This window comes from Marinobacter sp. G5_S1_61_S3 (assembly GCF_054968585.1).
On the sequence record NZ_JBQKUK010000002.1, the window covers coordinates 173,015 to 288,019 of the forward strand.

Annotated in this window: 106 protein-coding genes (2 of these 106 only partly in view); 57 read left to right on the forward strand and 49 right to left on the reverse strand. The window is 58.4% G+C overall.

Annotated features, from left to right (window positions below; genetic code table 11):
• From ACTRWH_RS02285 to ACTRWH_RS02370, 18 genes are all read right to left on the reverse strand, one after another.
• On the reverse strand, positions 1–1,164 hold the 5' end (the start) of the coding sequence (locus ACTRWH_RS02285) for a toxin VasX (protein ID WP_462825824.1). It extends 1,701 nt beyond the left edge of the window; the window shows 1,164 of its 2,865 coding nt (coding positions 1–1,164); its start codon is at positions 1,162–1,164; its stop codon lies off the left edge, out of view.
• Positions 1,157–2,023 (reverse strand): DUF4123 domain-containing protein, encoded by an 867-nt coding sequence (locus ACTRWH_RS02290; RefSeq protein ID WP_379865950.1) that lies wholly within the window; start codon positions 2,021–2,023, stop codon positions 1,157–1,159. Before ACTRWH_RS02290 ends, ACTRWH_RS02285 begins: the two co-directional genes overlap by 8 nt.
• The gene (locus tag ACTRWH_RS02295) at positions 2,023–4,104 is read right to left on the reverse strand and encodes a type VI secretion system tip protein TssI/VgrG (protein ID WP_462825825.1); all 2,082 of its coding nucleotides are present in this window, start codon (positions 4,102–4,104) and stop codon (positions 2,023–2,025) included. Before ACTRWH_RS02295 ends, ACTRWH_RS02290 begins: the two co-directional genes overlap by 1 nt.
• Before the next feature lie 81 nt (positions 4,105–4,185).
• Positions 4,186–7,770 carry a type VI secretion system membrane subunit TssM gene (gene tssM, locus ACTRWH_RS02300; RefSeq protein WP_083637220.1) on the reverse strand — a complete coding sequence of 1,195 codons (3,585 nt, stop codon included), beginning with the start codon at positions 7,768–7,770 and terminating at the stop codon, positions 4,186–4,188.
• Positions 7,771–7,804: 34 nt separating this feature from the next.
• Positions 7,805–9,241: a type VI secretion system protein TssA gene (tssA, locus tag ACTRWH_RS02305; protein WP_228210007.1), complete on the reverse strand. Its 1,437-nt coding sequence runs from the start codon at positions 9,239–9,241 to the stop codon at positions 7,805–7,807.
• Positions 9,242–9,291: 50 nt separating this feature from the next.
• Entirely contained in the window at positions 9,292–9,945 is a 654-nt protein-coding gene (vasI, locus tag ACTRWH_RS02310; RefSeq protein WP_126811170.1) for a type VI secretion system-associated protein VasI, read from the reverse strand.
• The gene (locus tag ACTRWH_RS02315; RefSeq protein WP_126813085.1) at positions 9,942–11,507 is read right to left on the reverse strand and encodes a sigma-54-dependent Fis family transcriptional regulator; all 1,566 of its coding nucleotides are present in this window, start codon (positions 11,505–11,507) and stop codon (positions 9,942–9,944) included. Before ACTRWH_RS02315 ends, vasI begins: the two co-directional genes overlap by 4 nt.
• A 169-nt stretch (positions 11,508–11,676) precedes the next feature.
• Positions 11,677–14,319, reverse strand: a complete 2,643-nt coding sequence (gene tssH / locus ACTRWH_RS02320; RefSeq protein ID WP_177190636.1) for a type VI secretion system ATPase TssH — start codon at positions 14,317–14,319, stop codon at positions 11,677–11,679.
• A gap of 10 nt (positions 14,320–14,329) precedes the next feature.
• On the reverse strand, positions 14,330–15,157 hold the full coding sequence (gene icmH, locus ACTRWH_RS02325; protein WP_036211235.1) for a type IVB secretion system protein IcmH/DotU: 828 nt from the start codon (positions 15,155–15,157) through the stop codon (positions 14,330–14,332).
• A 3-nt stretch (positions 15,158–15,160) separates the two neighbouring features.
• A complete protein-coding gene (tssK, locus tag ACTRWH_RS02330; RefSeq protein WP_075195790.1) occupies positions 15,161–16,495 on the reverse strand; it encodes a type VI secretion system baseplate subunit TssK in 1,335 nt (444 codons plus the stop codon).
• Positions 16,495–17,028: a type VI secretion system lipoprotein TssJ gene (gene tssJ, locus ACTRWH_RS02335; protein WP_036211239.1), complete on the reverse strand. Its 534-nt coding sequence runs from the start codon at positions 17,026–17,028 to the stop codon at positions 16,495–16,497. The genes tssK and tssJ overlap by 1 nt, the downstream gene beginning before the upstream one ends.
• Positions 17,025–18,359, reverse strand: a complete 1,335-nt coding sequence (gene tagH / locus ACTRWH_RS02340; RefSeq protein WP_085678562.1) for a type VI secretion system-associated FHA domain protein TagH — start codon at positions 18,357–18,359, stop codon at positions 17,025–17,027. The genes tssJ and tagH overlap by 4 nt, the downstream gene beginning before the upstream one ends.
• 41 nt (positions 18,360–18,400) lie before the next feature.
• Positions 18,401–19,417: a type VI secretion system baseplate subunit TssG gene (gene tssG, locus ACTRWH_RS02345; RefSeq protein ID WP_228210006.1), complete on the reverse strand. Its 1,017-nt coding sequence runs from the start codon at positions 19,415–19,417 to the stop codon at positions 18,401–18,403.
• Positions 19,381–21,153 carry a type VI secretion system baseplate subunit TssF gene (tssF, locus tag ACTRWH_RS02350; protein ID WP_036211246.1) on the reverse strand — a complete coding sequence of 591 codons (1,773 nt, stop codon included), beginning with the start codon at positions 21,151–21,153 and terminating at the stop codon, positions 19,381–19,383. Before tssF ends, tssG begins: the two co-directional genes overlap by 37 nt.
• A gap of 265 nt (positions 21,154–21,418) precedes the next feature.
• Positions 21,419–21,859 carry a type VI secretion system baseplate subunit TssE gene (tssE, locus tag ACTRWH_RS02355; protein ID WP_036211248.1) on the reverse strand — a complete coding sequence of 147 codons (441 nt, stop codon included), beginning with the start codon at positions 21,857–21,859 and terminating at the stop codon, positions 21,419–21,421.
• Positions 21,860–21,862: 3 nt separating this feature from the next.
• Positions 21,863–23,344: a type VI secretion system contractile sheath large subunit gene (gene tssC / locus ACTRWH_RS02360; RefSeq protein ID WP_036211251.1), complete on the reverse strand. Its 1,482-nt coding sequence runs from the start codon at positions 23,342–23,344 to the stop codon at positions 21,863–21,865.
• Positions 23,345–23,420: 76 nt separating this feature from the next.
• Positions 23,421–23,921 carry a type VI secretion system contractile sheath small subunit gene (tssB, locus tag ACTRWH_RS02365; protein WP_036211254.1) on the reverse strand — a complete coding sequence of 167 codons (501 nt, stop codon included), beginning with the start codon at positions 23,919–23,921 and terminating at the stop codon, positions 23,421–23,423.
• 212 nt (positions 23,922–24,133) lie between these two features.
• Positions 24,134–24,625, reverse strand: coding sequence for a DUF4442 domain-containing protein (locus ACTRWH_RS02370; protein WP_041333055.1), 492 nt, complete (start codon positions 24,623–24,625; stop codon positions 24,134–24,136).
• Positions 24,626–24,776: 151 nt separating this feature from the next.
• Here ACTRWH_RS02370 and ACTRWH_RS02375 point away from each other — a divergent pair, with 151 nt between their 5' ends.
• Both ACTRWH_RS02375 and ACTRWH_RS02380 read left to right on the forward strand, forming a co-directional pair.
• Positions 24,777–25,037: an acyl-CoA-binding protein gene (locus ACTRWH_RS02375; protein ID WP_036211260.1), complete on the forward strand. Its 261-nt coding sequence runs from the start codon at positions 24,777–24,779 to the stop codon at positions 25,035–25,037.
• Positions 25,038–25,182: 145 nt separating this feature from the next.
• On the forward strand, positions 25,183–25,494 hold the full coding sequence (locus ACTRWH_RS02380) for a site-specific integrase (RefSeq protein WP_036211263.1): 312 nt from the start codon (positions 25,183–25,185) through the stop codon (positions 25,492–25,494).
• An 18-nt stretch (positions 25,495–25,512) separates the two neighbouring features.
• Here ACTRWH_RS02380 and ACTRWH_RS02385 read toward each other — a convergent pair whose 3' ends face one another.
• Positions 25,513–25,929, reverse strand: a complete 417-nt coding sequence (locus ACTRWH_RS02385; RefSeq protein ID WP_075195794.1) for a hypothetical protein — start codon at positions 25,927–25,929, stop codon at positions 25,513–25,515.
• Positions 25,930–26,088: 159 nt separating this feature from the next.
• Positions 26,089–26,580: a transcription elongation factor GreB gene (greB, locus tag ACTRWH_RS02390; RefSeq protein ID WP_036211269.1), complete on the reverse strand. Its 492-nt coding sequence runs from the start codon at positions 26,578–26,580 to the stop codon at positions 26,089–26,091.
• A gap of 255 nt (positions 26,581–26,835) precedes the next feature.
• Between greB and ACTRWH_RS02395 the strand changes: the two genes are divergently transcribed.
• Positions 26,836–27,090, forward strand: a complete 255-nt coding sequence (locus ACTRWH_RS02395; RefSeq protein WP_075195795.1) for a hypothetical protein — start codon at positions 26,836–26,838, stop codon at positions 27,088–27,090.
• Here the strand turns inward: ACTRWH_RS02395 and ACTRWH_RS02400 are convergent, their stop codons facing one another.
• The 7 genes from ACTRWH_RS02400 to ftsY form a co-directional block, all read right to left on the reverse strand.
• Complete coding sequence (locus ACTRWH_RS02400) at positions 27,091–28,566, reverse strand: HAMP domain-containing sensor histidine kinase (RefSeq protein WP_126811156.1); 1,476 nt, start codon at positions 28,564–28,566, stop codon at positions 27,091–27,093.
• Positions 28,553–29,233 (reverse strand): winged helix-turn-helix domain-containing protein, encoded by a 681-nt coding sequence (locus ACTRWH_RS02405; RefSeq protein WP_007155393.1) that lies wholly within the window; start codon positions 29,231–29,233, stop codon positions 28,553–28,555. The genes ACTRWH_RS02400 and ACTRWH_RS02405 overlap by 14 nt, the downstream gene beginning before the upstream one ends.
• A 291-nt stretch (positions 29,234–29,524) precedes the next feature.
• A complete protein-coding gene (locus ACTRWH_RS02410; protein ID WP_085678556.1) occupies positions 29,525–30,436 on the reverse strand; it encodes an NAD(P)-dependent oxidoreductase in 912 nt (303 codons plus the stop codon).
• A 102-nt stretch (positions 30,437–30,538) separates the two neighbouring features.
• A complete protein-coding gene (rpoH, locus tag ACTRWH_RS02415) occupies positions 30,539–31,408 on the reverse strand; it encodes an RNA polymerase sigma factor RpoH (protein WP_041333049.1) in 870 nt (289 codons plus the stop codon).
• 195 nt (positions 31,409–31,603) lie between these two features.
• Positions 31,604–32,602: a permease-like cell division protein FtsX gene (ftsX, locus tag ACTRWH_RS02420; RefSeq protein ID WP_091643187.1), complete on the reverse strand. Its 999-nt coding sequence runs from the start codon at positions 32,600–32,602 to the stop codon at positions 31,604–31,606.
• The gene (ftsE, locus tag ACTRWH_RS02425) at positions 32,595–33,278 is read right to left on the reverse strand and encodes a cell division ATP-binding protein FtsE (protein WP_007155690.1); all 684 of its coding nucleotides are present in this window, start codon (positions 33,276–33,278) and stop codon (positions 32,595–32,597) included. Before ftsE ends, ftsX begins: the two co-directional genes overlap by 8 nt.
• A 6-nt stretch (positions 33,279–33,284) precedes the next feature.
• Positions 33,285–34,505 (reverse strand): signal recognition particle-docking protein FtsY, encoded by a 1,221-nt coding sequence (gene ftsY / locus ACTRWH_RS02430; protein ID WP_228210169.1) that lies wholly within the window; start codon positions 34,503–34,505, stop codon positions 33,285–33,287.
• Positions 34,506–34,670: 165 nt separating this feature from the next.
• Here ftsY and rsmD point away from each other — a divergent pair, with 165 nt between their 5' ends.
• The gene (rsmD, locus tag ACTRWH_RS02435; protein ID WP_228210005.1) at positions 34,671–35,270 is read left to right on the forward strand and encodes a 16S rRNA (guanine(966)-N(2))-methyltransferase RsmD; all 600 of its coding nucleotides are present in this window, start codon (positions 34,671–34,673) and stop codon (positions 35,268–35,270) included.
• A gap of 8 nt (positions 35,271–35,278) precedes the next feature.
• On the opposite strand, the gene ACTRWH_RS02440 is transcribed toward rsmD, so the two are convergent.
• Positions 35,279–36,457: a DesA family fatty acid desaturase gene (locus tag ACTRWH_RS02440; RefSeq protein WP_041333040.1), complete on the reverse strand. Its 1,179-nt coding sequence runs from the start codon at positions 36,455–36,457 to the stop codon at positions 35,279–35,281.
• 158 nt (positions 36,458–36,615) lie between these two features.
• Between ACTRWH_RS02440 and mutM the strand changes: the two genes are divergently transcribed.
• The 7 genes from mutM (at position 36,616) to ACTRWH_RS02475 (ending at position 43,465) form a co-directional block, all read left to right on the forward strand.
• Positions 36,616–37,440 carry a bifunctional DNA-formamidopyrimidine glycosylase/DNA-(apurinic or apyrimidinic site) lyase gene (mutM, locus tag ACTRWH_RS02445; protein ID WP_085678550.1) on the forward strand — a complete coding sequence of 275 codons (825 nt, stop codon included), beginning with the start codon at positions 36,616–36,618 and terminating at the stop codon, positions 37,438–37,440.
• 189 nt (positions 37,441–37,629) lie between these two features.
• A complete protein-coding gene (locus ACTRWH_RS02450; protein WP_036211301.1) occupies positions 37,630–37,962 on the forward strand; it encodes a hypothetical protein in 333 nt (110 codons plus the stop codon).
• Positions 37,963–38,039: 77 nt separating this feature from the next.
• Positions 38,040–38,729 (forward strand): GMP/IMP nucleotidase, encoded by a 690-nt coding sequence (gene yrfG / locus ACTRWH_RS02455; protein WP_036211304.1) that lies wholly within the window; start codon positions 38,040–38,042, stop codon positions 38,727–38,729.
• A gap of 41 nt (positions 38,730–38,770) precedes the next feature.
• Complete coding sequence (gene hslR / locus ACTRWH_RS02460) at positions 38,771–39,178, forward strand: ribosome-associated heat shock protein Hsp15 (RefSeq protein WP_036211307.1); 408 nt, start codon at positions 38,771–38,773, stop codon at positions 39,176–39,178.
• A 61-nt stretch (positions 39,179–39,239) separates the two neighbouring features.
• A complete protein-coding gene (gene hslO / locus ACTRWH_RS02465) occupies positions 39,240–40,094 on the forward strand; it encodes an Hsp33 family molecular chaperone HslO (protein ID WP_036211310.1) in 855 nt (284 codons plus the stop codon).
• 175 nt (positions 40,095–40,269) lie between these two features.
• Positions 40,270–41,802, forward strand: coding sequence for a phosphoenolpyruvate carboxykinase (locus ACTRWH_RS02470; protein ID WP_462825829.1), 1,533 nt, complete (start codon positions 40,270–40,272; stop codon positions 41,800–41,802).
• Positions 41,803–42,817: 1,015 nt separating this feature from the next.
• On the forward strand, positions 42,818–43,465 hold the full coding sequence (locus ACTRWH_RS02475) for a hypothetical protein (RefSeq protein WP_462825830.1): 648 nt from the start codon (positions 42,818–42,820) through the stop codon (positions 43,463–43,465).
• An 858-nt stretch (positions 43,466–44,323) separates the two neighbouring features.
• On the opposite strand, the gene ACTRWH_RS02480 is transcribed toward ACTRWH_RS02475, so the two are convergent.
• On the reverse strand, positions 44,324–45,226 hold the full coding sequence (locus ACTRWH_RS02480) for a LysR substrate-binding domain-containing protein (RefSeq protein WP_462825831.1): 903 nt from the start codon (positions 45,224–45,226) through the stop codon (positions 44,324–44,326).
• Positions 45,227–45,358: 132 nt separating this feature from the next.
• Here ACTRWH_RS02480 and ACTRWH_RS02485 point away from each other — a divergent pair, with 132 nt between their 5' ends.
• The 5 genes from ACTRWH_RS02485 (at position 45,359) to ACTRWH_RS02505 (ending at position 47,526) form a co-directional block, all read left to right on the forward strand.
• Positions 45,359–45,805, forward strand: coding sequence for a VOC family protein (locus tag ACTRWH_RS02485; RefSeq protein ID WP_462825832.1), 447 nt, complete (start codon positions 45,359–45,361; stop codon positions 45,803–45,805).
• Between the two features lie 19 nt (positions 45,806–45,824).
• Positions 45,825–46,421 carry a glutathione S-transferase N-terminal domain-containing protein gene (locus tag ACTRWH_RS02490; protein WP_462825833.1) on the forward strand — a complete coding sequence of 199 codons (597 nt, stop codon included), beginning with the start codon at positions 45,825–45,827 and terminating at the stop codon, positions 46,419–46,421.
• Between the two features lie 117 nt (positions 46,422–46,538).
• Positions 46,539–46,916, forward strand: coding sequence for a nuclear transport factor 2 family protein (locus ACTRWH_RS02495; protein ID WP_462825834.1), 378 nt, complete (start codon positions 46,539–46,541; stop codon positions 46,914–46,916).
• 45 nt (positions 46,917–46,961) lie between these two features.
• Entirely contained in the window at positions 46,962–47,162 is a 201-nt protein-coding gene (locus ACTRWH_RS02500; protein ID WP_462825835.1) for a hypothetical protein, read from the forward strand.
• A gap of 4 nt (positions 47,163–47,166) precedes the next feature.
• Complete coding sequence (locus tag ACTRWH_RS02505) at positions 47,167–47,526, forward strand: VOC family protein (protein ID WP_085678538.1); 360 nt, start codon at positions 47,167–47,169, stop codon at positions 47,524–47,526.
• Here the strand turns inward: ACTRWH_RS02505 and ACTRWH_RS02510 are convergent.
• Complete coding sequence (locus ACTRWH_RS02510) at positions 47,523–47,915, reverse strand: Rid family hydrolase (RefSeq protein ID WP_462825836.1); 393 nt, start codon at positions 47,913–47,915, stop codon at positions 47,523–47,525. The two genes, ACTRWH_RS02505 and ACTRWH_RS02510, sit on opposite strands and share 4 nt — an antisense overlap.
• 140 nt (positions 47,916–48,055) lie before the next feature.
• Here ACTRWH_RS02510 and ACTRWH_RS02515 point away from each other — a divergent pair, with 140 nt between their 5' ends.
• From ACTRWH_RS02515 to ACTRWH_RS02525, 3 genes are read left to right on the forward strand one after another with little or no spacing between them, the layout of a single operon-like run.
• Positions 48,056–48,982, forward strand: a complete 927-nt coding sequence (locus tag ACTRWH_RS02515; protein WP_041333018.1) for a LysR family transcriptional regulator — start codon at positions 48,056–48,058, stop codon at positions 48,980–48,982.
• A 43-nt stretch (positions 48,983–49,025) separates the two neighbouring features.
• Entirely contained in the window at positions 49,026–49,520 is a 495-nt protein-coding gene (locus ACTRWH_RS02520) for a hypothetical protein (RefSeq protein ID WP_434049835.1), read from the forward strand.
• A 23-nt stretch (positions 49,521–49,543) separates the two neighbouring features.
• Complete coding sequence (locus ACTRWH_RS02525) at positions 49,544–50,224, forward strand: lipase family protein (protein ID WP_462825838.1); 681 nt, start codon at positions 49,544–49,546, stop codon at positions 50,222–50,224.
• Here ACTRWH_RS02525 and ACTRWH_RS02530 read toward each other — a convergent pair.
• The gene (locus ACTRWH_RS02530; protein WP_213479739.1) at positions 50,188–51,468 is read right to left on the reverse strand and encodes an MHYT domain-containing protein; all 1,281 of its coding nucleotides are present in this window, start codon (positions 51,466–51,468) and stop codon (positions 50,188–50,190) included. The two genes, ACTRWH_RS02525 and ACTRWH_RS02530, sit on opposite strands and share 37 nt — an antisense overlap.
• Positions 51,469–51,625: 157 nt before the next feature.
• Positions 51,626–51,805, reverse strand: coding sequence for a DUF2897 family protein (locus tag ACTRWH_RS02535; RefSeq protein ID WP_036211340.1), 180 nt, complete (start codon positions 51,803–51,805; stop codon positions 51,626–51,628).
• A gap of 81 nt (positions 51,806–51,886) precedes the next feature.
• Between ACTRWH_RS02535 and ACTRWH_RS02540 the strand changes: the two genes are divergently transcribed.
• The 4 genes from ACTRWH_RS02540 to nfsA all read left to right on the forward strand — a co-directional run bounded on the left by ACTRWH_RS02540 (position 51,887) and on the right by nfsA (position 55,058).
• Complete coding sequence (locus ACTRWH_RS02540) at positions 51,887–52,555, forward strand: DNA-3-methyladenine glycosylase I (RefSeq protein ID WP_462825839.1); 669 nt, start codon at positions 51,887–51,889, stop codon at positions 52,553–52,555.
• Complete coding sequence (gene bla / locus ACTRWH_RS02545) at positions 52,556–53,413, forward strand: class A beta-lactamase (protein ID WP_126811110.1); 858 nt, start codon at positions 52,556–52,558, stop codon at positions 53,411–53,413.
• 165 nt (positions 53,414–53,578) lie between these two features.
• Positions 53,579–54,196, forward strand: coding sequence for a PEP-CTERM sorting domain-containing protein (locus ACTRWH_RS02550; protein WP_462825840.1), 618 nt, complete (start codon positions 53,579–53,581; stop codon positions 54,194–54,196).
• Between the two features lie 109 nt (positions 54,197–54,305).
• Positions 54,306–55,058, forward strand: coding sequence for an oxygen-insensitive NADPH nitroreductase (gene nfsA / locus ACTRWH_RS02555; protein WP_462825869.1), 753 nt, complete (start codon positions 54,306–54,308; stop codon positions 55,056–55,058).
• Positions 55,059–55,082: 24 nt separating this feature from the next.
• Here nfsA and ACTRWH_RS02560 read toward each other — a convergent pair whose 3' ends face one another.
• The 3 genes from ACTRWH_RS02560 to ACTRWH_RS02570 are packed head-to-tail and all read right to left on the reverse strand — an operon-like array spanning position 55,083 to position 60,860.
• Positions 55,083–56,477: an efflux transporter outer membrane subunit gene (locus ACTRWH_RS02560; RefSeq protein ID WP_462825841.1), complete on the reverse strand. Its 1,395-nt coding sequence runs from the start codon at positions 56,475–56,477 to the stop codon at positions 55,083–55,085.
• Complete coding sequence (locus tag ACTRWH_RS02565) at positions 56,470–59,673, reverse strand: efflux RND transporter permease subunit (protein ID WP_126811101.1); 3,204 nt, start codon at positions 59,671–59,673, stop codon at positions 56,470–56,472. Before ACTRWH_RS02565 ends, ACTRWH_RS02560 begins: the two co-directional genes overlap by 8 nt.
• Positions 59,670–60,860, reverse strand: a complete 1,191-nt coding sequence (locus ACTRWH_RS02570) for an efflux RND transporter periplasmic adaptor subunit (protein ID WP_462825842.1) — start codon at positions 60,858–60,860, stop codon at positions 59,670–59,672. The genes ACTRWH_RS02565 and ACTRWH_RS02570 overlap by 4 nt, the downstream gene beginning before the upstream one ends.
• A 415-nt stretch (positions 60,861–61,275) precedes the next feature.
• On the opposite strand from ACTRWH_RS02570, the gene ACTRWH_RS02575 reads away from it, so the two are divergent.
• Positions 61,276–62,235 carry an AraC family transcriptional regulator gene (locus ACTRWH_RS02575; protein WP_036211352.1) on the forward strand — a complete coding sequence of 320 codons (960 nt, stop codon included), beginning with the start codon at positions 61,276–61,278 and terminating at the stop codon, positions 62,233–62,235.
• 10 nt (positions 62,236–62,245) lie between these two features.
• Here ACTRWH_RS02575 and ACTRWH_RS02580 read toward each other — a convergent pair whose 3' ends face one another.
• Together ACTRWH_RS02580 and ACTRWH_RS02585 are read right to left on the reverse strand one after the other, a co-directional pair.
• On the reverse strand, positions 62,246–64,306 hold the full coding sequence (locus tag ACTRWH_RS02580; RefSeq protein WP_462825843.1) for a TRAP transporter large permease subunit: 2,061 nt from the start codon (positions 64,304–64,306) through the stop codon (positions 62,246–62,248).
• A gap of 25 nt (positions 64,307–64,331) precedes the next feature.
• Positions 64,332–65,396 (reverse strand): hypothetical protein, encoded by a 1,065-nt coding sequence (locus tag ACTRWH_RS02585; protein ID WP_075194702.1) that lies wholly within the window; start codon positions 65,394–65,396, stop codon positions 64,332–64,334.
• Positions 65,397–65,686: 290 nt separating this feature from the next.
• Here ACTRWH_RS02585 and ACTRWH_RS02590 point away from each other — a divergent pair, with 290 nt between their 5' ends.
• Positions 65,687–65,959 (forward strand): HU family DNA-binding protein, encoded by a 273-nt coding sequence (locus tag ACTRWH_RS02590; RefSeq protein WP_036211361.1) that lies wholly within the window; start codon positions 65,687–65,689, stop codon positions 65,957–65,959.
• A 41-nt stretch (positions 65,960–66,000) separates the two neighbouring features.
• On the opposite strand, the gene ACTRWH_RS02595 is transcribed toward ACTRWH_RS02590, so the two are convergent.
• The 8 genes from ACTRWH_RS02595 to gshB all read right to left on the reverse strand — a co-directional run bounded on the left by ACTRWH_RS02595 (position 66,001) and on the right by gshB (position 72,950).
• Positions 66,001–66,924, reverse strand: a complete 924-nt coding sequence (locus ACTRWH_RS02595; RefSeq protein WP_226910031.1) for a putative solute-binding protein — start codon at positions 66,922–66,924, stop codon at positions 66,001–66,003.
• A gap of 321 nt (positions 66,925–67,245) precedes the next feature.
• Positions 67,246–68,517, reverse strand: coding sequence for a dihydroorotase (locus ACTRWH_RS02600; protein WP_036211368.1), 1,272 nt, complete (start codon positions 68,515–68,517; stop codon positions 67,246–67,248).
• Positions 68,514–69,527 carry an aspartate carbamoyltransferase catalytic subunit gene (locus tag ACTRWH_RS02605; RefSeq protein ID WP_075194700.1) on the reverse strand — a complete coding sequence of 338 codons (1,014 nt, stop codon included), beginning with the start codon at positions 69,525–69,527 and terminating at the stop codon, positions 68,514–68,516. Before ACTRWH_RS02605 ends, ACTRWH_RS02600 begins: the two co-directional genes overlap by 4 nt.
• Positions 69,528–69,558: 31 nt before the next feature.
• The gene (gene pyrR, locus ACTRWH_RS02610; RefSeq protein ID WP_036211374.1) at positions 69,559–70,068 is read right to left on the reverse strand and encodes a bifunctional pyr operon transcriptional regulator/uracil phosphoribosyltransferase PyrR; all 510 of its coding nucleotides are present in this window, start codon (positions 70,066–70,068) and stop codon (positions 69,559–69,561) included.
• A gap of 32 nt (positions 70,069–70,100) precedes the next feature.
• The gene (gene ruvX / locus ACTRWH_RS02615) at positions 70,101–70,541 is read right to left on the reverse strand and encodes a Holliday junction resolvase RuvX (protein WP_041333003.1); all 441 of its coding nucleotides are present in this window, start codon (positions 70,539–70,541) and stop codon (positions 70,101–70,103) included.
• The gene (locus ACTRWH_RS02620) at positions 70,534–71,100 is read right to left on the reverse strand and encodes a YqgE/AlgH family protein (protein ID WP_036211379.1); all 567 of its coding nucleotides are present in this window, start codon (positions 71,098–71,100) and stop codon (positions 70,534–70,536) included. Before ACTRWH_RS02620 ends, ruvX begins: the two co-directional genes overlap by 8 nt.
• Positions 71,097–71,963 carry an energy transducer TonB gene (locus ACTRWH_RS02625; RefSeq protein ID WP_085678515.1) on the reverse strand — a complete coding sequence of 289 codons (867 nt, stop codon included), beginning with the start codon at positions 71,961–71,963 and terminating at the stop codon, positions 71,097–71,099. Before ACTRWH_RS02625 ends, ACTRWH_RS02620 begins: the two co-directional genes overlap by 4 nt.
• Before the next feature lie 39 nt (positions 71,964–72,002).
• The gene (gene gshB, locus ACTRWH_RS02630) at positions 72,003–72,950 is read right to left on the reverse strand and encodes a glutathione synthase (protein WP_075194698.1); all 948 of its coding nucleotides are present in this window, start codon (positions 72,948–72,950) and stop codon (positions 72,003–72,005) included.
• 295 nt (positions 72,951–73,245) lie between these two features.
• On the opposite strand from gshB, the gene pilG reads away from it, so the two are divergent.
• The 12 genes from pilG (at position 73,246) to ACTRWH_RS02690 (ending at position 90,019) form a co-directional block, all read left to right on the forward strand.
• Positions 73,246–73,638 (forward strand): twitching motility response regulator PilG, encoded by a 393-nt coding sequence (pilG, locus tag ACTRWH_RS02635; protein WP_007154228.1) that lies wholly within the window; start codon positions 73,246–73,248, stop codon positions 73,636–73,638.
• A gap of 32 nt (positions 73,639–73,670) precedes the next feature.
• Positions 73,671–74,033, forward strand: a complete 363-nt coding sequence (pilH, locus tag ACTRWH_RS02640) for a twitching motility response regulator PilH (RefSeq protein ID WP_007154227.1) — start codon at positions 73,671–73,673, stop codon at positions 74,031–74,033.
• Positions 74,034–74,053: 20 nt separating this feature from the next.
• On the forward strand, positions 74,054–74,599 hold the full coding sequence (locus ACTRWH_RS02645; RefSeq protein ID WP_007154226.1) for a chemotaxis protein CheW: 546 nt from the start codon (positions 74,054–74,056) through the stop codon (positions 74,597–74,599).
• Positions 74,600–74,690: 91 nt separating this feature from the next.
• Complete coding sequence (locus ACTRWH_RS02650) at positions 74,691–76,766, forward strand: methyl-accepting chemotaxis protein (protein ID WP_036211383.1); 2,076 nt, start codon at positions 74,691–74,693, stop codon at positions 76,764–76,766.
• Between the two features lie 27 nt (positions 76,767–76,793).
• Positions 76,794–77,693 (forward strand): CheR family methyltransferase, encoded by a 900-nt coding sequence (locus tag ACTRWH_RS02655; RefSeq protein WP_036211386.1) that lies wholly within the window; start codon positions 76,794–76,796, stop codon positions 77,691–77,693.
• A gap of 11 nt (positions 77,694–77,704) precedes the next feature.
• The gene (locus tag ACTRWH_RS02660) at positions 77,705–85,219 is read left to right on the forward strand and encodes an Hpt domain-containing protein (protein WP_462825844.1); all 7,515 of its coding nucleotides are present in this window, start codon (positions 77,705–77,707) and stop codon (positions 85,217–85,219) included.
• Complete coding sequence (locus tag ACTRWH_RS02665) at positions 85,219–86,271, forward strand: chemotaxis protein CheB (protein ID WP_462825845.1); 1,053 nt, start codon at positions 85,219–85,221, stop codon at positions 86,269–86,271. The genes ACTRWH_RS02660 and ACTRWH_RS02665 overlap by 1 nt, the downstream gene beginning before the upstream one ends.
• An 11-nt stretch (positions 86,272–86,282) precedes the next feature.
• On the forward strand, positions 86,283–86,744 hold the full coding sequence (locus ACTRWH_RS02670; protein ID WP_036211395.1) for a chemotaxis protein CheW: 462 nt from the start codon (positions 86,283–86,285) through the stop codon (positions 86,742–86,744).
• A 77-nt stretch (positions 86,745–86,821) separates the two neighbouring features.
• Entirely contained in the window at positions 86,822–87,313 is a 492-nt protein-coding gene (locus ACTRWH_RS02675) for a Fur family transcriptional regulator (RefSeq protein WP_036211398.1), read from the forward strand.
• Positions 87,306–88,082, forward strand: coding sequence for a zinc ABC transporter ATP-binding protein ZnuC (gene znuC / locus ACTRWH_RS02680; RefSeq protein ID WP_036211401.1), 777 nt, complete (start codon positions 87,306–87,308; stop codon positions 88,080–88,082). The genes ACTRWH_RS02675 and znuC overlap by 8 nt, the downstream gene beginning before the upstream one ends.
• The gene (locus ACTRWH_RS02685) at positions 88,069–88,881 is read left to right on the forward strand and encodes an iron chelate uptake ABC transporter family permease subunit (RefSeq protein WP_036211404.1); all 813 of its coding nucleotides are present in this window, start codon (positions 88,069–88,071) and stop codon (positions 88,879–88,881) included. Before znuC ends, ACTRWH_RS02685 begins: the two co-directional genes overlap by 14 nt.
• 139 nt (positions 88,882–89,020) lie before the next feature.
• Positions 89,021–90,019 carry a PAS domain-containing protein gene (locus tag ACTRWH_RS02690; protein WP_051947083.1) on the forward strand — a complete coding sequence of 333 codons (999 nt, stop codon included), beginning with the start codon at positions 89,021–89,023 and terminating at the stop codon, positions 90,017–90,019.
• On the opposite strand, the gene ACTRWH_RS02695 is transcribed toward ACTRWH_RS02690, so the two are convergent.
• Both ACTRWH_RS02695 and ACTRWH_RS02700 read right to left on the reverse strand, forming a co-directional pair.
• A complete protein-coding gene (locus ACTRWH_RS02695; RefSeq protein WP_036211407.1) occupies positions 90,007–90,264 on the reverse strand; it encodes a CDGSH iron-sulfur domain-containing protein in 258 nt (85 codons plus the stop codon). The genes ACTRWH_RS02690 and ACTRWH_RS02695 overlap by 13 nt on opposite strands.
• Before the next feature lie 69 nt (positions 90,265–90,333).
• A complete protein-coding gene (locus ACTRWH_RS02700; protein ID WP_036211410.1) occupies positions 90,334–91,428 on the reverse strand; it encodes a patatin-like phospholipase family protein in 1,095 nt (364 codons plus the stop codon).
• Between the two features lie 142 nt (positions 91,429–91,570).
• Between ACTRWH_RS02700 and ACTRWH_RS02705 the strand changes: the two genes are divergently transcribed.
• The gene (locus ACTRWH_RS02705; RefSeq protein ID WP_051947084.1) at positions 91,571–92,674 is read left to right on the forward strand and encodes a GGDEF domain-containing protein; all 1,104 of its coding nucleotides are present in this window, start codon (positions 91,571–91,573) and stop codon (positions 92,672–92,674) included.
• Positions 92,675–92,685: 11 nt separating this feature from the next.
• Here the strand turns inward: ACTRWH_RS02705 and ACTRWH_RS02710 are convergent, their stop codons facing one another.
• Positions 92,686–93,600: an alpha/beta fold hydrolase gene (locus ACTRWH_RS02710; RefSeq protein ID WP_462825846.1), complete on the reverse strand. Its 915-nt coding sequence runs from the start codon at positions 93,598–93,600 to the stop codon at positions 92,686–92,688.
• 194 nt (positions 93,601–93,794) lie between these two features.
• On the opposite strand from ACTRWH_RS02710, the gene folE reads away from it, so the two are divergent.
• From folE to ACTRWH_RS02800, 18 genes are all read left to right on the forward strand, one after another.
• The gene (gene folE / locus ACTRWH_RS02715; RefSeq protein WP_075194694.1) at positions 93,795–94,361 is read left to right on the forward strand and encodes a GTP cyclohydrolase I FolE; all 567 of its coding nucleotides are present in this window, start codon (positions 93,795–93,797) and stop codon (positions 94,359–94,361) included.
• A gap of 26 nt (positions 94,362–94,387) precedes the next feature.
• Positions 94,388–94,768, forward strand: a complete 381-nt coding sequence (gene folX / locus ACTRWH_RS02720; protein ID WP_036211420.1) for a dihydroneopterin triphosphate 2'-epimerase — start codon at positions 94,388–94,390, stop codon at positions 94,766–94,768.
• 14 nt (positions 94,769–94,782) lie between these two features.
• A complete protein-coding gene (locus tag ACTRWH_RS02725; protein WP_036211423.1) occupies positions 94,783–95,196 on the forward strand; it encodes a CoA-binding protein in 414 nt (137 codons plus the stop codon).
• A gap of 52 nt (positions 95,197–95,248) precedes the next feature.
• The gene (locus ACTRWH_RS02730) at positions 95,249–96,556 is read left to right on the forward strand and encodes an HD domain-containing phosphohydrolase (RefSeq protein ID WP_462825849.1); all 1,308 of its coding nucleotides are present in this window, start codon (positions 95,249–95,251) and stop codon (positions 96,554–96,556) included.
• 54 nt (positions 96,557–96,610) lie between these two features.
• Positions 96,611–98,872 (forward strand): EAL domain-containing protein, encoded by a 2,262-nt coding sequence (locus ACTRWH_RS02735; RefSeq protein ID WP_462825850.1) that lies wholly within the window; start codon positions 96,611–96,613, stop codon positions 98,870–98,872.
• A gap of 58 nt (positions 98,873–98,930) precedes the next feature.
• Positions 98,931–99,248 (forward strand): hypothetical protein, encoded by a 318-nt coding sequence (locus ACTRWH_RS02740; protein WP_462825851.1) that lies wholly within the window; start codon positions 98,931–98,933, stop codon positions 99,246–99,248.
• 229 nt (positions 99,249–99,477) lie between these two features.
• Positions 99,478–99,909, forward strand: coding sequence for a MerR family transcriptional regulator (locus ACTRWH_RS02745; RefSeq protein WP_036212011.1), 432 nt, complete (start codon positions 99,478–99,480; stop codon positions 99,907–99,909).
• 6 nt (positions 99,910–99,915) lie between these two features.
• Positions 99,916–102,180, forward strand: a complete 2,265-nt coding sequence (locus ACTRWH_RS02750) for a heavy metal translocating P-type ATPase (RefSeq protein ID WP_462825852.1) — start codon at positions 99,916–99,918, stop codon at positions 102,178–102,180.
• Positions 102,181–102,305: 125 nt separating this feature from the next.
• Positions 102,306–102,755, forward strand: a complete 450-nt coding sequence (locus tag ACTRWH_RS02755) for a DUF411 domain-containing protein (protein ID WP_199448360.1) — start codon at positions 102,306–102,308, stop codon at positions 102,753–102,755.
• Between the two features lie 74 nt (positions 102,756–102,829).
• Positions 102,830–104,548 carry a sensor domain-containing diguanylate cyclase gene (locus ACTRWH_RS02760; RefSeq protein ID WP_379866000.1) on the forward strand — a complete coding sequence of 573 codons (1,719 nt, stop codon included), beginning with the start codon at positions 102,830–102,832 and terminating at the stop codon, positions 104,546–104,548.
• A gap of 75 nt (positions 104,549–104,623) precedes the next feature.
• The gene (locus ACTRWH_RS02765; protein WP_462825853.1) at positions 104,624–106,612 is read left to right on the forward strand and encodes a VacB/RNase II family 3'-5' exoribonuclease; all 1,989 of its coding nucleotides are present in this window, start codon (positions 104,624–104,626) and stop codon (positions 106,610–106,612) included.
• Between the two features lie 67 nt (positions 106,613–106,679).
• Positions 106,680–106,883, forward strand: coding sequence for a hypothetical protein (locus ACTRWH_RS02770; RefSeq protein ID WP_085678484.1), 204 nt, complete (start codon positions 106,680–106,682; stop codon positions 106,881–106,883).
• Between the two features lie 590 nt (positions 106,884–107,473).
• Complete coding sequence (locus ACTRWH_RS02775; protein WP_462825854.1) at positions 107,474–108,709, forward strand: carboxyl-terminal protease-like protein; 1,236 nt, start codon at positions 107,474–107,476, stop codon at positions 108,707–108,709.
• An 18-nt stretch (positions 108,710–108,727) separates the two neighbouring features.
• The gene (locus ACTRWH_RS02780) at positions 108,728–109,369 is read left to right on the forward strand and encodes a penicillin-binding protein activator LpoB (protein ID WP_075194683.1); all 642 of its coding nucleotides are present in this window, start codon (positions 108,728–108,730) and stop codon (positions 109,367–109,369) included.
• Complete coding sequence (locus ACTRWH_RS02785; protein ID WP_462825855.1) at positions 109,353–110,597, forward strand: COG3014 family protein; 1,245 nt, start codon at positions 109,353–109,355, stop codon at positions 110,595–110,597. Before ACTRWH_RS02780 ends, ACTRWH_RS02785 begins: the two co-directional genes overlap by 17 nt.
• Positions 110,594–111,049 (forward strand): YcfL family putative periplasmic lipoprotein, encoded by a 456-nt coding sequence (locus ACTRWH_RS02790; protein ID WP_075194681.1) that lies wholly within the window; start codon positions 110,594–110,596, stop codon positions 111,047–111,049. Before ACTRWH_RS02785 ends, ACTRWH_RS02790 begins: the two co-directional genes overlap by 4 nt.
• Positions 111,049–111,861 (forward strand): hypothetical protein, encoded by an 813-nt coding sequence (locus ACTRWH_RS02795; RefSeq protein ID WP_462825856.1) that lies wholly within the window; start codon positions 111,049–111,051, stop codon positions 111,859–111,861. The genes ACTRWH_RS02790 and ACTRWH_RS02795 overlap by 1 nt, the downstream gene beginning before the upstream one ends.
• A 40-nt stretch (positions 111,862–111,901) precedes the next feature.
• Complete coding sequence (locus ACTRWH_RS02800; protein ID WP_462825857.1) at positions 111,902–112,990, forward strand: PDZ domain-containing protein; 1,089 nt, start codon at positions 111,902–111,904, stop codon at positions 112,988–112,990.
• Here ACTRWH_RS02800 and ACTRWH_RS02805 read toward each other — a convergent pair.
• Complete coding sequence (locus ACTRWH_RS02805) at positions 112,984–113,898, reverse strand: acyltransferase (RefSeq protein WP_085678468.1); 915 nt, start codon at positions 113,896–113,898, stop codon at positions 112,984–112,986. The two genes, ACTRWH_RS02800 and ACTRWH_RS02805, sit on opposite strands and share 7 nt — an antisense overlap.
• A gap of 371 nt (positions 113,899–114,269) precedes the next feature.
• Here ACTRWH_RS02805 and ACTRWH_RS02810 point away from each other — a divergent pair, with 371 nt between their 5' ends.
• Positions 114,270–115,005 carry the 5' portion of an alpha/beta fold hydrolase gene (locus ACTRWH_RS02810; RefSeq protein ID WP_462825858.1) on the forward strand. It continues 416 nt past the right edge of the window, so 736 of the gene's 1,152 nt are visible here — the first part of the coding sequence; the start codon lies at positions 114,270–114,272; its stop codon lies off the right edge, out of view.

The window sequence follows — 115,005 nt, forward strand, 5'->3', positions numbered from 1 at the left end:
CAGCACGGTACTGAGCATGTTACCGACAGTGCCGACTTCGCCTTCGTCTGCTTCCAACCACCGCTCGGCGTCTTCCTTGCCCTTTTCTGCACCGACATAGCCATCCAGTATATCCGCCAGTTCCTGCTCAACCGCCTCGAACCCTTCCGCGCAGTAACAGTCGTTGAACTCCAGTTTCCTAGCCAACTGGACGGAGTCAATCCACCGCTTCCAGTCGTCGAATACCGATGCCCGGGCCTGGTCATACTCTTCAAGCTGTTTGTGGTAGCTTTCAACGAATGCGTCTTTTTCCCCTGAACGAATTCGTTCTTTCAGTTCCTCGGTGACTTCCTGTTGGTCTTCAGGCGTTTCCTTTTTGCTGGCCTCACGGGCGATGAGCGCATCCACCATCTGGGAGGTGGTGTAGGGGTAGGCGTTCTCCTCCGCGTAATTCATAATCAGATTTACATGGAGGGCGTGCAATTGGCCCAGCTCGGAGGCGATACCGATTTCATCTTCAAGGGCAACGCAGTATGAGAACTCGGTTTCTTTCTTGCACTGCCCCTGCAAATCCGACTCTCTGATTCCTTGTGCGAAATCCGTCAGGCTCCACTCGAAATCCATTGGCTCTGGCCGAAAATCTTCAACCACTCCATTTATAGCTTCTGTTTCACCGATATTTACGCCTTCACGATTTTCCGGAAGCCCGCTCAAGTCGAACGACTGCATATGCTCGTCACGGACCTGTGCATCTGTTCGTACAAGTTCCTGCAAACGCACAGTCCATCGATGCTGCACGAATTTCAGGAGCACCTTTCCTTCAGCCGAGTGATGTATAGCGGGCAAAGCACGTTCAGCATCGACATCTGGAAGCAGTACAGAGTTCACACCGGGCTGTACTTCGGTTATCAGACCCTGCTCATTGACCCGGTACTCATGTAGCGTTCCGAAAACTTCGGAGAACATGTAGACCCAACCGGGTGTCAGTTTTCGAACACAGTAATGAGTGGTTCCAAGCGCCACGGAAGGTGGGCGGAAGTTGGGGGGCAAAGTAACCTCTTCCTGACTGATCGCCCAGCGCACCGGATACAATGCAACGGTTTTGAGCTTGAGAGGGCACATCTGTGCCGCTGAGTCGATGTCATCAGCACCCTGTAAAAACGCTGAGCTGTTAGCACTACCCATGGACCAGTCCCTCCGTAGACTTTTTCTCGGCGAATTCTGCAATTCGCGCTATGGCTTTGCCTGGTACTGCGGAATTCTCTTTCCACAGAGTCTGTACTTCACTGCCTTCGAATGCATGGTGCCCAAGCCAGCCAATTGTGTTGATATACAGGGCGATATCGCGGGTACTGTACAATCCCCGCGCTTTTGCTCCGTCGACTAGCGCAGAGACTGCCCCCCAATCCTGCCCATCTGCATTCGTTTTCTGAAGCAAATGGGGAAAGTAGTTTGCAACGTGAAGCTCGAGCTTCCTGAGGGCCGTCTCTTCCGCTGCTCTCTCCATCGCAACCTGGTGTTCCTCACGAATGCTGAACATCTCAGCCTGTTGCTCACTATTGGGTTGGTCATTGTGAAAGAACTCCCACTCACCCGTGCGACGATCCTGAATGGCAAACAGGCTACAAGGCCCCATCAATCGCCTCACATCTTCACCTGATGAATCCAGCTTCAACAGATGCCGCGCGATTTCAGGATCATAGAATCGGAAAACAACGTCATCCCCCGTCACCAACCTAGCCATAAGCAATCCACGCAAATGGTCCATGACCCCTTCAAAATTGCAGTCAGACTGCATTGCGATCGCTACACCCTGAGACTTCCACTCTTCGAAACATCTAAGCGCCAGAGAGCTGTCTATTCCCGTTTCAACCAGCCATGGTGAAATTTCCAAAAGGTCAGCAAGCTCAGTTTCCCTGTAGAGCGCATCGCAATGAGGTGTTTCTAGTTCACGATAAATAATCTGGGACAAATCATTCACTTTTGCACCATCGACAAGAATGAACGTTCTGCCCTTATCGGGAAATTCAGCCAGCTTACCCATCAGACCGCCCCTTGCGATTCTGGCGAGCAAACCTGGCAGATACCCTTACCCTGGTTCGCGGCATTTTTGATGGCGCGTATCTGGTCGGGCTTGGCCATCGGTCTTTGGGGTGTCTCCGGCAGTTCTTCAGCCGCAACAGCCCCACCATTCTTCTCCACCAACCCCGGCATTTCCGGCACCTGCACCTTCTGCCCACTGCCCTTGCCCGGTGATCCACCGGCATTCAGCTTGATGGCGGCACCACCCATGGCAACGCCACTGGGATCAATCTTCACAAAGCTACCGCCGGCCTTGAGGGTGATTTCCGCACCCGCTTCGATAACGGCTTTCTGGCCCGCCTTGATGTGCAGTTCGGTACCGGAGTCGCTGAGCCAGGCGGTGCCGGCTTTCAGGTGCAGGGTGCCGGTGACGTTAAAGCTGTGGTCCTTGCCGGTTTGTTCCCGTTTCTCACCGTCCACGGTGGCGTGGTCATTGCCCTTGATGTGAGCCTTTCGGTGGTTGTCCACGGTCAGGTGGCTGTCATTTTTGATGACTTCGGTGCGGTTGTTTTCCGTCAGCAGGTCCAGGTCTTTCTGGGCGTGGACGTAGATCTGTTCCTTGTCCGCTTCGTCCTCGAACCGCAGTTCGTTGCTGCCCTCACCCTTGTGGGTCTGGGTCTTGAGAGTGGTTCTGGTCTTGTGCTCCGGCAGCGCGTACGGCGGCGTGTTGGTGGCGTGGTAGGTTCTTCCGGTAATGATCGGCTGGTCCGGGTCGCCGTCCAGGAAGCTGACGATGACTTCGTTGCCAATTCTCGGTAACGCCATGAAACCATACTGGCCACCGGCCCAGCCCTGGCTGACTCTGAGCCAGGCGCTGCTGTGTTCGTCATTCTTTGAGTAGCGATCCCAGGGGAATCGCACTTTGACGCGTCCGTGTTCGTCGCAGTGGATCTCTTCGCCTTTGGGGCCGGTGACAATGGCAACCTGGGGGCCGTCCATCAACGGGCGGTGTTCGACCTGGGGCCGCCAGGTGCGGTCCGCAGGGATGGCGTTGAAGGCGTTGTGGTAGGTGGTGGCGCCGTTGTTGCCATCCTCTTCCAGGGCCTGGGGTTGTTCTCCGGTATGGGTGATGCTGGTGAACAGCCATTCCCGGTTCAGGCGTGGGTTGTCGTGGTCGGTGAGTTCGACTTTGGCACCTACGGTGAAGTCGGGGCGATTGCTCTGGCCATCGGCGATGGCGGCGTCGTTCCTGAGGGCATCGAGACGGCTTTCGGTAAAGGGCTGGCCGCTGGCATCCGCTTTGAAGCGGCCGGGGTAATCGTAGTGCTGATAGTCTTCCCGCTGGCCGTCGAGTTTGTCGGCCTGGTGTTCGTGCATCAATGCATAGGCGGGGTTCTTGAAGGTGTAGTCCTTCATGGCCACGGAGGCGGCTCTGACCCGTTCCCGGTAGCGGAACTGGAAGACGGTACTCTGGCGGGTGCTGCCGCCAGCCTTGGCGTTGTATGCCACCGGCTCGAGCCTGGGGGCGTCGCCGTGGTGGTCGGCGATGATGAGGGCAGGTTGGTCGTTGCCCTCCACATCACCGTGATAGTAGCGGTAGTGCCAGCCTTCTTCGGCGGCCAGCCGTTCGACAAAGGCCAGGTCGCTTTCCCGGTGCTGGACGCAGTATTCCCGTTCTTCGGGGGTACGTTTCAAATCAAACACGGAATCTATAAGGCCCCGCTCTTCCAGCAGGGTGCGCACGATGGCGTCGGTGGCCTGGGTCTGGAAGATGCGGCTGTTGTGCATCAGGTCGAGGCGCCACAGGGGTGGCTGGACGATGACGTCGTAACGGGTGCGGCGGTGGCCGGAATCACCCCGGACAAATTCGTTGATCACGCCGGTAAAGCGCCGCAGCGGAACGCTATCCTGCCACATCACCAGTTCCACGGGCTGTTCCAGCACGTCTTCGGGGGCAATATCGGGCGAGGTACTGGCCAGTTCCAGCTTGCAATGGCACAACCTGGAAAGGTGCTCGGTCAGCTCGAAACGGGCGACCACGAACAGGTCTTTGGGGAGTTGGCCAAGGGTGGCCGTGAACTGCAGTCCGGTTGCCTGGGGCATGTCTTCGATCCTTGAAGCAGTAAAATCCTGAACCGCCAATACGGAAAACGTCCTGTTTCCGTATTGGCTCTGGTGCATAGTCTAATACAGACTGCGTGGTATCTGGTACCCCGCCAGCAACTGCTGTGTGAACGGGTTGGTATTACTGCCCGCATGCAGGCGATAACGCATCTCGCCATCGTCCAACGCAAACCGCACATCCACGGCACTGCTGCTCACGCCGGTGATGTCGGCTTCGTCCAGCAGGCGAAACAACGCCCAGGGGCCGTTTTCCGAAATACTGCGTGGCGAGCGGTTCACTTCCGTGGGCACCAGGGTCACCCGGCTCTCAACCGAATCCCTCAGTGTATTGGGCCACACCAGCGGAATGCTCTGGCTGGGGCCGTGGCTGAACTCGACCAGTTGCCCGTCCACGTTCATCACGCTGCGGCGCTTGTTGGAAGACAGGTGCAACGGCTCCAGTGCAAACTCGACATCCAATGAGCCGCTTCGCGTGAAGAAGGCACGGCGGATATTCTCGGCTTTCTCCAGCGAGGCCAGCACATCGCGACGAACCAGGCTGGCGCGTTTGGAACCGGCAATGTGTTCCGGATGGTCTTCCAGGAACAGTTTCAGGTTGTCATTGTAAAACTGGTCCAGCACACCGTCCGGCGCAAAGAAGCGCTCGAAATCCTGCAGTGCGGCGTCGCGGCCGGCGCCGGGATTGAACGGGTAATGCCTGGCCAGACTCTGCTGGAACGGCTGGTAGACTTCCTGGTACCACTGGCGTTCCAGCTGTGCCACAGCCTGATCCAGCACCACGCGCCAGCTTTCCGAAGCCAGCTTCTCAAGCATGCGGTCCAGCGGTGCCGGCTGATTCGAGGCTACCCGTTGCAGGGTGAAGATCGGGTCCGCGCCTTGCAGGCCCATCCGGGCACGGGCGGCGGAGAGTGCAGCCTTGCCACGATCCGGTGCTTCCTGGATGCCACGCAGATAGGTGTGCAGGTTCTGAACCACGTCCATCACCTGTTCCATATCGCTGGGGTTGTCACCCCGTTTGTCGATCAATGCGTTCAGGTCGGTGAACTGTCGTTCAATCTCCTGAACCATCTGGAAGTGGGCGGACTGCTCCATCACTTTGCGGGCCGCTTCGGCTTCTTCACTACCACCGGGAATCAATCGGGTATTGGCGGTAACCTGCGCCAGCAACTGATTCAGCGGCTCGTGACCGCTGGTCAGGCTTTCCAGAATACGCACACCATGGTTAAGGTCGCTGAAGCTCTGGATGTCCAGCCGGCTCAGCGCCCGACGCCAGCTCGCCACGTAGTTTTCCGCGTACAGGGATTGCAGTTGCGCCTGCAGCCGCGCTTCATCCGCCTTACTGAAGTTCACATCGTCCCGACGGCCCAATACCCAGGCATCAACCAGAGCCAGTTCCGTCACCGAGCCGGATTTGCGCAGGAACCAGGAATCCAGGCCTTCACGGGTCAACAGTGATGGAATCACCACCGGATCTTCCTGTTCGGTGTTCTCCTCATCAAGAGGTTCGCCGAATTCATCCAGGCGTACGAACACGGTGCTGAAGGCCGGTCCGGACTCCCGGGCCAGATCCAGCGGTGAGCGGAAGTTCTGCTCCGCTTCTTTCTCCAGATCCCGATAAACCCGGTCCGGAGTCGCAATGCGGCCGAGCTCGTGCTGGGCCCATTGAACACTGCTGCGGAAGGGGGCCAGGGCCATGTCGGCGGTCTTGTCACCCGCTTCCACCCTCTGGTTCAGGTCCGTGTGCAGCATGGCATAGTCCAGGTGGCTGAGCAGCCGTTGTTGCAGATCCCGCTGCGCCGGGTAGGCGCGTTGCCAATAATCGCTCATGTAGCTGTGGACAATGTCCCGGCGGCGGCCACTGGCATCGTAGAGCATCCGCAATACACGCAAGTGGTCGAGGCGCTCAGAGCTGGTGTCCGGGGCATCACTCATCTCTTCCATCACGCCCAGCATCAGCGCGGGCATGAACTGGTAGGCCAGCATGTCCAGGTAGGATTCTTCCACTTCCGGACCAACCTTATGGCCTTTATACAGGCCCATATCCGCCACGACAGCCGGTTCCGCCCGGTAATCACCAAACGCCAGGGTAGCTTCCCGCAGCTGGTCCAGAGGCTCCAGCAAATTGCGTCCAGTGGTGTCAGGTTCGTAGCCGATGGGGCGCCAGTTATCGATAAAACTGCGTACCCGCTCCTCCACCGCGGTAGCGGCCTGGGCATTTTCGATAAAGTAGTGCTGCCATCCGGCGGTCATACCCAGGCCGGCGGCAACGGCCACGACGGCCGCGACAGCAATGCGGCGACGCCGACTACCAACCACTTTCTGGTTGTCACCAGCCAGGCCCGCTTCGCGATAGATAATGTTGGGAAACAGCTTTTCGGTGAACAGGCTTGAGGACTGCCCACCACGCTGAGCCGGCTGTATCGGGCTCGCAAGCCCATAATTCGCGGCAGCGGCTGAGACAAACGCATCTTCCGGCACGCCTTCCTGAACCACGGAGGTGAAGTAGGTGCCTCGCACCAGGGCCGGCGTTGAAAAGGCATCCGCAGAAAGCAGGTCTGCCAGGAACTGCTCAAGCACTGGCTTCAGGCCGGCCAACTGACGGGTAAAGGAATAAGCAGCGGCACGCTCTTCAGCATCCCTTGTGGCAGACAGCACGTCCGGAAGCCGCTCACCGAGTTGCTCCGCGAGTTTGCTGAAGCTTTGGTCAAATTCGCCCAGCCAGTCGTCGGCATCCAGTTGGCCGTCCAACTGGAAGGTAAAGCCCAGGGGCTGCTCACGCTCGGCTTTGGAGAGTGTGCGGGCAAATGGCGCAAACCCGTAGAGCAGGTCCATTTTGGTAAAGCTGATGTACACCGGCAACTGGGAGCCCAACTGCTCCATCAGTTCCCGCAGCCGGGTACGGAGCAGGATGGCCTGGGCCTGGCGCTGCTGTTCATTGCCAGTGCTCAGACGGGCAAGATCAACCGCCAGCACAATGCCATTCAAGGGGCGCTGGGGGCGGTTCTTTTCCAGCCAGGTGATGAAGTGGGTCCACAGCCGCTGCTGAATTTCGCTACTAGCGCCTTCACCGTCATTCTGGCTCAGCAGTTCGCCGTCCGGGTCAATCAGTACACCGTTGTCGCCCACCCACCATTCAAAACCGAAAGGGTTACGCTCGGTGCGAGGATTGCGGGTGACGTTGGTGAGGGTGTATGTCTGCCCTGAGCGCTGGATGAGGCTGGTTTTACCAGCGTCTTCCAGGCCCATCACCAGGTACCAGGGCAAACGATAGACACCCTTTCGGCCCGGCAGGTTGCTCTTGAGTTCCGTCAGGCGGCGATCAAGCAGGCGCTGCTGACGCCGTTCCAGCGGCAGAATGGGATCTTCCTCTTCCTTCTGCTCTTCCGCCTTGGCGACGTTCACTTTACGCAGCTTGCGCGCCAGCATCATGCCCCAGACCATGGCCACCAGCAGTACCACCACCAGCGTCACCAGGGCACGCATCTGCCAGGCTGCCAACGGGTATTCACCGCCGATTTCCAGGCGCGGGCCCAACCACCAGGTTGCGGCCAGCAGTACCACCACACCCAGCGCCAAGGTAATCGGCGCCGCACTGCGCACAAAGGGCAGTATCCGTCGTCCAATGAGTAGGGCTTGTCTCCACATGGTGTCCATTCCTGTCAATTTGATCCGTCAGTTGTTATGCGAGTCTGTCCAGCCTGGCCACCAGGCCGGGCTCCCAGTCTTCAAGATTCATCCCACGGGTCTGCTCACGCAGATCCTGCACCTGTTGTTTCGCCAGGCTTTTCATACCGCTGTCTTTCATCAACTGGCTGCTCATCAGCCGCCAGTAGAATCGGTCACGGGGCTCGCGGGCGGAATCCAGGCCTTCTTCCAGCAGCTTCATGGCCGGCGCCAGACCCTTCTGATCCATCACTGCCCGGGCATCCTCGTAAGCCTGTTCCCATGCACTCGCGCCGCCTGCGGCGCCACCTTTCGCCGGGCCGCTGAGCATCCAGTCGGCTACCGCTTTGGGCAGAAAAGGCGTGCCGTCGTTAAAGGTCATGTCCGCCAACTCTGGCAACCGCTCAACGAAGGCTTTGACCGCCGTGCGGATAGCTTCGGCACAGGTCTCATGCCCCAACGAAGACGCCACTTGTGCGCTTAACCAGTGGCCCTCCAGCCAGAACGGGCTGACCGACAGGCTTTGCTCAATGCGTTGCCAAAGTGCCAGATCCGGGGATTTGGACAGGCTCTCGCGATAGTCAGCCACCCTGTCGGCGCTGACCGCCGCCAGATCGCTCTTGATGCCGTCGCGTGCTGGTGGAACCGAGGTAATGGTCTGCCAGATGGCGTAACGGCGGAGCTGATAGCCCAATGCATCGGCGGGCGTGGTTTCGGTCAGCATATCCGCCACTTTAAGCAGGCTCTGGCGGGTGGCCCGCTCATTGGCGGGGTCCAGGGTCAGGCTGCCCAGAGACGCGGAAGAGGTGCTGCTGGCTTGCGGCGAAGAGGAGCCGGCCGATGACGTACCCGTGGTTTCGGTATTATCGATGGCTTCCGACGGCCTGGGCGTATCGGAAGGCGATGGCAGTTTTTCCACGGCCCGACGCAAGTCGACCAGGCCGTCATCCGGCAGCTCCAGTGCACTCGCCTGTTCCAGCAGCTTGGCGAGCGTGGTCAGGCAGAATTCCCGGCCATCGCCCACGCCGCCGTCGAAGCTCAGTGCCGACACTTCCTTGAGGGCTCGTTGCAGAATCTGGGTCATCAGCATCTTGCGGGCGCGTTTGCCCTTGTCGCCCGGATAAGGCCAGGCATCGTGCCACCAACTGTCCAGTACCCGGTGCAACAGGTACAGCGACAGCGCAAACCGTTCACCGTTGCCGCCACGCTGCAGGCACAGCAGAAGAAATCCCAGCACCTTGAGATCTTTACTGGTGTCTGACAGCAAGCGAAGCGATTCACTCTCCACCTTGCCCCATTCAACACCGGTGTGGGCCAGCGAGCCCACTTTCATGATTTCGTTTTCGAGGTATTCCATGGTGGGGTCGTCCATCAGGTTTTCACCCGTGGCGCTCTCACCAGAAAGCCTATTCAACACCTGTTCAACGTATGGATGCTGCTCTACTGCCTGCATGTCCAATCCCTGTCTTTGCAAATGGCACTACACATTCTTGATAAAGATCACTACCAGCCACACGCTTCCCGCAGTGGCTCAAGGGTTTCCCGAAACCCGGTCAGGTCGAACATCAACCCGTCGACGACGCCACTGGACGACGCCACAGTCACTCCGGACGCGGCCGCCATGTTTCGCACGGTTCGGATAGCGGGTAGCCCCCGACCACCACTGATCACGAAACCGTCGTCCCGGGCCCGCCAGATCTGACGGCCCTGGCCAAAATCGACGGTGACCCGTTCCTCTTTCACTGCCTCCGGCATCATCAACGTCAGTTCGGTGATGTTGTTGTGACACTGGACCGCCAGCAGCGGCCTCGGCGGTTTGACCCCAAGGGCACTGAGCGTCAGCAGATGTCCTGCCAGCTCCGAAGTATTGCGATACAGCGGGCCGTCACCCGGGCGGCGGCGCTGTTCCTGAGCAAAGGCCTGGCGCCAGCGCTCGGGCTGGTTGCCAACGATGGCGTCTTCAACCGCCACTGAAAACGGGGTACCAAACACCTCGTCAAAACACGCCAACCGTTCCAGGCGCTGGCTCTCTTCGGTACACGCCATGGCCTCGGCCACCTGGGGATTGCCCTGCGCATTGGCGGCCAGAGACATAGTCGTACCAAGGGCACAGAGCACAATGGCAAGGAGGCTGTTACTTCGAATACTTGGGTTCACGCTTCTGTCACCTGATACTTCAGACATTTATGGGCCAGGGTGCGCTTGGGCAGCCCCAGGCTTTCCGCTGCCTGGGCACGGTTGCCACCGTACTGGCGCAGGCGTTCACGAATGATGGCTGCCTCGAACGCCTGGGCCGCAGCCCGAAGGTCGTCCACTTCATCCGCCTGGGGCATGCCCGGTACGACAGTTCCCTGAAAGTCACTGGCCACACAGGTTTCCTGGCTCGGAAACAGGTCGTCCAGGCGCAGTACTTCCGGCTGGATATCGTCACCCACCGGGGTTTGCAGGCAGGCAAACTCAACAATGTTCCTCAGTTCCCGGGCATTGCCGGGAAAGTTATATGCCGCCAGCATGCCCAAGGCATGGCTGCTGATACCCAGTGGGCCGGCGCCCTCGCGGGCCGTGTACTCACGGATGAAATGCCGGCACAGGGGCTCCAGATCTTCCGGGCGCTCCCGCAATGGCTTGACCCGCAACGGGAACTGGCTGAGCCGGTAGAACAGGTCGCGGCGGAACCGGCCCTCTTCGATGCAGTCACTCAGTGGCTGATGGGTGGCCGCGACCAGTCGAAAATCAGAGTGTTGTTCCTGCTGAGCTCCGAGTGGGCGGAAGCGTCGGCTTTCCAGCACCCGCAACAGTTTGGACTGCAGAGCCATGGGCATGTCGCCGATCTCATCCAGGAACAGGGTGCCGCCATCCGCTTGCGCCAGCAGACCTTCCTTGGCTCGGTCGGCACCGGAAAACGCACCCTTGGTATGGCCAAAAAGTTCGCTTTCCAGCAACGAGTCCGGGATGGCGGCGCAATTGACCACCACCAAGGGCCCTTCGGCCCGATCCGAAAACCGGTGAATGCCCTGGGCTACGAGATCCTTGCCGCAGCCGGTTTCACCCTGCACCAGAACCGAGAGCTGGCTGCCTGCGGCCCGGACAATTTGGGCGCGAAGGTCGGTCATGCCTTTGGAGTTGCCAACCAGAGTGGTCGCCAACTCTTCACAGCGCTGGCGTACGGCTTCTGCGTCGTGGAGGTGGTCGAGGGAGCGCTTGAGCATGCGCCGCTGCCAGACTTGGTCGCTGGTCTTGAGCTGGCTGACCCATTGGTGAGACAGCAGGGTTAACAAACCGCGGTACAGTGGCTGGGCGGTGATGCCGTCCCATTCGGGTTCTTCATTACACAGCACGAGGATGCCAAGAGTGCGGCCGTCTTCGCCTTTGATGGGTTCCAGCCAGAATGAGCGGGGCCGGTTGCTGGCGTCGACCAGGGCCTGGAAGCCCGGATGATCCAGACGGTAGCTCGCGGCCCGTGACAATTCCCTGGGTTTGCCCTGTTGCAGCAGGTGGGCAAAGGGGTGGCTGAAGTCACCGCAGTCGAATTCGCCCTGCTCGCCCAGTGCCGCGCAATGGAGCGTGCGGCCGCTGAGGTCGAGTTCGAGCGACCAGCAGCGGGTGAGGCCGAAGGTGTTTTCGAGTTGCCGTGAGGCGACTTTTAGCAGGGTTGGCAGGTTGTCCTGCCGGAGCAGTTCAACCGCCAAGTCTATGCCGGTGTGCAACTCCGTCTGCATCCGTCCCATGTTTCTATTCCCTGAGATGTTGAGTTCGCCGACCGCAGGCCCTGTGGCTCGGCTTTCCAAAACACGCTGTGAATACATCCTTGTACGCTCCGCTCCGCCATCCATGGCTCCGCAGGGTTTTGGAAAGCCGAGCCCCAGCACCCGCTACTTTCGCGTTGCCTTAGGCAACGGTTCCGGTGAACTTGTTATCTTCAACGCCAAGGGTCACTTTGGCGACCGGCTCTCTCGCTGCCAGCTTTTCCAGCAGTGCCAGTGATACTGGCGGCAACAGTTCACCCTCGATAATCGACTCCAGCATCCTCGCGCCGTTTTCACTGCGTGTCGCACGGCTGCGGATGGCTTCTACCAGGCCGTCTTCCAGTTCCACTTCAGTGTGGTAACGGTCGCCGATCTGGGTGGCCAGGCGGCCGAGTTTGTCGGCCACGATGCGGTTGAGGGTGTCCTCGCCCAGCGGCAGGTAGGGCACGACTTCCATACGTGCCAGCAGTGCCGGTTTGAAGAAGTCGGCCAGTTCCGGGTACAGCGCTTCCTCGATCTTCTCCGGCTCGTCCGCGTGTTTGACGATGGTCTGGTAGCCCAGGTTCGAGGTGAGGAAGAACACCACGTTCTTGCAGTCGATCAGGCGGCCTTCGCCGTCGGCCAGTTCGCCTTTGTCGAAGGCCTGGTAGAACAGGTTAAGGACTTCCGGGTGGGCTTTTTCGACTTCGTCGAGCAGCACGACCGAATAGGGTTTCTGGCGGATGGCTTCGGTGAGGATTCCGCCTTCGCCGAAGCCCACGTAGCCCGGGGGTGAACCGATCAGGCGGGAGACGGTGTGTTTTTCCTGGTATTCGGACATGTTGATGGTGGTGAGGAACTGGCGGCCGCCGTAGAGCAGTTCGGCCAGTTGCACCACGGTTTCGGTTTTACCCACACCACTGGGGCCGGCCAGCAGGAAGGCGCCCATTGGGCGACCCGGGCGACGCAGGTCGGCGCGGGCGGTGAGCAGGTGCTGGTGCAGTGCACCAATGGCGGTGTCCTGGCCTTTGATGTGCGATTGCAGATACTCCGGCAGGCGGGTGATCTTTTCCAGCTCGTCGGCGGTCATGCGGTTGACCGGAATACCGGTCCAGTCGGCGATGACTTCAGCCACCTGGCGGGCATCGACACGGGCGTGTACCAGTGGCTCGTCGGCCTGCAGCTCTTCCAGTTCCTGTTCGATGGCGGCGGCTTCGCTTTTCAGGTCAGGGCGCTCTTCGCTGGTTTCCGGCGTGGCGTCTTCCGCTGATACATCCGCGTCAGTCTCGGCAGTGTCCTCGCTCAGCAGTTGCTCGCGAATGTCGACGAGACGCGCCACCAGTTCCCGCTGGTCATTCCAGCGCTGTTCCAGTTCTTCCGCTTCCTCACGCAGGGTTTCCAGGCGCTCCACCAGTTCGTTTTCACGCTGGTGGTCGATGGCCTGCCCGAGTGTCTGTTCGCGGGTCATCAATTCCTGTTCCATGCCCAACTGGTGCAGTTCACTGCGCACGTGGCTGAGGCGGCGCGGAGGCGTGCTGAGGTTGAGGCTGACCCGTGCACAGGCGGTGTCGAGCACGTCGATGGCCTTGTCCGGGAGCTGACGGCCAGCCAGGTAGCGGGCAGACATGTCGGCAGCGGCTTTCAGGGCGCTGTCGGCGATCAGGACCTGATGGGCCTTTTCGTAGACAGTGCGCAAGCCACGGAGGATGTGGACCGCTTGAGCCGGGGTTGGCTCATCCAGCGCGACGGGCTGGAAGCGGCGGCTCAGGGCTGGGTCTTTCTCAAAGTATTTCTTGTACTCGCGCCAGGTGGTGGCGGCGATGGTCCGCAGCTCGCCACGGGCCAGGGCCGGTTTGAGCAGGTTGGCGGCGTCGGAGCCACCTTCACTGTTGCCAGCGCCGATCAGGGTGTGGGCTTCGTCGATAAACAGAATGATGGGGGTCGCGGAGCTTTTCACCGCTTCAATCACGCCTTTCAGGCGTTTTTCGAACTCGCCCTTCACCGACGCACCGGCCTGCAGTGCCCCCATGTCCAGTGTCCACAGTTCCACGCCCGTCAGGCGCTCCGGCACATCGCCATTGACGATACGCAGGGCCAGGCCTTCAACAACGGCGCTTTTGCCCACGCCGGCATCGCCGACAACAATGGGGTTGTTCTTGCGACGACGGCAGAGGATGTCGATCATCTGATCGATTTCGGTGTCGCGGCACACCACTGGGTCCAGTTTCTTTTCCCGGGCCAGTTTGGTGAAGTCGGTGGCGTAGCGCTTGAGCGGGTCCATGTCCACCTGCGCCTGATTGGCGGCACTGGGGCCATCCTCAGCGCGAGGCTGTTCGACCGAGCCGCGGGTCATGGAATCGAACTGGCGGCGCAGCTGTTCGCGGTTGATGTCTTTCAGACGCTGACTGACCTGGGGCATCAGGTAGCGGTCTGCGTTCATCAGCAGTGCCAGCATGATGGCACCGGAGCGCAGGTCGGTGTGGCCCAGTTCAGTGGAGGCAATCAGCCAGGCGTCCTGCAGCAGTTCGATCAGCAGCGGCGAGAACGACGGGTACGGCTCGGCGGACTGAGGCTCGCCGTTCAGGCTGTCCCCCACCACCGGTTGCAGCGTGTGGTGATCAATACCGGTGCTTTCCAGAATCTGGCGCACGTCCGTAAACGGAGTTTCCAGCAGTTTGAACAGCAGGTGGGCCGGAGTGATTTCCGCACCCTGGCGGCTGATGCACAGGGCCGCCGAGCTTTCCATTCCCTGGCGACAAATCTCGTTGAGGCGCCCAATCAGCGCCGGCAGTTCTACCCGAATCACAGTGATCTCCTTATTTCGGGAGTTGTTCCAGTACGCTGAGCACATCCCTGATGCGTTCGTTCAGCGCTATGTTGTAAAGCGTGTATACCCCGGCCATGGCCGCCACAAACAGTCCGCCAATGCCCCAGAGGGGCAGGCCTGTCCGTAGCCGGTTGCGAGCCGGGGTTACGTTGTCCAGTGCGCGGGTCAGGGGCTGCGGTTCCTCGTCGCGACGCAACCCGCGAATCTGTTCATACAGCCCACGAATAATCTGTTCGTATTCGTCCCGGCCGTTGGTCATTACCTTGTAGCGGCCCTCGAATCCCAGGCACAGGCACAGATAGATGAACTCCAGCATGTCGCGGTAACGTTCCGGTTCCTGCTCCATGCGGGCGGTGATGGCGAACACCTTCTCGCCACCCCAGGTTTCGTTGTGGAAACGGGACAGCAACGAATGCTGGGACCACACGCTGTGGGCACCCCAGTCGGTGCCCAGCACGGCTTCGTCAATAAAGGCGCAGAGTACGTAGCGATAGGCCACCACCGTCGGCCGCTCGTAGCCCTGCTCCACCAGTTCCCGATCAATGGCGGCCACTTCGTCGACCACCTGCTGGTACAGGTTTTCCACACCGTGGAAATCCGCCAGCCGACGCACCCGGATTACCAGCCCCAGCAGGGGCGTCGCGGCATCAATCAGCCGGTTATCCTCCAGGCCCCGCAGCTGGAACTGGTCATTACCGAAGCCCTGATCGCCCACGCGACCATCGCGGTTACTGTCCGCGAACATCAGGTCATCAAACGCACTGCCACCTGCTTCCGTGTTGCCATTGGGTGAATCCATCACCGGTGCATCTGCCATGATTTAGCTCCTGATTGCCCAGAACTGCATTTCCATTCCCGGGAAACTGCCGGCCACGTGGAACGCAAAGCCGCTGGCGTTGTCGAGCATCTGCCAGGCCTGGCTCTGGTCGTCCAACCGGAAGTACACGAACCCGGCGTGATACGGCAACTGACGGGGCGCCACCGGCAAGGCCGACAGCGGAATCCCCGGCAATTGCAGGCTGATGAGATCGCGGATTTTCTCCACCGACGCCACCTTGCACTGCTGGGTGAACTGCTTGCGCAGATCGTCCAGCGGCATGTCCGCCTTCACTGCCAGGATGAACTCGGCCTGGCCGATCAACTGTGCATCCTGGACCGGCGCCACCGTGAGGCCGTACTGGCGTTGCTGCAGCTGGATAGCCAGCGCGCGCGGCTCCAGCACCGTGCTCAGTGATTGCCTCAGTACCTGCATCAGCGGGGTGAAGGAATCCTCCGGCAGGTCGTGATCGTACGCGGTGTATTCCTGGGGCAGGCGGTTTTCATCGGTAAAGGTCACCAGTTCGCCGCACAGCTCCAGCAAAGCCTCGTAGAGCCGCTCCGGATGCAACTGACGCAAACGCGCCAGATGCAGGAAACGGGGATGAGCGCGATTAAGCATCTGCAACAGCATGAAATCCGCCACGTCCGCGACACCACCCTGCCCCGGGGCACCCACGCGCTCGGCAATGTTCTTGGCCCGCTCGCGCATCAGCCCGGCCATTTCCCCGACGAAACGCTGAAGCCGGGGCGCTGCCCGCACACTGAGCATGGTGGGGATGAAGTTCGGGTCCATCACCAGGCTGCCGTCCGGTCGCTTTTCCAGGATCCGGCCAATGGCCAGGGCCGCGTAGGCACTGCGATCGTCCCGTTCCAGCATCAGTTTCGGGGCCACCCGGGCCACGTCGATGGTGTGGGAGTCTCCGTCAATGGAATGCAGGTCCCGGACTTCCTCGCTCTGGGCCCGGAAACGGCCAGCGATGGCGGCTTCCGGCCATTCCACTTCCGCCAGACTCTCGCTGCCCAGCGGCAGGGCCAGATACACCACCTGGTTGGCCACGGAGGCATCAGTGATCTCCAGGGGTTCCGGCATCACGTCGTCCTGGGGCAGGCAGAAACGGGTGCCGTCCGGAAACAGGCCGCTGGCCCGTACCAGGCCTACCCGGCCAAAGCTCAGGTATTCGGCGTTCAGCTCCAGATCGCTGAAACCGTACAGGTAATCAGAAATCGCCAGGGCTCGTTCGTTGATCTGGTGTTCCAGGTAACGTTGTTGCTGCTGGAAGTGCTGGGGCTTGATGAACAGCCCATCACTCCAGACGACTCGATTCGTTGCAGACATCAGGACTCATCCGACCTTCTGAGTTTGACTTCACGCTCGCGCAGATTGACCAGCAGGTGGTAACGACCACCGATGGGATCCACCTTCACCACCTTCTTCCACTGAGACAGGTTGGGATAAGCGTAGAAGGCGATCACACCGATAAAGCGCGTATCCTCGGCGATTTCGAACGGCTCAATGAACTTGAACTGCCCTGGCACCAGGGTGTAATCGCTGTGGTCCACATAGTTGCGACCCAGGGACGGCTCCAGTTCGCCCAGCAACTGGTCGAAATCTGCCGCCATCAGGCGCGAGCTGTCCCGCATCTGGATGATCTGGAAGGCGATGGGTGTCGGCGCCAGGGATTCGTTGGGGTTCACGTCCGGCTCCGCCAACATGGTCAGGTCCACGCGGCTTGGCAGCTCATCCGGGTAACCCACAGGGATGTCCGGATCCCACATCACCTTGGCGGTCTTGGTAACAGCGTTGTAGGGGGTGCTACACCCCACCAAAACGAGAATGGCGACCAGCAAACTCCATTTGCAGTACTTCACGACAGGTTCTCCCTCTGTAATTGACGCAGTTGTTGATCGTAAGCCTGTTCAAACACCTCCTGAAAAAGGCGCTCAAAACCCTGCTGACGACTGGAACTCAGTTCCCGGTAATAGTGTTGGTACATCTCCCATGCCCAGTTGCTTTCATCTTCGTCGGTTTTCAGGCCCCGGCGGTAACCATGGAACCGGCGCAGCAATGCCTCGGGTGAGAAAGCGTGGAGAATGGCATCCAGCCCCTCGCGAATGGCGGTCTGGGTAGCGAGCTGATGATGGTGAAGGCTTTGCAGGCTCTCACTGACCGCCGCCGGTGCGGACAGATGAACCGGGCTGCGCTGGCTGGCGAACAGGGTCTGCACGGTCTCGTTGTAGTCTTCGCCCAGGCGCAACGGATTGTCCTCAATGGGCTGCAAGCGGGTGCGCAGAGCCTGATGGCGGCTGTCCTCACCCTGATGCAGGGCCAGCAGGCCTTCCACGGTGGCTTTCAGGGTCTGGCCAGCCTCTTCCAGGAACAGGCGCATTTCGTCGCTGTCGGCGAAGCCCAGATCGGTATCCATGCCGCGCAACAGCGGCGCACCGCTGATGTGTTGGCGGCTCTGATCACTGGTCTCCCGGCGGCGGGCCGGCTTGGTGGTCTCTGACATCCTGTCACCCTCTCCTTTTCGCATGGGCAAGCCCATGGCTACGTCACGGTTCTCGCGATACTCGTCGGTTACGGCACCCTCGCTGGCGTACCACTCTGGCTTGTCCGCCAGCAGGGACTCCCGGTCACGGCTTTCGGCCACATCAGCGTGCTGGCTTTCGCCATGGGGGTCTGACCAGGCCTGCAGGGGATCGTCGCTGAAGGTTTCACCCGGCGCCGGCTGCAAACCGTGCAGCGGCTCGTCGCCAACGGTTTCCAGTTCACGCTCCTCGGCGCGCATCAGCTCGCCCTCGTCGACATTCACCAGAGTGGCGTCCTCAACCTCTTCCGGCAGGGTACCGTCCTGGCGCCGGCCGCTAAGTACCTCTGCCTTGAGCTGATAGCGACCAATGGTGATGGTGTCACCACTCTTCAGGCGTGCCCGGCGGCCCCGGCCGACTGGCTGGGTGCCGCTGTTGATATAGGTGCGGCCGCTGCGGTCAATGAGGCAGAACACGCCGTCCATAAACCGAACTTCTGCATGGCCGCCAACAGCACCGGTGCGGTGTGAAGACAGCTGCCAGGTATCACTGCCGGCACTGCCGATTGAGCCGCCGCTGATCCCGAACACGTGTTCCCGGGCCAGGCCGCTGGCAACCTGGGTGGGGTTACTGACCACCAGTTTCAGGTTATGGGTTGGTTGATGTTCCATATCCGGTTTCCTTTATTAACCTGCTAAGCAATCCATAGAATTCAGCGGCGAATCTGCAACCGCACCGCTGGCAGCTTCCGGGCTTTTTCCGGGGTGACAAACGAGTTCCAGCCCAGCCGCACATCCGCGCCCAACTGCATTGGCTTTACATCCCTCGGGCGCATCTGCAGTTCCAGGTCGTAAGCCAGCTGTTCCCGGGTGACAAACTCCACCAGCTTCACCAGCCGGTCGTGGTCGTCGCCGTTGGGCAGAAAATCCGCAAATCGCTGTCGGTCGAGGTTGCGGATGCGCAGGATGAATTTGCCGCTGCGATCGCGAATGCCCGAGCCTACCAGCGTGTCCTCACCGAGGGCGGCGTTGGCCTGCCCCAGCCGAGTTTGCTGATCCTTCGGGATCTCCACCCGACGCAATACCCACTGCTCAATGCCGACATCGTCCAGATCAAAGCAATGACCGATGATGCCGCTGACCACTTCCGGAGAACGGCTACGGCCCGCCATCATCCCGGCATAGGCCAGCATCTTCGACCAGTTAACCGGTGTTGCCGCCCTGACCTGCGGGTCACCGAGACCTACCAGGGAGAAAATATGCTCGGAGAAGCCGTCAGAGGCCTCCGGCTGAAACCGCACGTAATAGCGATACTTGCGCCACGCCCGATGAAACAGCGTCACCAGCCGGTGATTGAAGAAATCCAGGAAGTGGCGACGAATGCCCAGGTTCTGCCCCGCTTCCCAGGCCAGATCCTCCAGGTAATAGCCTGGCAGGGGCGACTGGGAACCGTGCAAGCCCAGGAAACTGACTTCCAGTTGATAGGGCGCGTGCTCGTGCTCCGGCGACGCCGCCGATACCACATCACTGCCGGGAAAACCCAGCCCGGCCGAGGCGGAGAAGCGGATGCGTTCCCGCTGTGGCTGCTCGTCCTGGGATCGTTCCAGATCATCACCGTGGTGACGATGGATCAGATCCACCAGTTGGAAAAAGCTGTAGCGCCGTGCATTGCCCAGAACGGGTTGCAACTCGGCTACATCAGAGGCTGCTGCCCTTGCTGTAACGTCCATGTGTACCGTTCCTGATTGTCTGTATTCACCACTTCCAATTGGTGAAAGGCGTTAATACTGGCGTAAAGTGCGAAAAACTGGCTGAGTACCGTACCAAACAGGTACAAATCGCCTTCCGAGGCGAACGACTGCTGATCCAGCCGCATCACCGAGCGGATACCCCGTACCGGCAAGCCCCGCACCATCCGGTCCACCGGCGTGGTTTCGATGTCCAGAATGCCGGCCAGGCGCTTCTGGGATACCCGCTCCGCCTGGCGATCCACCAGGGCGCGAAAATCATAAACCCGCAGTACTGTGCGCAAGGCGTCCACATCCAGCAGCGACAGGTAGTTCAGCGACAGGTTGGAGATCAGTGTCCACAACAGGCTGCCATCCAGCGTCGGCCGCAGGGTGTGCGTGGGCCGGGTAATATTGCTGAACGAGGCGAACGCCGGCGTGGTTTCTGTCGCCATGCAGATCTCCCCCACCGCCAGCTGATGCGGTAACTGACGGTTGGTGCAGGTCAGAGTCAGCGATACCGCTTCCTGCCGGTTCAGGCACTCGGACTCGTCACCGCGCACGAAGGATATGTAGTGGTCAAAGCCATCCCCACGAACGCTCTCCCGGGCCTTAACCCGGTAGTACAGGGCGGTACGGCCACGATCCCTCTCCACCTCATGCTGAAAACTCTCAAACGCGGTATACAGCCGCGGCTCTCCGCGCCCCGACCGGCCTTCCAGCCAGCCTTCCACCTGTTCAATGCTGAATACTTCGTAGTGCTCCGGCGACCGGCTGGACGGCGCAATCCGGTACTCCGTCTGGCGGCCGTTCAGGTCCACCGGGTCGGCTTCGTGGGTGAACAGATTGATGGCCGGCGTGCAGTAAAGCTGGAAATTCTCCGCACGAATCTTGGCATCCGGCGGCAGGATACGGCTGAAGTGGAACCGCAGGCTGATCTCATCCGCCTGCACCGCTGGCAGCCGTGCTTTCAGGCCCTGAATATCCACAAACCGGAAAGCTTCCGGAAAACTCAGGAACTCCTGCAGGATCCGGTAACCCGGATAGGCGTTCTTCGGATACGGCAACAGCGCCTCGTCGTTAGCGAACCCAACGGGCTTCAATTGGCTGGCCGGAATGGAAAACACCGAATCGCCCACCACCAGTTCCATACGCTGCAGGTAATGGTTCAGCCACAGGTACAGCGTCTCGGAAATATGGCTCTCGCCACCCAGGTAAAAACGCAAATTCTCCAACCCCAGGGACGACAACGGCTGATCGGTGTGCAACGCCAGGTCGACGGTGACAGAAGACACTTCCCGGGAGTGCTCTGCGTGAGCATCCGCCACGCTGACTGGAAACACGTCCACCGCCCGACAGGTACGGAACCGGCACTGGGTCTGACGCGTGGCGTCTCCCAGCGGGCGGCTCTTGATCTCGGTATGCCGATCCACCCGCTGACGCTCACTGATCGCGTGCAACTGCGGATCAAACCGCATGATGGTGCAACTGGGCACTGGCCGCAGATAGTTCGGCCACAGCATGTTCAGCAGCGAATGCGTCAGCTCGGGAAACTCGTCCTCGACCTTCTCACGGAGCTTCCCGGTCAAAAAGGCGAAGCCTTCCAGCAGTCGTTCGACATCCGGGTCAGTACTCTGCTCAGAAAGAAACCGGGTCAGCTGAGGATGCGCATCCGCAAACTCTCTGCCCTGTAGCCTGAGAAAACTCAGTTCGTCCCTGTAAAATCGATTCAACTTCATAACGACTACTACACCAAAGTTCGGCCGAGGGGATGGGGATACCTTTCCTGCCGGGAAAAAGGTGTCCGAGCAAAGCGAGTTCTTTTTCCCAGAAGGAAAGGTATCGCCATCGCCTCTGACTCCGAGCAGGGGTGCAGTCAGGCTTCCAAAAGACGCTGCAAGCCCATCCATGGGCGCTTGGGCTCCGCCATCCATGGCTCCGCACACTTTTGGAAGCCTGACTGCCCCCCCACTCTCATCCGTGTCTTCAAGCTATTTCGTGGCGTTAAATCACTCGGTAATAGCGCTTGTCATCCAATAACAAATCAATGGTCGTTTTATCGTCTTCCGAACCCACCTTCAGGTAGACCGTCACCTGAAACCGCAACTGCAATGGATCGGGCCCCTGGGGCATCGCCATCACATCCACCCGGCTCACCCTGGGTTCAAACTTCTCAATACACTGCCGTATAGCGCTTCGAATACGAATGCTCAGGTCATGGGTACCGAGCGTGGCGTCGTTGAAATCCACCAACCCCAGATCCGGCACGCTCTCACTGTTGCCCGGATGGGCATTCAGCAGGCGAACCAGGTGGCGTTTGATGGAATCCACCACATGGGTTACTTCCCCCATGCTTTGCCCCGCAGGTTCGGCAGCCTGTTCCAAACGCTCGAACAGACTGCCGCCCGAAGCCTGAACACCGTCTGCACCGGTGTTCCTGAACACGGATTAGTCCTTGTCCAGACGGCCGACGAGTGACAGTTCGAAGTTCGCACCCATGTACTTGAAGTGCGGACGAACAGCCAGGGATACCGAGTACCAGCCCGGATCGCCTTCCACATCGGAAACGGTCACCTTGGCGGCGCGCAGTGGTCGACGGCTGCGAACATCCGCCGGCGGGTTTTCCTGGTCGGCCACGTACTGGCGAATCCAGGTGTTCAGCTCACGCTCAAGATCCTGACGCTCTTTCCAGGAACCAATCTGCTCACGCTGCAGCACCTTGATGTAGTGCGCCAGGCGGTTCACGATCATCATGTAAGGCAGTTGCGTACCCAGCTTGTAGTTGGTTTCCGCTTCTTTGCCTTCCTTGGTGTTCGGGAACTGCTTGGGTTTCTGTACCGAGTTGGCGGAGAAGAACGCTGCGTTGTCACTTCCCTTACGCATGGTCAGGGCGATGAAGCCTTCGTCAGCCATTTCGTATTCGCGACGGTCGGTGATCAGCACCTCGGTCGGAATCTTGGCTTCCAGCTGGCCGAAGGATTCGAACGTGTGAACCGGAAGATCTTCCACCGAACCACCGCTTTGCGGGCCGATGATGTTCGGGCACCAGCGGTACTTCGCGAAGCTTTCGGTCAGGCGTGTCGCCAACAGGTAGGCGGTGTTGCCCCACAGGTAATGCTCATGATCACCGGACACGTCTTCCTTGTAGTTGAAGCTGCGTACCGGGTTTTCAGTGGGGTCATAAGGCACACGCAGCAGGAAGCGCGGTGATGTCAGACCCAGGTAGCGAGCGTCTTCCGACTCACGCAGGGAGCGCCACTTGGCGTACTTCGGGCCTTCGAAGACGGCTTTCAGTTCCTTGATGGCCGGCAGTTCCTGATAGCTGTCGACACCGAAGAATGTTGGCGCAACGGAGGAGAGGAACGGCGCGTGGGCCATGGCGCCTACGGAAGACACATACTGCAGCAGCTTCATGTCCGGCGTGGAGGGTGTGAAGGCATAGTTGCCGACAACTGCGCCCACGGGCTCGCCGCCAAACTGGCCGTACTCTGTGGAGTAGATGTGCTTGTAGAAACCGGTCTGGGTGACATCGGGTGCGAACTCGAAGTCTTCCAGCAGTTCGGTTTTGGTGGCGTGAAGAATGTCCACCTTGATGTTCTCGCGGAAATCCGTGCGATCCACCATCAGCTTCAGGCCGCGCCAGGAAGACTCCAGTTCCTGCAGCTTGGGCGCGTGCAGGATTTCGTCCATCTGGGCGCTGATCTTGCGATCCAGCTCGACCACCATCTGGTCGACCAGTGCCTTGTTGACCGGCTGGCCTTTCTCGTCGCTTTTCAGCAGGTTGGAGATAAACGTTGCCACGCCGCGGCGCGCCACATCGTATCCTTCATCGGCGGGAGCCATGCGACTGTTGGCCATTACCTGGTCCAGCAGTGAGCCTTCCGCAGCAGCTTCGGAGGCAGCAGATTGCTGCTCAGCAGTATCAGACATACCACATCCCTTCAGTACGTTTTAATAGAAAAGTGAAACCTGCCAGCAATGGCAGAATTCGAATCAAGAGTTCGGATTATTCGCCGCTTTCGTCCGTGGCCAGCTCAAGCTCCTGGAGGAGTTTGTCGCGGGCGTCATCGTTGTCCAGCAGTTCCTGCAGCTTGGATCGGAACGATGGCACGTTACCCAGCGGGCCCTTGAGGGCAACCAGGGCTTCACGAAGCTCAATCAGCTTCTTCAGCTCAGGTACCTGACGGGAAATGCTATCCGGGGAAAAGTCGTCCAGCGTCTGGAACTCGAGGTTAACCGGCAATTCTTCGGCTTCTTCGTCCAGCTTGTTGGTGACCGTGGTGGAGAGGGTGAGACCGGCTTCCGACATCACAGAACGGAAGTTGTTCTTGTCGACGGAAATCGCCTTACGGTCTTCGATCGGAGTTTCTTCGGCTTGCCCCTTGAAGTCACCAACGACAAACATCTTCAGCGGCAGTTCTGTTTCAGCCTGCTGATCACCGGTGGCGGGGACATACTTGATATTGATGCGCTCTTTCGGCGCGACGGAACCGTCTTTTGAAGACATGCGCTTGCTCCCTGTGGTCCATGTGCAAACTCAGTTGCGGTGTTACAGTCCATTGTGCGCACCATCCTGGCACGCTACAGGCAGAACTCTACACAGGATAAATCGGGTACTCAAGCAAAAATTGGCCAGCTTCTGGCAATATTTCGACCCCGGGCAAAGAATTGCCAACCATTCGACATCCCGGGGCCTTTCACAACAATGACCTATCGCAACTAGCGACGCTTTGGCGTCCAGGCCCAGATCATTTCAATCTCGATCGGCTGCTGGCCTTCGCTGTCGTGGATGGTCACCGGCACCGAGGTTTCGCCCTTCTCTTCGGTCAGCATACGCTCACGCTGCTCAGCGGTAAGGTACGCCTCCACCTTCATATCGCCTTTGGCACGGCGGGTGTATTCGGCATGCGCGGTTTTGATCACGGGCACCTTGTCATCCGGCACGTTCAGACCGACGAGAAAGCCCGTAGCGGATTCCGCCAACAACAGGGAAGCCACGGCATGTACGCCCTTGATGTGATTCTGGACCCTGCGCTTGTTCTTCAGGGAGATCACGCAACGTTCCTGATCGAGGGCTTCAATGCGAATGCCGGTGGTACCAGTGAACGGAACCGCCTTGCCGAAAAACAGCGACAAAGCCTTGGGCCGGGCAAATTCCGGCAACTGATTGATCTTGGCAACAATGCTTGCCAGTTTGTTGGCGGCGGCCATGGGGCATCTCCGTTTATCTTAAAAGAAGGATGCGGACAATACCCCATTCGTCGAAGGATTGGAACGATCGGCCAATGACGGTCACACTGTCTCTGGCTATACTCTTCCGCATCGTGAATATCGGATTCAACACCAGAAAAGGAACCGCCATATGAGTGACCTGAAAACCCGCTTTGACGAAGCCGTCAACTACATCCAGAACGCCGAGGGCGACTTCAAACCCTCCAACGAACTCAAGCTGGAGTTCTATGCCCTCTACAAGCAGGCCACCGAAGGTGATGTCAGTGGCAAACGCCCGGGCATGATGGATTTTGTCGGCCGCGCCAAGTACGACGCCTGGGAAAAGGTCAAGGGCACCTCCTCCGAGGAAGCCATGCAGAAGTACATCGATAAGCTGGAATCCCTGAAGTAACCCGTAGTCCAGCTTGATCGGGAGCAGCCGCCGCACCGACGGTTCTGCTCCCACTCAATTTCCCTCGCAAAAGTTTTGCGGCGGTCAAACGATTGTCATAAGATGCGCGCATCATAAGAACAACAATTCACACGGAAGACGCATCATGGATATCACCGAGGCGCTGGAACAGTCGCAGCCCGGGCTTGTCAGTCGAGTGACTGGCGCCATCCGCAAACATCAGCTTAACCACCGCGCAGAGCAAACCTATCTCCACTGGATTTCCCGGTTCGTGCTTTTCCACGACCTGAAAAATCCGGAAACGCTGCAACCCGGCGACCGGCAATTATTCCTGGCTTACCTGAGCGAACGCCTGGAAGTGTCACGGGCACGCCTCAATCAGGCCAAACAGGCGCTGGCGTTCTTCTACGAAGATGTGTTGGGCAGAACTGAGCCCGAGGGCATTGTTGCCGCCTGAACCCTCGCGGCAGACGAATTATCGTTCCGTCGTTGTGGTATTGAACGCGCCGTAGTTCCGATTGGTCGGTGGGCGGATAATGTAGTTGTCGCCGTGGGTTTGCCCGGGAATGGACTTGGGGTTGCTGAAGCGGAATTCCACCGGAATTTCGCTTCGCCCGAGATCCGTGCGTGGATCACGGGGCTGAAGGGCAAGGGGATCCAGGTAGAAATCCTCGTCCGTTCGCGGCTGCACGGGCACGCCAGCCGCCGGCGCTTCCAGGCCACCTTCGATCACGGTATTGGCCAGAGACTCTTCTTCCATGGAGTTGAACGGAATGGTTTCCAGCGTTGAACGCTCTTCATAGTTGAAGGCGCCACCCTCGACGGTTTCTTCGCCGGTTTGGGCCCACACCAGAGGTGACAACGCCACCACCAGCACGGTCGCGCCGATCATAGTCCTTTTTGTATCGAATCCGCCCATAACGACTGCCTTTTTATGTCATGCCGAGCCTGACCATTATTTGAACAAATACATCTCAGGCTGACAATTTTTGATCAGTCTATCGCCAAAAACGACAAAAAACCCGGTCAGTCGCCAGTTTTGTGACACTCCTCACTTGTCGGGCGTTAGCGGTTCATAATGAATGTTGGTGATCACAACGTGATTCCAGCCATCCGGTGTTCGCACCCCCACCTCGTCGTCAATGCGTTTGCCCAAAAGCGCACGCGCCATGGGAGAGTCGATGCTCAGGTAACCGCGAGACAGATCGAACTCATCCGGCCCAACCAGCCGGTAAGTGCTTTCGTCGCCGCCTTCGTTTTCGATGGTCACCCAGGCGCCAAAAAACACTTTGCCCCGGTCATCAGGCAGACGATCCACCACCGTCAGCTCATCAAGCCGCTTGGTCAGGAAGCGCACGCGTCGATCAATTTCCCGCAACTGTTTCTTGCCATAGATGTACTCGGCGTTCTCTGAGCGATCGCCCTGAGCGGCTGCTTCCCGCACCGCCTGCGTCACTTCCGGACGCTTCTCCTTCCAGAGAAAACGCAATTCCTCACGAAGAGCCTGCTCGCCCTCCGCGGTTATGTAGCGGGTTCTGGCCATAGAAAAACCACCGTGTAGACATAAAAAAACCCCGTAAAAACGGGGTAAGGCTAGCGCTGTGCTGGAGGGAGAAGCAAGCGGAGTTTCCGCTGGCTTCCTTAGCTACACCTTCCATTTTCCACAGAACAGGTTACACAGTGGTGGCGGCCGAATTACGTTTTGGTCAGGGCCAGATTAGGTTGCGCACTCTAGACGCAGGCGTTAGCGTTCAATTAACTGAATTTCCGATTTAACGTCCAAGCACGGGATACCAGAATGAACACCAAAAAGCTTCTCAACACGGCCCTCAATGGTCTCGACAGTATCGGCTATCGGCTTGACCAATACGGCATCACCGGCAAGCTGAACCGTCATAACCTGGCGGCGTTTATCATGCTGGAACAGAAACATCTGGAAGGTGAGTGGGACAGCATCCAGGCCAAATTCGATCGTCGCCGCTCACAGGTAGACACGCTGCTGAAGCCAGTGATCAGCCGCGTAAATCAGTTCCGCGGCGCATCCAGCAACTGATCAAACGCCCCTGAGCTCCCCCGGGGAGCTCTGTTCTCCGGCTTCCGAAGCGGAAATGGTCTGGGTGTCTTTCAGACGTTTCCGGTTCGGCGAGTAGGCGGGCAACCGAATGGTGACCATCAGCCCCGGATAATCTTCCCCTGGGTGATGATCGCTCAATGAGATAACACCCTGGTGGATCTCCGCGACCGCGCTGACAAGGCTGAGCCCAAGGCCGTTGCCGGGCAATGACCGGCTTTTGCCAACCCGGTAGAAGCGCTGGAACACCTGGTCTTTTTCGTCATCGGGGATACCGATGCCACTGTCCCCAACCTCGAAAATCGCGTCGTTGCCATCCTTGCGTACGTTTACCCGGATCTCGCCTTGTTCCGGGGTGTACTTGATAGCGTTATCAATCAGGTTACTGACCATCTGGAACAGCAGGTCCCGATCGCCCTCGATCACCACATGATCTTCCAGGGACTGCTCGAACTGCTGCTCTTTGTCTTCCGCCAACGCTTCATACAGCTCACACGCATCGCTAACCAGCTCTCCCAGGGGTACCTGCTGCATGTCCGCTGTATTGCCACGGGTTTCCAAACGCGCGATCCGAAGCAGGGCATTGAAGGTGGCCAACAACTGGTCCGCCTCTGCCACGGCCTTGCCGGCCTGCTCCCGGGCCTCTTCGTTGTCTACCGACATAAGGGTGTTTTCAAGCTGATTGCGCAGCCGGGTCAGCGGGGTTCTTAAATCGTGGGCGATGCTGTCGGACACATGCCGGATACCTTCCATCAGGTAAACAATGCGATCCAGCATCTGGTTCAGGTTTTCTGCCAGCTGGTCGAAGTCGTCGTCGGTACCTCGGGTTGGTATACGCAGGGACAGATGCCCATTCATGATGCGCCGGGAAGTGTTGTTGATGACTTCAATGCGCCGCGTGGTGCTCCGGCTCATCAGGAACCCGCCTAACAGCGCCAGCGCCAGGGTAATACCCATCCCCCAGTTAATGGCGGTTTCGATCACCCGTTTCAGGTTAGTGAGCTCGTCCACATCACGGCCCACCAACAGGCGCAGGCCACCCTGCACTTCGAAAATGCGAGCCCGTGCGAGTCGCTCCGGACCATTCCAGCCCACTGACGGATTCAGGGTGAAATTGATCCAGCCGCTGTCAGAGCGAGAACCCTTGGGCCAGTTTTCGATGTTACCGGCGAGCTTGACGAAGTCGTCCGTCGTCAACAGATAGATGGATTTGGCGTTGGGGTCGCGGGCAACACGCTCGCGGATGATGGAAATAAGGCCATTGATACCGCTGCCACGGTATTGCTCCGCGAGGCCGGCAATCTCGGCCTCGATGGTCTCATCGGTCTGGGCAGTCATGAACCCTGCCGTGCGCCAGTAGATAAACGCCAGCAGCAAAAAAACCGAGGTGGCGAACACCACCATGTACAGCAGGGCTAACTGGAACGATGAGGTTCTGAGCTGGCTAAGCAGTTTCACGCAACATGTACCCTGCACCCCGTATGGTCTGCAGCAAGGGGGTCTCGAATTCCTTGTCGATCTTCGCCCTCAGACGGCTGATGTGTACGTCGATGACGTTGGTCTGGGGGTCGAAATGATAATCCCATACTTTTTCGAGCAACATGGTACGAGTGACCACCTGCCCGGCATTTCGCATGAGATATTCCAGCAGACGGAACTCCCGGGGCTGAACATCAATATTGTGCCCGGCCCGCTTAACGGTTCTGGCAAGCAGGTCCATTTCCAGATCGGCCACCCGCAGCACGGTCTCGGTTTCCGCAGACTGGCGATTACGGCGCACCAGGGATTCGATACGGGCCAGCAGCTCGGTGAAAGAGAACGGTTTGGTCAGATAGTCATCGCCACCACCACGCAGGCCTTCCACCCGGTCATCCACATCGCCCAGGGCGCTGAGGATCAACACTGGAACCTGGTTGCCAGTGGCACGCACCGTTTTGATGATCGACAGGCCGTCCATACCTGGCAACATGCGGTCCACAATCATGATGTCGTAGTCTTCGCTGGCGGCCATCATCATGCCTTCCTTGCCATCCGCCGCGTGGTCCACGACAAAATCAGACTCTTTCAGCCCTTTAACAAGGTAGTTTGCCACGTCCTGATCGTCTTCAATTACCAGTGCTTTCACCGGTTTTCCTCCCGATAGCGGATTACATTAACAGCTAGGGTACGAAGAACATCCGTTGCCGACCAGTTACGATCTTGTAAGAGGGTGTCGCCAATGGCGACGGTCACGACATACCCCGAACCAGCCTAGTCTCGACACCGTATAGCCCGCAAGGCAATATTCCACGTTCATCCAACCACCATAGCCCAGGCGGTCCAACGCTGCGAAAACATTCCGAAAGTTAATCTCACCCGCGCCGTGCTCCTGCATTTCACCTCGGCAAACAGCATGGAGACATTCATAGCGAGCCTGCTACTTGCGCTTGATGGCCGACGAAGAACCCAACAATGCCCCGTTGAGATGCTCCAGTTCCAGCAACAAACCACTGTGATCCACATCGCTGTGCCCGTTGGCGATCAGGCTTTGATACTCATTATGCACCTGCTGCGACAGCGGCAGGGTCAGACCCTCGGAACGGGCCTCATCCAGAATCATCCGCAGGTCCTTCAACTGAATCCGCGCCGGCGCACCGGGTGAAAAGTCCCGGTCAATCATCCGCTGCCCGTGCAACTCCAGAATCCGACTGCCCGCAAAACCGCCCATCAGCGCCTCCCGAACAGCGGCAGGATCAGCCCCACCCTTCGCTGCCAGCAACAACGCCTCTGACACCGCGCCAATGGTAATCCCCACGATCGCCTGATTCGCCAGCTTCGCCAGTTGCCCCGCCCCTACCGGACCAATGGGGGTGCATTTCCCCAGCACCTCAAAAACCGGCCGCACCCGCTCAACGTCTGCGCCAGAACCACCGGCCATAATACTCAGCGTTGCCTGCTCGGCGCCGACAGTGCCGCCGGACACAGGCGCATCCAAATACCCGGCCCCCTGCTCCTTAGCCAAGGCCGCATGGCGTCGCGCCAGCGACGGCTGAACCGAACTCATATCAATATAGACCGCCCCGGCCTTGAGCGCCGCGATACCGCGTTGGGCCACCATCACGTCATCCACCACATCGCCGTTCTCCAGCATGGTGATGACGATGTCGGCATCTCGAACCGCGTCTTCCGGTGTACCGGCAATGGTAGCTTCATCGGCAAAAGGCTCGCACTTACTCCCCGTCCGATTCCACAACGTCATTGGATAACCCGCATCCAACAAATTCCGAACCATGGGCGCACCCATGAGGCCAACACCAAGGAAGGCTATATGAAACCGATTTTCAGTCATTTGTTCTTACCCAAGGTTTGCTCTAAAAGAGTATACAAACAAAAACGCCACCAACCCCGCAAAGGGTGGTGGCGTTCTGACAAACCCCAAGTCAACTAAGGGTTAAGCCGCCTCTTCTTCCGTTGTCATATGCAGACGAATCTTCTTCATGGCGTTTTTCTCCAACTGACGAATACGCTCAGCGGAAACACCATATCGGTCAGCCAGCTCATGCAGTGTCGACTTGCTATCCGACAACCAGCGCTCACGAAGGATATCCTGGCTACGCTCATCCAACTGCCCCAGCGCCGCCATCAGACGACCATTGGAATCGTCCGTCCAGTCTGATTGCTCCAACTGCGTGGCCGGATTGCTGCGCTTGTCTTCCAGATAATACGCCGGCGCCTGATAAGCATTGTCGTCGTCATCATCCTGGGGGCCATCGAACGCCGTATCGTGGGAAGCCAGACGGCCTTCCATCTCCCGCACAACCTTGGGCTCAACCCCAAGATCACTGGCCACGGCATTAACCTCATCATGGCTCAACCACGCCAGACGCTTCTTCTGGCTGCGCAGGTTAAAGAACAACTTACGCTGCGCCTTGGTGGTCGCCACTTTCACGATGCGCCAGTTGCGCAGGATAAACTCGTGAATCTCGGCCTTGATCCAGTGCACTGCAAAGGACACCAGGCGAACACCGTATTCCGGATTGAAACGCTTGACCGCCTTCATCAGGCCTACGTTACCTTCCTGGATCAAATCTGCCTGGGACAGCCCATAACCCGCATAGCTGCGGGCAATGTGGATCACGAAGCGCAGATGCGAAAGAACCAACTCACGCGCGGCTTCCACATCACCATCGTAATGCAGTCGCTCGGCGAGCTTGCGCTCTTCCTCAACAGACAGTACCGGAATGCGGCTGGCCGCCTGGATATAGGACTCAAGGTTGGCACCCGGAACCAGTCTGTCGATGATCTGTAAACTCGTACCCATGTCTTATCCTCCGAACATGACGACCGATAAATATAGCAACTCTAATTCAGCCCGCCAAGCACTCTGCAAATAACCCAAATTTCCATCTAAACCGTTTCAAATCAACAAACTGGAAATCTGGCTGCCTTCGAATTCTATCTTCAAGCTACGCCGAAACCTGCATTGGCTTCAATACGGTATTTCCGAGATCGGAGATCATCCGCCGGCAATTTCCCCCGGCTCAATGTCATCCAGATGGCGCTTGACGGCAACCCAGGCGCCTAACCAGCCTAACAGCATGGCTGCAATTATCAACGCCAGCGCGCCATCGACGCTCAGCCCGCTCAGGGAAAACTCACTGCGGTACAACCCGGCTAGCCGCTCCACTGGGCCACTGAGCCACCAGAGCGACACCTGGAGCAGGATAAAGGCCACAATGCCACCGCCCAGGCCAAACCAGGCCCCCGTATAGAGGAACGGCCGGCGCACGAAAGCGTCGGTGCCACCCACCAACTTTGCCACCAGAATTTCGTCGCGGCGATTTTCAATCGCAAGGCGAACGGTATTGCCAATCACCAGCACCACGGCGGCCGCCAACAACAGCGCCAGCGCCCAGACGGCACGGCCCAACAGGTCGGTCATGGCGTTCAGACGCTGCAACCAGCCGAGATCCACCTGTACCCGGTCAACACCGTCCAGCCCTTCAATAACCTTCAGCAGCATTTCCACGCCGTCAGCGGTGCGGGAACCTTCACTGGGTGTGACCAGCAGAGTATGGGGAAGCGGGTTTCCGTCCAGGTAATCGAGGGCGTCTTCAAGGCCGGAAGAAGCGCGGAACTCTTCCAGCGCAGTCTCACGGTCGATCAGCTCGACTTCCGCCACCCGGCTGTCATCAGCCACCTCGGCTTTCAATGACCGGGCATCTTCAATAGAAACGGTGTCACTCAGATAGGCCGTCACCCTCGCCGAGCTTTCCCAGCCGGCACTGACGCCTTCCAGACTGGCCAGCAACAGCATAAGCGCCACTGGCAGCGCCAGCGCCACGCCCATCACCGTCCAGGTCATCATGCTCGCCACTGGTGAGTGCCAAAGACGCTGCGCGCTGTCCCGGGCCACCTTACGATGATGATTCAGGTAACTTTCGGCCTGCTGGCGCCAGGGAGAACGGGCACTTCTGGCGCCCCGGGCAGGCTGCCGTCGGGGATCGTTAGCCATGAAGCCCCCCTTTTGCGCCAACGCCTGTCACCAGCCGACCATGATCGAGAGTCAACGTACGGCGACCAAGATCGTTAATCAGTGCAATGTCGTGGGTAGCAATCAACACTGTGACCCCGACCTGACTGAATTCCGCAAACAGCCGCATGATATCGGCAGACAATTCCGGGTCCAGGTTACCGGTGGGCTCATCCGCCAACAGTACCGGGGGCTTGTTCACCACGGCACGGGCAATGCCCACCCGCTGCTGCTCACCCCCGGATAGCTGCATCGGGTTCATCTTTTCCTTGCTCAACAACCCCACCTTGTCCAGAGCGGCCCGCACGCGGCGACCGATATCCCGGGCCGGGGTGCCCATCACCTCCAAAGGCATGGCGACGTTGTCGAACACGGTGCGATCAAACAATAACTGGTGATTCTGGAACACCACACCGATGTGTCGGCGGATGTACGGCACCTGACGGCGCGGCAGGGTATTGAGCACCTGCCCGCCCACAATCACCTCGCCGGCGCTGGGGCGCTCCATCACCATAATCAGCTTTAGCAGCGTACTTTTGCCAGCACCGGAATGCCCCGTAAGAAACGCCAACTCACCACGCTCCAGGCCGAAATTGACCTGACGCAACGCGGTATGGTCGCTGTCATAACGTTTGGTGACCTGGCGGAACTCGATCATTGAAGGTTACTTATCCGGGCTTTCATCAAACAGCGCATCCACAAAGGTGCGGGCATCGAAGCTGCGCAGGTCGTCTACCTGCTCCCCCACACCAATGTAACGGATGGGTAGCTGCAACTGCCGGGCGATGGCAAACACAATACCACCCTTGGCCGTGCCGTCCAGCTTGGTCAGGGTAATGCCGCTGACCCCCACCGCCTGCTGGAACACTTGGGCCTGACTCAAAGCATTCTGGCCGGTGCCGGCGTCCAGAACCAGCATGACTTCGTGGGGTGCGGACTCATCCAGCTTCTTCATGACCCGCACAACCTTCTCCAGCTCGCTCATCAGGTTGTCTTTGTTCTGAAGGCGGCCGGCGGTGTCCGCAATCACCACATCCACACCACGGGACTGCGCAGACTGAACAGCATCAAAGATGACGGATGCGCTGTCGGCGCCGGTATGCTGGGCCACGACGGGAACGTCATTACGCTCGCCCCACACCTGCAACTGCTCAACCGCCGCGGCACGGAAGGTATCCCCCGCCGCCAGCATCACCGACTTGCCGTCCCGCTGAAAAAGCTTGGTGAGCTTACCGATCGTAGTGGTTTTACCAACACCGTTCACACCCACCATCAGGATGACGTAGGGCTTTTTGCCCGCATCAATTTCCAGGGGCTTTGTCACATCCGCCAGCAGGCCATGGAGCTCATCCCTCAGGGCCTTGCGCAGGGCTTCGCCGTCCTTGAGCTGGTTGCGCTCCAGTTTGTCAGTCAGCGACTCAATGATTTCCGACGTGGCAGTCACACCCACATCCGCCATCAGCAGCGTGGTCTCGATTTCCTCGAGCAGGTCCTCGTCCACCTTCTTGCCGATGGAAAACAGATCCGCAAAACCACCGGTCAGATTGGCACGGGTTTTACCCAACCCATTGCGAATACGCTCGAAAACACTGACCTGAGGTGCTTCCGGCTCTGGTTCAGGCTCCGGCGTTGTCGGGGTTTCAGCGGGCGCTTCCTCATCAGCAGGCTTTTCAGGTGCTTCCGCGACCGGCGCGCTATCGGGCTCGGACTTAGGCTCCGCCTTCTCCTCCGACCCGGATTTCGGGGTAGCACCTTCCGGAGCCTCCGGCTTCTTCTGGGGCACCGGCTTTGGCCGGGGTACACGCTGACGGTTTGCCGCCACATCCAGAACAAACACAAGGACAAGAAGGGCCAGAAGGCCGATAGCAATCCACTCTGCCGTCATAGTCATACCATTGATCGTCGATTCGCGGGATACAAGAAAGGCGGTATTCTAGCAGACTGACCGGCCTAAGTGATGGCCGCAGGTGACTCGCCCCATAAACCTTCGTAACATGGCGCAACCTGCACCGGCAGGCGCACCAAACCATGCTCGAGAGGCCTCATCCCCATGGCGCGCACCCAGAAACCCAGTCCAGCCAGCAACGGCGGCGAACTCCGCATCATCGGCGGCGATTGGCGCAGCCGCAAACTGCGCTTCCCCGAAGCCGGCGGCGTACGCCCTACACCGGCACGCACCCGCGAAACCCTCTTTAACTGGCTGACGCACCACCTGCCCGGTAGCCGCTGCCTCGACCTCTTCGCCGGCTCCGGCGCCCTGGGTCTTGAAGCTCTCTCCCGAGGCGCTGGCCCAACCACCTTCGTCGATCACACGCCCGCACTCGCCCAGGCCCTGAGAAGCAACCTGCGCCTACTAAAATCGGAAAACGGAGAAGTGGCCTGCCAGGCTGTCGACACCTACCTGGCCCAGCCACCGGCCAAACCCGTCGACATCCTGTTCATGGACCCACCCTTCAGACAGGGCTGGCTGGAAAAACTGTTCCCGATGATTGCGGACAATGGTTGGGTAAAACCCGGGGGCTGGATCTACGCAGAACACGAAAGCGACATGCCAACGCCCTCAGCGCCAGCCAACTGGACCCTGCACAGACAAAAAACAGCAGGCCAGGTGACCTACTGTTTATTCAGAGTGAAGGAATCAGCAGACTAAAAGGGCGATCACGGCGAAGGCCGAAGAGAATAAGCCCGCAAATGCGCCGCAAAGTCCTCAAGGTAGCGAATACCGCTGGCCTCCGCCTCCCGGCACCACTCCATCAGCGCATGCAACTTCTCCTGCGGCTTCAAACCACGGCGACGCCACAACTCCTGCAACTCATTACTCTTCTCATAAATCTGCCGCAGCACCGCATTGCTCTCCAGAGCAATTTCCAGGTGCTCCTTCTCCTTCGGCTTGATCAGAGTCACCTCACGGGACAGCAACCGCTTCAGACTGCGATAACGCGGACGAATCTCCTCATCCATCACCGCCTTCTGCTGACGCAACACCGGCTCCATCACCCGCTTACGATACTGACGCATAATATCGAACCGGCTGTTGGTAATGGCCTGAACCGTCTCGACATCCACTTCCTGCTTACCAGGTACATAATGTGCGATCGGCTTGAAGCCCTTGGGATTCGCCAACCGGAAGAACTGGAACAGACGAATATAGCCCCAGCCAATATCCACTTCATACCAGCGGCGGGACAGCTTGGAGGAATTGGGGTAGGTGTGGTGATTATTGTGCAGCTCTTCGCCGCCAATCAGGATGCCCCAGGGCGAAATGTTGCGGGCATTATCGCTGCACTCGAAATTGCGATACCCCATAAAGTGCCCGATGCCATTGACCACGCCAGCCGCCCAGACCGGAATCCACATCATCTGAACCGCCCAGATCCAGATACCGTGAACACCGAACAGCAGCAGATCAATCACCGCCATCAGTTGAATGCCCAGCAGTTTATAGCGGCTATACACGTTGTTCTCTACCCAGTCTTCCGGGGTGCGCTGGCCATAACGCTCCAGAGTTTCTGGCGTACCGGCCTCGTCGTACAGTTCGGCACCTTCAAGCAGCACCTTGCGGATACCCAGGACCACCGGGCTGTGAGGGTCTTCCTCGGTTTCGCACTTGGCGTGATGTTTACGGTGAATCGCCGTCCACTGCTTGGTGTTCTGGGCCGTGGTCAGCCACAGCCAGAAGCGGAAAAAATGCGCCAGCACCGGATGAAGATCCAGCGAGTTGTGGGCAGAATGACGATGCAGGTAAAGCGTAACGCTGATAATTGTGATGTGGGTAAGCCCCAGCGCAACCAGAATCAGCTGCATCACCGAAAGGTCCAGAAGACCGTTGTACCACATAGAGTTTTCCTCGTTCGAAATCCGGGTCCGGCACTGCCCGACAAACCGTATTGAGCCACTTTAGCGTACAGTTGTTAGCCCGAACAACCGCATTTGGATGCGAATTTGTTACCGATTACACTTATCCGTTACCGCCCGTGCCGCTGGAGTATATCCCTTTGCCTGAATTGCCCGAAGTAGAAACCACCCGACGCGGCATCGCCCCCTATTGTGAAAACCGGACCATCACTCAGGTAACCGTGCGCGACGGGCGCCTGCGCTGGCCCGTGCCGGGCAACCTCGCGGAACTGATCGAAGGTTCGGTGATCCACACCGTGGACCGGCGGGCCAAATACCTGCTGATTGGCGTAAGCTCGGCCACCGTTGCCGGAACATTGATCGTGCACCTGGGCATGTCCGGCAGCCTGCGGGTGATCACCGATCAGAGTGAGCCCCTACTTCATGACCACGTGGAACTGACACTCGACAACGGCATTCGCCTGCGCTTCAACGACCCCCGCCGCTTTGGTTGCTGGCTCTGGTCCGAAACACCGGACCAGCATCCACTGATCGCCAGCCTGGGGCCGGAACCCCTGGCACCGGACTTCAACGGGCGCCTGCTCTATCGACTCTCGCGGGGCAAGAAGACACCGGTAAAGTCCTTCATCATGGACAACCATGTGGTGGTGGGCGTGGGCAACATCTATGCAAACGAAGCCCTGTTCAAGGCCGGCATCCACCCCCGTCGCGCCGCCGGCCGCATCAGCCTGGACCGTTACAACCGCCTGGTGGAAGCCATCCGCGAAACCCTCAGTGCGGCCATTCTCATGGGTGGAACCACCCTGCGGGACTTTGTGAACAGCGACGGCAAACCGGGCTATTTTGCCCAGTCGCTGCTGGTGTATGGCCGCAATGGCGAGTCCTGCCGCGAGTGCGGCCATCCGCTGAAGGAAATCCGGATGAACCAGCGCTCGACGGTTTACTGCGGAAAATGCCAGCGCTGAACGGCGACCAGACAACTAATGAAACAGAAAAATCGTTTGAAAATACGCAAATATGATTCATAGTTAACAGAGTATCCATAATCGTAAGCTACACTGTGCGGTATATGTATCGTCAGCCATCCAAGGCAGGGCGACCATCGGCCAGATCAGAACGCCGACAAGCTAAGGTAAGCTCAGGAGAAACAAGAAATGACCGGTAAGATTTCCCACATCGTTATTACAGCCGTAGCGGTTTGCCTGCTGGCTTTTTCCTCCGTCGGCCACGCTCAAGCCATCGACGAAGAGCCTACAGCACTGGCAATGACAGGCGATGCGCTGTTTGTTCGCCCGGCCCTGTTTGCCACCACCATCGTGGGAAGCGTGGTTTACCTGGTATCCCTGCCGTTCTCCGCACTGGGCGGTAACGCAGCGGAAGCCGGCGAAGTCCTGGTTGTTGGCCCGGCCAAAGCCACCTTTGTTCGCTGCCTCGGTTGTACTCGCACCGGCAGGAAACAACAGCCCATTGAACAAAGCGGTAACTGATCCGTAAAAACCCGCCTTGCCAATTTGCGCATTCTTCGGCAGCCTGACGTTTAACCAACTTCAGGCTGTTTTTGTTTATGGTGAACTGGCACTCCCTTGAGACGGTGTTCCTGGATATGGACGGAACACTGCTCGACCTGCATTTCGACAACCATTTCTGGCTCGAGCACCTGCCCAGGCGTTACGCCGAGTACAACAATCTCAGCCCGGAAGAAGCCCGTGACACTATCATTCCGATGATCATGGCCGAACGTGGTTCTTTGAACTGGTACTGCACCGACTACTGGAGCGACCGGCTGGACATGGACATCACCGGGCTCAAGGCCGAAGTGGGCGAACGCATTGGCTACCGCCCGCATGTGACGGATTTTCTCGATGCCGTCCGTGATACCGGTTTGCGCTCCGTGATTGTCACCAACTGCCATCCGGACCCGCTCAGTTTGAAGCTTCAGCGCACCGGCCTGGACAGCCGGGTGGACAACATCATCTCGAGCCACCAGCTGGGCAAACCCAAGGAAGATCCCGCCTTCTGGCAGGACCTCGCCGGGCTGGAAGCCTATCAGGCCGCCGCAACATTGATGGTGGACGACAGCTTCCCGGTACTGGAAAGCGCCCGCACCGCTGGCATCGCCCAGTGCCTTGCCATTCTGGCACCAGACAGCAGGCAGCCCGCCCGCGACCGGCACCCCGACATCCCCTCGATTCATCATTTTGATGAAATCCTGCCGGCACTGCGTCAGCGCCAACCCCTGCCATCCGGCCAGTGAGCCAGCTATACTATGCGTATACGCTCATCAGGTGAGGAGACATGACGGCAACCACCACTGACGACACCCGCGTAAGACTCGACAAATGGCTGTGGGCAGCACGCTTCTACAAAACCCGCAACCTCGCCAAGCAAGCCATCGAAGGGGGCAAGGTTCACTACAACAGCCAGCGAACCAAACCCGGAAAACTGGTGGAGCCCGGCGCCAAAGTGACCCTGCGGCTGGGCTGGCAGGAATGCATTGTGGTGGTGGACGACATCAGTGACCGGCGCCGGGGCGCCCCCGAAGCCCAGAAGCTCTATCACGAAACCGACGACAGCGTGAAACGCCGGGAAGAACTCTCGTGGCAGCGCAAAACCATGCAGGCGGCGCAGCTACCCCCGGCCAGACGGCCTTCCAAGAAAGACCGACGGGATATACAACGCTTCCGGGAACAGAACGGGCTCTAGCATTCCTGTTTCCCGCTCCAAAGATTACCGTTTCCGACTTTAACGCTCAGGAGAAATACCAATGGCATCCCGGGACCAGTTCCAGCGATTTATTTTTGAAGACAGCCAGGTCCGGGGAGCCTGGGTGAAATTGAACGACAGCTACAGTGAAATTGGCAACCAGGCTCCCTACCCCGCGTCCGTGCGGCGCATGCTGGGGGAATCCCTGGTGGCCAGCGTGCTGATGAGCAGCACCCTCAAGTTTGAAGGCACCCTATCCCTGCAAGCCCAGGGCGACGGCCCGCTGCGCACACTGATGGCGGAGTGCAGCCATGATCGTTTCATCCGCGGCCTGGCCCGCTACGACGAACACGCCGTGACCGAGGACTCCCTGAACGCGCTGCTGGGCGAGGGCCGCATGGCCATCACCATCTCCCCGGACAAAGGCCAGCGTTACCAGGGCGTGGTGCCCCGGGAAGAGGAAAGCCTGGCCGGCTGCCTGGAAGAATACTTCGAACGCTCCGAGCAGATCCCCACCAGCTTCTTCCTGTTTGCCGATGAAAACTGCAGCGCCGGCCTGATGCTGCAGAAACTGCCCGGCGACACCGAACAGGACTCCGACCTGTGGGATCGCCTTAACCACCTGGCCAGCACTGTGGAAGCCGAAGAACTACTGACCCTGGACAGCGAAACCGTGCTCCATCGCCTGTTCAACGAAGAAACTGTGCGCCTGTTCGATGCCGAGCCCGTCGCCTTCCGCTGCAGCTGCTCGCGGGAGCGAACGCTGGGCGCTCTGGAATCCATCGGCAAGGAGGAGTGCTACAGTATCCTCGACGAGCAGGGGTCCATCGAAATGGACTGCCAGTTCTGTCACCAACACTATCGCTTCGATAGAAATGATATTGATCACCTTTTCACCGGCCATACGTTACACTGAACACCCGGCTGAACGGCCCGGAAGCCAGTCGTAGAGCGGTTTCCGGGGCAGTCGTTTTTTACCGGCGTCTCTGGCATAATAGCGCGCCTGAATTGACCCGATTGCTCAGATTTCCGTCAATTTTTAGGGGGGACGGCCTGAGTAATCACGATCACATCCCGAGGGCGAGGTCGAAGTGAGTAACACTTATAATGATCTGAGTGCAGCACAACTGGTTGAGCTGGCACTGGAAAGACGCGAAGGCCAACTGGCCGCAAATGGTTCTCTGGTGGTCAAAACCGGTGAACGTACAGGCCGGTCCCCGAAAGACCGCTACATCGTCGAAGAGCCCAGTACCTCTGACGATATCCATTGGGGCCCCATCAACCGCCCGTTCGATGCGGACAAGTTTGATGCCCTCTGGGATCGCGTTGAAGCCTACATCGCCGAGAAAGACAGCTTTGTAAGCCAGGTACACGTTGGCTCCGACCCGGAACACTACCTGCCAGTGCGCATGACCACCGAAACCGCCTGGCAGAACCTCTTCGGCCAGAACCTGTTTATTCGCCCTGACAGCTTCAACCCGGCCGACAAGCAGGAGTGGCAGATCCTCAACGCCGCCAATTTTGAGTGCGTGCCCGAGCGCGATGGCACCAACAGCAACGGCTGTGTGATCATCAACTTTGCCAAGCGCAAGGTACTGCTGGCAGGCATGCACTACGCCGGCGAAATGAAAAAGGCGATGTTCTCCGTACAGAACTTCCTGCTGCCGGAAAAAGACGTGCTGCCCATGCACTGCTCCGCCAACGTTGGTGAAGACGGCGAAACCTGCCTGTTCTTTGGCCTCTCCGGCACCGGCAAGACCACCCTCTCCGCCGACCCTGATCGCTTCCTGATCGGCGACGACGAGCATGGCTGGGGCCCCGGCACCGTCTTCAACATTGAAGGCGGCTGCTACGCCAAGTGCATCGACCTGAGCCAGAAGAACGAACCCATTATCTGGGACGCCATCCGCTTCGGTGCTATCGTTGAGAACGTCACCATCGACCCGGAGACCCGCGAACCGGACTACACCGACGTCTCCCTCACCGAAAACTCCCGCTGCGCCTACCCGCTGGAGCACGTTGAGAAGCGCGTTATTGAGAACCGCGCCGGCGAGCCGTCACACATCGTCTTCCTGACCTGTGACATGACTGGCGTACTGCCGCCCGTGTCCATCCTCAGCAAGGAAGCCGCGGCCTACCACTTCCTCAGTGGCTACACCGCGCTGGTGGGCTCCACCGAAATGGGCTCTTCTTCCAAGCTGAAAGCCACTTTCTCCACCTGCTTCGGCGCGCCGTTTTTCCCGCGCCCGGCCGGCGTCTACGCCGAACTGCTGATGAAGCGCATGGATGAGTTTGGCAGCAAGGTCTTCCTGGTGAACACTGGATGGACCGGCGGCCCCTACGGCGTGGGCGAGCGTTTCAGTATCCCCACCACCCGCGGCATCATCGCCGCCATCCAGAATGGCGACCTGGACGATACCGAGACCGAACACCTGCCCACTCTGAACGTGGACGTGCCGGTCGACGTACCAGGCGTGGACAACAACCTGCTGAACCCGCGCAACACCTGGGCCAGCAAGGAGGACTACGATGCCAAGGCCGCCGAGCTGATTGGCCAGTTCGTGGAAAACTTCAAGAAGTTTGATGTTTCCGACGCCATTGTGGAGGCCGGGCCGAAAGCGTAAGCTCGCCTTTACTGAGAAAGCGCCCTGCTCTATGAGCACGGCGCTTTTTTTGTGACCAGACAACCAGCCTGCTTTTTATGTGGCGAAACCGCCATGTTCGAGAACGGCTTGCAGTTATTGGGCTTGTCCCATTGAGCGCATGCTTACTGGCCGTATTCGTATACTTCCACAGTAATCCCGCCCACATAGCAGTTTATGTTGGTTTTTTTCTGGCTTGCGTTGTTTATCCCATATTCTGTCGTGGCCTATTTGTTCCTTACCCGGAAACGCCGGGCGGCAAATAGCGAGTGGAGCCGCATGTGCTTTATTCACCACCTAACCAATCGCAGCAGTATGCGGCCTACGACCGCCGGGCACCGCAGTGCTCAGTGTTATAAGGGAAGCGATGAAGTATCGGGTCTCTGAAGATTATCTCAAGAAGAGAAAGCGAACGCCTATATTTTGTGCGCTCTGAGGGGCGTCGTCGGATCAATTTTCCTCTTCAGTGCGGAGCTGCCTTTGTGCGTCGGTGCAGCAATAGTGGTGGGCACTTTTGTTCTTGACCAGCGAGGGAGTTCAATTTTCTCCATCGTTACTGAGAGGAATAAGGGGCAAAAAGAGAGGCTGCTCATGACAATTCCTCCTATGCTCTAATCATAGGCTAGGAGTGTCTAGTGGACCGGAGTAAGTCCAGGGACGCCACTGTCGTGTCATGTGTATTGGGGGAAGTCCATACAGTCAATATAGGTTTTTTTGGCACAAACCCGCGTTTGGTACTAAGTTAGTGAGTGTTCGTTAACTTTGGAGAGTGCATAGATGAGTGGTCCGGGGCGATCTCTGTCAGTAACACTATTGAACGGTTCAAAACTACTCTCTGTTTTTATGCTACTGGCTACTTTGTTGTTAGTCGGTTGCGGTGGTGGTAGTAAAGGCGAAGACCCAATCACCAGTAACGTATGTACCTTGGGGGCTTCAACGATTGGTGACTGTGTACTGGGGTCTCAGTAACCATTAAACATCCTAAAAGGATACGAGAGTGAAAAATTTTTCAAGAGCGCTCTGTTCGAAAGCAATGGTTCCATGTCTATTCCTGTTCACTACGTTGCCGCTGCAAGCGGCAGACGTAGCCAGCGATTTTAATGATGGAGATACGTTGACCGCTGAGAAATTGACCGAGATAAAGGACGCCGTGAACAGTAAGCAAAATGCCGTTGCCGGGAGCTGCTCGGCGGGTGAGTCCATTCGCGCCATCAGTGTTGATGGGACAGTAACCTGTGAAACCATTCCAATCAGTGGGGTCGATGGTGTGAACTTGGCTAATAGTGTCAATATTACCTCGACAACCGCAGTAAGTTTGGCGACGTTGACCATTGCCGAAACCGGAACCTTTGATGTAGCGCTCAATGCCCACGCTAGCGTTGAAATTAGAGGAAGTACCGTTTTACGGCTGAAGCTGGAGATTCGTCAGTCTACGTGCACTGGAACGTTGCTAGGGGAAGCTATGTGGAGGCCTGGTGGTTCGGCATCCAACGACTCATTCTTGACTCAGACTCAGGCGTTAACTGGCTTTCAGGCGGACGTGTCAGGCCCGGTAACCTATGCATTCTGTGGACGAAAATTTGAGTCGGGTTTTCCGGATACTCTGGTATTTTATCGAGGGTTTAATCTCAGTTACTCCAATTGATTCACTGAAAAGGACCACCCTAAGGGCTAACAGAGCCGCCACTATAGTGCTCATCGCATGCCAAAGAGCCGGGTGCTCCGTGAAGAGTATTTTCCGGGAAGAGCACTTAAGTCAGCAGTTCAGCGAACCCAAGCCCAAGGGTTCGCTGGTAACCACAGTTGCACTTCCCCCACTTCAATAAACACGCATCGATAACTCCACCATTCCGGGACTACGGCCCTCCACCGGACGTTCAAGTAGGGCGCCGCATATCATTGGCGTTAACCAGCAACCATAAGCAAAGTTTTGGTGGTTCAAGCGAGGCGTTAATAACGCTTATAATCTAGCGTTCACTTCAGAGGGAAATATTTTGAGATCTACGTTCATACTATTGCCAATCGCGCTATTGCTGGCAGGCTGCTCTGATCCTGTGCTTTGGCAAGAAGCAGAGGCCGACTCGACCGGGACCGGCACGCGAATTACCAAAATTGAGTTCGTTCGAGAAACGTGTCATCTCCTGACATTTAACATCGGTTACTTTAACGATGGATCTCGGCCCGGCTATCTCAAAGCGGGAATAAATGCTGGGGTTGAAGATGGGTACTGGCCAATGATACCAGAGCTCAAAGAGGGGCATAACGTTGTTGAGGTACAGGCAGGCATTCAAAGGAAGGCTAGACCCCAGAACAGTTCTGAGGTGGCGGTTTCAATTACGCATATAAACGACAATGCCTGGCAGGGCTATGTGGACAAGCGAACTGTTGAGTATCAGAAAGAATGGGATCACGACTGTCGTTGATGTGCCACGCTAACGGTTGAATGCAAAAGTCTACGAAGGCTTCGCCTACCTTTGAGCAAACGAAGCCCCTGGTATCTCAGTTAGTTGCCAGGCACCCCACTCAACCGTTCCTGCAACGGCCCCACCACCGCATCCAGAAATTGCCGCACTCGCGGTGACAGCAAACGGCTGTGCGGAAACACGAACTGCACCGGCAACGCCGGGGCATTGTATTCCGCCAACACGGGTACCAAAGTGCCGCGCTTAAAATCCTCCTGCGCCTGGTAGCCCAACACCCGGCATATGCCCAGGCCATCCCGGGCGGCGGCGAGTTCGGTGTCAATCTGGTTGGCGCTGACTACGGGATGAATGCGCTGCTCCCACAGCTCTCCCTCTACCTGAAATTGCCACACCTCGCCGGCAGGCGTGAACCCCACGGTCGGCCAGTCTGATAGCTGCTCGGGATGACTGGGCAGGCCGCGCTGTTCGATGAGCTCAGGGCTCGCACAGAGTACATAGGGCGTACTGCCGACCTGTCTCGCCACCAGTGAGCTGTCAGCCAGGTGACCAATGCGCAGGGCCAGATCAAAACCTTCCTCGATCACATCGACGATGCGGTCGAGCAGGATCAGTTCCGCGCTCATGGCGGGGTTCTGTTTCAGCCATTGGTTCAGTAATGGTGCGATGTGCAGACGGCCAAACGTTACAGGCGCAGTGATCGTCAGCTTGCCAGCAGGGTCGGCGCGCCGGCTATCGAGTTGGAACTCTGCGGTCTGGATGTCCGCCAGAATACGGCGGCAGTGATCGAGGTATTCGCGCCCCTCATCAGTAAGCGCGATACGGCGGGTGCTGCGATTGAGCAAGCGAACACCAAGGTGCTGCTCCAGACTGGCGAGGGTTCGCACGACAGCGGCCGGGGATCGGTCCAGTTTGTCGGCGGCTGCGGAGAGGCTCCCCTGATCCACAATGGCGACAAAGGTACTCATGGCTTTGAGTTTGTCCATCGGCAGGCACCGTCGCAGCGTGTGGCAGGGATTTGTGCAAAAACCTGAATAATCCTAACAGGTGGATGGCATTTATTGAATCCGCGTGAAGGCGTCTACTGATGGCACAACGTCATTCATTCGGAGTCTGCCATGAAACAACCCCAGCCGATTCGCCAGTACGATCACGTCGGTATCCGGGTCAGCGACCGCCAACAGGCCGTGACCTTCTATGAACAACTCGGGTTTCAGGAGGTACGCCGCTTCGACAAGTACGAAGCCAATGAAATGGAAACGCCAGACGGCGTGCGCATCAACCTGATCTTCAACGCTACGCGATTGCCTCACGGCCGGAACGTGTTGCTGGATGAGCCGGTCAAGCTACCCGGTGTGACCCATCCCGCCTTTGTGGTCGACGATCTTTACGCACTGAAAGACTGGCTTGATCAGGCAGGCATTGCCATTACCGAAGGCATTCACCGCCTCGGGCCTCGCCGGATCACCTTGTTTATCCGTGATCCCGACAGGAATGTACTGGAGTTCAATCAGTTACTGCCTGAATCAGTGCCTGCCAACACACCCACCAGCAACAACCATTAACGCTCAGGAAGCACATGCCATGAAACTATACAATCTGGAATTGTCCGGGAACTGCTACAAAGTTCGTCTGTTTGCTGCATTAGCAGGCATTGATCTGGAACTGGAACCGGTGGATCTCCCGGGTGGCGATCACAAACAATCACCGTTTATCGCACTCAATCCCTGGGGCCAGGTGCCGGTATTGGCCGATGATGGCGTTGTTCTGCGCGACTCTCAGGCGATTCTGGTGTACCTGGCTCGCCAATACGGCGGCAACCAGTGGTGGCCAGACGGCGCAGCACAGCAGGGCGAAGTCATACAGTGGCTGTCGACCGCCGCCAACGAGATTCACGCTGGCCCGAACGCCGCCCGTTTGATCGACAAGTTCGGGTACCCGTTGGACAAGGCGCGCGCACTGGAAGTCAGTGCTAAAGTTCTTCCGTTGATCGAGAAACATCTCAGCGAACATCCATGGCTGGCACTGGGTCGCCCCACCATCGCTGACTGTGCTGTGTTTCCTTATGTCGCAACGGGCTGGGAAGGTGGCGTAACGCTCGAGCGATACCCAGCCGTTCAGGCCTGGATCGCCCGTATAAAGTCACTGCCTGGATATATCGGGATGCCCGGAATTAAATAAGGCGCGAGACTCCACGGCGATAACAATTATCGCTATGCTTTGATCTGGGTGGTAGAACAATGCAATCTACGCAGATCCAGGCACTTAAATCGTCCTGTCTTGGAATGGAGTCTGTACATGCAGCCAAAAGACGTCGTGGAGCAGTTCATCGCCGATACCCGTGCTCATCGCTTTGATGAGGCAAAAGCGTGGCTGGTTGCCGACGGGTTTGAATATGTGGGGCCGAACATGCGCTTCCTCAGCCCGGATGACATGCTGTCCTATCAGTTCGGGATGGCGGCCATCCAGAAGGACCTTGTGCTCCGACAGCTCAGTGCCGATGGAGAGCACGTGTTCGCGGTTCTGGATTACCGAACTAACTTCGAACCAATTGGAGATGTGCGACTGGCCGTCTGGTTCCGCGTACGCAACGATAAGATCCAGACGGTTGAAGCTTTCTACAACGCAGCCGTGGTTGAAAACATGCTGGGAGGCAACCTGCCTTCGGCCAATTGAAAATGGTAGCTGCATCAAAGCAGCCTTCTAGGGACGGTAAAAATCATGCACAGGATTCTGATGGCGTGTTTCGTGTTATCGATAGCTGGATGCAGCAACAAGGCCGTTTACGACAACATCCAGCACAACAACCGACAGGAATGTAATACGGTTCCGCCGGCTCAGTACGAAGAGTGTATGGCGCGCTCCAACAAATCGTACGATGAGTACGAGAGGGAACGGGAAGCCGTCGTCGAGGGAGATTAGGGACATGAGAGAAACCGGAAAGATCAACTATGTTGAACTCCCTTCGCGGGATCTTGACGTCACGAAACGGTTCTTTGCCAGCGCGTTTGGCTGGTCGTTTGTAGACTACGGGCCGGAATACGTTGCTATTGAGAACGCCGGGCTGGACGGTGGCTTCTTCAAATCGGATAAGGTCGCCACCACCAGCAACGGTAGTGCCCTGGTTGTCCTCTACAGCACGGACCTTGAAGCCACCCTCGACAAAGTGACGTCCTCGGGCGGTGCCATCGTGCAGGACATTTTTTCATTTCCGGGCGGTCGCCGTTTTCATTTCTCGGACCCCAATGGCAATGAATATGCCGTTTGGTCTGAGCCCGCTGGCTAATCCGGTAACTTTGCGATCACTTTGATTTCGAAATCGAAGCCGTAAAGCCACGTCACCCCGACAGCCGTCAATGTCGGGTGCGGTGCGCTTCCCCAGTAGTCAGGCACTACGTCCCAGATCCTCTCGAATTTCGATTCGGGATCGACGATGAACACCGTCACATCAATGACATCATCGAAAGTGCAATCTGCGGCCGCGAGGATCGCATTCAGGTTGTCGAAGGCAAGCCGTACCTGACTTTCCAGATCCGGTTCAGGGGAGCCATCTTCTCGGCTTCCAACCTGCCCAGATACGAACAACAAGCCATTGGAACGAATGGCCGGTGAATAACGGTTGCGCTCATAAAGCGCCTGACGGCCGGTTGGAAAAACAACGTCACGCTTTGCCATGGGACTCTCCTTCAGTGAGTAAGGCCGACCCGATATGGGCGTGGAGGAAACTTTATAAGTCCCTGACTGGCGGATAAACGGTGAATCCTGTTCATCACTGTTTGTATAATCCAAATAATTCGCTGGCACCAGGAACAGATATGGACCGTTTTAACGCGATGCAGGCCTTCGCCCGGGTAGTGGAGACTGGCAGCTTCACCAAGGCCGCCGAGACACTACATATGAGCAAGACCAGCGTGACGCAACTGGTCCAGCAACTGGAGGCGCGCCTGCGCGTCAGGTTGCTCAACCGAACCACACGCAAAGTCAATGTTACCGCCGACGGCGCCGCCTACTACGAGCGTGTTGTAAAGCTTCTGGCCGATATGGACGATGCCGACACCAGCCTTTCTAATGCCTCGGCATTGCCCCGGGGCCGTCTCCGGGTGGACATTCCCAGCCCCTTGGCCCGCATGATCGTCGTGCCGGCATTGCCCGAATTCCATGCTCGGTACCCCGACATCCAACTCGACATGGGTGTGAGCGACCGCATGGTGGACCTGATTGATGATGGCGTGGATTGCGTGGTTCGCGGTGGTGAGTTAACGAACCTGTCATTGATGGCACGTCGTGTGGGCGACCTCAGCCTCGGTGTGTATGCGGCGCCCGGTTATCTGGAAAGCGCGGGCGTCCCTTCGCATCCACAGGAACTGGCTGCTCCGGAACATCGTATCGTGGGATTTACATGGGCTCGCGCCGGCAAAGCACTTCCCTACGCGATGCACCACAACGGGGAAAGCGTCACAGTGCATGGCCGCTATGTGATCGCGGTGGATGATGGCAATGCTTATCTTGCGGCTGGCGTGGCCGGCCTTGGCGTGCTTTGGCTTCCGGACTATATGGCTCGGGAACACTTGGCACGTGGCGAGCTTGTGCGCCTCTTCGATGACTGGCGACTGGACCCCATGCCGATGTATGTGGCCTTTCCGCCAAACCGTCACGTCAGCGCCAAATTGCGCGTGTTCATTGATTGGATCGTGGATCTTATGGCACAGCATGCCCCTGTCATTGACCAGCGGGGGGCGTGAGCGCTAACTTTGACGCACCGCCGTGAATATGAGAGGAATCAACATGCCAGGGAAGACATCGCTCAGACACAGGGTATTCACTTCGTTCGCCTTATTCATGCTCCCCGGTCTGGCCCTCGCCGGCCAGCCCACGCCTTCAGACTATCTCGATAGCCAACCTTTGCTTCTGGAAATCCGCTACTGTGAATGCCAGGCTACCGAACCTGATGGCGACCCAGCCGATGTGTTGCCGGAGTTTCTGGATGATTCGAGGGTTCTGCGGGTGGGAGCAGTCACAACCGAACACAGTAACTTTGTTGCGTCGCGGGAGCTGTCCATGGGATATGAGATCAGCCCGGTGGAAAAGCCCTCTGGTTCATTCCAGCTCACCTATGCCAGTGAATACACAACCCGTGATGGCAACCTCGCGGGCCAGGGGACGCTGGTACTGGAAGCAGGCCAATGGTTAAGTCTTTTCGAATCCCATCACCAAACTAAAGCCGGGGCGAAGCATGCCGGTGTTGCGATTCGGCTGGTGGATCAAAGCTCCTCCCAATAGCCCAATAGAGAGAAAAGCAGTCGATGATACGAATTCCTTTTCCCCAGGCACCGGACTACCCGGCAGTTGAACCTGGTTTCAATGGGCCAAAGGTGGCGGCGATTCACGGCCTTATGGGCCATGACCTTATGCGGAAACACCTGCTTCGCATGATGAAGGAGTCCGGTTACCTCGACACAACGATGTACAGCCATATGCATCCCACGAAAGCCATCGCGGACGATTTAAGCGAAGCAGCTGGCGCCAACCGCAGGATAGCCATCGTCGGCTATAGTCAGGGCGGTTTCGAGGCGATCAAGGTGGCACGTGAACTCGCCCGGCGTGACATCACAGTCGACCTGGTTGTGACCATTGCGGCAGGCGGCCTGGGCCGAACGTTGCCGGCCCAATGGGGATTCAACCCCCGCAAGGCGCCGGCCAACGTCTCCAGGTGCCTTAATTTTTTCTCAGAGGGCGACCGGCTTGGGTCCGATCAAAAGCCTGAGCGCAACCTGATGAAAGCCAGCCAATCAGGCCAGTACGTTGAGAATATTGTCTTCCCGAAGGACGAACACATATCCCACATTCGATTGGTCATTTGCTACCCGGAATCGCGAGTGCATCCTACCGTCAGGGCCCGGTTGCTGGATCCGCTGCAAAATGAACTGGCGTCGTTGACCCGCCAGCATCATGTTTCCGGCAATGCTGAACGCGCCTCGAAGTAATCCGCCGATTTTACCTCTTCGTTCATGCTGGCGAGCCCCAGCTTTCGAAGCTCTGAGGTTTCCATCGCTTTTTTCATCAGCATCCGGCTATTACGCCCGGAGTTGGGGAACACGCTCTGCCCGACTCGAAGTTCAAGTGTAACGCCACTTTCTGTTTCCGTCGGAAGATTCCGAAGGCGCTGATACAGGTCTTTGTGTTTGTCGTCTGCGGGGTTTGTCACGAGCAACACGAACGCACTGGTTGAATGGCGTGCCAGGTAGGTTCCTTCATCGACGGCTGTCCTCACGGTTCTGGCCAGGGCGGCTATTGCGTCTTCAGCTTGGTTGTCGGGAATCTCCCGATGGTTGGCAACCTCCAGGTAGAGCACAGCGAACTCGTGTTTGTCGGTTTCACTCCTTGCCAGTTCCTTGACCAGATGATTCGCCAGGCTGGCCCGGTTGGGCAGTCCTGTGGTCGAATCGTACAGTGCTTTGCGCTCGACACGCCGGGATTCCTCCAGCGCCTGGATTTCAGCGTTCCGGCGCTGCTTGACGTCATTGGCGGAGGCAAAAAGAGCGACCAGGATCAATACGCCACTGAACAGGGCCAGCGGGGCACCCAGCCAATCACCCGATAGCAGATTGTCTGCAGCGGGCATGGCGTTTTCAGGATAGATCATGGCAGCCATGCCCGTGTAGTGCATTCCACAGATAGCCACGCCCATGGCCAGGGCGGCGCCGAGCTGGAGGGCGGTTCCTTTGAGGCCTTGTACTGACTGCAAGCGGCGGCAAATGAACATGGCCACACCCGAGGCCCCGACCGCAATGACAACGGAAGCACTGAACAGAACCGGGTCGTAGCGCATCCCCGGCTCCATCTCCATGGCCGCCATGCCGACGTAATGCATGGACGTAATACCGCCGCCCATGAACAGGCTGCCGATAACGATCTGCAGCGGGCCCGCGCGGTCCTTGCCGATGATATGCAGGGCCAGTCCCGAAGCACCCACAGCGGCAACCCAGGAAATCAGGGTAATGGTGAGGTCGTAGCTCATTTCCATCGGCATCACATAGGCCTGCATGCCTACGAAATGCATGACCCAGACCCCGGTTCCCATCGTCAGAGCCCCGAGCGCCAGCCATAGCCTGGCTTTTGCCTGTTCGAGCGTTGCAAGCTGTGCGCCGAAGTAGAGCGCGCTGTACGATGCCAGTACCGCAACCACAAAGGAGGCGGCCACCAGGGTGTAATCGTAATATCCCGTCATTCTGAAACCCGTTTTTCTGGATGAACACTGTTCACGACCGGTTTCGCCAATGGCCAAACTGCCGTGAAATGAGAAATTCATCAGAGATACGGGGCTCTTGCGCTACCGTTTCATCGACAATGTGAATTTTCGTGAAATGTCTAACGGGGACAGCGGATTACCACTGCTCCCGGTCCTCCGCACTTTCCTCAGCTTCTACCTCGGCCTTGCGTTCCTGGATCTTTTTCATCTTTTCGTCAGAGATCTTCATACTGTTGGCGCTGTCCCGCAGCACGAAGAGGCTGCCGACCACCAGGGCCAGCGCGACTATGACAAAAACCCATCCGATAAGTGGCATGGCTTGGCTCCTTCATTGAACCCATTTACCTTATAGTGGACCACACGCCTTCAACCCGACAACCGGATTCCGGAAATTACGATGTCCTTCTCCAGAATTTACAATCAGGCAGCCGCCCGCAAAGGCGGCGAAGTCGAGCTACGCGCCATATTGCCCCGGGTTGCGGCGCCCGGTGAGCTTGAAGCCATGGCTGACGACCGCTACCTGTCCGAGGTTACACGCTGCGTCTTCAAGGCCGGTTTCGTGTGGCGAGTGATCGAGAACAAATGGCCGGGATTTGAAGATGCCTTCAAGGGGTTCGTGCCGCTGTACTGGCAGCAGGTTCCGCCAGAAGTGCTGGAGGATCTGGCACAGGATGAACGCATTGTGCGCAACATGCAGAAAATCCGAACGGTGCCGGACAACGCCCGGATGATTGTGGATGGCGCCCGTGAGCACGGTGGCTTTGGAGCCTTCCTGAGCCAATGGCCTTCGCACGATCAGATCGGCTTGTTGATGTGGTTCAAACGCCACGGCGCCCGCCTTGGCGGCAACACCGCCCAATATTTTCTGCGCCGTGTAGGTTGGGATGGCTTTATCCTGTCGTCGGATGTGGCCGCCGGGTTGCATCGGGAGGAACGGCTGGATGCCAGCCCCGGCAGCAAAAAGGCCTTGATGCAGGCACAGCAGGCCTTCAACGACTGGCATAAGGAAACTGGCCTGCCCTACAGCCATCTGTCGCGAATTCTGTCTTACTCAGTGGGAGATTAGATGCGTTCCGCCCTGTTAATGCTCGCCCTTTGGTTGATGACCTCCACGCTTTCTCTGGTCCACGCCAACCCGTTGCTTGAGGCGGTGAAAACCGTGGAACAGCGCCTGGACGCACGCGTGGGCATCGCCCTCTATGATTCCGGGACTGGAGAATCCTGGGACTATCACGGCGATGACCGTTTCCCCATCACAAGCACCTTCAAAACCCTGGCCTGTGCGGCGTTGCTGGCAAAGGTGGATAACGGCACTGTTGATCTGGATCGGCGAGTGATCTTCAGCAAGGACGATCTGGTGACCTATTCACCGGTCACTGAGACACGTGCAGAGGAAGAGGCAGGTATGAGTTTGCGGGAGCTGTGTGAAGCGACCATGGCCACCAGCGACAACACCGCCGCCAATCTGGTACTGGGGGCCATTGATGGCCCCGACGGCGTTACCGCGTATGCACGCGATCTGGGCGATACCGTTACGCGGCTGGACCGGACGGAAACCTCACTCAATGAGGCCACGCCGGGCGACCTGCGAGATACCACAAGTCCCAAGGCGATGGTCGCGAACCTCCGCAAATTGGTACTTGGTGAGGCGCTATCCAAAGGTTCCCGGGATACTCTGGTTACCTGGCTCAAAGGCAACCGTGTCAGTGACAACTTGCTCCGGGCAGCGATACCACCGGACTGGACAATCGGAGACCGCTCTGGAGCCGGCGGCCACGGCTCCCGTTCAATCACTGCCGTGCTATGGCCACCCCATCGCCCGCCTCTGGTGATCGCGATCTATATAACGCAAACCGGTGCGTCTTTTGATGAACGTAATGGCGCTATCAGAGACCTCGGGGGCGCTATTGTGAAGCACTTCTGATCGCCAGCAACAGCTGCCGGCCTGTCAGAATTCTTTACACACTGCCTTCAAGGTTGCGCTCAAAAATCATCGTGGCATCTGAATTCAAGGAGAATTTTTGACAGTGGCCCACATGTTGCGTTTATCAGTGCAGATCAACACTGATGACCATTAAGGAAAGGCCACATGAGCATTATCAACCGTATCGCCACACTGGGCATCCTTGCCGCAGGCCTCGCATTCGCCGCTCCGGTAACCGCTAACCTGATCGAGAATGGCAGCTTCGAAAACCCCAACGTGACTACGGGCACCTGGCAGTTTTTTACATCTGACCAGGTCGCTGGCTGGACCGGCAGCAACATTGAAATCTGGGAGAGTGGCTTCAACAGCGTGAACGCTTATGACGGCAGCCAGTTTGCCGAGCTGAATGCCCACCCGGACATGGATGGCCCATTTGGCATCTACCAGACCATTGATACCACCATTGGCCAGCGTTATGACCTGAGCTTTGCTTACCGCGCTCGCCAGAACAATTCTGAAAGCTTCATGTTGTCCCTGATTTCCGATGGAAACAGTGCCGATTCGCTGCTGAATGATCATGTAACGAGTGGCTGGAGCATCTTCTCAGGAAGTTTCATTGCCAGCGCCCTGGAAACCACCATCAAGTTCACTTCCGTGAGCCCGGATGGCACCGTCGGCAACTTCCTCGACGACGTAAGAGTAACCGCACAGGTCCCTGAACCGGGCACGCTGGCGCTGATGGGGCTAGGTCTGCTCGGCCTGGGCTTTCGCCGTCGCCGCTAGTCGCTGGCTAAAAAAACGCTCGACCTCTAAAAGGGCCCCGTAATGATGATTGTGGGGCCCTTTTTGCCATCATCGCCCGCCAATGGCAGGATAAGCGCTTTCCGTGGTCATGCTGAAGGGCGCTATGAATCCCACCATTGAGCTTCTTAAATCACACCGTTCAATCCGCAAGTTCCAGAACCGCAGGATTCCCCGCGAGCTCTTCGAGGAACTGATCCGGGCTGGCCAGAGCGCCGCTACGTCCAGTCATGTGCAGGCTTACTCCATTATCCATGTGGTCGATCCGAACAACCGAGAGGCCCTTGCGGAGTTGAGTGGCGGCCAACGCTATGTGGCGGAAAGTTCGGATTTTCTGGTGTTCTGCGCAGACATGAAACGGGCCACGGATGCCGCGGAACGCGCAGGTGCCGAGGTAGTCCGCGGGATGACCGAGCAGTTGCTGGTGGCCAGCATCGATACTGCCCTGGTGGCCCAGAACGTTGCCACCGCAGCGGAATCGGCGGGGCTGGGCCTGTGTTATATCGGGGGCATTCGTAACAACCCAGCGGAAGTCAGCGAATTACTACGTCTGCCGGAGCATGTATATCCGGTGTTCGGTATGTGCCTGGGGTATCCGGACCAGGCTCCGGAGGTGAAACCGAGACTGCCACTCGCGTCCATCCTTAAAGAGGATTATTACCAGGGCGAACGCGATGCGGACCTGGTGGCGGAATTCGACACCACTATGAACACCTATTACCAGGCCCGCACCGGGGGCACCAAGGACACCAACTGGTCGCAACAGCTGAAACCACTGTTTACATCCAAGTTGCGCCCCCACATGCGGGATTTCCTGCGTGGCAAGGGCTTCGAGATGAAGTAATCAGGATCGCCGGGATACTTACACTTACCCCGGAGCACCTACCAGCGAGCGGTAGACATCCACCATCGCCAGGGTAACCGCTGTGCGGCTACGCACGGCCGCATCCCGGGTGGCGGTGAACTCCTGTTCCGCCGTCAGCACCTCGAAATAGCCGATAAACCCTTCTTCATAGCGAGCCCGGGCCAGTTCCACGGCGTGCTCGGCATTATTCATCGCCTGTTCCAGCCGCTCTTCCCGCTGTTGCGCTCGCTGATAACGCACCAGCCGCGTTTCTGCCTCTTCCAGGGCCTCCAGCACCGTTTGCTGGTAGCTGGCCAATGCCGCACGGCTATCGGCTCCTGCCGCCTCGATACGGGATTTGACCCGGTCGTGGTCCAGGAACGTCCAGTCAATGCCGAGGGCTACGCGGCGGGTTTCCGCCGGGCCGGTGAACAGATCGCTGGTGTCGCCGGCAACGGAACCGATTAGCCCGCTCAGAGTAAAGCGAGGGAACAAGTCAGCGGTGGCCACCCCAATGCGGGCGGTGGAGGCCGCCAGGCGTCGCTCAGCAGCGGCGATATCCGGGCGGCGGCGCAGAACTTCCCCCGGGCTATCCACGGGAATCGTCGGCAGGGTTTCCGGCAGCGCTCCACGAGGTGACAGCGTATCGACAAGCGCCATCGGCGGCTGGCCCGTCAGCACGGAAATGCGGTGCATGGCCCCTCGTATCCCCGCCTGCAGGGTGGGCAATTCGGCCCGGGTCCGTTCCAGTTGGGCACGGGCACGGACCTGATCAAACTCGGTACCACGCCCCGCCTTTACCCGGGCTTCCACGATGTCCAGTGACTGCTGCTGCAAAGCCACACTCTGCAGGGCAACCTGATACTGCTCCTGAAGGCCTCGCAGCTCAAAATAGCTGCTGGCCAACTGGCCCGCGATGGCTACCTGAACGGCACCGAGATCGGCACCGGCTGCCTCCAGTTCCGCCCTTTGGGCCTCCGTCGCACGGCGAAGGCGCCCGAACAGATCCAGCTCCCAACTGGCGGCAACGCCAGCCTGGTAACGCTGCACCCGTTCTGGCCCGGCACCGGGGGGAGATTGCTCAATATCCGCAAGATACTGTTCGGCGCCAGAGGCGCTGGCCGTGACGCTGGGCCATTGATCCCGCTCGGCGCCATACAGCAGGGCGGCCGCGCGCTCATAGCGAGCAACAGCGCCTTCCAGGCTGAGGTTGGCGGCCAGGGCATCATCAATCAGGCGCGCCAGCAGAGGATCATTAAATCCCTGCCAGAAACGCTGCTGGTCGGTTCCACCGGCAACCATGGTTCGCCCTTCCGAAAACGCATTTGGTTCCGGTGTCGTCGGGGCCTGGTAATCCGGGCCCACGGCGCATCCTGTTAACAGGGCCAGAGCCCCCGTCATGGTGATGACTTTAAGCATGGCTACCTCCTGGCAATGCGTCTTCGCTATCGCCGTCATCGGAAGACAGTGTGGATGTATGATGGCTCTTCAGCGGGTGACTTCCAGAGAGCTTGCGCAGCGCCACGTAGAACACCGGAGTCAGGAACAGGCCAAACAGGGTGACCCCGATCATGCCGGCAAATACGGCCGTGCCCAGAGCCTCACGCACCTCGGCGCCCGCGCCGGTGGCCAGCACCAGGGGCACAACCGCAGCGGTAAAGGTGATGGAGGTCATGATGATGGGCCGCAGCCGCAACCGGCAGGCTTCCAGCGCCGCCTCCACAATGCTCCGCCCCTGAAGCTCCAGTTCGCGGGCAAATTCCACGATCAGGATGGCGTTCTTGCAGGCCAGGCCAATCAACACCACCAGACCCACCTGGACAAAGATATTGTTGTCCCCGTCGCTAAACCACACGCCGATCAATGCCGAGAGCATGCACATGGGCACGATGAGGATCACCGCCAACGGCAGGGTCCAGCTCTCATAAAGCGCTGCCAAAACCAGGAACACCAGCAGGATGGCAAGCGGGAACACCACCAGCGCGGCATTACCCTGGGTGGCCTGCTGATAGCTCAGGTCGGTCCATTCAAACGCCATTCCGGCAGGCAGCACCTGGTCCGCCAGCGCTGTCAGCGTATCCATGGCCTGGGCCGATGACAGCACCCTTGGGTCCGCCTCCCCGGCGATATCCGCTGCGGGGTAGCCGTTATAACGCAATACCGGGTCCGGTCCGAAGCTCTGGCGAATGTTCACCATCGAGCCGATCGGCACCATCTCGCCCTGGTCGTTACGGGTGCGCAGGCGGGCAATGTCCTCCACGCTGTCGCGGTAGGGGGCATCTGCCTGGGCGATGACCTGCCAGGTACGGCCAAACCGGTTGAAGTCGTTGACATAGGTGGACCCCAGGTAGGTCTGCAGGGTGTCGAACACTTCAGTCAGGGGCACGCCCTGGGCCTTGGCCTTGAGCCGGTCCACTTCCGCATCCAGTTGCGGCACATTGGCCTGGTAACTGGTGATGGGATACCCCATGCCCGGTGTCTGGCTGATGGCCCCCTGGAACTGGTTCACCGCGTTCTGCAGGGCCCCGTAACCGAGATTCCCACGGTCCTCGATGAACAACTGATAGCCGGAGCCATTACCCAAGCCCAGGATCGGCGGTGGCATGAAGGAGAAGGCAAAGCCTTCTTTCAGCCCACTGATTCTCTGGTTGATCTGGGCGTTGATCTCCCCGGCACTGAGGCTGCGCTCGTCAAACGGTTTCAGGGGAAAGAACACCACACCGGTGTTGGAGGTGTTGGTGAACTGCAGTGCGTTCAGGCCGGGAAATGCCACGGCGTTGGCCACACCTTCGGTTTCCATGGCGATGTCGGTGACTTTCTGTAGCAATTGATCGGTACGCTCCAGGGAGGCCCCTTCCGGCAGTTTCACGCCCGCCATCAGATAGAGCTTGTCCTGGATGGGGATGAAGCCCGGCGGCACCGCCTTGAACATCAGCCCGGTACCCGTCAGCAACAGCGCGTATACCACAAACACCGCACCGCGCCGGCGCAGGGAGCTGGACACGCCACCCTGATACTTCTCGGCGCTGGCGTTGAAGAAGCGGTTAAAGGGCCGGAACAGCCAACCAAACAACGCGTCGATCACACGCTGCAGCCGATCCTTGGGGGCGCTGTGAGGTTTCAGCAGCATCGCCGCCAGCGCCGGCGACAGGGTCAGCGAATTGATGGTGGAAATTACCGTGGAAATGGCAATGGTCACCGCAAACTGCCGGTAGAACTGGCCGGTAACCCCGGAGAGGAACGCCATGGGAATGAACACGGCGCACAGCACCAGACCGATCGCAATGATAGGGCCAGAGACCTCCTTCATGGCCTGATGAGCCGCCGCCAGCGGTTTCAGGCCTTCCTCGATGTTACGCTCGACGTTCTCCACCACCACGATGGCGTCGTCCACCACGATACCGATCGCGAGCACCAGGCCGAACAGCGTCAGGGTATTGATGGAGTAGCCCAACAGGTACAGCGCGCCGAAGGTGCCAATGACCGACACTGGTACCGCCAGCAACGGGATAATCGACGCCCGCCACGTCTGCAGGAACAGCGTGACCACCAGTACCACCAGCAACACCGCCTCCAGAAGGGTGGCAATGACCGCCTTGATGGAATCGCTGACGAAGATCGTAGTATCGTAAACCGCCTCATACTCCACCCCTTGCGGGAAGCGGGCAGACAGTTCATCCATAGTGGCGATCACTTCGTCGCGGATCTCCAGGGCGTTGGCGCCCGGCGCCTGGAAAACACCCAGGGCCACCGCATCCTTGCCATCCAGTTGCGAGCGCAGGGTGTAGTCACCGGCCCCCATTTCCAACCGGGCCACGTCTTCCAGGCGCAGAATCTCGCCGTTGTCACCGCGCTTGAGCACGATGTCACCAAACTCTTCCACGGTTTCAAGTCGGCCACGGGCGTTGATCAGTGTCAGGAAGTCGCTGTCCGGCACCGGTTCCGCGCCAATCTGGCCGGCAGACACCTGTACGTTCTGCTCACGCATGGCGCGGACGACATCGCTCGCCGTCAGGCCACGGGCCGCAATACGGTCCGGGTCCAGCCAGGCGCGCATGGCGTAATCACCGCCACCGAATATCTGCGCGTCGCCAACACCCTGGATCCGGGCCAGCCGGTCGCGCACATGCAACCGCGCGTAATTACGCAGGTAGAGCGTATCGTAGGTGCCGCTCGGTGATGTCAGGTGCACCACCATCAGGAACGTGGGCGACTGCTTCTGGGTGGTCACGCCCTGCCGCCGCACCTCCTCCGGCAGCCGGGCCTGGGCCTGGCTGACACGGTTTTGCACCCGTACGGTGGCCTCCTCGGCGTCGGTGCCTGGCCGGAAGGTGACGGTCATCTGAAGAACGCCGTCCGAGCCCGCCACGGACTTGAAGTACATCATGTCTTCGACACCACTGATGGCTTCTTCCAGCGGTGTGGCCACGGTTTCGGCAATCTCCTTGGGGTTGGCGCCGGGGTAGACGGTGCGCACGACCACCGACGGAGGCACCACTTCCGGGTACTCGCTGACCGGCAGGTTCGGAATCGAAATCAACCCGATGGCAAAGATGATGATGGACAGCACCGCCGCAAATATCGGCCGGTCGACAAAGAATCGGGAGATATTCATTGCGCCAGCTCCTGGGCGACGGCAACGGCGCCTTCTCCCTGGTCGGATTCTTTCATGGCAACCAGCTGCGGCTTGACTTGCATACCAGCGCCAAACACCTTCTGCACACCATTGATGATCACAAGATCGCCATGGTTGAGACCTTCACGGATCACCTGGAGATCATCCACCTGACGGCCAGTAGTGACCTGCCGGGGCGCAACCCGATCCTGTTCATCCACCACGTAGACGAAACGACGGTCCTGATCGGTCAGCACCGCCTTGCGGTTGACCAGCAGTGCCTGGTCCAGCTCGGCCACGGGCATTTCCACACGGGCAAACTGGCCGGGTTTAATCAGGCCGTCCGGGTTGTTGAGCACGGCACGGTACTGCAGGGTGCCGGTCCCCGGATTCAGGTGATTGTCGACGAAATCCAGCTCGCCCTGGTACTGACGGCCATCCTCGCCACCCAGTGAAATGAGCACATCCCTGGGCTGACCATTGGCAAGCAGCTGCTGGCTACTGAACGCCGATTGCTCATCGGCCTCGAAATACACGTGCACCGGGTCTACCGAAACTACCGTGGTGAGCAGGCTCTGGTCGGCGTTCGCCAGGTTGCCCTGTGTCACCAGGGCCCTGCCAGTCCGGCCACTGACAGGTGCAGTTACACGGGTGTACTGCAGGTTCAGCTCGGCGGTATCCAGCGCGGCCTGGGCAGCCTGTACACGGGCCCGGGCGCTCATCAACGCGGTATTGCGCTGATCGTATTCCTCACGGGATATTGCCCGGCTTTCCAGCAGCGTCTTGGCCCGGCCGGCTTCACTTCTGGCCAGATCAAGCTGGCTGTTGGCCAGCGCCAGTTCGGCACTCGCCGCCTGCTTTTGGGCTTCGTACGGACGTGGATCTATCTGGAACAACAGCTCGCCGGCCTGCACCAGTTCGCCTTCCTCAAAGGCCACCTTGTCGATGTAGCCACTGACGCGAGGCCGCAAGTCCACCGTTTCCGGCGATGCCACACGGCCTGTGAATGATTCCCAGAGAGTGACCGGTTCCACGACCACTTCCGCCACATCCACCTCCGGCGGAGGCGGCATGCTTGCAGCTTCATCGCTTTGCGCCTCGCAGCCGGTCAATAAAACAGTGATCGCTACAGCCAGGCCCAGTAAACGGCCAGACCCTCTGAACGGTTTTGCAGTCAGACTTTCCATGGTTTCTCGCTCCGCTATCGGGTTCACCTTGTGGGCGTTCCCGTTTTTGCCAAGTAATCGGTTGGATCGCTTGTTAAGTCGCTTGGGGTAAAACGAATTCGACACGAAGCTTATTTCCTCAAGTTAACTTGAGGTCAATAACCTTGAATCGAGATGCTGGCTATGGGTGACATAGCGCCGGTTAATCGGATCGGGTAATGTTTACCCAACGGGAGCACAACAATATCCAGTGGAAGGCATAAAGCGGTATCGGGTTACTGCGGGAAGCTTGCCCGATTCTGCCGGCATGGTTTATGCCGGAGAGGCCGGGTTGCCAATTTCTGCGTGGTCATTGCCTGATCCTGCAGAAATTGCCTGAGAACCCGTACAGTTCAGGTTATGAAGGATTATACTGCCGCCAAAGGGAGACCCACCGATGACTGCCAACGTTCCTGAGATTTCCGGAAATCTCACGCTCAATCTGCAGCAACAGCTCGCCCGTGTCGCCAGTCAATGGACGACACACCAGGGCATTCAGGGTTCAGCCATTGATGGCTTGGAATTGATACGCTGCAACGAACCGTCCAGCTGCGGTTCCAGTGTCTATGAACCTTCATTGTGTTTCGTGATTCAGGGCACCAAGACCATCCAATTGGGTGACCGCGAGATCACCTACCAGCCCCTGTCCTATCTGGCCAGTTCAGTCCACCTGCCTGTACTGGGGCGAATTGTTGATGCCTCGGAGGAACACCCCTATCTGGCGGTAAAGCTCAAGGTAGACCCTCAGGAAGTGGCGGAGCTAGTGCTCGAACTGGGTGACAAGGCACCCCCGCTGCACCCGACCGAATCCTGCCCGGAGGTGCAATGCGGCCTGTGTATGTCGTCGATGGATGAACGGATGCAGAGCGCGCTCTACCGGCTGCTCAGCCTGCTGGATTCGCCCGGTGATATTCCTATTCTGGCACCCCTGGCTCGGCGGGAAATCATTTATCGCGCTCTGATTGGCGAGATGGGGTCACGGATGCGTAAGTTTGCGGCCGCTGATTCCCAGGCACACCGCATTTCCACGGTTATCTCGACGTTGAAGGATCATTACGCCGAACCGCTACGAATCAGTGAACTGGCGGAAGCGGCCAATATGAGCGAATCCACCCTGTACCATAGTTTCAAGCAGGTGACCCGGATGTCGCCACTGCAGTTCCAGAAGAAGCTGCGTCTGCATGAGGCCCGGCGCCTGATGCTGACCGAGGGGCTTGAGGCTGCCACCGCCAGCTATCGGGTGGGTTACGAAAGCCCTTCGCATTTCAGCCGCGAGTACAGCCGCCTGTTCGGTGCACCGCCCAGGGCCGACGTTACGCTTCTGCGTGGCGAACACCGGACCGCAGAGCCAGTTTGACCCCTCACACTCAGGCGTAGAACAGCAGTGGCACAAACGCTACCAGTACCAGTGAAATGCCCATGGCAATCAGTGGCATGATGATACGCTCGTGGCGCTGGTAGAAGGTGCCCTCTTCCTGCTGTGCTGCCAGCACTTCCGCTTCCCCGACAACCTGCCTCGTCAACAGGTGGTTTAGCGCCACCGGCGGGCTCAGGTAACCCAGCTCGAAGGCGACCAGGGTCACCATCCAGAAGTGAATCGGGTGTATGCCACTGCTGTAGGCGATGGTGGCCACGGTGGCGGTCACCAGGATAACGGCGCCGAAGGCGTCCATGATCATGCCCAACACCACCAGGATCAGCACCATCAGCAGCATGGCAGACCAGGCACTGTCGAATGCCTGGGGGAAGGTTCCCATAATATGGGAGCGTTCGATCACCCCGCCGATACTGACCGACAGACCCAGCAGCAGCAACAGCGCGCCGATTTCCGCCGTGGTGTCGTTGGTGGCCGAGCGCAAGCTGCGTTCCAGGCCCTGGTGATTGATCTCGCCACTGGCCCGGCCTTTGCCGTTTTTCAGGCTGACATGTTCGTACAGCAGGATGGCCAGCATGATCACCGGTAACAGCCGAGGGGCAGAGAATTCATCCATCTGCACATCCAGTGCAAAACGGTACAGCAGTACCACCGCAGCGATGACCAGCGCATAAGGGATCAGATGCTTCAACGCTGACATCATGGGTGGAAAGGCCGTGGAGGCCGGAGCCAGATTGAACTTGCTCTGACGGTTCACCGTGAGGGCCACCACCGTGAACATGGTCGCGGTGAGCACGAACACCCATATACCCCAACCAAACAACTCGTCGGTGGTGACTTCCCGGTTCAGGTAGGCAATGACCACCACCAGCAGACAGGGCCTCAGGACCACGCCCATGGACCCGGACATGGCGGTTGCCGCCAGGGCCAGATGACGGCGGGCGCCGGCAGCGCGTAGTTCGCTGTAAATAACCGCGCCGGCCGCAATGACAAAGATCCCGGACGCGCCAGTGTAGGCAGTGGGCACCGCAGCCACCAGCACCGCTACAACAGCAAGCATTTCAGGTGGCATGCGCCAGGGCCGGAAGACATTGAACACCAGGGTGGCCAGGCGCGTCTGCTTCAGCATCATGCCTACCCACACGTACAGCCCGACGTTCAGGAACATGTCGGAGAGCTCCATCATTTTGCCCAGATAGATACCGATACCGGAGGCGTGACCAATCAGCGCAAAGTAAGTCCCCGAGATAAGGCACATGACGGTATAGAGAGGCACCGCCAGGAAGGCTTTGTTCAGATCACCGCCTTCCCTCAGGTCATCCGGCACCCTGACGAGCCGATACAGGCTGGTGAGCGTCAATGCGGCAAAACCGGTAATCCACAGGTTATGGAGCAACAGCTCATCGGACGACATGGTGGTGTCGGCGCCAAAACTGGACTGGCGGAAGATCACGCTGGACCCCAGGAGCATGGCATTGGCGACGGTCTGCAGCGTGTGGGAAACCATGTAGTCCAGGCGGGTCTCCATGGCCCGCATGGCAATGTGGTGGCGAGTCAGGGTGGCGGTCACCGCGCACAGCATTACCAGGATCACCAGTATGTAGCGCTGGGACTCCAGGCCGAAGGCAATCAGGTCGGCCACAAACAGCTCCACTGCCCGGTAGGCTTTTACGCCGGGAGTAAGCTTGTCTTTGAGGTTCTCGTAACTCTGGTAGCTCTGGCGGCAATCCGCCACCGAACGTTCAATGGCCAGGCGAACTTCATTCGGGTCCTTTTCCGACTCTCCCAGCAGGGCCGCCATGGGATTGTCGGAGCCCTCTTTCGCCAACTCTTCCTGAACGGCGGCGTCGATGTCCACGTTCGGGTCACAGGTGGGTTGTACCGGGTCGACTCTCAGCTTGTAGTAGCCGCTCCACAATTGCTCGCCGCCACGCAGCATCTGATTGTGGATGTCGCTACTGGTGGAGAACAGCACCACCGACAGCAAAAGCAGACAAGCCGGCAGAGAGGACAACCACTCCAACCCATTACGTCGAAAACCACCCTGGGACATAACAGCTCACTCTGGGAACATTGATTTACAGCAGATCGTCCAGATCCATGGTTTCGACCGCTTCCTTCTCGTCGTCCCAGAAGGTACCCAGTTGCCCCATGGGCGTCCGGTGCCCGGTATTTTCCATCCACAGCCGATCGGAGATCGCCACAATCATGTCCGTGGCCATCGCATCGACAAAGACCCACTCCTCGTTCGCTGGTGTTTCCTCGATGGCCTGAGCGTGGCTACGGATCACATCGCGAAGGCGTTCTTCGTCACCTTTGTTCTGGGCCGCGATGGCGTGGAACACGTGGCTGATCCTGACACCGGCTTCCTCGCCCTGCGCGTCGGCAATTTCCAGCCGCTCAAAAGGATCCTCGCCCTCTGGCAGTGCGCCAGGAATCATTGCCCAGACCGTCGCACGCAGTGCCATGGGAGCCCCCCACCATTTGTCGTTTTCCAGACAACGGGTCGCGCGAGAAACCGTGGAGCCGATGTTCTTGGGGACGCCAATGGACGAGGTGGACTGAATTTCAGCGTTCAGGGCCTGCAAGCCCGACAACAAGCCCGCCATGTAGATGAACTCGCCCAGGTCGTCATCGAAATCAGGGCACTCACCTGCATCGGGTTTGCCATAGAAGGCGTTATGGTGCTTCCAGCCCCGGTGATAGCGTTTGGCGGCCAGGGAAAGCGCGCGCTTCTGGCGAATCATGGCGTCTTCCGCTTCTTCCGCGTCCATCGCACGCAGGGCGGCCAGACCATCCAGTTCGTGTTCCCGTGCCTGCTCCTCTGCACACCCGCCAGCCGAGAGGTACAGCATCACCGCCAGTTGGTCAGGTTCACTGGTAACCCGGCCAAAAGACATCAGCAGGGGCGCGGTGGCCTCACTCATGGCGCACCCCATGGCGAGGTCGTCACTTTCCAGTAGATAGGGCACGGTGTGATTGCGGGAAAAGCCCTGCATCACGTCGCCGGTGGTTTTATAGATCATGTTGTTGACGACACCACAACCACTCAAAACCACACTGGCAAGCACAGCGGCCATTGCACTACGGAAACGTGTATTGCCCCGATGAGCCTGACTGACAGGTTTCTGAATACTCGTCATAACGTTGTACCTTCTACTCTTCTGCGTTTTTGTTGTTCGGAGCGTTGGTTCAGAACCGGAGTGTCACCAGGCCAGGGCCGCACTCACAATCTGTTACGGTTTGTAACCGAATCGGCATTATCGCCGACAACTCCCTGTTTTTATGAGACACATCCCGCAAATGGAAACGGCGCTTCAAATGCATTTCAATTGCCGGTTTGCACATTGGCCCGCAAACCGCTATAGCTTTGATCAGCCGACGGCGTCGCATCCGTCGGCCAGTGACCAAAAACGACAAAAAGGAGTACCTGATGCGCAAACCTGAACTTGCCGCCGCCGTTGCGGATAAAACCGGACTGTCCCGGGACAAAGCCAGCGAAGTCATTACCGCTGTTACTGACCAGATTTCCGCCGCCGCGGCCCGTGGCGAAGACACCACTCTGATTGGCTTCGGCACCTTCAACATCCGCAGCCGTGAGGCTCGGGATGGCCGTAACCCTCAAACGGGTGCAACCATCAAGATACCCGCCAGCAAAACTGTCGGCTTCAAGGCAGGTAAGGCACTGAAAGACTCCATCCGTTAAAGCGATAACCGGGGCCCGCCCGGGCCCCTTTCATTGTCGGCTCAGGAGGCGCACTCGGAACGGGCACCGTCCACCCGGCAGCGAATCGCCTTCATCAGACTGATCGCACGCTCGTCGTAGACACCATCTTCCAGCAACGACAACCGCACCTTGCGCAGCATCTTGTCGTATTCGGCAACGTCTTCCTGTGGCGGATGCATCCAGATGTCGTCGGGGATACCGGCTTCGGCTTCGGCAATGATTTCATAGGCCTCGTCAATACGCTTGATGGCCTGGTCACGCACCATCTGGCCGGCGTCGTCCGGGAAGCGGTCGCGGTGGATGATCACCTGGAAGTTCATATAGGCCAGGGCGTACTTGAATACGCCACCGTTCGGGTTCACGCCCTTGTAGAGTTCCAGGGGCGAATAAGCAACCGCCGGAGCGTAGGCCAGGTCAACACTGCCGTTGTTGAATTTGCCAGCAAAGTTGGCGGAGTTGGAGCCCACTACAGATGCCCCTACGTGGCGCACCATGCGCACGGACGCGGTATCGAAATCCAGCGTGGCAATGCGCTTGCCCTGAAGTTTTTCCACTGAATCAATGGCCCGATCCCGGGTGTGGAGATACACCGCGCCACCGGGGAATACGCCAGCCACTTCGTAGTCACCGTCAATCAGGAACGGGCGTGCCTTTTCCTGGCTGAGGGTGTTGTACAGCAGCCGCATTTCCTCTTCACCGGGCACAGCGCCCATGGCTTCCAGGGTACCGGTAAACTTGTTGAATTCGCGGGCACGGGTACCGGTGAGCAAAACCGCATCGCACTGCCCGGCCTTGAAGTCCTCGGCCGCGACTTTCTCGTCGGTATAAGCACGCAGGTCCAGCTTGATACCTTCCTTAAGGGCTACCGGCTGGAAGGTTTTGGTAATGGCAAACAGGGGACCGTTGGCACCGACCGGATCAAACACACAGAAGCTTCGCTCCATGATGTCTGATTCCGCCTGGACGAACGGCGACAACGCAAGAGTGGCACACAGGGCTGCCACCGCAGTGGCCTTTCGCGGGAGGTTGACTGATTTCACGGGGATGACTCCTGAATTATTATTGTTGGGCGACGGCACATCCACATGTGCACAGGTCACCGCATTCCTTCGCCGAGACTATGCCGGCGATGGTAAGAATACGTTGGCACAGGTGCCTGTCTTCAAGGGCTCTGGGGCAAAAAGGTAAGGAACTGTGACGGGCTCGACAGAGGTTACGCAACCTCTGCCACACTTTGCCAACATGAAGCGATATGAAGGCGGGAGCTACAGGTCAGATTGAGACCACGCCTGCCGCCCATCGCACAGAGTCAGGCGAACAACGCCCGGGAGGGCCTTTCCTGGCAGCGGCACATGACGCCCAACAGAGCTGAGGCTGCTGTCGTTGGGAACCCAGGTGGCATCGGGGTCAAACACACAAAGGTCTGCAACCGCACCCTGCCGGAGCTCGGCAGAACGGCCAATCACTTCAGCCGGGCCACCAGTCAGCGAGCGGATCAGGCTAGCCATGTCCAGCTCGCCACGTTCGACCAGCAACAACCCCATAGACAGCGTGCTTTCGATGGTGGACAGGCCCGGTTCCGTCGCCGCCAAAGGCGCCTGTTTGGCAGCGGAATCGTGGGGCTGGTGCTGGCTGGTGATGGCGTCGATCACGCCATCCCGCACACCGCCGAGCAACGCCTGGCGGTCTTTTTCAGAGCGCAGTGGCGGTCGCACGTGATAGCGGCTGTCGAATCCTGACAGGGCGTCCTCGGTGAACATCAACTGGTGCATGGCCACATCGGCGGTCACTGCAATGCCACGTTTGCGGGCATCGGCCAGCATTTCCACGCTGCGGGCACAGGAAAGCTGGCCAAGGTGCAGTCGAACCCCGGTTTCCTCCGCCAACAACAGCATTTCCATGATCGCGGCGGTTTCCGCCACCTCCGGGATACCCAGCAGGCCCAACCGCGAAGCCACCAGGCCGTCGTGGGCGTAGCCGTCCGCTGCCAGCGCCTGGTTCTCGGGGCTGAACATCACCGTCAGGCCAAATGTCCGGGCATAGGCCATACAACGGCGCAACACTCTGGCATTTTTCACCGGGCGGGCTCCATTGCCCAGTGCGATACAGCCAGCACCGGCCAGGCCGGCCATGTCACTGAGCAGTTCGCCTTCCAGGCCACGGGTTATTGCGCCAACCGGCAATACCCGCACCGAAGAGCGCTTCGCGGCCACGTCCAGGATCAGGTTGGTCACCGCGCCGGAGTCATTGACCGGCGAGGTGTCCGGTGAGGCACACAGGGTTGTGAAGCCGCCATGAGCGGCGGCGAGGCTTTCCGAGGCAATATTGCCTTTCTGGCCGTTGCCCGGCTCACGCAGGTTGCAGCACAGATCCACAAATCCGGGTGTCAGGAGGCAGCCTGTGGCGTCGAAATCGTGGTCGGCGGGTTCCTTTTCGGCCGCTTCACCCAGGGCGGCGATTCGCCCGTCACGGACCAGAACGGTGGTTTCAGCGTTGGTGTCGGCTAGGCGGCCACCGATAATCTTAAGGCTGCTCATCCCCGGGCCCTCCCCGCCAGTTTGCGACTGCGCTCGGCCATCTGACCTCCCATGGCCATGGACATCACCGCCATACGAATGGCGATACCGTTAGTGACCTGATTGAGGATCACGGATTGTGGCCCGTCGGCGACTGCGGACTCGATTTCCACACCCCGGTTGATCGGCCCCGGGTGCATGACGATGCATTCAGGATGGGCCAGCGCCAACTTCTCCTGATTCAGGCCGTAGAGCCGGTAAAACTCGCGTTCGCTGGGCAGCAGTGCACCCTCCATGCGCTCTTTCTGAAGGCGCAGCATGATCACCACGTCCAGATCCTTCATACCCCGGGTCATGTCATATTCCACAGTGCACCCCAGGCTCTCAACGTCCCTTGGTAGCAGGGTGGCGGGCGCAATAACGCGCACTTCAGCGGCGCCCAGTTCATTCAGGGCACGAATCTGGGAACGGGCCACCCTCGAGTGCAGCACATCACCGACAATCGCCACTTTCAGGCCTTCAAATCCGCCCTTGTGCTGGCGAATGGTGAGCATGTCCAGCATGGCCTGGGTTGGATGGGCGTGGCGGCCGTCGCCGGCATTAATAATGGCAACTCCAGGGGTAACGCTCTCGGCGATAAAATGGGGGGCACCACTCTGGGAATGGCGCACCACGAACATATCGCTGGCCATGGCTTCCAGGTTCAGCAGTGTGTCCGACAAGGATTCGCCCTTGGACGTTGCGGACGTGTTGATGTCCAGATTGAGCACGTCGGCGGACAGCCGTTTGGCAGCCAGTTCGAAGGTGCTGCGGGTGCGGGTACTGGATTCGAAGAACAGGTTGACCACGGTGCGACCCCGCAGCAGTGGCACCTTCTTGATGCTGCGCTCCCCCACTTCGATAAACGAATCCGCGGTATCCAGGATTTCCGTCAGCAGCGCGCGGTTCAGACCGTCGAGGGTCAGGAAATGGCGTAACTGGCCGTCCGCGGTCAGCTGCAGGGAGGTTTGTGAGGGATCGGTTGCCGTCATGGGTCGCCTGTTGATGTTATGCGTTCGCTGATTAGTGGCCTGTTTCCTGGAGTTCTATGTGCAGTGGGTCCGGCCCGCGCAGTTTGACACGCTGATGCGACTGCAGGGCAAGCACCCGTCCGGTTACATCTGGCTGAACGGGCAGCTCCCGAGCGCCCAGATCCACCAACGTGGCGAGGATGATACTCGCCGGCCGGCCATAATCGAAGATTTCATTCATGGCCGCGCGAATGGTACGGCCGCTCATGATCACGTCATCGATCAGGATAATGTCTCGGTCTTCGGTGCTGAACGGCAGGCTGGAGGGCTTCACTTTCGGGTTCAGCCCTATGCGGCTGAAGTCGTCACGGTAGAAGGAAATATCCAGTTCCCCCCAGGGTTCCTGGAGACCCAGGCGTTTACTCATGACATCCGCCAGCCAGACACCACCGGTACGAATTCCAATGAGCGCCGGGGAGGTTACGCCCCGCTCTTCCAGTTTCTTGCGCAGGCCAGCTTCCAGGTCATCCAGCAGCCGGTCGATTTCAAGCAATGCAGTCATTTAAATCCCCATAGTCAGCAGCCCGGGCCCGGTCAGGACGAACGAGACTCCTGCTGGTGAAACCAGGTTTCCAGAATCAGAACGGCGGCGCGGTCATCGACGCCATCGCGACCGAAATCACGGCTGCCACCGGACGCCATTACATCGCCCTTGGCCTCAAAACTGGTGAGACGTTCGTCCACCATCTCAACCTCGACGTGAAAGCGACCATGCAGGCGTTTGCCAAATTTCCGCGCCCGTGCACACATGTCATTTTCAGTGTCATCCATGTTCAGGGGCAGGCCGACCAGCACCCGGTCCGGCTGCCATTCTTTCAACAGCCGACCAATCTGTTCCCAGTCGGGAACCCCATCACGGGCCGGCAGCATGGTCAGAGGCTTGCCAGTCCCCAGAATTTCCTGACCACTGGCCACACCAATCCGGCGGGTACCGAAATCAAACGCCATTACACGCCGGTTGCCAGCCTCAGGCATGGCCCACAAACTCACTGAGCTGGTTGAGATCAATGCCAATAAGCTTGAGCACGGCCTGATACCGGTCTTCCCAGGGTGTCCTGAACAGGATATCGGCGGTGGCGGGGCAGGTCAGCCAGGCGTTGCTGGAGAGCTCTTCTTCCAGCTGTCCCTCACTCCAGCCGGCATAGCCCAGGCACACCAGGTAATTCTTCGGCCCCCTGCCTGCACCAATGTCAGACAGCACGTCACGGGAGGTGGTCAGCAAGACGTCGTCAGCCACCTGCGCAGTGTTCTGCCAGCCTGCGTCCGGGGAATGCAGCACAAACCCGCGCTCGGGCTGAACCGGGCCGCCTCCGTATACTGGCACGTCGAGCTCGCCACCCTCCATGTCCAGCTGCTCCAGAATTTCCCCCAGGTGGATGTCCAGAGGGTGGTTCACCGTCAGCCCCAGGGCGCCTTCATCCGAATGCTCGCACAGATAGATCACTGCACCGTGGAAACGTGGGTCCTGCAAATAAGGAGACGCCACCAGAAACTGGTGCCGCAGACTGTGTGGAGAGTGTTTTGATGCTGTCATCCCGATGTCAGCCCCCGCCGTTCGAATACCCAGGTGCGGATAATTTCCAGTTCATCGACATTCTCGCGCATCTCATCCGGGAAAGGCGCGAAAGGTGCTGCCATTCTCACGATGCGTATTGCCGCATCATCAAGCACACTACTGCCGGATGATTCGAGTATAGCCAGTTCCTTTATTGTGCCATCCTCCCTCATGGAAACCAGCATCCGCAGAGTGCCATAGATTCCGGCTCGCCTGGCCTCGGTAGGATAGTTGATATTGCCGACACGGGTTACCTTGCTGACCCAGTTCTGAACGTACCAGGCATTGGTCGATTTCAACGTCGAGGCCGCGGTAACCCTCATGACCCGGGGTTTCTTGGCGTAGGCCCTGCGCTGCTGATCAAACCGCGCCTCCAGACTGGCAATTTCCAGGCTGCGCTCCATCAGGCTTTTCTTTTCCTTCACCGGTAGCGGCTCTTCCGATGTTGGTTCCGCTGCCGAGGGCTCTGATACCTGGCGTTCATTCTGAGCCTGTGTCTGCACCACCGGCTGTTCCTGTTCTTGCCTGGGCTCAACACGAGACGGAGGTTCCGGCTGAACCTCAGCGACCTCCGGCTGGCTGACGTCGGAAGGCTGCGGCGTGGTCATCTCCACCGGCTCATCCTCGGTACCACTGCCTTTCTGGCTGGTCTGGGCCAGGAAATCAGCCTCCTCCGGATCGGTTTCGTCGTCAAACTGGGAAAGTGTGATTTCCATGGTCTGAGCCGAGGAGCGCGGAGACTCGGGCGCAAAGGTAATACCCAGCACCACGATGGCGTGGAGCGCCAGCGCCATGAAGAGCGTGAACGAAAACCGATCAAAATCGCTGACCTGTACTGCCATTCCTGCTATTTACCCTCGGTTAGACCTGGCTGGAGGTCATTATTTCAGACGGCGCTCGATGGCATCCAGCAACTGGCTGGAAATATCGATGTCGTAGGCGGCATCCAGTTCCCGAATACAGGTGGGACTGGTGACATTGATTTCAGTGAGGTAGTCACCGATGACGTCGATGCCGACAAAAATGAGCCCTTTTTCCTTGAGCACTGGCGCCACACGGTCACAGATCTCCCGATCGCGTACCGTGAGTTCACGACCCTCTCCTCGCCCGCCAGCGGCCAGGTTTCCACGATTTTCACCCTGAGAGGGGATACGCGCAAGCGCGTAGGGAATCGGCTCGCCGTCGATCAGCAGGATGCGTTTATCGCCCTGCTTGATCTCGGGTATGTATTTCTGCGCCATGGCCTGGTGGGCGCCATAGTTGGTCAGGGTTTCAATAATCACCCCAAGGTTGTCGTCGTTTTCCTTGACCCGGAAGATGGAGCGCCCGCCCATACCGTCCACCGGTTTCATGATGACATCACCATGCTCGGCGTAGAATTCCTTGAGTCGCTCAGCCGAGCGGGTAACGATCAACGGCGGCGTGCAGTCCTCAAACTGGGCGGCGAACAGCTTTTCGTTACAATCCCGCAGCGTGGAAGCCGGATTGACCACCAGGGCGCCCTGCTGCTCGGCAATTTCCAGAATGAACGTGGCCATCAGGAACTCCCGGTCCACCGGTGGGTCCTGACGCATCAGGATGACGTCAAGATCACCAAGCGCCCGGTCCTGGGCGCCACCAAAACCGAACCAGTCTTGTGGGTCCAGGTGTACGGTCAGGTCACGGGTTCGCGCCCTCGCCTGTCCGCCCTTGAGGTACAGGTCCGGTAGCTCCATGTACTCGATTTCCCAGCCCCGCTTCTGCGCCGCCAGCAACATGGCCAGAGAGCTGTCTTTCTTGAAATGGATCTTTTCGATGGGGTCCATCACGATGCCGAGTCGGACTGTCATATTGCCTCGCCAGGTAAAAGGTTGAAAACACGAACCGGTCTGCAGAGCGATCCTGGGAATAAGTGCTATGCTGTGGACACAGATGGTATTGTACCCGAGCCGCGAATGCATCCGGAGAAATCCCGTATCAATTACGTGACTTTCCGGGCAGAAGTACATTTGGTCACAAAGTTATACTTTTTATCCGGCCGCCAATACTCTATAAATGAGCGGGATTTATAGAACATCGTTAATGTTTGTGTTAAAAACCCCGGTTGAAAATAACGACAGTCGCTGAGCGCAAGGCAGTTGGACAATGGATGACAACTTCGAGAATCTGAAGATTATGGTGATCGACGACAGCAAGACCATTCGTCGCACCGCCGAAACCCTTCTTAAGAAAGTCGGTTGCGAAGTCATTACCGCAACGGATGGCTTTGACGCTCTGGCGAAAATCGCCGATTCCCAACCCAATATCATTTTCGTCGATATCATGATGCCCCGGTTGGACGGCTACCAGACCTGCGCACTGATCAAGAACAACTCCTCTTTCAAAAAGACGCCGGTCATCATGCTCTCCAGTAAAGACGGACTGTTCGACAAGGCCAAAGGCCGGATTGTCGGTTCAGACCAGTATCTGACCAAACCGTTCAGCAAGGACGAGCTTCTAAACACGATTCGCCAGTATGTTCCCCAGGCGGAACAATAAAACTGCTGCAGCAAAGAACTATTGAGGACACCATGGCCCGCATTCTGATTGTTGATGATTCCCCGACCGAGGTTAAGAAAATCTCGACCATTCTGGAAAAGCACAAGCACGAAGTGCTGACCGCTGACAACGGCGCCGACGGCGTTGCCAAGGCACGCGCTGAAACACCAGATCTGGTCCTGATGGACGTCGTCATGCCCGGCCTGAACGGCTTCCAGGCAACTCGTCAATTGACCCGCGCCCCGGAAACCGCTTCCATTCCGGTGGTGATTGTCACCACCAAGGATCAGGAAACAGACCGCGTATGGGGAACACGCCAGGGTGCAAAGGGTTACCTCGTCAAACCTGTCGTTGAAGACGACCTGATCAAAACAATCAATAGCCTGATTGCCTGATCCCCAACCGTGGAGTAAGCATGTCCGCCCAGGCCGCCCCTTTTGCCGTTCTGACGGATATCGCCCGACGCAGCCGTGCCATGGCTGCCGGTCTGCCGGAACAACAGGAAGCCGTTGAACTCTGGAACGGAATCGGATTTGTTCTGGCGGGTGAGCGTTACGTAGCGCCCATGGGTGAAGTCACTGAAATTCTCCATGTCCCCCGCTATACCCACATACCGGGGGTTCATCCGTTTATGATGGGCGCTGCCAACGTGCGTGGCCGCCTCCTGCCACTGGTCGACCTTGCCGGCTTTTTTGAAGTTCCCCGTTCTTCTCGCAGCACCCGCGAACGCAGGGTGCTGGTTGTCGAACAGGGGGACGTATTCAGTGGCCTGGTGGTCGACAGCGTCTCAGGCATGCAGTATTTCGCAGTGGACAGCTTCGTGGCATCGCCACAGGATGTGCCTGCAAGCGTTCAGCCGTTTGTGAATGGCGGCTACGAGCGTAACGAGGAAGTCTGGAAAGTGTTTTCCGCCGCCGAGCTTCTCGGTGACGAACGCTTCCTGGATGTAGCGCAATGGTAAGGGTGGTGACATTGGCAGGAACATCTTCCCGCCTGCCCAACGCCCGCAGAAACAAACTTGCCACTATTACGAAGAGGCCGGGAGCCAGAAAATGAAAAATAGAGCCGGAAGACTCAGTATGGGACAGGGAGGCAACAAACTGGTTGCCGGCCTGATTGCCGCGCTGATCGCATTGACCGTCCTGCTCGTTGCGGTGCTGTTCATTATCAATCGGGACAGCCAGAACGATCAGGAATACATCGCTCACTCAGCCGAACTGAGGGTGCTGTCTCAGGAAATCGCGAAAAACGCGACGGAAGCCGCCGGTGGTACCGCGTCAGCTTTCGACGCACTGCGACGTTCCCGTGACGAGTTCGAACGGTTGTGGGGCTATGTAGTTGACGGTAATCCGGAAACCGGCCTGCCCCCAAGCGAGGTTGCACAGGACAGCAACGTGCAGGCGACCTGGGAATCGGTTCGTGACAACGCCGACAGCATCCTGTCCACCCAGGACGCGGTACTCGGCCTCCACGAAGTGGCACGGACCCTGAACGAAACCATTCCGCAGTTGCAGGTGGAATACGACGACATCGTTCAGATCCTGCTGGATAACAACGCACCCGCTGAACAGATCGCACTGGCACAGCGCCAGTCCCTGCTGGCGGAACGGATTGTGCGCTCGGTTAACAACGTACTTTCCGGTGACGAAGACGCGGTTATCGCCGCTGACCGGTTTGGCCGCGACGCCAGCCTGTTTGGCCGGGTTCTAGACGGCCAGGTCAATGGCAACCCGGCCATGGGCATCTCCCAGGTAAACGATGAAGATGCCATCTACGGCCTGGAAGCCGTTGGCGAACTGTTTGAATTCGTTTCCCAGAACGTAGACGCCATCCTTGAAGCCTCTCCCGACCTCTTCAAGGTGCGTACTGCGGCCAGCGACATCTTCCAGAACTCACAGGTTCTGCTGGACGAACTGTCGGTTCTGTCCGAGAAATTCACCGGCCAGGCCGGATCCCGTTTCGTCAGCCCCACGCTGGCATTCATCATCCTGGCCGCGATGGTCGGTATCGTTGTGATGATCGGTGTGGTGCTCTACCGCGAAGCCCAGGAGCGTCTGGCAACGACCCAGGAACAGAACGAGCAGAACCAGAACGCGATCCTGCGACTGCTGGACGAACTGGCTGACCTGGCGGACGGTGACTTGACCACGGAGGCCACGGTTACCGAGGACTTTACCGGCGCCATCGCCGACTCCATCAACTACGCGATCGACCAGATGCGTGGACTGGTACAGGCGATCCGTGGTACTGCGGTACGGGTAGCGTCAGCCGCCCAGGAAACCCAGGCCACAGCAATGCACCTGGCGGATGCTTCCGAGCACCAGGCCCAAGAAATTGCCGGCGCCTCTGCCGCTGTGAACGAGATGGCCGTGTCCATCGACCAGGTATCTTCCAACGCGGCTGAATCCTCCGCGGTTGCGGAACGGTCGGTTGCGATCGCGAAGAAAGGCGCGGAAGTGGTACAGAACACCATCCGCGGCATGGACAACATCCGTGAGCAGATCCAGGAAACCTCCAAACGGATCAAGCGTCTGGGTGAATCTTCCCAGGAAATCGGTGACATCGTATCCCTGATCAACGACATCGCCGACCAAACCAACATCCTGTCCCTGAACGCCGCGATCCAGGCCTCCATGGCCGGTGACGCAGGCCGAGGCTTCGCGGTGGTTGCGGACGAAGTTCAGCGACTGGCGGAACGTTCCTCTGCAGCAACCAAGCAGATTGAGGCACTGGTTAAGACGATCCAGTCAGACACCAACGAAGCCGTTATCTCCATGGAACACACCACCGCCGAGGTGGTCCGTGGTGCACGTCTGGCACAGGACGCGGGTATTGCGCTCGAGGAAATCGAGAACGTATCCATGTCCCTGGCGGAATTGATCCAGAACATTTCCAACGCCGCCCGTCAGCAGTCGTCCTCTGCGGCGCACATTTCCAACACCATGAACGTCATCCAGGAAATCACCTCGCAGACGTCCTCCGGTACCAACGCGACCGCGAAGTCTATCGGTAACCTGGCAGAAATGGCGTCTGAACTGCGGTCCTCTGTTGCGGGCTTCACACTGCCCGAAGAAGAGTCGGCCGATCAGGAAGAAGAGGAAGACAGCGACGTACCGGTGGTGAGCTGACAACCGCTCCGAGGCTGCTGACAGTTTATGGCTGAAACACGCAACCATCTGTCACCTGCCGAAGGCATCTGGTCACTGCGCCGACTTCCCGATATGGACGAGGCGCAGTTCAACCAGTGGCAGACGCTGCTTGAACATCGTACCGGCATTACCCTGTCTTCCGGGCGCAAATCGTTTCTCGAGACCAACCTCGGGATTCGCATGCGGGAGATTGGTTGCAGTAGTTATCAGGCCTATTACGAGAAGATCGTATCCGGCCCGGACGCTGTCGTTGAATGGTCCACCCTGGTGGATCGTCTGACGGTTCAGGAAACCCGGTTCTTCCGGGATCCGGATGCCTTCCGGCTGGTGTCTGACTATGTGCTTACCCGGCCCCGGGAGACGCTGAAACGGCGCCCTCTGGAGGCCTGGAGTGTGGGATGTTCCACCGGCGAGGAACCCTACACGCTGGCCATGCTGCTGAATGAGAGTATGGAGGGGTTGTCGCTACAACCATTGTTTGGCGTTACCGGCTCCGATATCAGTAAACCGGCCATCGACAAGGCCCAGTCCGGCCTGTTCAGTGCCCGCAAGCTGATGGGAATGGATGACGCCATGAAAGCCCGGTATTTCCGGCCGGCGGAACGGAACAACGTCGAGATTATAGAAAGCATCCGGGAGCGGGTGTGTTTCACCAGACTGAATGTGCTGGATCTGAAACACGCTCCGATGCATGGAATGAATATTATCTTCTGCCAGAACCTGCTGATTTATTTCCGGCGCTGGCGCCGGCGGGAAATCGTGAAAAGGCTTGCAGAGCGGCTGGCGCCCGGGGGGTTGCTGGTCCTGGGCCAGGGAGAGTTGACCGACTGGCAGCCCCCTGGCTTACAGAGGGTACCCTCGGAACATGTGCTGGCGTGGATCAAACGCCAGACTGACGAAGAATAACCGGAGTGGTTATGGGCAATCACCATGACAGCATCGCCCTGGACTGGGTTCGGGGCGAAATACAGGACACGTTGACCCAGGGTCAGCACGCACTGGAAGCGTATGTCGAGAATCGTGACGACACCGCGCGCCTGCGCTTCTGCCTGAACTATCTCCACCAGGTTCACGGTACCCTGCAGATGGTCGAGCTTTACGGCGCGGCCCTGCTGACCGAGGAAATGGAGAAACTGACCCAGGCGGTCCTGAACGAAACCGTCGCCAGTGTGGACGATGCCGTCGATGTGCTGATGCAGGCCATCCTGCAACTGCCCCAGTATCTGGAGCACCTGGCCAGTAGCAAAGACGATTTCCCGATGGTGCTACTGCCATTGCTGAACGATCTCCGTGCTGCACGGGGTGAGTCCCTGCTGTCCGATACATCGCTGTTCAAGCCAGACCTGTCGCCCTCACGGGCAACGGCTGCCGCCAATGTGTCCCAGCGCCTTCAGGATCCGAAGGTACTTGGACATATCCGCAAATTGCGCCAGATGTATCAGTTCGCCCTCGCTGGCGTGATTCGCGAGGCCGACCTGGACGCCCATTTCGATTACATGCAGAAGGTGATCCAGCGGCTGATCCGCCTGTGCCAGAAAACGCCCCGGGGCGAACTCTGGAAAGCAGCCGGAGCATTCGTGGAAACGCTCCAGCAGCATGCGAACCCGGTCAATACAGCCGTGAAGTCCCTGTTGCGCGAGCTGGACGCCGAAATCCGCCGTCTTACAGACGAGCACATTGATATCCTGCAGCAGGCGGTTCCAGAAGCTCTCCTGAAACATCTGCTCTACTACGTTGCTCGTGCTCGCGATCTCGATACACCACTCGTGAGGGAACTGCGCGACAGTTACCGGCTCGATCACGCACTGCCTTCCGACGATGATGTGGACGCCGCCAAGAACCGGGTTTCGGGCCCAGGGCGTGACGCCATCCACTCGGTGGTCAGCGCCCTCAACGAAGAATTGGCCAAACTCAAAGACCAGCTCGATCTGTTTGTGCGCTCCGAGCTACGCCAGAACGATGAACTGGAAGAACTGCTTCCGGGCCTGCGCCAGGTCGCCAATACCCTGGCGGTGCTGGGCCTGGGCATACCCCGCAAGGTCATTACCGAACAGATCGAACTGGTGGAGAAGCTGGCCAACCAGTCTGACTCGGTGGATGACGGCACCCTGATGGATATTGCCGGCGCTCTGCTCTACGTCGAAGCCAGTCTGGCTGGCCTGGACAGTGACCGACAGTCGGAATCGGATGCCACCGGCGACGACACCCAAACCATCAACCTTGGCTCCCGCGAACTGGGTGAAGCCAGCAGCGCTTTGCTGCGGGAGTCCCGCAATACGCTGGAGCAGGTAAAAACGGCCATCGTCAATTTCATCGCTTCCCAATGGGAAACCGGTGAAATCGAACACGTCCCCGGCCTCCTGCACAGCATCCGTGGTGGCCTGAGCCTGATTCCCCTTGACCGCGTGGCCGACATGCTCGCCTCCGCCGAACGTTACATCACCGACGTACTGCTGGGGGGCAAGCAGGTTCCCGACTGGAAACAGCTCGACACGCTGGCCGACGCTATTACCAGTATTGAGTACTATCTGGAGCGGCTCGCCGAGGGCATCAGCGACAATGAGAGCGTACTCGGGGTTGCCGAGGCCAGCCTGAACTCCCTGGGCTTCCCGGTTGGCGAGGAGCCTACCTGGCAGCATCCAACAGCTGACGACGTGCCGGTTATTGATTCGGAAGTACCCGTCGAATCGGTAGAAGCCGAATCCAAGAGCTCCGATAAAGAACTGCTGGATGATGAGATCCTCGGCATTTTCATTGAGGAAGCCGAAGAAGTCCTGGAAACCATCAATGAATTCTATCCTCGCCTGCGCCAAAACCACGACGATCGCGACGCACTGACTGAAGTCCGCCGCGCGTTCCACACCCTCAAGGGCAGTGGCCGGCTCGTGGGCGCAACCAGCATCGGTGAACTGGCATGGTCTGTGGAAAACCTGCTCAACCGGGTGATCGACCAGACGCTACGACCCACCGATGACATGTTCAGCCTGATCGATGACGTCAACAGTCGAATACCTGCGCTGATCAACGACTTCCGTGACGGACAGGCCGATGGCGAGGTTGGAGAGCTGATTGAACGCGCTGAAGCTCTGTCTACCACGCGAAAAACTGACATCGACACCGCATCGGAAGACGGCGGTTCAGCGGATGATGAGCCACCCGCTATCGACAGTGGCAACGACGGCGAAGCTGTCAGTACCGGGCAACCGTCCGCAGCTGAGGTTGAGTTTGACGATGACCTTATCGACGATGAAATTCTCGAGATCTTTATCGAGGAAGCCGGTGAGGTACTGGATACCGTTCGCGAATACCTGCCCATGTTGCTACGTCAGCACGACGACCGCACGGCGCTCTCGGAAGTCCGGCGCGCTTTCCATACCCTGAAGGGAAGTGGTCGGATGGTGGGTGCGCTGGTTGTCGGCGAACTGGCCTGGTCTGTTGAGAACATGCTGAACCGCGTGATTGACGGCAGCATTTTCATGAACGACGACATTGCGGCGCTGCTGGAAGACGTTACCGCGGCCCTGCCGGAATTGGTTGACGATTTCGAGAAACGCCAGCCCCCTTCCCGCGACACATCGAGCATGGAAGCACGCGCCAACGCCCTGGCAAACGGTGAAATTCCCGATGCCAGCACCATGCCTCCGTCTGAGCCACAGTCAGGAGCGACGAACGGAGAAGCCGAGCCAGAATTGACAGCAGCGGAAGAGGAAGACGACACCGTCGTCGACCCAGTGCTGCTGGACATTTTCGAAAGTGAAACCGAAACCCACTTGCAAACCCTGCGGGATTTCCTCGATGCCGCAGGCGACAAAGCGAGCGTTGCTTATACCGATGACCTGTCTCGCGCGCTTCATACCCTCAAAGGCAGCGCACACACCGCCGGTATCGCACCTATTGCCGCGGTGATCACGCCCCTGGAACGCTTCGTCAAGGAAGCCCGGGCACAAAACAAACGGGCCGATCGCGACGTTATAAGCCTGATTGGCGATACCTGTCATTTCCTGACCCAGGGCCTTGGCCAAATTCGGGAGAATCCCCAGGCGGACCTGCCGGGCACCGAAACCTTCCTGGCAAAACTGGAGCAGGTCAGCAATGCCACCCTGCGTGGCGATGGCTCCCGAACCGATGAACCGCAAGAAAGCGCACGACCGCAACTGGTTCAGCTGTTCCTGAACGAAGGTCTGGATATCCTGCTGGATGCCGACCGGATTCTTGATGAGTGGTCGGAAAATCCCGAAGCAACCTCCGCCCTGGACACCCTGCGCAAGGAGCTGCACCTGCTCACTGAGGGCGCACAGGACGCCGGATTGGCCGATGTTGCTGAGCTGTCAGGTGCTCTGAGACAGGTTTACGAGCGTGCCTCAAACCCCGATTTTGTTCCCGATTCGCCTTTCTACGACAGTGTGCGTGCAGGCCATGAACACCTGATCAACATGATGGATCAGGTCGCGGCCGGACTGGCCACCGAGGCCAATGCCGATCTGATTGCCGAGCTGGACACCCTCGCTCCCGCGACGCCCGCAGACAATGAGCCGGATGCGTTTGAGCAGGAGTTCACCGGGGATCTGGAAGAGATCGATCGCAGCCTGGAAGCCGAGGCGGAAGATGCCCCGGAACCCGATGGCGAGCAGCCACCGTTGGCGGACACCGATGAAGACATGGACCAGGAACTCGCGGAGATCTTCCTTGAGGAAGCCCGGGACCTGATCGACAGCACCGCCGATGCCTTGCAGAGCTGGAGCGACAACACCGAAAACCTGGATCTTTTACGCCTTCTACAACGGGACCTGCATACCCTCAAGGGCGGCGCTCGCCTGGCGGATATCCAACCGGTGGGCGATCTTTCCCATGAGCTGGAGAACCTGTTTGAAGGACTGACCGAGCAACGGCTTGCCGTTACCGGTGAGCTTTCCGACCTGCTGTTCCGCTGCCATGATCGACTGGCAGGTATGGTCGATGCCCTTGAGCAACAGGAGCCACCGCGCCCGGCGCCGGACCTGATCAGTGAAATCCACGCCTACATGGACAGCGCCACGGGCTCCAGGCCAGTGACCGATGTCAGAAAGCAGGACGCTGAATCGGAAGATGATGACGAGATTCCGCTGGCCGAATTGGAAGAGGATGATACCGAAGAGCCAGAAACCACGGTGGAGGAACCTGAAGAGGAACACGCCACCGATCTGTCTCACCTGGATCCGGAACTGATCGGCATCTTCCTGGAAGAAGCCTACGACCTGATCAACTCCACAGGCAGCGCGTTACATACCTGGAGTGAAGACCCCAACAATCGCGATGTGGCGGCAGAGCTGCAACGCGATGTGCACACGCTCAAAGGCGGTGCCCGGATGGCGGGCGTCGATGCCATTGGCGACCTGACCCACGTACTTGAAGATTTGTTCGAGAAAGTCGCCGAAGGCCAACTGAACGCCAGCAGCGACATGAACGATCTGTTGTTTGCCTGCCACGACCGATTGGCGCAAATGGTTGAACAGGTTGCCACCCAGAAACCCTGCCCGCCGGCAACAGAACTGGTGGCCAAGGTTGAAGCCATCCTCTCTGGCAAGCCAATACCATCCGCGGAACCTGAAGACCCAGCGGAAGAACCGGAACCCGTCGACGAGGCACCCACAGCCGACGAACAACCGGCATCCGTCACAGAGGCTATTGCAAAGGCCTCCGACGATGACCTGGTTGGCATCTTCCTCGACGAAGGCCTGGAGATTCACGAAGCCATTGGCGAATGCCTGGCCCAGTGGCGCGACGAGCCTGAAGAACTGGCTGGCGTTACCCAGTTGCAGCAGGAGCTGCATACCCTCAAGGGTGGCGCTCGTCTGTCCGATGTCGACCCGATTGCCGATCTGGCCGAGGCCTGGTCTGATGCCCTGGACCCTCTGATCGCCGGTTCCAGCAATCAGTCAATCCTGTTGGAACTCAGTGAAAAAGCGCATGGCACACTGAAAACCATGCTCACCAGCCTGGAAGAGGGCAACAAGCCCACTGCGGACATGGTGTTGGTTGAAGCACTGAACGACGCCCACAAAGTCTCCGGTGACGAGCTGTCCGCGCCCGCCACTCAGGCTGAACCCTCTGCAGACGGTGAAACCGTCGATGCCGAAGTCCTGGAGATTTTCCTGGAAGAGGCCGGCGAGATCCTCGACCAGTTGGAGCAGTTACTGGATGACTGGCGTAAGGACCCGGCTAACCACCACTTTAACCAGGAAGCCCAGCGCGCCCTCCATACCCTTAAAGGTGGTGCGCGGCTGTCGCAGCTTGTCGAGCTGGGCGACCAGGCCCACGCGCTGGAAACGCGGCTGATCGACCTGGGCGGTAATACCCCGGGCGACGAGGCCTGGCAGGCCATCACCAATGACCACGACGCAATTGTGGCGCTGGTGGGAGATATCCGTAAGCGGTTTGAAGACACAGGCGCTGTTCCAGAGCCCGCCAAACCGGACGCAAAAACAGAGAAATTGCCGAAGACCCAGGAGCCGGCGACGGAAGCGCTTGCCAAACCGGAAAAACCGGTCGTACCCGCGCCCAAACCCAACAAGGTTCCGTCCAAGACGCCCGCGAAAGCGGCTGCCGCCCAGCGTGCGCCCCAGGAAACCATCCGGGTCTCCGCGCCGCTGCTGGACGAATTGGTTAACCTGGCCGGTGAAACCAGTATTACCCGTGGTCGACTGGAACAGCAAACCAGCGATTTCAGCCACAACCTGGACGAAATGGCCGCCACCATCGAGCGTCTGCGCGAGCAGCTTCGCCGGATGGAAATCGAAACCGAGACCCAGATCCTGTTCCGCGCAGAGAAAGAGCACGGCCCGGATTACGGCGACGACTTCGACCCGCTTGAGATGGACCGCTATTCCGCCATCCAGCAGCTGTCACGGGCCCTGACGGAGTCATCGTCGGACCTTGCGGATCTGAGGGAAACCCTGTCCGACCGGGTTAGGGACACCGAGACCCTGCTGGTACAACAATCGCGGATCAACACGGAACTCCAGGAAGGTCTGATGAAGACCCGGATGATTCCGTTTGCCTCCATGGTGCCCAGGCTGCGCCGGATTGTCCGTCAGATCAGCGGCGAGCTCAGCAAGAAAGTTGAGTTCGATGTCCGCAACCCGGAAGGGGAAATGGACCGCAACATCCTCGAGCGCATGATCGCGCCGCTGGAGCACATGCTGCGTAACGCACTGGACCACGGCATCGAAAAGCCGGCCGACCGCAAGAAGAACGGCAAGCCGGAGACCGGCGAAGTGACGCTGTCGCTGACCCGCGAAGGTGGTGACGTGGTGTTGCGGATGATCGACGATGGCGCGGGTATTCCCGCCCAGGTCATTCGCGACAAGGCCATTCGCCAGGGCATGATGGCCAAGGACGAGGACCTGAGCGAACGAGAAATCCTGCAGTTCATCCTGCAACCCGGTTTCTCCACCGCCCAGGCCGTTACCCAGATTTCCGGCCGCGGCGTAGGCATGGATGTGGTTGCCAGCGAGATCAAGCAGCTAGGTGGCAGCCTGGACATCGACTCCACCGTTGGCAAGGGCACCGTCTTTACCGTTCGCCTGCCCTTCACCGTATCGGTCAACCGGGCATTGATGGTGTCTACCGGCGAGGACTTCTACGCCATTCCGTTGAACACCATTGAGGGCATCGTTCGGGTCAGTACCTACGAGCTTGAGGAATACTACAAGCCCGACGCACCGATGTACGAATACGCAGGACAGCAGTACCGCCTGCAGTATCTCGGCAGCCTGCTGAACAGTGATCACCATCCCAAGCTGCAGGGTCAGGCCCTGCCGTTACCGGTTATCCTGGTGCGGGGTGCCGAACAGCCCATGGCCCTGCAGGTGGACAGCCTGATGGGTAGTCGCGAAATCGTGGTTAAATCGCTCGGACCGCAGTTCAGTACGGTCAGGGGTGTGTCCGGTGCCACCATTCTGGGTGACGGTAACGTGGTGGTGATTCTCGATCTGCCGGCCATGATCCGTTCCGATATTCTCTCCGAGCGCCAGCGCCTGGCGAACCTTGAGAATGCGAAGGAAGCCTCCCGCCGTGAGGAGCAGTCCACCGTGGTGATGGTGGTGGATGACTCGGTAACAGTGCGCAAGGTAACGTCCCGCCTGCTGGAGCGTAATGGCATGGAAGTGATCACGGCCAAAGACGGCCTGGATGCGGTCGCACAGCTACAGGATCACAAGCCGGATATTATCCTGCTGGATATCGAGATGCCCCGAATGGACGGCTTCGAGGTTGCGAGCTTTGTGCGCCACGATGACAACCTGCGGGACACGCCGATCTGCATGATTACCTCCCGAACCGGTGAGAAACACCGTGAGCGAGCGCTGGCCATTGGCGTCAATGAATACCTCGGCAAGCCTTTCCAGGAAACCGAGCTGCTTGACACCATCACGCGGCTGACCAGGAATCAGTGATGACCGGCCAGCCAGGACGGCCAGCGGTTGGTATCGTCTCGGATATCGTCCTGCAGCGTCATCGCCTGCAGGAAGCCTCGTCCAGGTTCGGCCTGGACGTTTGCTTTTCCGGAGACCCGGATCGCCTGCAGGGCTACCCTGAATTCCCGGAAGCCAGCCTGTGGTTGATTACCCTGGAAGACGAAGCCGATCACCCAGTGCTGTTTGACCACCTGTTGGAGAACACCGAAGCCCCCGTACTGTTTGGTCTCGACCCGGCCCCAAAACCGGGCACCACGGAGTACTTCCGCTGGGAACGCCGGTTGCTGGACAAGCTGGAGCAGTCCCTCGGGCACCTGGAAAAGCTGGATTCCGCGGCCGCTATTGAAGAGCTGGCCACCGAACAACCGCAATCGGAAACCTCTCTCAAACTGCCTCACTGGATCCAGCCGGCCTCAGCGGACCTGCCGGCGGAAGAGGTCTGGATTCTGGGGGCGTCACTGGGCGGCCCGGCCGCGGTGAAAACCTTTCTGGACAGCCTGCCGCCCGGATTACCAGTGGGTTTTATCTATGCCCAACACATCGACAACAATTTCACCGACGTGCTGACTCGCGTGCTGGGCCGTCACGCCCACTACCAGCTCAAACGGGCTGAAACCGGGTATCGTGTTCACAATGGCGATGTTGTGCTGATGCCGGTGGAGCGAGAGTGGACTCTGGACGACAGCGGTGCACTCAGGGAAAGGGAAACACCCTGGCCCGGCCCCTATGGCCCCTCCATTGACCAGGTACTGCTGAACATCGGCGACCATTACGGTGCCCGATGCCATGCCATCATCTTTTCCGGTATGGGCAACGATGGTGCCATTGCCGCGCCATTGCTGAAAGCCTATGGTAGCCGCATATGGGTCCAGGAGAGCGGCAGCTGCGGTAACAGTTCCATGCCGGATTCCGTGGCAGCAACCGGGTGTTCCGTATACTGTGGTACACCGGAACAGCTCGCCCGCGAACTCGTCAAAACGATTGAAGAATCCTGCCTGCTCAAGGGCCGGCAAAAACGGGATTCCGCCTGAGGAAATGAGTGATGAACGATAACAGCCAAACCCTGCCCTGCGTCATGATACCGATGAGCGAGAAGCAATTGCTGCTGCCTAACGTGTCGATTGCGGAAGTGGTGGACTTCGCCAGCTCCGACCCCGCTGCGCATTCACCGGAGTGGCTGGTGGGCGAGCTTGATTGGCGGGGCCTGAACCTGCCGGTGATCTCCTACGATGCCGCGAATGGCGGCAAACTGACCGTGCCCGGTGGCAATCGTGGCCGAATCGTCATACTGAACACCATCGGTGATCACCATAACTCGGTCCCCTTTATGGCGCTGGTCACCCAGGGCATCCCCAGCCAGACACGTCTGACCGAAGATCAGTTGAAGAAGGTTGACGGCGACACCGGCCCTGCCGACCTGATGGCGGTTGAAGTCGAAGGCGAAACCGCCTTTATTCCCGACCTCGGCTACCTTGAGTCATTGGCACTGGAGGCCTCCCGCTAGCGCTCACCGGTGATCATCACACCTGGCACTGTCTTTTGCTAATGTTATAATGTTGCAAATTCTACAGGACAGTGCCCATGTCACCCAGCGCTCTTCCCTATCGACCGCACAATCATGACGCCTGTGTTGCCCAGGCGCTGACAGAGGCCCGAACTATCTGTCAGCAGCACAATGCCCGCCTGACACCCACCCGTGAGCGGGTGCTGGAACTGATCTGGCAATCCCACAAGCCACTTGGCGCCTACGACGTGCTTGCCGTGCTGGCTGCGGATGGTCACAATGCGGCGCCCCCCACGGTGTACCGTGCACTGGATTTTCTGCAGCAGCACGGACTTGTTCACCGGATTGCGTCACTGAACGCATTCGTCGGCTGCACTCACACGGATAAGAACCACCATGGGTTGTTCCTGATCTGCCGTTGTTGCGGCAACGTGCTGGAACTGACGGCGCCCGGCGTATCCGATGCGGTCCAGAGTGCCGCGGCGGACGAGGCTTTCCAGCCAGACAACATGACCATCGAGGTATCCGGCATTTGCCCCGGCTGTAAATCGGACACTGCCCATGACTGATGCATTGGTAGAGCTGAACCGATTAACCGTCAACTTCGATGACCGCCCCGTGGTGGACCGTGTGGATCTGCGAGTCCAGCGCGGGGATATCATCACCATTATCGGCCCCAATGGTGCCGGAAAAACCACACTGATCAAGGCTATACTGGGTATCCAGCCGGTCTCGGGCGGTGCCCTGACTATCGCGCCCGGGCTCACCATCGGTTACGTGCCCCAGCACCTGACACTGGAAACGACACTGCCACTCAGCGTAAAGCGGTTCATGCTGCTCAGTGGCCGATCACACCAGGAGTGCGTTGAAGCGCTGACCAAGACCGGTGTGGAACATTTGCTCGACGCCTCGGTTCATCGATTGTCCGGTGGCGAAAAACAGCGATTGCTGCTCGCGAGGGCGCTGGCTCGCAGGCCAGATCTACTGGTTCTGGACGAACCGGCCCAAGGCGTGGACATCAATGGCCAGGCCTCGCTCTATGAGCTGATCCGTAGCCTGCGGGACGAACTGAACTGCGGTGTGATCATGATCTCCCATGATCTGCATTTGGTCATGGCCGCCACCGACAAGGTTATCTGCCTGAACCAGCACGTCTGCTGCAGCGGGTATCCGGCGGATATCTCCCACGATCCCGCCTTTATCGAAACCTTCGGTCGTCCGGTAGCGGAAAGTCTCGCGGTATACCATCACCACCACAACCACAGCCACGATCTGCATGGCGATGTGGTGTCCGCCGACCACGATGACCACGCGGAGTGCTCCCATGCCCATCATTGATGCCGTGCTCGGCGACTTTTTCTGGCGGGCGCTGATTGGCGGTCTCGGTGTAGCCCTGATCGCCGGTCCGCTGGGCTGCTTCGTGGTGTGGCGGCGGATGGCCTATTTCGGCGACACCCTGGCGCACTCGGCATTGCTGGGCATTGCCCTGAGTTTTCTGATCAGTGTTCCGCTGAATGTGGGGGTTATCGTGACCTGCGTGGTGCTGGCGATTGCCCTGGTGCTGTTCTCTCGCAGCAAGACTCTGGCCACCGATACCCTGCTGGGTATCCTCGCCCATAGTGCCCTGGCCATCGGCCTGGTCACACTCAGCTTCATGCCCGACATTCGAGTGGACCTGACCGGCCTGCTGTTCGGGGACCTGCTGGCCATGAGCCGAAACGACCTGTTGTGGATATACGGCGGTGCCGTCCTGATTCTGGCGTTACTGACTGTACTCTGGCGCGGTCTTCTGATGAGCACCATTCACGAGGAACTGGCGCGGGTTGAGGGCGTACCGGTTGAACGTCTGCGGCTGGTGCTGATGCTGATGTTTTCCATCGTGATCGCAGTGGCCATGAAGATTGTCGGAGTCCTGCTGATTACCGCATTACTGATCATTCCGGCAGCCACCGCCAGAAGATTGGCCGGCAACCCCGAACATATGGTGGGGCTGGCCATCCTGTTCGGTTTTATCGCCGTCAGTGGTGGACTTACGATGTCCTGGCACCTGGACACACCGGCCGGCCCCTCGGTGGTGGTGACGGGTTTTGCCGTATTCCTGCTGGTATACGGTTCGGCACGGCAGGTCCAGACCTGACAGCGATGGATTCCTGAGCAAAGTTTCCCAGGGCACGAGCAGTGGTCTAAAGTATAAGAGCAGGAAGTTCCCTACACGTTCGCCACCGGTTATGGATCAACCTATGGAAAGCCCCAGATTGACAGGGACAGGACACGCTATGGCGCTGCCACACCTGTGGGCGCCCCTGCTGGTATTGTTTGCCGGCCTTGTTGTTACCGGCCTGACCGCGCAGGCGCTTGAGGAACAATCACGGTCACTCGCTGAGCAGGTATACCGCAAGCAGCACAATGCGCTTGTCGCCCGCCTACGTGGGTATGACGAGCTTCCGCCGCTCTATACAGATGGAGTCGCACCAGCCAGAACCATTAATAACGTAGCGCCCGCAGAGCTATGGCTTGCCACTGTGTTCAAGGATGCGGTACCCGGTATGCTCAATTTGCGCGTGGACACCCTGGAGCGGCATACCAAAACCCCCTTGTTCCAGGCCATTCGCGCAGAAAGCCCGGATCGTTCCCAGTCCCTGCGCTCTGAAGTCGAAATTGGAGATCATCGCTGGCTGGTAACCACACTGCCGGATTCCGGATTCCTGTCTCAACCTGCCCGCCGTTCCTTCCGTTTTATCTGGCTTGCGGGGCTGGCGATGACGGTGCTGGCGACGGTGGTCGTGGTTTTCCTGTGCCTGCGCATCCGCCGGTGGCAAAGCCACTACCGAAACGCCGAAAAAGTATCCCACGGGTACGAACAGCAACTGAACAACATGCAGGTTGAAAAATCGATCCTGCGGCAGGCATTGAATGACAGCGAACAACGCAGCCGGGACCTGGTCGCCCTTTCCGGCGCAACGATCTGTGAGCTGGATGAAAAGGCACTGACCGGATACATTTCACCCCAGGTGGTGGAGCTTCTGAATAAGGCACCGGCGGACCTGGCCGGCACCCCATTCGAGCAATTGGTCGACCCCACCTACGTGGAAAACTTCCTCAGGACCCTACAGGCGTCCCGCCAGGAGCGACAAATACAGCGTATCGACCTCAAGCTGTTGGATGCCGATGATCGCCAAGTCTCTGTTACGCTGAGAGTACTGGCATTGCAGGATACGCTACACGGTTTCAGCGGTTACCGGCTAAGCCTCCAGCCCGGTATTCAGGCACCCTGATCCAGGGTTTTGTGGGTGCCGTCGCACAACGGCGGGTTGCCGGTGTGCTTGCAGCCGCAGAACCACACCCATTCTTTCTTTTCAGCCGTGTATTTAACCGGCGTAAATCCTGTTCCCTTGTGGGAGCCGTCACAGAATGGCTGGCTGTTACTGCGGCCACAGGCGCACCAGAAGTAGTTCTTGCCGCCCTCGACCAGCACTGAACACGGCGTGGTTCTGGGAATTTCCGGCTTCTCATCAGTCATTGGTCAGCCCCTGCTTTATTCTTTTGTATCCAAGGGCAGTATAGTCAAAGCGGAGCGTATTGCCTGCGCTCAGCGCTTCCCATCCAGAGGTCGAATGACGTCCTTCAGACGCCCGGATTCCACCAATTCCATGAACTCGTCACCCAACCGGTCGCTTTCGGCAATCGCCTTGCGCCACGCGCGCTCGCGGCCAGCGTCGTCTCCGATGTAGCGCTCGAAGTCCTTCCGGTCTGGCAGTTTCCGGTCTGGCAGGGATTCCAGATATTCCGGGGAGGGTGACACCAACAGTACATCCTGCAGCCGGGTGGCATCGCCGCGACGCCAGGGCAGGGTTTTGTCGAACCAGCCCGGAACCACCTTATCGGTGAAGTGGGGATAGAGGATCACCCCGGGCTGTTCGTACGGCAGGTCAAGATGGTAATCCAACAGGCCCCCGTCCCGATATAACCCATCAGGAGCGCCGGGAATGTTGCGGACACCGGACATCACCATGGGTATGGACGCAGACGCAAGCAGCGCTGACATCAGGTTATCGCGGCTCAATGGCACTTCATGGCTGGGAAAATCCACCAGCTTGGCCAGGGGTGCTTTCACTCGCGCATCATGGATGATGCCCCGCTCCATGAACCGGCCCAGATGTCGGCGGCTGACCATGTTGGCACTGATGGCATTCATCAGGCCCAGACTGAGGCGCCCCCTGGTATCGTGCTCCAGCATGCCGCGGCTGCGAACCACAACAACGTTCAGGCGGTACCAGGGATGATTGAGAATGTGGTCTTCATGGCCCCCCAGCAGTTCTTCCAGAAACAACACACTCTTGCGGCTGACTTCCGCCATGCTGACGCCTTTGGCGAAGCGCTGGGATGTGTAGAGGTCCGCCAGCCGGGCCAGCTGCGCCTTGGGGTCATCCGTCGAGGCCACCGCTGCAAATCGCCAACTGCCAATGGAAGAGCCAATCAGCGAGCGCTCCTGTGGCGCCCTGGGCAGAAAGTCCCCAAAGATGGCTTTATCCAGGCCGGAAATGCCCAACGCCTTCGGGCCACCCGCTGCGCCAGGGATGACGTGCACGTCGCCCGCCGCAAACGGTTGCTCCCGCAACCGCTCAAAAGCACGGCGGCCGGCGCGTATGGTCAATGCGGGAGAACGGGTGTGTACTGCGCTCATAACGGCTCCTTGTTCCGAGCCCGCCAGTTTAGCGAACTGGGCTCCCGGCAGCCAGAGCGCGATTCTCGCCCGTTGAAAGGTGTAAAACCAACTACCTTCCCGTGAAGGCCGTGCTAGACTTTGCAAAAGCCCGGATCAAGGAATGCGGGCCCACCACAAACAGCGGGAGTGTGCTGTGAATCCTCTTGCCACTACAGACAACCTGGCCACCAACCCCACCCTGGCCGTGATTGGTTTTAAGCGTCAGATCGTCTATCACCTGCATTTCTGGGCTTTTATTGCCGTCGCTCCGCTGGTGATGGTGCAATGGCAAAAAGGCAATGTTCTGCTGGCATCGCTTCTTATTCTGTTCTGCCTGAATGCAGTGGCCGTTATTGCATTCCTTCGATTCCGCGGTGTCTATTTTCTCCAGGGGCGCCTGTTCCCGACATTGGCAGTGGTCTGCGCGGTGTACTCCACCCTGATCAATGGCCACGCCGGGCTGTACTGGGCATACCCGGCCGCCGCCGCACTGTTTTTTTTGCTTCCGTTGAAGGAGGCCACCGCCAGCAATATCGTGTTTGTAGTCAGCATGTCCGTTGTGTCGTTTATTACGTTTCCAGAAGCGGATTTCTGGCGTATCACCTTTTCCCTCGGCCTGACCTGCCTGTTCGTGATGATCTTTGCCTGGCTGGTGGGCCGCCTGCAGGTCGAGCTGACTCGCCTGGCCACCACCGATCCCCTGACCGGCTGCCTCAACCGCTCGCAATTGGCGGATATTCTCAACGGCCAAATCCAGATGCGTGAGCGATACGAGCGAGTGTCCAGTCTCATATTGCTGGATCTGGATTACTTCAAGATGATCAACGATCGTTGGGGCCACCTGGCCGGTGACAAGGTGCTACAGGAGCTGACACTGCGGATTGGCAGGCGGCTGAGAGAGAGCGACCGTCTGTTCCGTATTGGCGGTGAGGAATTCATGCTGGTACTACCGGAAACCCGCCAGAAGGATGCTGACAAAGTCGCGCGGGAATTGCTGACCAGCATCAGTGCCCGCCCGTTCGTAGAAGGGATACAGATCACAGCCAGCGCGAGTGTGGCGGAAGTCGGCAAGGGTGAAACCTGGTCGGTCTGGCTGAACCGGGCGGATCAGGCACTCTACGAAGCCAAGGCGAGAGGCCGTAACCAAGTAGTCAGCGCCGCCAGGAGACCGCACGAGCAACCACCCGAAGATACTGAAGACAAAGCGTTGGCCAACGACCTGTAGCACCTCGGGCCTTACTCCGACTGCTTGCAGAAGTCCCGCCACGCCCGATACACCTCACCGGTAGATTCGAAATGAGGGTAGTGACCGACGTTGCGAAGGCTCACCACGTCCGCGTTCGGCACCAGCTCCCGGTAACGTCTGGCCATAGCGGAACCGGACACCGGGTCCGCCACACCCGAGATCAGCCTCATTGGCTGTTCTGCCTTCTGTAAGGCACCCACCCAGCGGTTACGATGGCAACGGCGCTCTTCCATGAAGTGAATCAGGTTATGCAGAATTCCGCGGCCATTGTTGTAGGTCAACAGGTACCAGAAGTCATCCATATCTTTCCGTGACGGCGGGGTCTCCGGGCCAAACAGACGCCGGAAGTTGCGTTCGAAGGTACGACGGGTGAGACCGCGACTGATCAGGCCACCGAGAGGGCTGCCCAGGAGCTTCTGAATTAACAGTGGACTGTGGACTTCCGGAAACAGGGCGCCGTTGAGAAAGCCGACCCGGGCGATGGAGAAAGGCAGCAACCCTTCCTGATCCCTGGCCAACAGTTCCTGGGCCACGCTGCCGCCATAATCGTGGGCCAACAGACTGACTGTCTTCAATCCCAGACCGGCGATCCAGCCCTCGAACATGTCGGCCTGGTCTTCGATGCTGTAGTCGTACAGTGCCGGCTTATCGGAAAAGCCAAAGCCCAGCATGTCGAGGGTGAACAAGCTGTGATGCTGCTGCAGCATTGGCCACAGCCGGCTCCAGTCCCAGCTGGCCGTCGGAAAGCCATGCAGCAAAACCACGGGATCGCCCTGGCCCGCCATTCTGCTGAAGATCGCGTGGCCGCCATAGGAAAACCACTTGCCCTCCTGTTGCCACCATTCCAGTGTCGCATTCCCTGCGCCGGGGGCGGCACCCCGAACTCCCGGTATTACCTGTTCCATTGCGGTTTCCTGAAACCAGCCTGAGACTGAAACTCTAAATCAAACCAACCGCCCCTGCCAGATCTGGTCCGACAATTTGCGAACCAGAGCGTTCCGGGGTGGTCTTTTCGCCCTGTGTGGTCGTAAATCTGGAGGGCGCGGGCAAATTCCCTTAAGCTTTCGCCCTGAACTGATTCATTTAACCGGAAGCGACTATGACCAACAAGCTCGACGACCTGGCCAGCCATTTTCAGCAGATCATTGCAGGCCTGGGCGAAAACCCTGATCGCGAGGGACTTCAGGACACCCCCATACGGGCAGCCAAGGCTATGCAGTTCCTGACGCAGGGTTACAAGCAAAGCCTGGATACATTGGTCAATAACGCGGTTTTCGAGTCCGCCATGGACGAAATGGTCGTGGTTCAGGACATTGAGCTGTACAGCATGTGCGAGCATCACATGTTGCCGTTCATCGGAAAATGTCACATTGCCTACCTGCCCAATGGCAAGGTGCTGGGCCTGTCCAAGTTTGCCCGTATCGTCGACATGTACGCTCGCCGGTTGCAGATCCAGGAAAACCTGACTCGCGAAATCGCCGAGGCCATTGAGGCGGTGACCGGCGCCAAGGGCGTGGCTGTGGTTATTGAAGCCCAACACATGTGCATGATGATGCGTGGCGTTGAAAAGCAGAATTCCCGCATGAAAACCTCGATGATGCTGGGCCAGTTCCGCAGGTCGCAAGCCACGCGCACTGAGTTCCTGACCCTGATTCGGGATCGCTGAACATCCATTGTTGACCAGGAGGCCAGATGACTGCAGTGACCGGAAATCACCAGGCAACCGTACGCATCAAGGATTTGCTGCTGCGCGCCTATATCGGCATCAAGGAAGAAGAGATCAACAACCAGCAGGATGTTCTGATCAACGTCTGCCTGACCTATGATGCGGCGGCCGCCATCAACGAGAATGACATTCGCGCGGCGCTGAACTACCGCACCATTACCAAGCAGATCATCGGCCACGTGGACGGCAACCGTTTTGCCCTGCTGGAACGGCTGACCCACGAGGTGCTCAGTATTGTCATGGAGCACGAAGCGGTTCACTGGGCGGCAGTGGAAATCGACAAACCCCATGCGCTACGCTATGCCGAGTCGGTGTCCGTTCGCCTTGAGGCACACCGGGATTCCTGAAGAGTTGATATCGCATGTCCCGAAACAGTCCTGAACAACTGCGCGAAATTCTGGAAACCGTCCGCACGATTGCGCTCGTGGGCGCCAGTGACAAACCCCACCGCCCCAGCCATGAAGTAATGGCCTACCTGCAGGGACGTGGCTACCGGGTAATCCCTGTAAACCCGCGGCTGGCTGGCAAGACGCTATTGGGCGAAACCGTCTACGCTGATCTTGCATCCGTTCCCGGGACAATCGACATGGCCGACCTGTTCCTTGCACCGAACCACACCGACCCTGTTATCGATGCCGCCATTGAAAAGGGCATTCCGGTTGTCTGGATGCAGATTGGTGTGATCAACGAAACCGGGGCCCGAAGAGCGGAAAACGCTGGCATATCAGTGGTCATGGACCGGTGTCCCAAGCAGGAAATCCCCCGCCTGTTCTGAAGACAGCACTTCTGCCATAATCTAGCCAGACAATCAGAAGACTGGCAGAGCCATGTGGTTCCGACGTAAAACCAGCGCACCACCTTCACGAAAACCGATTGCCCGTTCGCAGGCAGGTTTGCTTGACCCTGACGCCCAAACCAGAGTTGAGCGCGTCCGTCTGCCCGTCGATCTGCTGACTTACGGCATGCGCATCGTCAAGCTGGACCGACCCTGGATCGAAGTGCCCGTACTGTTCCAGGGTTTCACTCTTGAGAACGACCACCAGGCTCGCATACTCCGTCAGTACTGCGAATGGGCGCTGGTTGAAGGCGACGAGCAAGTGTTGGCTGAGGCCCTGGCAAGGGTCACCAGTCACAAACAGCGCACGGCTACCCCACTTCCGGAAACCCGCTCCCTCGCGGAAGAGATCCCCCGCGCCAACCAGGTATGGGGCAAGACCCAGGCATTCGTGGAACAGATCACCCTTGCCATTGAACGGGGCAATGACCTGAACCTGCAAGACGCCCGCCCGGTTATCCGGGAATGCGTGGAAAGTATCAAAGCCAACGCCAGTGCAATGTTCTGGATGAGCCGCATCAAGTCCCGCGACGCCTATACCGCGGAACACTGTTTGCGGGTGGCCATCTTTACCGTTGCCTTCGCACGCTTTCTGGGCCTGCCCGACGAGGACCTGGAAATTGCCGGTATGTGCGGACTGCTTCACGACCTGGGCAAGCTTAAGGTTCCTGACGAAATTCTTAATAAACCTGGCGCTCTGAGCCCGGCTGAATATGCGATCATGCAACAGCACACGACGTTCGGCTATGAGCTGCTGAGCTCTGACCCGAAGCTGGATCCGATTATCGGGGACGTGACCCGTCACCACCATGAGCGCATGGATGGCCGCGGCTATCCGCAGCAACTGGAGGACTGGCAGATCAGCCGCTTTGCGAGACTGGTCTCCATTGTTGACGCCTTCGACGCCATGACCAGTGACCGCTGTTACCGAGACGGAATTCCGGCGTCTGATGCCATCCGCGTGCTGTACCGCAATCGGGGCCGCCAGTTCGATGCTGACATGGTGGAAGCCTTTATTCGCATGGTGGGCATCTATCCTCCCGGAACACTGGTGGAGCTCAATAGCGGAGAAGTAGCGCTGATCGTAACGGTGCATCCAGGTAAAAAACTGAAACCGAGGATTGAGATACTGATGGATGCCAACAAAAAGCCGGTCCCTCCCCGAATCGTTGACCTGGCAAACCCGACTACCGATGAGCAGCAGGCGATTCACCATCCGTTGCCGGATGGTGCTTTCGGAATTTCACTGAAGGGAAGGATTCAGCAATTGGTAACAGATCATAGCGTTTATCCCTCATAATTAGATGAATACGGCCGATATGTTAGTCACTCACCTCATCAACCGGAGCATTTTGTGGACAAACCTGCATCGGCGCTAACCCTGTTCGTGAGGGGATTGCTGAACCCGGCGTTTCCGGCACTGATTTTCCTGGTGTTCCTGGGAATCGCCCTGGTTTTGCAGTACGGCATCGAAAAACAGGACCACACCCAAATCCAGTCCAATCTTGGCAGCGAGGCCAGTTCCATGGCAAAGCGGCTGGAGCGGGAATTCCGTGTTCACGCAAACTCCATCAGCCGCATGGCGAAACGATTTGAAGCCTTACCGGACACGCCAAAAGAAATCTGGGAGCAAGACGCCCGCCGATACCTGTCAGATTTTGGCGTCTACCAGGCGATCGAGTGGATTGACCGCGATTATGTCATCCGCTGGATGGTGCCGATCGAAGGTAACGAAGACGCCATTGGTTTCAATGTGGCCTTCTCCCCGGAGCGGCGTGCTTCGCTTCAGAAAGCACAGATGACCGGTGATCTGGATATATCTGGCGTCATTGATCTGAAGCAGGGCGGCAAGGGCATGGTCATCTATGCGCCCATATCCACCGGTGACGCCAACAACGGCTTTATTGCCGGCGTGTTCCGGATGGAAACCCTGGCTAATTACATGCTTTCCAACCGCGCCCTGACCTCCTTCCACATCGAAATCCGGGAAAAAGGCGAACCCGCCTATGTGCTTAACGATTCAATGGAAACAGACTCCAGGTTCTCCCGCACCCTGGATGTTGACCTGCCAACACTCGATTGGACACTGGCGGTAACCCCCTCCATCTCGTGGGTCGAGGAACAACGCAGCCGCTGGCCATTTGTGACCTTCATCGTCATGCTGTTCATGGGCCTGCTGACCAGCCTTACCACACTCCTGGTGCAGCTGACTCTCAAGCGCAACCATGCACTGCTGAAAACCCGCCGGGAGCTGGATGCGGAAATCAGCCAACGTCAGGCGGTGCAAAAAGATCTCGCTCGCCTGGAAACCACAGATGCGCTGACCGGCCTCGCCAATCGTCGTTTTTTCATGGAAGACTTGGCGCACACCCTAAGCATCGCCGACCGTCAGATGCGCCAGGCAGCGCTGGTGATGATCGACCTGGACCGGTTCCAAACGCTCAACGATTCTCTCGGCCATCAATTCGGCGACGAACTGCTCATCAAAGTCGCTGAACGCCTGAATGCCCTGAGCGACGAAAAAGTGATGGTGGCCTATTCCGGCGGCGATGAGTTCATGGTGTGCCAGCAGCATGTTGAAAACATTGATGATGTAATCAATCTGCTGGGCCAGATCAAGCAATGCTTTGAAGAGCCGTTTGCCGTGCAGGGTGAGGAACATAGTATCACTGCCACTATGGGCGTGGCTGTCTATCCTCAAAGCGGCCTGGATGCCGATACCTTGCTGCGCAATGCCGATGTGGCGCTCTACCGCGCCAAGGAACAGGGCCGCAACACCTATCAGTTCTACACCGAGGGCATGCAGGACCGGGAGGTCATGCGCCTGGAATTGGACAAGGATCTTAACCACGCGCTGGCCAACGACGAGTTCGTGCTCTATTTCCAACCGCAACTGGATCTCAACGACTCGTCCATCAACAGCGTGGAGGCTTTGATACGCTGGCAGCATCCTCGCCGTGGCCTGTTGCCACCAGTGGACTTCATTCCCCTGGCGGAGGAAAGCGGCCGCATTACCGACATTGGTCGCTGGGTGGTCATGGCCGCCTGTCGGCAACTGGCGAAATGGCAGAAAGGCCCCTACTCCCATCTGCGCATTGCGGTGAATCTCTCTGGGCGCGAACTGGATGACGAAAGCATTGTCGACCATATCCAGGAAGCGCTGGAAAGCAATGGCGTTCCCGCGAGCCGGCTGGAGGTGGAGCTGACCGAAGAGATCTTCATCCAGAATATCGAGCACAACCTGAACCAGCTGACCAAGCTACACAAGCTGGGCGTGCACCTGGCCATTGATGACTTCGGCGTGGGTTACTCTTCGCTGGGTTACCTGCGGGATTTCCCAGTGGACCTGCTGAAGATCGACCGCTCCTTCATTACCGACGTTACCGAGCGCCACGACGACGCAGTGATTACCCGCGCGGTGATTAACCTGGCCCATAACCTGGGCATCCAGGTGGTGGCGGAGGGCGTGGAAACCCATGAGCAGCTGACTTTCCTCAAGAATCACCGCTGCGATCTGATTCAGGGTTACCTGATCAGCCGCCCGATTCCGGCAGGTGAACTGGAGCGAGCGCTGACTGCTGGTTTGCTGGATATCGACACGCCGGTTGGTAGCTGATTGAAATGAGTGCCGCAATTCACCACTATTGCCGTATTCATTTTCAAGGTGTGGCCTCATGAGTTCAAAGTATCTGACGGCGGAACAGGATGTCCGTCTGCGACGGTGGGAAGCCTGGAACAAGCGTTACTTTATTTTCGCGTTCTTCTCGCTGGTCATTGTTCTGGTCTTCAGTAGCCAGCTCGGGCTGTCCAGTGGCGACAGCTGGGGGCCGCTGGGACTTCTGATTGCCGCTTTAGTTACCCCCATTATCATTCTGCAACTGCGTCTTGCATGTCCCGCCTGTGAGCAGAAGATTGGCTGGCAGGCCAAGCTGATGGCCCCGGACCAGTGCAAAGCCTGTGGCACTTTCCTGCGCTCTAAAAACTCTTCCTGAAAAACCTTTGACCTGTGAGTAGCTCATAGGTTTTAGTCTATTCCTAATGCAATGCCTGGTGGTACCCGACATTGGGTGCCTGTTCGTGATTGAAAGGTATCTGTTTCCAAAACACGCTCCTGCGGCACATCCATGTGACGCTTGGGCTCCGCCATCCATGGCTCCGCACAGTTTTGGAAACAGATACCTTCCACTCACTTGTTCGACGTTCGGGATGGCCGGCAACGTTATGAAAGTCAAAGAGATCGCTATTGGCGCCGGGGTTAACCCGGACACCGTTCGGTTTTATACCCGTGAGGGGTTGCTGAAGCCCACGCGGAACCCGGACAACAACTACCAGCAATACGATTCCGAAGACCTGCGGCGGTTACGATTTGCCCGCAAAGCCCGGCAGCTCGGGTTCTCACTGCCGGAAATACGACAGATTCTGGAGCAGGCAGATGATCATCATTCGCCCTGCCCCATGGTGCGGGACGTGTTCCAGCAGCGGCTGGTGGAAGTGGAGCGTGAGATTGCCGAGTTACAGCAACTGCGTAGTCGTATGACCGCCGCGCTGTCCGCCTGGCAGGATATGCCGGACGGCACACCGGACGGACACACGATTTGCAGGCTGATTGAACATTGGGATGAATCCCTGCCGGACGACGGTTGGAAGGAGTAAGGCTCGATGAATGAGAAAACCGATTTGAACGACGGCCAGATTCAACTGGCCGTTACCGGCGCCAACTGTGCCTCCTGCGTGAATACGATTGAGAGCGCCCTGAAGTCGGTGGACGGCATCACCGGCGCTCACATGAACCTGGCTGACCGAACTGCCACAGCAACCGGGCATGCGGACCCTCAGGCTCTGATCAGGGCGGTGGAAAGCTCCGGCTATGGAGCCAGCCAAATCGAAGACCCTGACGCGGCGGACGACCGCAAGCAGGAGGAGGATCGTAAGCAGTACAAGACCCTGCTGGTGAAGATGGCTGTCAGTCTGGGACTCGGTCTCGGCCTGATGATCTGGGGCATGGGTTTCGGCACCATGATGGTGACCAGCGAGAACCAACTGATCTGGCTGACCCTTGGCGTGGTCACCCTGGGCGTCATGACCGTCACCGGTGGTCACTTTTTCTCCGGCGCGTGGAAAGCGTTCCGGCACCACAATGCCAACATGGATACGCTGATCGCCTTGGGGACCGGCACTGCCTGGGTCTATTCCATGACGGTAGCCAGCATCCCGGATGCACTGCCGGAAATGGCACGGCACGTGTATTTTGAGGCGTCGGCGATGATTATCGGCCTGATCAATCTGGGGCAGGCACTGGAGCTTCGCGCCAAGGGCAAGACCTCGGAAGCCGTGCGCCGGCTGTTGGACCTGCGCGCCAAAACCGCCCGCGTAATCCGTGATGGCGAGGAGCAAGATCTGCCGGTGGAACAGGTTCGGGCGGGTGATCATATCCGCGTTCGTCCGGGTGAAAAACTCCCGGTGGACGGGGAGATTACCGAAGGCAGCACCCGCGTTGATGAAAGCATGCTCACCGGCGAGCCCATGCCTGTCAGCAAGGGCGAGGGCGACGAAGTGTCCGCCGGCACCATCAACACCCATGGCTCCATTATCTACAAGGCCACCCGCGTCGGCAGCGAAACCGCCCTCGCACAAATCATCCGTTTGGTGAAAAAGGCTCAGGGCTCCAAGCCCGCTATCGGCCGCCTGGCAGACAGGATTTCCTCGATTTTCGTACCCAGCGTGATGCTGATTGCCGTGGTATCGGCACTGGTCTGGTACAACGTCGGGCCGGAACCGGCCGTGGTTCACATGATGGTGGCCGCGACAACAGTTCTGATCATCGCCTGCCCCTGTGCCCTTGGGCTTGCCACGCCTATGTCAGTGATGGTGGGCGTCGGAAAGGCCGCCGAATACGGCGCACTGATTCGCCAGGGGGACGCCCTGCAGACGGCCGGCAAGCTGGATCTGGTGATCCTGGACAAGACTGGCACTATTACCGAGGGTCACCCGGCCGTCACCCGTTTTCATGCCACCAACGGCGATACCGGCAGGTTGCTGGCCCTGGCCGCCGGTCTGGAACAACACTCGGAGCACCCGTTGGCCGAAGCCATTATGGCGAAGGCGAAGGACCAAGGGGCAACGCCGGACAATGTCACCCGCTTCGAAGCCCTCAACGGCAAAGGCGTGCAGGGCGAGCTGGATGGACAAACCGCGCGCCTGGGCAACCGCCGCTGGCTGGAGAGCGAGAACATTGATCTGGCCGAACTGCAGGAGGAGGCCAATGCCATCACCGCCGAGGCCGGAACCCCACTGTTCCTGGCCCTGGGCAATCAGGCGCTGGGAGTGGTCGGCGTTGCCGATGCGGTGAAACAGGATTCGGAAGCCGCCATACGGCGACTGCACGACGCAGGCATCCGGGTGATGATGGTGACCGGCGACGTCGACGGCACCGCCAGGGCCATTGCCGAGAAAACCGGGATCGACGATTACCGCGCTGAAGTTCTGCCGGAAGACAAGGCCACCATCGTCAGCGAGATGCGGGGCAAAGGTTATACCGTGGCAATGGTAGGCGACGGCATCAACGATGCGCCTGCCCTTGCAGCGGCGGACGTTGGCTTTGCCATTGGCACCGGCACCGATGTCGCCATTGAAAGCGCCGGTATTACGCTGATGCGGGGCTCTCTCCACGGCGTTGCCGACGCCATTGAGATATCCCGGGCCACGGTACGCAACATCCATCAGAACCTGTTCGGCGCCTTTGCCTACAATTCGTTGGGCATACCCGTCGCGGCCGGACTGCTTTACCCACTGTGGGGGATTCTGATGAGCCCGATACTGGCCGGCGCCGCGATGTCGCTGTCCTCGGTCACGGTCGTCACCAACGCCAACCGGCTGCGACTGTTCAAAACCACCAGTAACGCAGGCAAGGAGGGGAACCAATGAACACACTTCTGGTCAATGCCGGAGGACTGATCCTGATGGCCGCCATCGTCTGGTGGTTCTGGTTGTCACCCTCTGGCGACGGAGAACCAAACCACGATCACAGCCATCATCATTGAGGTAACATCATGAAAAAACAACTGTTGGCCCTTGGCCTCGTCGCAACCGTCGGCTTGAACGGTCAGTTACAGGCCGAAGACGGGCTGAAAGACATCCATGTCTACAAGTCACCGACCTGCGGCTGCTGCACGGATTGGGTGGACCACCTGAAGGAAAACGGTTTCAAGGTGGAAGTCACTGAAACCAATGACTTGAACCCGATAAAGATCGACGCCGGCCTGACACCGTCACTCGCCAGTTGCCACACCGCGTTTGTTGGCGACTATGTGATTGAAGGTCATGTGCCCGCCAACGACATTCACCGGTTGATCGCCCAGGCCCCGAAAGCAAAGGGTCTGTCGGTGCCCGGCATGCCGGCTGGCTCACCCGGCATGGAAGTGGGGGATCGCAAGGACCACTATCAGGTGTTGATGTTCAACGACAGCGGCCAGACCAAAGTCTTCGCAGAACACAACTAGTTTTCCTACACACTTTGCCATGCCTGCTCTATCATACCTTCCAGATAGATCCAGACTGTGCATAAGGAAAGCTTTTGAGCCTGAAAACCCGACTACTGGGCCTGGCAGCGGCTCTGATGATCATCGCCTCAGTCGCCTCCTGGCTCGCGTATCGTGAGCTTTCAGACGACATCATCGAGCGCTGGGGGCAGCAGGTTGCCGAAATACAGGTGCGCTATGACAGCGCCCGCCTGCTGCAATCCCTGGAACGGGAAATCGGGCTCGCCCGCCAGATGGCCGACTCATCCACGCTGGTCAACTGGGCTACCTCACCGGAAGATAAGGCGTTACAAAGCGACGCCATCCGCGAAATGGAAAGCTTCCGAAGCAATTTCCGCGATAACAGTTATTTCGTCGCCCTCCGTGATTCCCGCCGCTACTACTACAACAATGCCAACAACGAATTTGCGAATGATCAGTTCCGCTACATCCTGGACCCCGAAAAACCCGAAGATGCCTGGTTTTTCCAACTGATTGAGGAAGGCCGCAACTTTCATCTGAACGTAAATCCCGATACCGAGCTCGGTGTGACCAAGCTCTGGATCGACGTGCTAATGCGGGATGAGGAAGATCGTATCGTCGGCATGGTCGGTACCGGCCTGGACCTGGACGCGTTCCTGCAGGATATCGTGGATATTGACCAGGAGGGGATCACCACCCTGTTCGTGGACTACAACGGCGCGATACAGCTCTACCGCGACCGCAACTACATCGACTTTGCCAGCATCATCAAACCCGAGGGCCAGAAAAGCACCGTCGACCTGCTGTTTGATAACCCGGAAGACAAGCAGAAGGTGCTCGGCATGCTGCAACTTCTGAAAAACCGGGGCGGCGCCACCGGTGCCGTGGAGAGCAGCTTTGTGACCGTGGACGGCCGAAAACACCTGGCTGGAGTGGCCTTCCTGCCTGCCATCGGCTGGTTCGAGATCACCCTGCTGGATCTTGAAACGCTCCTGCCCCGCAGTTACCTATGGCCTCTGGTTGCCGTGTTCCTGACCAGTTTGCTGGTCACCCTGATCCTGTTCCATCTGATCATCCGTTCGCGCATCCTCAAACCCCTCGTCAGCCTTGAGAGCGCGGTTGAGAAGGTTCGGGGTGGCAGCTTTGCGCTTCCGCACCTGGAAAAACCGGACAACGAGATCGGCCGGCTTGCCAGTCATTTCGAGACAATGACCGACACCCTCGAGCATTCAACCCGCGAACTGGAACGGAAGGTTGCGCAACGTACTGACGAGCTGAACAGGCTGGCGCGTGTTGACGCCCTTACCGGGCTGAAGAACCGCCGTGGTCTGGACGAAGCCCTGGATGAAGAAATACAGCGGGCAAAACGACAGAACACGGGCTTTGGTCTGATCTGGCTGGACATTGACCACTTCAAGGCCATCAACGACGAGCTTGGCCATCAGGCCGGTGACGACATTCTCTGCCGCGTGGCACTGTGGCTCAAGGCCGGCGTGCGGCCCTACGACCACCCCGGCCGCTGGGGCGGCGACGAATTCGTGGTGGTGCTCTCGCCCTGCGATGAAGATACGCTGTGCCAGATTGCCGCGCGGATACGCGAAACCATCGAAAGGGACAGCATTCGCACCGGCACGCCGGTGACCGTTAGCGTGGGCGGGTACCTCTGCCAACCCGGTGACGACGTTGACACCATTCTGCGACAGGCCGATCAGGCGCTTTACCGTGTGAAACAGCAGGGGCGGAACAAAGTGCTTATCACGGATGGATCAGGCCAGGAAATTAACCCCGCGTAACATGGTCTGACTCATACCGCCATAACCGGTATACTCCGCAGCGACACTCAAATTTTATCCAGCCAGGTTCTGTTCATGCTCAATGCCGACGCCCTCAGCCAGTTGCGCCAGCTGAAAACCAATATCGAGGAAAACAAGGTTGTCTTTCCGGGTACCGTCAAAGCCACCAATGGGCGTTTCGGCTTTGTTGCGCTGGATGAGGGGCGAGACGTCTTCCTGCCACCGGAAGAAATGCAGAAAGTGCTGCCCGGTGACCGCGTCAAGATCACCGAGGAAGAGGGCGACAAGGGCAAGACCCAGGGCATGATCGACGAGCTTCTGGACACCAGTCTGGACACGTTCGTTGGTCGCTACCTGGTGAAAGGTAAAGGCCACTTCGTGGTGCCGGAAACCCCCGGCATCAACCGCTGGATCTTCATACCGCCGAAAGAACGCCAGGGTGCCGAGCCCGACGATTACATCTACTGCCAGATTCACAAACATCCGATCAAGGATGGCAAAGGCCAGGCAAAGATCCTGAAGGTCCTCGGCAAAGCCGGTGATACCGGCATCGAGCGCGCTCTCACCGTTGCCACCTTCCACCTGCCAGACACCTGGCCCGACGCCGTGCAGAAACAGGCCAGTGCGCTGGATGAATCAACCGTTGACGCAAAAAGCGAAGGCCGGGACGATCGCACCGACCAGCCCTATGTGACCATCGACAGCCCCGGCACCCAGGACATGGACGATGCCCTGCTGGCAGAGCCCAACGCCACTGGCTGGAAACTGTCCATTGCCATTGCTGACCCGACGGCTGTTATCGAGCCGGGCAGCCCTGCCGAGCAGGAGGCCTTTCGCCGCGCCACCGCCATCTATTTTCCCGGCGAACCACTACCCATGCTGCCGGATACCCTCAGTACCCGCCTGTGTTCGTTAATGCCGGACACCAAGCGCCTGGCACTGGTCTGCGACCTTCAGGTGAACAACGATGGCAGCCTCGGCGACTATCAATTTCATCAGGCAGTGATTCGCTCCCACGGCAAACTCAGCTATGAACTGGTCTCCAACCTGATCGAAGGCCGGGAAGACGACGATATCAAGGCGCTTCCGGATACCGTTTCCAACAGCCTCGACCAGCTCCACCAGATCGCCACCGCTCTTCGCAAATGGCGAAACGAGCACGCACTGGTGAACGGTGACCGCCCCGAATTCCGGCTGCGCCTGGACGAGAATCGCCGGATACGGCTGATCGAGCCCTCCGTTCAGAACGAGGCCCATCGCCTGGTGGAAGAATGCATGATCGCCGCCAACCGCTGCGCGGCCGACTTCCTGGGGCAACGTGACAAGGGGCTGTTTATCCAGCATCCCGGTTTGCGGGACGACCGCACCGACAACGTCCGCGCCTTGCTGGAAGGCTATGCCCCACAGCTCGCCGATATCGACGCCACCAGCGCCGCAGGCTTCCGAGACCTGATGAAGCAGACCGACGGGCTGGACGCAGAGGTTCCTGTCAAAGCCATTATTTCCCGCCAGCTTGCCCGCGCCGAGCTGTCGTTCACGCCGGCCCCCCACCAGGGCATGGGGCTGGCCGCCTATACCACGTTCACGTCGCCACTTCGCAAGTTCAGCGACTTCCACGTGCATCGACTGATCAAGTCGATCCTGTGGCAGGAATCGCTGAACGAGCTCAACGATGACCAACTGGCCGAACTGCAACAGACCCAGATCCGCGCCCGCCAAGCAGCCAACAGCCTTGAAAACTGGCTCAAGAGCGATTTTGCGAAAACCCTTGGCGAGGACTCGATGACTGGCGTGATCAGCCGCACAACGCCTGCTGGGTTCTTTGTACGGCTGGAGGCCAACGGCCTGGAAGGGTTCGTGAGCTGCAAGACACTTGAAGGTAAGTTCAGCTTCGATCCCGTTACGTTGCGCTTGGTTCACAACAAGAACGGCCGTACGTTCCAGTTGGAACAACCCGTGACTGTGACCTTCTCCGGCGTCGACGACGAAAGAAAGCAGATCCAGTTCAATCTGGTGGATGCGCCGACTGAAGGCCGCGAGCCCGCGAACACCGACGAGGCTTGAAAATCCGGCTCCGGAGCGCCATCTTAGTGAATAAGCGGGCACTTATTCGTTACGGAGGTGAATCCGGATGCCTATCAGCCCAACCGAGTTCCTGAAGAAGTACGGCTTCGAAGAGGAAGAAGAGGAGCGCGACCACAGCCTGCGCCACAATGCGATGGAGCACGCAAAGCACTTGAAGCGCCCTCATGCTGGCACACCCCATGACTGGGAAGAGTGGGAGCGCTACAAGAAAGAGCACCCGGACGAAATCGAAGACGAGGATAGCAATTAGTTCTGTCCGAGCATCTTCATAAGCGTTCGTCCTTGGCCTGTCACTGATCCCGCCAACCACCTTCCTTCAAGGCGGGCTAACATTATCTTGCAAATTTTTGCATTTCTATATATTTCATGCCTCTTTTCCAAAAAGAGGCTTATGCTTTAATAGCTTACGCAACGGACTCTTTGTTTTCCGCGACGTATTTCTAACTCGATCCCCTGCCTCGCGACTTTCCGAGCCTAACACTGGCATTAAAAATTGTTTATACAGTTACCCTGTTAACAGAGTGTCGTTGTTATCGACACCACCTTTAAATCAACACATATAAGGTATCAGGGATGACATTAAGTCCTTCTCGTTCCACCTCAAAGGTAAAACGGTCCTCGATCAAACGGGCAGGCGTATCACTCCTTGGCCTGTCTCTGGCAACCCTGCTTACGGGCTGCCAAACCTACAGATTTGATCCCGACAGTGTGAGTGCCCCCACCTCGTCATCCTATAGCACCGGGACAGTCCCCTTCACCGTTGTCGGAGACGAACGTCCTGATTGGCTGGTTCCGGAATCCGCTGATGTCCCTGAGGTTGTCGTAACCCGCACAACTGAAATGGCCGGAACACCCGATTTAAATGGTTTGAGCTTTCTTGGCTACATCTTGACGCTGACGCTGGTCCCCATCAAGGACGAAACACCTTATGCAGACATCTTCTCTCTGACCTGGCAGGGAGAAACGCTGTTGGAAAGCCGTGTCAATTACTCTATCGACGGCTATTTCTCTGTTTACTTCCCGACGCCGATGATGTTTCTGGGTACACTGGGCGATAAGGAAGAAGAGAAATCCGTCGCCGAAGCCTACGTTACTGACTATCACAGGGACAACGTTCTGGCCACTATCGATCAGCAGCGCACCGAATTCGAGCAGTTTAATCCCCAAACCACCGAAGAAATTGCAGCCTACCTAACCGGCCCCGGCGCAAACTCCGTTTACCGGCCTTCTGCCATCCTGCAGCTGATCGATCAAGCCCCTGAAACCGACACCCTCGCTTACCATGCTGCCAACAGCAATATACCCGGTTACACCGATCTCCTGCCGGTTCGCTATCAAGCGTGGATGATCGGCCCTGATAGCCTACGTGGCATCGACCTGGAAACCAGATTGGCTCAGGGCGTCGACGCAGATCAACTGCTGGTGCAGATGCTCAACGCCTACCCAAATCAGCCCATTCAATCCGGCTACTACACGGGAATGACCCGGGCTCACCACCAAGTGCTCAAGGACGCTGGCCTCCCCGAGGGGTTGGTGGATCGCATGACTAATGAGGCCCCATCGGCCCAGTTATTGGCTGCGGCGAATACCGGCAAACTCCGTGACGAAAACGGCAACATCCGGATTCCAACCCAGGAAGAGCTCCTCGAACAACTGGTGCGCAAGGACAATCAAGGCAAATACATGAGCCCCTACACCAGCGACGACGTGCTGGCCGAGTGGGTCAACTCCGCCATTAACGCCAACATCGGGTCAACCGTTGGCACCGGCGTCGGTGCAGCAGCCGGTGCGTATCTGGGTGAAAAAGCTCTCGAACAGGTGCCGTTTGTTGGGGGGTTCCTGGGCGGTACTGTTGGCGCCGAAGTCGGCAAGAGCATTGGCCGTGAAACCGCTATCAGCGCGTCCGGCGGCTGGGAAGCTATTCGCAGCACTTCCGACCGCAGCTTTGACGATATATCGTCCATGGCTCGCTATCTGAAGGCAAAATACGGCCATACCGGCAACTTTGCTGATGCCATGGATGCCACCCGACAGATCTATCCCGAACTGGCCGAGACCCTCGCGCAAGTCCGCTAACATCAAATGGAGAATGGAATGCTTAGAAAAACTGCACTCACAACGGCTTGCGCCCTGGCAACGGCGACTCTGGTTCTGTCCGGATGCGCCGGAAACATCGAGAACGTCAAAGGTAAACCCACGGTCTACGAAGATGTTTCCAGCACTGGCCGAGTTGGCGGCGTTGGTATCGAAAGCCAGGACGTTGTTGCCGTCACCGACCAGATGATGCGGGATATGCTGGCCAACCCGATGCTGACCGGTCGCTCTACACCGCCTCGCATTATCATCGACAACGAGTACATCAAGAACGAGAGCACCTCGGTGGTCAACACCAACATGCTCACCGACCGCCTGCGCATCGAACTGAATCGAGCCGCCAACGGCCGCATGGTTTTTGTGGGTCGCCACTTCTCCGACATGGTCCAGAAAGAGCGCGACCTGAAGCGTGACGGCGCCGTCGACGGCGGTACGATCCGCCAGACTGCCGCGCAGGCCGGTGCCGATTTCCGCATGGGTGGCCGTATCACGTCGCTGGACGCCATCGACCGCGACACCGGAACCCAATCCCGCTACAGCCAGATCAGCTTCGAAATGGTCGATCTTGAACTGGGCACCATCGTGTGGAGCGGACTCTATGAAATGAGAAAGGCGGCCAAGGACAATGTGGTCTATCGATAAGCGATTGTTAAAGCCTGCGCTGGCCACAATTCTTGCCGGCGCGATCGCTGGCTGCGCGTCTGGCCCCAAGGTCTATGACCGGGCCACGCTTGCACCTGCCGAACAAAGCCTGATCAACAGCAAGCCTGCCGCTCTGCGTGCTGACTTCCAGAACCTGTTTGAAGAGGGTCCTCGCAACAAGGTGCTGAACCTGATGGAAATCGGGGTCAAAGCCTACCGGGCCGGCTATCGGGACGAGGCGAAGAACACGCTGACCCAGGCCCGGCTTGAGATCGAGAATGTCTATGCCGATTCCGAGGCCGCCAGAAAGGCACGAAGCATCTGGTACGAGGAAGCGGAGAAAGACTTCAAAGGCGAACCCTACGAACGGGCCATGGTGTATTTTTACCTCGGCCTGATCTACCTGGAAGACGGCGACTATGGCAACGCCCGCGCCAGTTTTCTGGCCGGCCTGTTGCAGGATGCCTTTGCAGAGGAAGAACAGAACAGCACGGATTTCGCACTGCTGTTATACCTTGCTGGCTGGTCCGCACAGCAAATGGGCAGTGACCAACTGGCCGCAGAGCATTTTGAAGAGCTCAAGCTTTACCGGCCAGATGCCCCCATTCCCGGGGCCAACGACAATGCTCTGCTGATTGTCGAAACCGGTAAATCGCCCCGCAAACTTGGTGACGGCGTTGGTCACTATCAGTTGGTGTATCGACGGGGCAAGAACTTCCGGGATGTTGGCGCCGAAGTCCGGAATGGCGAAGAATGGTCGTCGGTTTACCCCATGGAAGATGTCTTTTTCCAGGCCTCAACCCGGGGTGGACGCGCCATCGACCGTATCGTGGAAGGTCAGATCCAGTTCAAGGAAAATACCCGAGCCGTCGGCTCGACCCTGAGCACGGTCAGTCAGGACAGCATACTGGCGGGTGCCAGTGCCGCGGCCGGTGGTGCACTGGGTGCCGGTTTCGCTGCTGTGAGCCTGATCAGCGTGGCCGCAGATGGTCTTTCAGCCTCCGCCAATACCCGTGCCGACATACGCTATTGGGCCGGACTGCCAGACACCATTCATGTCATACCGGTGACCGCTGCCGAGGGGGAGCCAGTCGTCGTTCGCTTCCTCGATCAGTACGATCAGCCTATCCCAGGACTCACGGACTCAACCTCATTCCATTTTGATGGTCGCGGGGCGGGCCTGGCCTTTGCCACCTCCCGTCGCCCGAATCCAGGAGAAACTCAATGAACCCTCTCGTTAAAACATTGACCGCAGCAACCATGGGGCTCGGTCTGCTGGTGGGCTGTACCAGCCTGCCCTCTGACAGCACCGATCTGACTGAGCGCACGGCGCCAGTCACCATGAATTCCGTGGTATTCAGCGACTATAATCTGAAGCGCACCTGGTCTGGCGGCCTGTTCGGCGACGGTGAGCGCTATCGGTTGTCGGTGGTTCAGCATGGCCAGCGTGCAACCGCGACGGGCACAACCGAGGTATACGCAGTCCTGCGTAACCACACCGATTATGACTATCAGGTTGAAGCCCGAACCCAGTTCTTCGATCAGGATGGCGTACCGACTGATGTGAAGCCTACCTGGCAACGAACCACCGTACCTGCCAACAGCCTCTCTACTTACCGCGAACTGTCTACCACCGCGCAGCCTCTGCAGTACCGCGTGGAAGTACGGGAGCTGAACTGATGAAACATCTCGCCATTGTATTCTGTGCGCTCGTACCGGGCTTCAGCCTGGCCGCCAGCCAGAGTCATGAAGCGGCACCGATGATGGCGCCGGCCCAGAAGCCGTTGACCGATAGCGATCTACAAAATGAGCGCTCGGCCCCCCAACGGCTGGAAAGTGAGGGGGCGATACTCGATCGTTTCCGCGCAGCGTTTGACGGCAACATGCCCAGAGTGGCCGTGTTCTGGAACCGGGCGTTTGACGATCAGGTTAGTGACTGGCGCAGTAGCACCCGGGGCGTAGTATCCGCTCGGGGCTCGCTGAAAGGCAACGTTCCGGACGGCAACGTCGACCTGCAGGGGCAAAGCCAGATCGCTGCGCAGGGAGAGTACCGCTCGAACCGAACGACTGGCCCGGCAAGCCCCGCCTTTGAACTGCAGAGCGGCCTGGTCAGCCAACTGACAGAAGCCGGCGTCACCGTGGTGGACCGAAATGCGATCATGCGCATCACCGACAATGCCCTGGAAACCGGCGATTTCTCACGCCTGTCGCCAGATCAACGCCGTCTCGAGATGCGAGCACTGGGTGAACACGCTGACATGCTATTGGTATTCCGCCGAATCGCCGATGACCGGTTCGAAATTGAAGTACTGGACGTTCACAACGGTTCGATTCGCGCCATGTTGAGTTCCAACGGTGTCCCTCCCGAGAAGGACAAGGCTCGTCAATGGAAAGCAACTGACCATGGTTTCCAGAAAATGGAGCACTCCGTCACGCTGGATGAAATCGGAGGGGAGCTCGCACTCCAGACCCTGGCAAGCGTTGCCCGCTAACGATCAATACCCGACCTAACCTGAGAAGGACTGTTGTTTCATGACGTTCCAATTGAAGCCTACCTTGCTCCTGCTTCCCATCGTCGTTGCGCTGGGTGGCTGCGCCAGTATACCTGAGACACCCACCGATCCCGCGCTCATGTCGAGTAACCAACTGTTTTGGGCCGGTCTGACGCAGTGCGTTCGATTGGACTCGGCGGGAGAGCAGATAAAAATCTACCCGGAACAGGCAGTCGTAACGGTGCGCCCCGAATCGTTTGCCTATACATGGTGGTGTCAGGACGACATTGGTCAGTTCTTACCGTCAGACGTCAGCAGCCATCCTATTCCGGAAGCAGACAAACCCGGCGACGGTCTTATCGGCGCTTCGTTGGAAAAAACAGAGGAAGGCTTCTTTGTTTCGTGGCTGACGCCGAACGGCCCGGCAGCGACCAGTGAACAACTGGCCGTTGGTGATCAGGTTATCGCCATCCGCCCGACTCTGGATGGAAAACCGTATCCGGTGGATAATCTCAAACTCAGTCAGCTCGTGTGGCTGATTCGCGGAACGCCAGGCACGGAGCTCCAGTTAACCTTGCTGAATGCCGCCAATAGCGAACCCCGGGAGGTGACACTTCAACGCGCCTTAGCCACACAAAGCGATTTCCTTCTGGTCAAGCAGCATCAAGCTGACTTGAAACACCAGGCCGAAGCCAAAGCGAGGAAAAGCCTGGTCATCCATGACAATACCGGCAGCTTCATGAGCCCTTACACCAGCGACCGTGTAACCGCCGAATGGGTGAACAAGGCCTTGAATGCCAATATTGGCGCCACCGCCGGCAGTGCGGTAGGAGCAGTGGCGGGCGCCTATGCCGCCAACAAAGCCCTTGAATCCGTGCCGTTTGGAAGCTTTATCGGCGGCATGGTCGGCTCAAAGGTCGGCAAGGACGTTGGTCGCAGTACCGCCATTGAGAGCATCGGCGGATGGGAATATGTCAGAGCAACGTCCGACATGAGTTTCCGGTCACTGACTGACATGGCCCGATACCTAAAATCAGAGTACGGATCAGACCCAAACTTCAGCGACGTCATCCAAGCGACCAGCCAGATTTATCCTGAGTTCGCGACGGCCCTTGCCTCGTCTCAGTAGGTATTATCAGCAGAGCGGCTGGAGAGCATATGCGTCAGCCGCTCATCTTTGGCACGCCACTGCTCTGCCAGCCAGTTCTTCACGTTTTTTCGGTGCTCTGCATCAGTGGCATAATCCCGGCCCTTCAGGTGCGCCGGGATGGTAACTGTGTCGATCTCCATGCCGACTTTACTCACCCTTCCACACATGAAATCCCAGAACGTTGGAGCGCCCCCTGGATAGGCAATCGTGACATCCACCAGTGTTTCGATGGAGTCGCCCATCGCGTCCAGCACAAAGGCCACGCCACCGGCTTTGGGCGTCAGCAAGTGGGTGTATTTTGATTTTTGCTTGTCGTGCTTGGCCTGGGTAAAGCGCGTGCCTTCAACGAAATTCATCACGCTCACCGGGGTGTAGCGGAACTTCTCACAGGCCGTACGGGTCGCTTTAAGATCTTCACCGCGTTTTTCAGGATGTTTGATCAGGTACTCACGGGTGTAGCGTTTCATGAACGGGAAATCCAGCCCCCACCAGGCCAACCCTATGACCGGCACCCAGATCAGTTGTTGCTTGAGGAAGAACTTCAGAAACGGTGCACGGTGGTTAAACACCCGCTGCATGGCGAAGATGTCGACCCAGCTTTGATGGTTGCTCAACACCAGGTACCAGCTTTCCCGCTTGAGCTTTTCGTCGCCGTGGACGGTCCATTCCGTGCCTTGGGTGAGTTTCATCCAGCCGGTGTTGCAGGCAACCCAGGCTTCGGCGATCCAGATGATGACTTTGGTGCACAGCACCCGGAAACCGGTGTGGGGAATAATCAGCTTCAATATTGCCGGGATGTAGAGAAGCAGGCACCAGAACAGGGTATTCAGCCCCAGGAGGATGGAACTGATGACGCCGATAACGGGAGCTGGCAGGAAGCTGAGCATGGTGGTCCTGTTGTTGGTTTTTTAAGATGGCTGAATGATACCAATGGTTGGCAGGTTTGGGCAGTGGCCTGAAGTGACCGGTTTGCCATTGGTGATGGACGTTCTTGCCATAGTCGCACCTGAGGTTGGCCGGTAATCTTGGCCCCAGCCTGTTAGCCGCTGAGCTATGGTGAGGAGTGGACAGGCCTTCGCCAGACACGCCGTGAACCCATCCATGGGGGCTCGGCATTGCCATCCATGGCAATGCACGGTCTGTCAAAGGCCTGTCCACTCCTCCCCTGTTACTCTTCAGTTAACGCCTTCTGGCCATCACAATGCCATAAACAACATAGATTTTTTGGGTGAAGCCCGCAGCAACGATGGACACTTCCATGCCTGATCCACTGCAGTACGCCTTCAACAAAGTCTCGGGGCTGACTCGCCAGACCGCACTATACGCCGGTAACGCCTTTGATCGCGTATTCCGGGCCGCCAGCCTGGTGCAGGCAGGGCAGACACCGTTCGAGACCTTGTACACCGATGGGCTGGTGAGCCTGCGATACTACCCGCCGCTGGCCGAGGATTTTATCGAGTTGGACGGCGAGATGATTGATGTGGAGCGCACGCCCCACAAGACGCCCATCGTGATCGTGCCGCCACTAGCGGTGAACATGCTGATCTACGACCTGTTCCCCCAGCGTAGTCTGGTGCGGTTCCTGCGGGCCAAGAGGTTTGAGGTGTACCTGATCGACTGGGGCGTACCCACGCGCCAGCACAGTCACTACAACCTGCACACCTACGTGGCGGAGTTACTGCCGGCATACCTGAACCGGGTGCGGGAACACAGCGGTGAGCAGGAGCTGTCGTTGCACGGCTGGAGCCTGGGCGGCATGTTCACGCTGTTCTATTCTGCCCTCAGCCGCGACCAGCACATCCGCAACGCCATCGTGCTGGGTTCGCCCATCGACAGCCACGCGTCCGGCCTGATGGGTTTGATGTACCAGCGGGTCTCCGACGTCGCCGATTTCGTCCGTAAGCGCACCGGCTTCCGCCTGCATGACGTGAAACCTCATTGGTTCCACTCTCCGGGCTGGGCCAACACCATCGGCTTCAAACTCACCAACCCCA

What these genes read in the sequence shown, in the direction of transcription:
- ACTRWH_RS02290 (WP_379865950.1), bottom strand. Translation starts at nt 2,023, where the DNA reads ATGGGTAAGCTGGCTGAATTTCCCGATAAGGGCAGAACGTTCATTCTT.
- ACTRWH_RS02295 (WP_462825825.1), bottom strand. Translation starts at nt 4,104, where the DNA reads ATGCCCCAGGCAACCGGACTGCAGTTCACGGCCACCCTTGGCCAACTC.
- tssM (WP_083637220.1), bottom strand. Translation starts at nt 7,770, where the DNA reads ATGTGGAGACAAGCCCTACTCATTGGACGACGGATACTGCCCTTTGTG.
- tssA (WP_228210007.1), bottom strand. Translation starts at nt 9,241, where the DNA reads ATGCAGGCAGTAGAGCAGCATCCATACGTTGAACAGGTGTTGAATAGG.
- ACTRWH_RS02315 (WP_126813085.1), bottom strand. Translation starts at nt 11,507, where the DNA reads ATGCAGACGGAGTTGCACACCGGCATAGACTTGGCGGTTGAACTGCTC.
- icmH (WP_036211235.1), bottom strand. Translation starts at nt 15,157, where the DNA reads ATGGCAGATGCACCGGTGATGGATTCACCCAATGGCAACACGGAAGCA.
- tssK (WP_075195790.1), bottom strand. Translation starts at nt 16,495, where the DNA reads ATGTCTGCAACGAATCGAGTCGTCTGGAGTGATGGGCTGTTCATCAAG.
- tagH (WP_085678562.1), bottom strand. Translation starts at nt 18,359, where the DNA reads ATGGAACATCAACCAACCCATAACCTGAAACTGGTGGTCAGTAACCCC.
- tssG (WP_228210006.1), bottom strand. Translation starts at nt 19,417, where the DNA reads ATGGACGTTACAGCAAGGGCAGCAGCCTCTGATGTAGCCGAGTTGCAA.
- tssF (WP_036211246.1), bottom strand. Translation starts at nt 21,153, where the DNA reads ATGAAGTTGAATCGATTTTACAGGGACGAACTGAGTTTTCTCAGGCTA.
- tssC (WP_036211251.1), bottom strand. Translation starts at nt 23,344, where the DNA reads ATGTCTGATACTGCTGAGCAGCAATCTGCTGCCTCCGAAGCTGCTGCG.
- tssB (WP_036211254.1), bottom strand. Translation starts at nt 23,921, where the DNA reads ATGTCTTCAAAAGACGGTTCCGTCGCGCCGAAAGAGCGCATCAATATC.
- ACTRWH_RS02370 (WP_041333055.1), bottom strand. Translation starts at nt 24,625, where the DNA reads ATGGCCGCCGCCAACAAACTGGCAAGCATTGTTGCCAAGATCAATCAG.
- ACTRWH_RS02375 (WP_036211260.1), top strand. Translation starts at nt 24,777, where the DNA reads ATGAGTGACCTGAAAACCCGCTTTGACGAAGCCGTCAACTACATCCAG.
- ACTRWH_RS02380 (WP_036211263.1), top strand. Translation starts at nt 25,183, where the DNA reads ATGGATATCACCGAGGCGCTGGAACAGTCGCAGCCCGGGCTTGTCAGT.
- ACTRWH_RS02385 (WP_075195794.1), bottom strand. Translation starts at nt 25,929, where the DNA reads ATGATCGGCGCGACCGTGCTGGTGGTGGCGTTGTCACCTCTGGTGTGG.
- greB (WP_036211269.1), bottom strand. Translation starts at nt 26,580, where the DNA reads ATGGCCAGAACCCGCTACATAACCGCGGAGGGCGAGCAGGCTCTTCGT.
- ACTRWH_RS02395 (WP_075195795.1), top strand. Translation starts at nt 26,836, where the DNA reads ATGAACACCAAAAAGCTTCTCAACACGGCCCTCAATGGTCTCGACAGT.
- ACTRWH_RS02410 (WP_085678556.1), bottom strand. Translation starts at nt 30,436, where the DNA reads ATGACTGAAAATCGGTTTCATATAGCCTTCCTTGGTGTTGGCCTCATG.
- rpoH (WP_041333049.1), bottom strand. Translation starts at nt 31,408, where the DNA reads ATGGGTACGAGTTTACAGATCATCGACAGACTGGTTCCGGGTGCCAAC.
- ftsX (WP_091643187.1), bottom strand. Translation starts at nt 32,602, where the DNA reads ATGGCTAACGATCCCCGACGGCAGCCTGCCCGGGGCGCCAGAAGTGCC.
- ftsE (WP_007155690.1), bottom strand. Translation starts at nt 33,278, where the DNA reads ATGATCGAGTTCCGCCAGGTCACCAAACGTTATGACAGCGACCATACC.
- ftsY (WP_228210169.1), bottom strand. Translation starts at nt 34,505, where the DNA reads ATGACGGCAGAGTGGATTGCTATCGGCCTTCTGGCCCTTCTTGTCCTT.
- rsmD (WP_228210005.1), top strand. Translation starts at nt 34,671, where the DNA reads ATGGCGCGCACCCAGAAACCCAGTCCAGCCAGCAACGGCGGCGAACTC.
- ACTRWH_RS02440 (WP_041333040.1), bottom strand. Translation starts at nt 36,457, where the DNA reads ATGTGGTACAACGGTCTTCTGGACCTTTCGGTGATGCAGCTGATTCTG.
- ACTRWH_RS02450 (WP_036211301.1), top strand. Translation starts at nt 37,630, where the DNA reads ATGACCGGTAAGATTTCCCACATCGTTATTACAGCCGTAGCGGTTTGC.
- yrfG (WP_036211304.1), top strand. Translation starts at nt 38,040, where the DNA reads ATGGTGAACTGGCACTCCCTTGAGACGGTGTTCCTGGATATGGACGGA.
- hslR (WP_036211307.1), top strand. Translation starts at nt 38,771, where the DNA reads ATGACGGCAACCACCACTGACGACACCCGCGTAAGACTCGACAAATGG.
- hslO (WP_036211310.1), top strand. Translation starts at nt 39,240, where the DNA reads ATGGCATCCCGGGACCAGTTCCAGCGATTTATTTTTGAAGACAGCCAG.
- ACTRWH_RS02480 (WP_462825831.1), bottom strand. Translation starts at nt 45,226, where the DNA reads ATGGACAAACTCAAAGCCATGAGTACCTTTGTCGCCATTGTGGATCAG.
- ACTRWH_RS02485 (WP_462825832.1), top strand. Translation starts at nt 45,359, where the DNA reads ATGAAACAACCCCAGCCGATTCGCCAGTACGATCACGTCGGTATCCGG.
- ACTRWH_RS02490 (WP_462825833.1), top strand. Translation starts at nt 45,825, where the DNA reads ATGAAACTATACAATCTGGAATTGTCCGGGAACTGCTACAAAGTTCGT.
- ACTRWH_RS02495 (WP_462825834.1), top strand. Translation starts at nt 46,539, where the DNA reads ATGCAGCCAAAAGACGTCGTGGAGCAGTTCATCGCCGATACCCGTGCT.
- ACTRWH_RS02500 (WP_462825835.1), top strand. Translation starts at nt 46,962, where the DNA reads ATGCACAGGATTCTGATGGCGTGTTTCGTGTTATCGATAGCTGGATGC.
- ACTRWH_RS02505 (WP_085678538.1), top strand. Translation starts at nt 47,167, where the DNA reads ATGAGAGAAACCGGAAAGATCAACTATGTTGAACTCCCTTCGCGGGAT.
- ACTRWH_RS02510 (WP_462825836.1), bottom strand. Translation starts at nt 47,915, where the DNA reads ATGGCAAAGCGTGACGTTGTTTTTCCAACCGGCCGTCAGGCGCTTTAT.
- ACTRWH_RS02515 (WP_041333018.1), top strand. Translation starts at nt 48,056, where the DNA reads ATGGACCGTTTTAACGCGATGCAGGCCTTCGCCCGGGTAGTGGAGACT.
- ACTRWH_RS02520 (WP_434049835.1), top strand. Translation starts at nt 49,026, where the DNA reads ATGCCAGGGAAGACATCGCTCAGACACAGGGTATTCACTTCGTTCGCC.
- ACTRWH_RS02525 (WP_462825838.1), top strand. Translation starts at nt 49,544, where the DNA reads ATGATACGAATTCCTTTTCCCCAGGCACCGGACTACCCGGCAGTTGAA.
- ACTRWH_RS02530 (WP_213479739.1), bottom strand. Translation starts at nt 51,468, where the DNA reads ATGACGGGATATTACGATTACACCCTGGTGGCCGCCTCCTTTGTGGTT.
- ACTRWH_RS02535 (WP_036211340.1), bottom strand. Translation starts at nt 51,805, where the DNA reads ATGCCACTTATCGGATGGGTTTTTGTCATAGTCGCGCTGGCCCTGGTG.
- ACTRWH_RS02540 (WP_462825839.1), top strand. Translation starts at nt 51,887, where the DNA reads ATGTCCTTCTCCAGAATTTACAATCAGGCAGCCGCCCGCAAAGGCGGC.
- bla (WP_126811110.1), top strand. Translation starts at nt 52,556, where the DNA reads ATGCGTTCCGCCCTGTTAATGCTCGCCCTTTGGTTGATGACCTCCACG.
- ACTRWH_RS02550 (WP_462825840.1), top strand. Translation starts at nt 53,579, where the DNA reads ATGAGCATTATCAACCGTATCGCCACACTGGGCATCCTTGCCGCAGGC.
- nfsA (WP_462825869.1), top strand. Translation starts at nt 54,306, where the DNA reads ATGCTGAAGGGCGCTATGAATCCCACCATTGAGCTTCTTAAATCACAC.
- ACTRWH_RS02560 (WP_462825841.1), bottom strand. Translation starts at nt 56,477, where the DNA reads ATGCTTAAAGTCATCACCATGACGGGGGCTCTGGCCCTGTTAACAGGA.
- ACTRWH_RS02565 (WP_126811101.1), bottom strand. Translation starts at nt 59,673, where the DNA reads ATGAATATCTCCCGATTCTTTGTCGACCGGCCGATATTTGCGGCGGTG.
- ACTRWH_RS02570 (WP_462825842.1), bottom strand. Translation starts at nt 60,860, where the DNA reads ATGGAAAGTCTGACTGCAAAACCGTTCAGAGGGTCTGGCCGTTTACTG.
- ACTRWH_RS02575 (WP_036211352.1), top strand. Translation starts at nt 61,276, where the DNA reads ATGACTGCCAACGTTCCTGAGATTTCCGGAAATCTCACGCTCAATCTG.
- ACTRWH_RS02580 (WP_462825843.1), bottom strand. Translation starts at nt 64,306, where the DNA reads ATGTCCCAGGGTGGTTTTCGACGTAATGGGTTGGAGTGGTTGTCCTCT.
- ACTRWH_RS02585 (WP_075194702.1), bottom strand. Translation starts at nt 65,396, where the DNA reads ATGACGAGTATTCAGAAACCTGTCAGTCAGGCTCATCGGGGCAATACA.
- ACTRWH_RS02590 (WP_036211361.1), top strand. Translation starts at nt 65,687, where the DNA reads ATGCGCAAACCTGAACTTGCCGCCGCCGTTGCGGATAAAACCGGACTG.
- ACTRWH_RS02595 (WP_226910031.1), bottom strand. Translation starts at nt 66,924, where the DNA reads ATGGAGCGAAGCTTCTGTGTGTTTGATCCGGTCGGTGCCAACGGTCCC.
- ACTRWH_RS02600 (WP_036211368.1), bottom strand. Translation starts at nt 68,517, where the DNA reads ATGAGCAGCCTTAAGATTATCGGTGGCCGCCTAGCCGACACCAACGCT.
- ACTRWH_RS02605 (WP_075194700.1), bottom strand. Translation starts at nt 69,527, where the DNA reads ATGACGGCAACCGATCCCTCACAAACCTCCCTGCAGCTGACCGCGGAC.
- pyrR (WP_036211374.1), bottom strand. Translation starts at nt 70,068, where the DNA reads ATGACTGCATTGCTTGAAATCGACCGGCTGCTGGATGACCTGGAAGCT.
- ruvX (WP_041333003.1), bottom strand. Translation starts at nt 70,541, where the DNA reads ATGCCTGAGGCTGGCAACCGGCGTGTAATGGCGTTTGATTTCGGTACC.
- ACTRWH_RS02620 (WP_036211379.1), bottom strand. Translation starts at nt 71,100, where the DNA reads ATGACAGCATCAAAACACTCTCCACACAGTCTGCGGCACCAGTTTCTG.
- ACTRWH_RS02625 (WP_085678515.1), bottom strand. Translation starts at nt 71,963, where the DNA reads ATGGCAGTACAGGTCAGCGATTTTGATCGGTTTTCGTTCACGCTCTTC.
- gshB (WP_075194698.1), bottom strand. Translation starts at nt 72,950, where the DNA reads ATGACAGTCCGACTCGGCATCGTGATGGACCCCATCGAAAAGATCCAT.
- pilG (WP_007154228.1), top strand. Translation starts at nt 73,246, where the DNA reads ATGGATGACAACTTCGAGAATCTGAAGATTATGGTGATCGACGACAGC.
- pilH (WP_007154227.1), top strand. Translation starts at nt 73,671, where the DNA reads ATGGCCCGCATTCTGATTGTTGATGATTCCCCGACCGAGGTTAAGAAA.
- ACTRWH_RS02645 (WP_007154226.1), top strand. Translation starts at nt 74,054, where the DNA reads ATGTCCGCCCAGGCCGCCCCTTTTGCCGTTCTGACGGATATCGCCCGA.
- ACTRWH_RS02650 (WP_036211383.1), top strand. Translation starts at nt 74,691, where the DNA reads ATGAAAAATAGAGCCGGAAGACTCAGTATGGGACAGGGAGGCAACAAA.
- ACTRWH_RS02655 (WP_036211386.1), top strand. Translation starts at nt 76,794, where the DNA reads ATGGCTGAAACACGCAACCATCTGTCACCTGCCGAAGGCATCTGGTCA.
- ACTRWH_RS02660 (WP_462825844.1), top strand. Translation starts at nt 77,705, where the DNA reads ATGGGCAATCACCATGACAGCATCGCCCTGGACTGGGTTCGGGGCGAA.
- ACTRWH_RS02665 (WP_462825845.1), top strand. Translation starts at nt 85,219, where the DNA reads ATGACCGGCCAGCCAGGACGGCCAGCGGTTGGTATCGTCTCGGATATC.
- ACTRWH_RS02670 (WP_036211395.1), top strand. Translation starts at nt 86,283, where the DNA reads ATGAACGATAACAGCCAAACCCTGCCCTGCGTCATGATACCGATGAGC.
- ACTRWH_RS02675 (WP_036211398.1), top strand. Translation starts at nt 86,822, where the DNA reads ATGTCACCCAGCGCTCTTCCCTATCGACCGCACAATCATGACGCCTGT.
- znuC (WP_036211401.1), top strand. Translation starts at nt 87,306, where the DNA reads ATGACTGATGCATTGGTAGAGCTGAACCGATTAACCGTCAACTTCGAT.
- ACTRWH_RS02685 (WP_036211404.1), top strand. Translation starts at nt 88,069, where the DNA reads ATGCCCATCATTGATGCCGTGCTCGGCGACTTTTTCTGGCGGGCGCTG.
- ACTRWH_RS02690 (WP_051947083.1), top strand. Translation starts at nt 89,021, where the DNA reads ATGGCGCTGCCACACCTGTGGGCGCCCCTGCTGGTATTGTTTGCCGGC.
- ACTRWH_RS02695 (WP_036211407.1), bottom strand. Translation starts at nt 90,264, where the DNA reads ATGACTGATGAGAAGCCGGAAATTCCCAGAACCACGCCGTGTTCAGTG.
- ACTRWH_RS02700 (WP_036211410.1), bottom strand. Translation starts at nt 91,428, where the DNA reads ATGAGCGCAGTACACACCCGTTCTCCCGCATTGACCATACGCGCCGGC.
- ACTRWH_RS02705 (WP_051947084.1), top strand. Translation starts at nt 91,571, where the DNA reads ATGCGGGCCCACCACAAACAGCGGGAGTGTGCTGTGAATCCTCTTGCC.
- ACTRWH_RS02710 (WP_462825846.1), bottom strand. Translation starts at nt 93,600, where the DNA reads ATGGAACAGGTAATACCGGGAGTTCGGGGTGCCGCCCCCGGCGCAGGG.
- folE (WP_075194694.1), top strand. Translation starts at nt 93,795, where the DNA reads ATGACCAACAAGCTCGACGACCTGGCCAGCCATTTTCAGCAGATCATT.
- folX (WP_036211420.1), top strand. Translation starts at nt 94,388, where the DNA reads ATGACTGCAGTGACCGGAAATCACCAGGCAACCGTACGCATCAAGGAT.
- ACTRWH_RS02725 (WP_036211423.1), top strand. Translation starts at nt 94,783, where the DNA reads ATGTCCCGAAACAGTCCTGAACAACTGCGCGAAATTCTGGAAACCGTC.
- ACTRWH_RS02730 (WP_462825849.1), top strand. Translation starts at nt 95,249, where the DNA reads ATGTGGTTCCGACGTAAAACCAGCGCACCACCTTCACGAAAACCGATT.
- ACTRWH_RS02740 (WP_462825851.1), top strand. Translation starts at nt 98,931, where the DNA reads ATGAGTTCAAAGTATCTGACGGCGGAACAGGATGTCCGTCTGCGACGG.
- ACTRWH_RS02745 (WP_036212011.1), top strand. Translation starts at nt 99,478, where the DNA reads ATGAAAGTCAAAGAGATCGCTATTGGCGCCGGGGTTAACCCGGACACC.
- ACTRWH_RS02750 (WP_462825852.1), top strand. Translation starts at nt 99,916, where the DNA reads ATGAATGAGAAAACCGATTTGAACGACGGCCAGATTCAACTGGCCGTT.
- ACTRWH_RS02755 (WP_199448360.1), top strand. Translation starts at nt 102,306, where the DNA reads ATGAAAAAACAACTGTTGGCCCTTGGCCTCGTCGCAACCGTCGGCTTG.
- ACTRWH_RS02765 (WP_462825853.1), top strand. Translation starts at nt 104,624, where the DNA reads ATGCTCAATGCCGACGCCCTCAGCCAGTTGCGCCAGCTGAAAACCAAT.
- ACTRWH_RS02770 (WP_085678484.1), top strand. Translation starts at nt 106,680, where the DNA reads ATGCCTATCAGCCCAACCGAGTTCCTGAAGAAGTACGGCTTCGAAGAG.
- ACTRWH_RS02775 (WP_462825854.1), top strand. Translation starts at nt 107,474, where the DNA reads ATGGCCGGAACACCCGATTTAAATGGTTTGAGCTTTCTTGGCTACATC.
- ACTRWH_RS02780 (WP_075194683.1), top strand. Translation starts at nt 108,728, where the DNA reads ATGCTTAGAAAAACTGCACTCACAACGGCTTGCGCCCTGGCAACGGCG.
- ACTRWH_RS02785 (WP_462825855.1), top strand. Translation starts at nt 109,353, where the DNA reads ATGTGGTCTATCGATAAGCGATTGTTAAAGCCTGCGCTGGCCACAATT.
- ACTRWH_RS02790 (WP_075194681.1), top strand. Translation starts at nt 110,594, where the DNA reads ATGAACCCTCTCGTTAAAACATTGACCGCAGCAACCATGGGGCTCGGT.
- ACTRWH_RS02795 (WP_462825856.1), top strand. Translation starts at nt 111,049, where the DNA reads ATGAAACATCTCGCCATTGTATTCTGTGCGCTCGTACCGGGCTTCAGC.
- ACTRWH_RS02800 (WP_462825857.1), top strand. Translation starts at nt 111,902, where the DNA reads ATGACGTTCCAATTGAAGCCTACCTTGCTCCTGCTTCCCATCGTCGTT.
- ACTRWH_RS02805 (WP_085678468.1), bottom strand. Translation starts at nt 113,898, where the DNA reads ATGCTCAGCTTCCTGCCAGCTCCCGTTATCGGCGTCATCAGTTCCATC.